The sequence below is a fragment of the Acinetobacter seifertii genome (genome assembly GCF_000368065.1).
Lineage (GTDB): Bacteria > Pseudomonadota > Gammaproteobacteria > Pseudomonadales > Moraxellaceae > Acinetobacter > Acinetobacter seifertii.
This window is the reverse complement of sequence record NZ_KB851205.1, coordinates 1-115,343: the sequence shown is the minus strand read 5'-3', so window position 1 is coordinate 115,343 and position 115,343 is coordinate 1. Positions and strand designations below refer to the sequence as shown.

Sequence of the window (115,343 nt, the reverse complement as noted above, 5' to 3'; positions counted from 1 at the left end):
AAAGCGCGTGTAGAGCCAGAAGGCGAAGTGATGCGTATGTGGGAAGCGATTGAAACCTACATGAACCGTAAGCAACCGTTAATCATTATCGCGGGTGCTGACTACGGTCAGGGTTCAAGCCGTGACTGGGCTGCAAAAGGTGTACGCCTTGCTGGTGTTGAAGCGATTGTGGCAGAAGGTTTTGAGCGTATTCACCGTACTAACTTGGTGGGCATGGGCGTGTTACCACTTGAGTTTAAACCTGGCGTAAACCGCAAGACTTTAAAACTAGATGGTACAGAGCTTTACAGCGTGATTGGTAATATTGCGCCGCGTTCGACTTTAACTTTAGTGATTGAACGTGCCACAGCAGATGGTAAAGAAGAGATTCTTGAAGTACCTGTGACTTGCCGTTTAGATACAGAAGAAGAAGTGTCTGTATATGAAGCGGGCGGTGTATTACAGCGTTTTGCGCAAGACTTTTTAGAAGGCCAAGTGGCTTAGCCATTAAAATAACTAAATAAGCCCCATAATAGTGGGGCTTATTTGTTGAAAAAATAAAATTAATATAATATAAATCAAACTTATATTTAGTACTTAATAATTAAGATGAATGAGATTAATAAATTAAAAGGATTAGGTGGTTGGTTAACTTTAGTTGGGATAGCCTTAATTATTTCTCCTATTAGGCTGATTGTAACTGGTTACCAGAATTACTATCCTGTGTTTTCAGAAGGGGTGTTTAATTTATTAACTTCAGTTGACTCTCCATACTATCATCCACTTTGGAAATATTATCTTTTTTGGGAAATAGCAGTTAATATATTTTTAGTCTTAATTTCCTTTATTTTGCTATACTTATTCTTTAGAAAACATTCTATTTTTCCAAAATTATTTATATCATTTTGCGTTCTAATTATAATTCTTATTCTTGTGGATGCATCATTAATAAAATTAATATTACCTAATGAAGAAGTTTTTGATAACGATACTTCAAAGGAGCTTATGAGAAGTATCTTTTATGGAATGATTTGGATTCCATGGCAGAGTAAAACTTGAAGTGCGACATAAACCACCTAATTAATTTAAAGGGTTTATGGAGTATATAAAATTGTCATACCATCATCTTAACTTTGAAGATCGTACTGCATTAATGCTTGAGTCAAGAAAAGAAGGCTTTTCAGCCAGAAAATTTGCTGAACTTATTAAAAGACATCCTAGTACGATCTATCGTGAGCTTAAAAGAAATAGCATCAATGACGTTTATCAAGCTCAATATGCTTCTGATAACACTTTTGCTAGACGTAGACGTGGTCACAGAAAACTCAAAATCGATTCAATCCTCTGGAAATTTATTGTTGAAGCGATCCGTTGTTTATGGTCTCCTCAGCAAATAGCAAAGCGTTTAAAGACATTTCCTGATTTGGATCAAACAATGAATGTAAGCCATACAACGATTTATTCAACGATACGAGCATTACCCAAGGGTGAGTTGAAAAAAGACTTATTATCCTGTCTACGTCATGAAAATAAAAAGCGAAAAGCTAACGGTGAACCTAAAAAAGATTCTATATTACAGGATATTAAAACTATTCATGAGCGCCCAGCCGAAGTTCAAGAAAGAAAAATACCGGGTCATTGGGAAGCTGATTTAATTAAAGGTAAAGACAATAAAAGTTCGATAGCAACACTTATTGAACGAAATACACGGCTCTGTATCTTGGCAACATTACCTGATGCAAAGGCAGAATCAGTGCGCAAGGCTTTAACTGAAGCTCTGAAATATTTACCTGCAGAACTGCGTAAAACGTTGACCTATGACCGTGGACGTGAGATGTCAGAACATAAAATACTCGAAGAAGATTTAGGCATAGATGTATATTTCTGTGACCCACATTCACCCTGGCAAAAAGGCACATGCGAAAATATGAATGGTTTAATTAGGCAATATTTACCTAAAGGGATTGATTTAAATCAGGCAGATCAGCATTATTTAAATCAAGTTGCCATGTCACTGAATACTCGTCCTAGAAAGGCGTTAGATTGGCTTACACCATTAGAGAAATTTGCTCAGCTTGTTGATTATCATATGGCTTTTGAAACTGTCGCACCTCATGTTTGAATTCGCCCATATATGTTGTTTTCTAAAAGAGTAAAAGCAACTTTTGTAGAGAAATAAATATTTTTTAAACCCACTCTAATTGAAATAATTTTATATTTTAATTTGGTTTCAAAATCATAATTGTTTTAAATAAAAAAAAGCCCGACATCCTGTCGGGCTTTTTCGTATTTGGTTGCTAGATATGACTCCTGTCGTATCTCACGTCCTGATGCATGAACCTATTATTGTTGTTTTATGTTCCGGAACATCCTGTTCCTGTATGAGTTCATATTAGAAAAAAAGCAGGGTGTCGCCAATCCGCTAAATCCCTAAATCTGTGTAAGATAAATCGTACAAATAACATTTTTTGCATTTATGCCATCATCATCGGGTGAAATGGACAATTGACATTCACTCTAACTGGGTTATATTCCTGTTTAATATATATACGATTATAGGAATGTAATCATGGTAACAGCTGGCGAAAAACCCGGAACAGGCTTCTATTTCTGTGCTCAGTGCGGACATAGAGTGTTTTTAGAAATTAACACAGACCCTTTACCACCTTGCACGAAATGCTACTGCACGCAATTTAAACGTTAAGAATGAAATAATATTTGCGTTCGCATTTAACAAAAAGCCCTGTCACCCGATGGGGCTTTTTGTTAGTTTAAAAATAAGACTTATATAACAAGACCCGTGATGGGCATGAAAAGGAAACCATTATGGAAACAATATTGGGTTTATGTATTGGCGTGGGCCTGAGCGCTGCCTGCGGTTTTCGGGTGTTTGTGCCGCTACTGGTCATGAGCATTGCCACTATGATGGGATGGTTTGAGCCATCGAGAGGTTTTGAATGGTTAGCTCTGCCATCGGTGTGTTTAGCTTTGGGCGTGGCAACGGTGTGTGAAGTTGCGGCTTACTATATTCCGTGGGTCGATAATGCCTTAGACACAGTCGCAACCCCTGCGGCAATGATTGCGGGTACATTAGCGACAATGGCGGTTAGCAGCGGAGAAATGTCTCAGTTTGCCAGTTGGGCGGCAGCCATTATTGTGGGCGGTGGCACGGCTGGTGTGGTGCAAATGAGTACCGTTGCTGCACGTGGTGTTTCAACTGCAACCACAGGTGGCTTGGGTAATTTTGTTGTTGCGACAGGTGAGTGGATTGGAGCAATCTTACTTTCGGTATCAGCAATGTTAGTGCCTGCGCTTGTGGCAATAGTGGTGCTGATTGCGGTTATTTGGGTGGTGCGTTGGATTCGCCATAAAAAGCAAGAACAGGCGCATACCCCACTATAGGTAAGTGTAAATATCATTTTTAAATAAGCATAAAAAAAGCCCGACATCCTGTCGGGCTTTCTTGTATTTGGTGATTAGATATGACTCCTGTCGTATCTCACGCTCCTGGTGCTTGAACGTATTATTGTTGTTTTACGTTCCGGAACATCCTGTTCCTGTATGACTTCATATTAAGAAAAAACAGGGGTGTCGCCAATCCGCAAAATCCTTAAAAGTTTGTAGGATAAAACGTACAAGATTGCCTTTTAATTTATCATTATGTTCTCATAGCGTTGTTTTAAATCGAGATATATCCATGCTGAGTGGTTGTGAAAAATGTGATGAATGCGGAAGCCAGTATTTAAAAAGTAAATCTAGTATGACTTCGTTGTGTCCTGAATGCGCTTCTATAATTTATGGATATGCAAATTGTGAGCATGTTTTTAAAGAGGGGCGTTGTATACATTGTTACTGGGATGGCAGCACAACCACTTATATTGAAGACTTAAAGAAAAACTCATAAATATTCAGATATAAAAAAAGCCCAACATCCTGTTGGGCTTTTTCGTATTTGGGTACTAGATATGACTCCTGTCGTATCTCACGTCCTGATGCATGAACCTATTATTGTTGTTTTATGTTCCGGAACATCCTGTTCCTGTATGACTTCATATTAGGAAAAAAGAGGGGTGTCGCCAATCCGCAAAAACCTTAAAAGCTTGTAAGAGAAATCTTACATTGAAGAATGATTCAATCCGTTTAGTCCCTAAAACTTCTCAATATTCAGATATAAAAAAAGCCCAACATCCTGTTGGGCTTTTTCGTATTTGGGTACTAGATATGACTCCTGTCGTATCTCACGATCCTGATGCATGAACCTATTATTGTTGTTTTATGTTCCGGAACATCCTGTTCCTGTATGAGTTCATAATAGGAAAAAAGCAGGGCATCGCCAATCCGCAAAAACCCTAAAAGTTTGTAGGATAAAACGTACAAGCTACTATTCGTCTTGAGGTAAAGGCCAAAGAATATCTTTGTTTTGCTTGAATTTTTTGTACCAATATTGGCTTATCAGCGCTTTGTCATCTCTATCGAAATGATAAACGAATATATCTAAAGCTTCATTTAGGTCGAAGTCATAGCGAAACTTGGCAGTAGCTAAATGATCTTGTATTTCATATAACTGATTAAATATAGGCAAAGATTCTTCATAAGTTAATAATTGAATTTTTTGAAGAAGTTCTTTTATTTGAAGCTCATACGCATCTAAAACTCTTGCCAGATCACTCCTTACATCTATATAGGTGATAAGTCTTTGCTCAAATTCATCCCATGTGTAGTTCATTCTAATAAATGTTCAAAAGTTGAATGTAAGCACAGCATAACTTGATTGGTTATAAAGTTGATGTGATTTTTAAAAATGCTCGTTCGGCAAATCAAACAACTTAGGCCTCTGTACCACAACAGACTTTAATTTCTTGCGCTGATTTAAAGTAAAACACCATTGCGACACAGAGATAAAGAGCTAAGCCAACGCTTAGCCCAGACTACTTTTGTCACACCGCTGTATGGTGCTTAAAAAAAGTAGGGGCAAAGTCCTGTGGGAGAACAGGACTTTGCAAACTGACATGTTCTAGACCTTGCATCAGCTTGGGGGAGTAAACTTGCTCAAGTCGCTGGTAAATACAGTCACAGTTCGACTCGGTATGCCCACCTGACAGGCAAATTTTTTCAAACTCCTGTTGAGTCTTTGGGTCGTAAATCGAAACACCGTAGCTGCCTAGAATGAAACTTAAAGCCAAAAGCGGTTTATAAATTTTCATATTATTCTCATGATTATTTATGCGTATAACTAAAATAAAAATATAATGACTTTGAGATTTAAAATAATTTTTTAAATAATAATTAATCCTCCTAAAAGTACAGGAAAATAAAATAATTAAAATTTTAAAATAAAATTAGTTTATAAATTTAAAAAAATAAGGCGTAAAAAACCAAATTTTAAATCAATAAAATAGTTAAAAAACAGAGAAAACGAGATTAAAAATTGTCATGGTCAACTCCTTAAAATTATGGAGTTCTACCACCAAATCACCGCGAATTAATTAGGGTGGTAGAACGAAAGGGGGTTGACAGACTGGAGCTCATAGACCCAGCACGCACGGGGCGTCCCCCTCCCGTCCTACCGCAAAGAAAGGGGACGCAAGGGTCTAACGAATTATAGTAAAACTATAATCCGCTATGAGCTTACGGTCTGTCAAAACCGTCTGGCAATGTAGGCCAGTAACGAGATAATAATCGGTGATTTTAAATACGTCAATTTAATATTTAAAATATTTTTGATTTAATAATAAAACTAAATAGATTTTAAAATAAAAATATTATTATTAACTTTTTGTTTATATTCGATGAGAAAAAATAATAAATATAGAAATATTTTGCCAGTTCCAAAAAAGAACTTGATTGTTAAGATCTATTTTTGTCGTTTTTATAGAGATAAGAATGGAACGTGTTGTCATCACAGGTATGGGAATTAATTCTTGTATTGGAAATACATTAGAGACAGTAACCGAGTCCTTAAAAGCAGGCCGCTCAGGCATTCGCTATAACGATGTCTATGCAAAACTAAACTTTCGAAGTCATGTGAGCGCCACTGCCGAAATGAATTTTGAAAATATTGATCCAGAACTAAAAAAACATATGGGCGTTTGCGCGATGTATGCCTACAACTCGGCACTCGATGCGCTACAACATGCCGAGCTTAACGCAAGTGACATTGCCAACAACTCAAAATATGGCGTGATTGGGGGAACAGGCGGCACTTCAACAGCGTCTATCATCGACATGTTGCATACCCTAAAAGAAAAAGGTGCAAGCGAAGTATCGCCCGATTTAGCACCACGCTACCTCACCAGTACCATTAGCTCTAACCTGTCGCGTGCTTTCAACTTAAAAGGCGTATCTCAATCCGTTGCGAGTGCCTGCGCGACTTCAGCCGATGCAATCGGTTATGCGTATCACCTTATTGCCGCTGGTAAACAAGACCTTATGCTGGCGGGTGGCGGCGAAGAAGACCATTGGTCCCAAACAGCAATATTCGATGCGATGGGCGCATTATGTTCTAAATATAACGATGCACCAGAAACGGCTTCACGCCCATATTCAAAAGATAACGATGGCTTTGTGATTGCTGGTGGCGGTGGCATGGTGGTTTTGGAGTCTTTAAGCCATGCCCAAAAACGCGGAGCAAAAATTTTGGCAGAAGTGGTTGGCTATGCTGCCAATAGTGACGGTGTCGATATGGTGGCTCCAAGTGGTGAAGGTGCGACCCGTTGCATTAAGTTGGCACTCGCAGAAGCCAAGCAAAACGGCTCTGAAACGATTGACTATATCAATACGCATGGCACTTCAACGCCAGCAGGCGACATTCCCGAACTATTAGCCATAGAAAGAGCTTTTGGCAGTGAAAAAGTACCGCCACTGAGTTCGACCAAGTCGATGACTGGGCATAGTTTGGGGGCAGCAGGCGTACACGAAGCCATTTATTCTATTTTAATGCTGCAAAATAACTTTATTGCGCCGAGTATTAATATTACCGAACTGCGCGAAGAAGCTAAAAAGTTCGATATTGTTCAAACAAGCAGAGAAACCGAACTCAAAACAGTCATGAGTAATAGCTTTGGTTTTGGTGGGGTAAATACCTGTCTGGTTTTTAGAAAATGGGAAGGGTAATTTAAAACTCGAAATATATATGGGCTTTAGAAAAAATAAATTCAAATAGTTAAGAAAAGCGTAATGGATTACGCTTTTTCTCTCATCAGACATAGTTTAAGCAGCTTGAATGGCTTCACCACAAAGAGAAACAGTTTCTTGTTTATGCTGGTGTAAGTACCAGAACTGATCTGCAACTGTTTCTGGATGTACCGCGTAGGTTTTATCCTTCGCTTCAGGGGTTCCATCTACGAAACCGTTTACAATCACTTGGCTCACATAAACATTTGAGTCAGCAAGACTATGAGCAAGTAAGTTGGTGGCCTTGTATTGAGCGGCAGCGGTGGTTGCTAACGATGAGTACTCTTTGGCAACCAAGTCGATGCCTACTGCATCGAAAGCAAAAATTCCATTTGTTGATAAAATGCTACCGTGGTTCTTTTCTAAATCACGTAAGCAAGCTTGTACCGTCGCAATATAGCTCGAAACACGAATATGAAAACTTTTGGTAAGCTCTAGTGGAGGGGTTTTTAAGATATTGCCTTCAATATCATGGAAAGCATTCCAATGAATATTTTTAATCTCTCCTAATTGATCTTTAATACGTTGAATAAGGTTTGGTATATCTCCAAGAACCGCTAAATCACATGTAAAAGCGTAAGCTTCAATACCTTGTGTTTTAAGTTCTAAAATGGCTTTTTCGAGTTTTTCAGCATTACGCGCCACTAAACCGATTTTATAGCCTTCTTTACCAAACTTATGTGCCACGGCTTTGGAAATACCTGTTCCATAACCAAAAATTATAATATTGTTGTTCATTATAAAGTTCCAAAAAACCAATTATTTGGTTAGAAATAGTTTATAATATGTTTTTATAATGTATTCAAGCGAAAAAATTAAATCTAAAAATAATGCAGAAAGAACAAGACAGAAATATGAAAAACATTAATTAAGTCAGTTGGTTTTGAATAGTCTGGATGGGATACTTATTTAGAGAATAAGAGGATGAAAAATTTATCTTTTTTCATTATAGCTAAAAGTAAGGTTAAGAATATTGTGAGTGTAGGTGTTTGTAGATGAGGATTATTTTCTTATATGTTTTATTGGTTTTTCCTAGTCTTTCTTTTGCTAATACTGTGAATGAGTTTTTTTCAAAGTTTCAAGCAAGGAATAATTATTATATTTATAAAGATAAACCAGAGAAATGGATCTATGAGTGTGCTGTGCAGGCGAATTGGGAAAAAAATTCAACTAACATCAATTCTGTAAGTTTTGATCAAAAGAATCAGTCCATTAAATTCTCATTTGATACCCCTGATCAACCATTTTATAAAGTAACTAAGATTTTGAAAATTAAGCCTAATGAGTATGAGGTGTATTTCCAAGATAAGAATATGGGAAGTAATTTTAACTTTGAGGTTATTTTAAAAAATAATGGTATTTCAGAGTGGTTTTTTCATGCTCCTAATGAAGATACAGAAAACTTCATCGATAGAAGCTTTACCTTAGTGAGTTTCAACGAATCTCCAAAGTTTAATATAACGAATAAGTGTAAATAGCTGGAATGAAAAGTAGAGTTCTCTTGTGACCTAAACACAAGAGATTCTACATAGATAAATCATACTTTACTGGCGTTAGATTCTTTTTATAGTCTGGTGCCTAATTGCTCAAAACAGTTAATGCTTTGGTAAAATAAACCGAAAAATACAAATAAAGTGGAATTTAAATATAACTAATTATAGCTAAATGGGAATAATTTCTTTTAAATTTGTCTAATTGCGTAAAAATTCCCAAAAATATTAAAAATTAGCTTTTCTTAGAAAAACAATCCCGCAGGGTGCTGGCTAAACTATATCTCAAGGGTGTGATAGGGATCGAAAAGAGTAGCATGCACCAAAACGTATAACGTTAGTGTGTACTCACCCAAAAGGTCTCGATTCGGCTTAGGACGCTATAGATCAAAAGTTTATAGGCATAAGGTTCTAACTTACAAAGTTATAATTGTTGAAGTAAACCATAGATGTTTTCCCTTGACACCCTAAAAAATTCTCTATAATAAAAATGATACTTTACAAGAATATAATTTAATGAATAAGCCTTATCTTTCTGCTTTACCTAGCGACAGTCAAATCTCATCTCAATTGAACAATGCTTACTTCCACGACTCGTGGAGTATTGTGCTGGGTCAGCCCGACCTAAATGTATTTGGGCAGCTTATTAAGCTATTTCAACACACTCCAGCGTGGATAGAGTGGAGCATGAATATGCGTAATAAAATTACTTCAAAGATTGGGCTTAAAGACTTAGGAAGTTTTAAGCAAATAGATACGAATAAAAAAGAAAATGAGTATGTCGCAGGTGACCGAATTGGAATTTTCACCTTACGACAACGTACCGAAAATGAGTTGGTGATTGGAGACGATGACAAGCACTTAAATGTGACTTTATCTGTTTATAAGAATGAAAAGACTCAAGTACTGACCATAACCACAGTAGTACATATTAAAAATTGGCTTGGAAAACTCTACATGGTTCCTGTGATTCCTGCACATCGAAAAATAGTGCCAGCAACTTTACAAATATTGGGTTAAAGCATTCTTTTTATTTACGATGTTGTCACCTGAAATCACCTATATAATATCTCTATGATCATAATTGCGAGCTGTATAATATGGAGAATAAAAACCAGTGTCGCCAATGCGCCGTATGCGGAAAGAATTTCCCGTTAAAAGATCTGGTTTCGGGTGAAGTCATTCGGAATGTGATTAGTGAGGAAATTATTCAAGATCATCCGGATTGGTCTTTCTCAAGCTTTATTTGCCGTGCCGATTTGGCAGATTATCGAATTAAATACGTTCAATCACTATTACGCTCCGAAAAGGGCGAGTTAACTAATTTAGAAAACGAAGTGATTGGCAGCATGCAACGCCATGAGCTGATTAGCCGAGATACCGAATCTGACTTTGATCAAAAATGGACGTTTGGGGAAAAATTAGCAGATAAGATCGCGACATTTGGTGGTAGTTGGGCTTTCCTGATTTGCTTTGCCATCTTTTTAATAGGCTGGATTATTCTAAATACGGTCGTGATGGTGGTACGTCCTGTCGACCCTTATCCATTTATTTTGCTTAATCTGGTTTTGTCATGCTTAGCGGCAATTCAGGCGCCTATTATTATGATGAGTCAAAACCGTCAAGAAGCCAAAGATCGTTTGCGCTCTCAACACGACTATCAAATTAATTTAAAAGCCGAGCTTGAGATTCGCCATTTGCATGAAAAAATGGACCATCTTTTATCGCATCAGTGGGAAAGGCTTGCGCATATTCAAGAAATTCAGCTCGATCTTTTAGCTGAAATGAATAAAAAGCGATAAAGATTTTTCGAGTTTCACGTGGAACATGATGAGAGTTTATAGATTGTTTTGCGGTCGGTCTGAAATTTCTTTATGATTTGCCGCCATGCTCCATTGCTGTTTCTACGACCATGCCTTTGAACGACAACTTTGTTTACGCTCCACCACAAGATCCGCTTTCAATTTTATTTGAAGATGACGATTTGATTGTGGTTGATAAACCTGCGGGATTGTTGTCTGTGATGGGTCGCTTACCTGAGCATCATGACAGTGCTTATTTAAGGGTGCTAGAAAAGTTCCCTTTAGCTAAAGTGACGCATCGTTTAGATATGGCGACGTCGGGCCTACTTATGTTTGCCAAGCACCGTGATGCAGAAGTCGCGGTAAGTAAAATGTTTCAGGCCAGAACAGTCAAAAAACATTATATTGCGTTGGTGCAAGGCCAAGTCACAGAAGAGGGCAGTGTTGAAGTTCCGCTCATTACTGACTGGGAAAATCGCCCAAGACAAATTGTACATTTTGAACTAGGCAAACATGCTAAAACCTTGTTTCAGCCTCTCACCTATGATGAAAAAACAGATCAAACGCGAGTGTTACTTGAACCAGTCACAGGGCGTTCACATCAGCTGCGTGTGCACATGATGCACATTGGACACCCGATTATGGGTGACAAGTTGTATCACCCTGAACCAAAACGTTTTCATTTAAACCGTATGGCTTTACATGCTGCCTATCTGGCTTTTCAGCATCCATTCAAAGGCACGGATGTGGTCATTCAATCCCAAGTGCCTTTTTAAAATTTACATACAATTAAAAATTCAATTTGATGCAATTGGGAACGGAATATATACCCAAACTGCAATAAAAGTCGGGTATTCTAAGTCCGAATAATATTAATACTGCGACAACAACAAGGATCACTTTATGACTCGTGACTACGAACAATTTCCAGATGACGATAACGGCAATGTACTTTGGCAAATGGCTGAAGATGGGGATGATTTAACCGAGCTGCATGAAATTGAATTTTCTATTGCATTTCAAGATCAAAAAAATGCAGAGCAATGTGCACTCTATTTACTTTACCAAGAACAAAAAGTTTCACTTTTCCAAGATGACTCTGTTGAACCAAACGAGTGGGTGATTACCATCTTCGTGAACATGGAACCTGAGTATTCAGACATTGTTGACTTAGAGCAATGGTTTGCCAGCATCGCTGAAAAATTTCAGGGCGAATATGACGGATGGGGCTGTATGGCCTATGTCTTTGAGGAAGAAAGTGAAGAAGACGACCTCTTACAATAAGGTCTAAAAAGAGTAGGAGATACTCATGAACTTATCTCAAAAACAAATTGCGGTACGGTTTTTAGAACTTGCCGCAGCAGGCGAAGTTGATGAAGCCTACAGCAATTACACTGCGCCTAACTTCAAGCATCACAACCCTTATTATGCGGGTGATGCAACTTCGTTGAAGGAAGGAATGCGTGAAAGCGCGGCTGAAAATCCCAATAAAGTCTTTGATGTCCAACATGTCATTGAAGATGGGACTTTGGTTGCCGTACATTCGAAACTTGAAATGCAAATGAATGACAAACCTACCATTGTGGCTGTGGTTCATATTTGCCGTTTTGAAAATGGAAAAATTGCTGAGCTTTGGGATATCGGGCAAGTACAGCCTGAACCGCTTGTGAATGAAAATGGCATGTTCTAATAAAAAAGCCCGAAATAATTCGGGCTTTTTTATTTTATAGATGAATTAAAACTTCCACTGTGCCGAAATTGAAGCATTTAGTGGCTCACCCGGTTGAATCCATAAATCGCTGTAGCTTGAAACATAGTAAGTTTTATCAAACAGATTGTTTACGTTCAGCTGATAACGTAAGCGGTCCGATGGGGCATAGTAAGCATTTAAGTTCACGAGGGTATAGCTTGGTAAATTAAAGCCATTATCAAGGTTATGTCCGCTACGTTCGCCCACATAAGTAAGATTGGCACCTACACCTGCTTTTGTTGAGCCTTCTTGTAGAAACTCATAATTGGTACTTACAGCACCTTGGTGTTTTGGCACATTGCTTAGACGGGCACCTTTTGGCAAGTCTTGGTCTTTTTCAATTTGAGCATCGGTATAACTATAGTTGGCATTGACGAACCAGCGGTCAGTGATTTGGCTATTTAAATCAAACTCAATTCCTTTACTGCTCACTTCGCCTGCTGCGGTTTGAAAGTTACTGTCGATCGGGTCGGTTGTCAGTACATTTCGTTTTTTCATTTTAAACAAAGCGAGACTCAGCACACTTTGGTCATTCAATTTATATTTGGTGCCGACCTCATAGCTTTCGCCTTTTTCAGGGGCAAAAGTCTGACCATTTCGGTTCATACCACTATTCATGGCAAATGAGCGGCCATAGTTTGTATAAAACGCCCATTGCTCAGAGGCTTTAAAATTTACTCCGAAACGCGGACTATTTTGGTGAAGTGTCTGATTGCTTTCAGTCTGCGTCAGATGATTTTTAAAGTCTTGCTCGACCTGATCAAAACGATTGCCGAGTAGCACGCTCCATTGGTCATTAAAAAAGATCTGGTCTTGAATGTTGAGTGCAAAGTAACGCTGCTGTTCTTTGGTGTTAGTAAACGGAGCTAAGTTCGGTAAATATTTGCCATATTCGGGTTGGTAAATATCAATTGTGTTTGGCATGCCAGTACTGTGATTACGACGAAGCTGGTTTTGTTTATAGTCGAGTTGACCAAGCTCGGTTGAAAGCAAAATTTCATGGCGCGCCCACGACGTATCAACCTTGCCAAGTAACTCTGTCTGAGCCAGAACATCTTGACTTGTATAATCACGATAGCGACGTTGACGCTCTAAAGTACGGCCATCGGCTTGCATACGACGAGGTTCGGTTGCAAAGCCGACCATTTTGGCATCTTTATAGCTGACTGCACTATTTAGCTTCCAGTCAGGGTTAAATTCGTGACTCAGACGTAATTGGTAAAAGTAATCTTTTATTTTCAAATCGCCGTCGTCAGTTTCACCTGTAAAGGTTTTCGGGTCCATCACAAACTGGTGATTGACGGTGCTGACACCACGGTCAAAGGTTCCTTTATGCTCTGTAAATTCACTGTCAAAGTCGAGTTGTGTTTGGTCTGAAATTTTCCATGTGAGCTGTGGTGAAAAGAACCAACGTTCACTACTGACATGATCACGGAAGCTTTGGTTATCTTCGTGAGCCACTGCTATACGATAGGCTATTTCATCGTTAATAGGCGCCGTGTGTTCCAGACTAATACGATATTGTTCTTGGGTATTGGCACGTAGGTTAACTTCGCTTTCCCACTGTGGTTTTTTACTGTTGAGATTAAGCAAACCTCCTGTTTCGCCGCGACCATATAGCGCAGCCATTGGGCCTTTTAAAAACTCTAAAGATTCAATATTTACGACATCTTTTGGCGCACTAATCCCTCGGTTGACACTCAAACCGTTACGGATCATAGAAGCACCTAAATTGGGATCGGTACTAAAACCACGGAAAGAGTAGTTATCCCAAAAGCCGCCACCAAAACTGTTTTGATGAAAAACCCCACTCACCAAGCTTAATGCGTCATCAATCCGTTGAACGTCTTGTTGTTCCATCATTTGTTTTGAAACATAAGCACGGTTAAAAGGTACATCTAAAACATCGTGAGTAAATTTAGTCGCCGAGCTATTTTGACTCACACCTTCTTGGGTACTTTCAGCCTGCACGCGTATGGTCTCAAGTACTGTTGAGGTTTCGTCTCCCCAAGAGAATGTTGATATAAAAGATAACCCTAACGAAGACAACAATCCTAATTTGTGTTGCATAAATAATCAGCCATGAAAGACAAAAGAACTATAATGTAATAGTATAACGTTACATTATTTTGTTTATTACCGCTATGCCTATAGAAAAAAATATTGAACGTTTACAGTCGATTGATGCATTGCGTGGTTTGGTGATCATCATTATGTTGCTCGACCATGTAAGAGAAACTTTCTATTTACATAAACAAGTTACCGATCCAATGGACGTAACAGTAACAGAACCAGCATTATTTGGCAGTCGATTATTGGCACATATTTGTGCTCCGGTTTTTGTACTTTTAACGGGTATCTCTGCATTTTTATTTCAGTCCAAAAAACAGGACTTACAACAAACGCGTGCCTTTTTATTAAAACGCGGCTTATTTTTAATTGTGTTAGAGCTTACCCTTGTGAATTTTGCATGGACAGCGACTTTTCCACCTGAAGTCATTTACTTACAGGTGATTTGGGCGATCGGTATTAGTATGGTGGTGCTGGCTTGCTGTGTAAGTTTGCCTTTGCCAGTTCTTGCTGGTGTAGCGTTAGTCATTATTTTTGGGCACAACTTATTAGATTCTGTGCACTTCTCACAAGGCATACTACAGAATATATGGTTCGTTTTACATGAACGTGGCTGGCTTGAGTTTGCGGGTATTAAGCTTCGTACAAGTTACCCTGTTTTACCTTGGATAGGGGTAATTTTATTAGGCTACGTTTTAGGCCAGTTCTTTATTTCAAAATATACAGCAAAGCAAAGAGGCCGTGCTTTACTTAGCCTTGGTTTAGCAAGTATTGGGCTATTTGTTTTATTGCGTTTTATCAACGTCTATGGTGACCAAGCGTGGCAGCATTTTGAGTCATTACAACTGACGTTAATGAGCTTTTTTAATCTCACCAAATATCCACCGTCTTTGTTATTTATTTTGCTAAATGTTGGGATCGGTTTGATTGTGCTCGTTGCTTTTGAACGTATGCAGCAATACTCATTTTTGAAACCCTTGGTCGTGTTTGGCTCGGTGCCAATGTTCTTTTATTTACTGCATTTATATGTGCTGAAACTGATGTATGTATTTGCACTCAGTATATGGGGAGCTAACTATGGAAGTTATTTATCGGTCAACCATGTGTGGATGCTATGGTTCATTACAATTGCGCTGTCTTTTGCACTCTATCCAGCGGTTAAGTGGTTCTCGAAGTTCAAGCACCAAAACAAGCATATTTCGATTTTAAAATATTTCTAATTTTCAAACGTGAGTAAAGCGAGTTTAGAGAGAACTCGCTTTACTTACTCACATCTAGATATAAAGTTTCTTTGACTTCTTCCATGACTACATAACTATGTGACGATGCCGATGCGGGAAGTTTCTTTAATAGATCTCCCAATAAGCGGCGGTATGCGCTCATTTCTTTTAAGCGCGCTTTTACAAGGTAGTCAAACTCACCTGAAATGAGGTGACATTCGAGTACTTCAGGGATCTCAACTAAGTCTCTGGCAACCTGATCAAATACATCGCCTGATTTGGCAGATAACTTAATTTCTAAAAAAACGAGCAGATTACGATCCACATAGGCGGGGTTTAGACGGGCGTAATAACCCATGATAATGCCATCGCGTTCGAGACGCTTTACACGCTCTGAACAGGGGGTGGTAGAGAGGTTAACTCTCGATGCCAATTCACTAATCGCAATTCGTCCTTCACGCTGCAAAATGTCCAGAATCATGCGATCTATACGATCTAGGGGGCGCATAGATATTTCCTCTTTTTTTAAAATTCTCGTGAGAAAAACATAAATTTACCTAGATTATAGCCTGAAAAACAGTGAAATAAACTATTGAAGCAGAAATATACTAGTTAAATAAACTGGTGTGCGTGAGGGAATGGAAATGCGCGTAATTGTATTAGGTAGCGGCGTTATCGGAGTGGCAAATGCCTATTATCTAGCTCAACAAGGAGCTGAGGTCACTGTTCTTGACCGCCAGTCAGGTCCTGCTGAAGAAACAAGTTTTGGTAATGCAGGTCAAATTTCGCCTGGGTATTCGACTCCTTGGGCAGCACCAGGAATTCCTTTTAAAGCTGTGAAATGGATGTTCCAACACCATGCACCGCTTGCCATTAATTTAGATGGCAGCATGTGGCAGTTACAGTGGATGGCGCAAATGCTAAAAAACTGTAATCCACAAAGCTATGCTGTAAACAAAGAACGCATGATGCGCGTGGCTGAATACAGCCGTGACTGCTTACGTGAACTTAGAAAAGATACGGGCATTAACTACGAAAACCGTGCAAAAGGCACGTTGCAGTTATTCCGTAAAGAAGCACAAATGGAAGCGGTTCAACGCGACATTAGCGTGCTACAAGAGTGCGGCGTAAGCTACGAATTATTAAATGGCAACGAACTTGGTCGTGTAGAACCAGCGTTGGCAAATGCGCAAGATAAACTCGTTGGTGGTTTACATCTACCAAATGACGAAACAGGCGACTGTTATTTATTTACCAATGCTTTGGCTCAAATTGCTAAAGAGTTAGGTGTTAACTTCCAGTTCAACCAAAACGTAGAAAAATTGATTGTTGAAGGCGATGAAATTAAGGGCGTTCAGGTCAATGGTAAGGTCTTAACCGCAGATCGTTATGTTCTAGCGTTTGGTAGCTATTCACGTGATTTCTTGAAACCACTTGATCTACAGTTACCTGTATATCCTGTCAAAGGTTATTCGTTGACGATTCCAATTGTTGACCCTGCTTTTGCTCCGCAATCTACAGTGCTTGATGAAACCTACAAAATTGCGATTACTCGTTTTGACCAACGTATTCGCGTAGGTGGAATGGCAGAGCTAAGCGGTTTCAATTTAGGTCTTAACGAAGACCGCCGTGCAACCTTGCAAATGGTGACTCAGGACTTGTTCCCGGGCGGTGATATGGCACAGGCATCTTTCTGGACTGGTCTACGTCCGATGACACCAGACAGTACTCCAATTATTGGTGCGACTCGCTTTAAAAATCTGTTCTTGAATACAGGTCACGGTACTTTAGGCTGGACCATGGCGTGTGGTTCAGGAAAATTAATCAGTGACATCGTATTGAATCATAAGACTGAAATCAGTACCGATGGCCTTTCAATTCAGCGTTATTCACACGCACATGCTGCATAACGGACGTTAGGAAATTAATCATGCCTCGTCCTATTACCGCAGTCATCCACCGTCAAGCCTTACAAAATAACTTGGCGGTGGTACGCAAGGCTATGCCAAACAGTAAGGTCTTTGCCGTTGTAAAAGCCAATGCTTATGGACACGGCATTGAACGTGTTTATGAAGCATTTAAAGCCGCAGATGGCTTTGCCTTACTTGATCTTGATGAAGCAAAACGAATTCGTGCTCTAGGTTGGACAGGTCCAATTTTATTGCTCGAAGGGATTTTTTCTCCTCAAGATTTATTTGATTGTGTGCACTATCAACTCAGTTTCACCATTCATAGTGAAGCCCAAATCGAGTGGGTAGAAAAGCATCCTTATCCAGCTCAGTTTGATGTTTGCCTAAAAATGAACAGTGGTATGAACCGTCTTGGTTTTAAACCACAACACTATGTTCAGGCTTGGGAGCGTCTAAATAACTTGGCAAATGTGTCCAAGATTACGCACATGATGCATTTTTCAGATGCAGATGGCGATCGTTTCGGCCAGCAGGGTATTGATTATCAAATCACTGCATTTGAAGAAATTGTAAAAGATTTACCGGGTGAAAGGTCGGTAAGTAATAGTGCGGCAATTTTGCGCTATCAAGATCAGCTCAAATCAGATTATGCCCGTAGCGGCATCATGCTCTATGGCAGCTCACCAGATTACCCGACCCATAGTATTGCGGATTGGGGCTTACAACCCACTATGAGCTTACGCACTGAAATTATTTCCGTTCAGCATTTAGAACCGAATGAAAGCGTCGGTTATGGCTCAAACTTTGTGGCAGAGCAACCCATGACGATTGGGATTGTCGCTTGCGGCTATGCCGATGGTTATCAGCGTATTTCACCAACAGGTACTCCGGTTTTAGTGGACTCTGTCCTTACTCGTACAATTGGCCGCGTCAGCATGGACATGTTGGCAGTCGATTTAACAGGCATTGAAAGTGCCAAAGTCGGCAGTGAAGTCGTGCTTTGGGGCCAATCAAGTACAGGCGTTGTTTTACCTATTGATGATGTTGCAGTTTCATCCGGTACGGTGGGTTATGAACTGATGTGTGCTGTCACCGCCCGTGTTCAATTTATTAATCAGGTATAAGGAAATCCGAATGTCTAATTCAGATATACAAAAGATTAACACTAACGAAGTCATGAGTGCCGTGACTGTTTTTAATAAAGTGGTTTATTTGTCAGGTCAGGTACCTAAAAATACCGAGCAAGACGTGGCAGGCCAAACTCGTGAAATTCTTGCAACGATTGATGAACTTTTGGCATTAGCCAATACCGACAAATCTCGCTTGCTCTCTGCACAGCTCTATTTGAAAAATCTTTCTGACTTTTCAACCGTAAATGCAATTTGGGTTGACTGGTTAAAAGGGTGTGTTGCTCCATCGCGTGCCACAATTCAGGCCGATTTGGTCAACCCAAATTGGCTCATTGAAATTGCCGTGACGGCAGCACAAAAGTAATTCGTTTTTACTCCAAAAATGATGATGTATCTAACAGAAGGAAGATAGATACGGTTTATCCAGTCATTTTTTGGTGAACAGATTCAGTGACCTATGGCATACGGTTCAATTTTCGCCATAGGTTGCTGATCTTAACAAAGGAATTCAAAAAGGAATTTTAATATGACAACGGCTCGTCATTCAGATGCAGAAAATTCTCCTGATCATCTGCAACGAAAACTGTCTAACCGTCATTTACAACTGATTGCTATTGGCGGTGCAATTGGAACCGGCCTATTTATGGGCTCGGGTAAAACAATCTCCCTCGCAGGTCCTTCAATCCTTTTGATCTATATGATTATTGGAGGCATGTTCTTTTTCTTAATGCGTGCAATGGGTGAGTTACTCCTTGCAAATCTGCATTACAAATCTTTTGTTGATATGGCTCATGACCTGATTGGTCCTTGGGCGGGTTACTATTTGGGTTGGACTTATTGGTTGGGCTGGGTGCTGGTCGGTATTGCGGATCTTTCAGCAGTCATTAACTATTTGAGCTTCTGGTTGCCCGATGGAGCAAGCTTCTCTCCAACACAACAAGCCATGATTAGTGCAGGCTGCGTATTGTTTGTCATGGGACTTAACCTCCTAACAGTACGCCTATTTGGTGAAATTGAATTCTGGTTTGCGCTCATTAAGATTCTGGCAATTATTGGCCTGATTGGAGTGGGCGGCTACATGATTTTCAGTCATTTCCAAGCTCCGCAAGGTGCTGTTGCAAGCATTAGTAATGTCTGGTCACATGGCGGTTTATTCCCGAAAGGTACAGAAGGCTTCTTGGCAGGATTCCAGATTGCTGTATTTGCTTTTGTCGGGGTGGAACTGGTAGGTACAACGGCTGCTGAAACGAAGGATCCACAGAAGAATTTACCGAAAGCAATTAATGCGATTCCGGTACGTATTATTTTGTTCTATGTGTTGGCACTATTTATTGTGATGTCAGTAACACCTTGGGATCACATTCGTGCAGATAAAAGCCCGTTTGTTGAGTTATTCTTAAATGCGGGTATTCCTGTTTCAGCGATCATCATGAACTTGGTGGTACTGTCTTCAGTGATGTCTTCAATGAACAGCGGTGTGTTTTCAACCAGTCGTATGCTTTTTGGTCTATCAAAAGACGGTCAGGCACCGGGTGCATTTGGGCGTTTATCAAAACGTGCTGTACCTTCAAATGGTTTAATCTTCTCATGTATTTTCATTATGGGTGGAGCAGTACTTCAGTACTTTGTTCCAAACACGATGGAAGCATTTACTTTAGCAAGTTCACTGTGTGTGATTCTATTCATTAGTGTCTGGAGTCTCATTATGGTGTGCTATTTACGCTATCGTAAATTACGTCCTGAATTACATGAAAAATCGACTTTCAAAATGCCGGGTGGCGTTTGGATGAGTTATGTGGTTTTGGCATTCATGCTTTTTACTTTGGTTATCTTGGCGCTAGAGCCAGATACTTTAAAAGCTTTGTATGTCAGCCCAGTATGGCTAGTCATTTTAGGTGTGACCTATCATATGTTGTACAAACCACGTATGAAAAAGCTAGGACGTGAACTCGTTAACGATCATTAAGTTTTATTAAAAAGCCAATCAATCATGATTGGCTTTTTTTATTTTCATCAGTTTTTTTATCGGAATAATGTTGTTTATTTTTGAATCAATAGCACAGTTTAGAGGGGGGTAGAAAAGCGACATCTTGTATTACCGCATGCTAAACTCCGGCTAATCTGGAGAATCCAGATATGTTAATTAAAATTGCCGTGAAGGCAGTACATAAATAATGTGACTTAAAAAAACAGGACAAACGATTTATCAATTAAGGAAAAAATATACTTGAACATCTTGTCCTGAGGTATAGACTCAGCAACCCACGATATACGGTTCGTTTTTCTCCCTATAGGTTGCTGATTTTAAGTTAAGCAAAATATAAAAAGGACTTCTAATATGACAATGGTTCATCATCCCGATGAGGCAAGCTCCCCTGATCATTTACAACGGAAATTAAATAATCGCCACTTACAAATGATTGCAATTGGCGGTGCAATTGGAACCGGCCTATTCATGGGCTCGGGCAAAACCATCTCCCTCGCAGGTCCTTCAATCCTCGTTATCTACATGATAATTGGTGGCATGTTCTTTTTTCTGATGCGTGCATTGGGTGAACTACTGCTTGCCAATTTACATTACAAATCATTTGTCGATATGGCATATGATTTGATTGGACCATGGGCTGGCTATTATATAGGCTGGACTTATTGGTTAGGCTGGGTACTGGTCGGTATTGCTGACTTGTCTGCGGTCATTAACTATTTAAGTTTCTGGCTGCCTGAAGGCGCCAGTTTCTCACCCATGCAACAAGCCATGATTAGTACAGGCTGTGTACTATTCATTTTAGGGCTTAACCTTCTTACGGTGAAGTTGTTTGGTGAAGTTGAATTTTGGTTCGCACTCATTAAGATTTTGGCCATTATTGGCCTGATTGGAGTCGGTGGCTACATGCTCCTTACTCATTTTCAAGCTCCGCATGGTGAGGTTGTGAGTGTAAGTAATGTGTGGTCGCATGGCGGCATATTTCCAAAAGGCGTAAGCGGATTTTTGGCAGGTTTCCAGATCGCCGTATTTGCCTTTATTGGTGTTGAGCTGATTGGTACAACAGCTGCTGAAACCAAAGATCCAGAGAAAAATCTACCGAAGGCAATTAACGCGATTCCTGTACGTATTATTCTATTCTATGTGTTGGCACTCTTTGTGGTGATGTCAGTAACACCTTGGGATCACATTCGTGCAGATAAAAGCCCATTTGTTGAGTTGTTCTTAAATGCGGGTATTCCTGTTTCAGCCATCATCATGAACTTGGTCGTACTGTCTTCAGTGATGTCTTCAATGAACAGCGGTGTGTTTTCAACCAGTCGTATGCTGTTCGGTTTATCGAAAGATGGTCAGGCGCCAAGTGCATTGGGACGTTTATCAAAACGTGCCGTACCTTCAAATGGTTTAATCTTCTCATGTATTTTCATTATGGGTGGGGCAGTGCTTCAGTACTTTGTTCCAAACACGATGGAAGCATTTACTTTGGCAAGTTCACTCTGTGTGATTCTCTTTATTAGTGTATGGCTTCTGATCATGGCATGCTATTTACGTTATCGTAAGTTGAGTCCTGAGCTTCACGCAGCATCAACCTTTAAAATGCCGGGTGGGGTGTTGATGGCGTATGTTGTCATTGCATTCTTCTTGTTTACTTTAGTGATTTTGGCACTAGAGCCAGATACATTAAAAGCACTCTACGTTAGCCCAGTATGGTTGGTGGTTTTGGGTATTACCTATTATGCATTCTATAAACCGCGTATGAAAAAACTAGGCCGAGAAGTTTTTTAATTATCCTTTCTCGATTTACCAAAAAAGCCAATCATGATTGATTGGCTTTTTTATTGAGATGTCTAATCAACCAGTAAGTGTTGATATTTATCGGCTTGTTTACGCAAATAATCCCAAACTAACTTAATGCGTGGTTCATGTTGTAAATCAACAAAAGTCAGCATCCAGAAGGTATGAGTAAAGCGAACTTGCTGCTCTAAAACGACGTCTAGTTCTGGTTTATCATCTGCTAAAAACTTGGGCAAAATCGCAAGTCCTGCGCCTGCACTCACTGCAATTTGCTGGGCCAAAATACTGCTGCTACGAAAGTTAGCATTCAGCTTCAAAGGTAACCGTTCTAAACAGTACAGCTCAGGACTATATACCAGATCATCAATATAATTTACAAAGCGATGCTGAGTTAAATCTTCTAAACCGCGAATCGGTGGGTTTTGCGCTAGATAGTTTTGGCTGCCATAAATTTTTAAACAGTAGTCTGATAAGCGGGTAATGATATAAGGGCCCGAGGTTGGGCGCTCAATCGACACGACAATGTCTGCCTCACGGTGGGAGAGTTTAATCATTTTTGGCACTGGAATCAGATCGATGGTCAGCAGTGGGTATTGAATAGAGAACTCAGCCAGTAAACGTGCTAAAAATGCAGTTCCAAAACCTTCAGGTGTGCCAATTCGCACACGACCTTGCAATGGTTGATGTGGTTTTTCAATTTGTAAGAATGCTTGTTCCATTTGCTCAACTCGAGGAACAAGTGCCATGCCTTCGAGTGTCAGCTCATAGCCTGTTGCTTCACGTTTAAACAACGTTGTACCCAAAGCAAGCTCTAGAGCCTGAATTCGTCTAGCCACTGTACTATGCTCGACACCAATAATACGTGCAGCATTGGTTAAGGTTTTAGTGCGAGCTAAAACCAGAAAAAACTGTAGATGATCCCAATCCACTTTCATTTTTGTTATTGTCCCTGTGCATATTTGCACAACAATCGTGCATGAATTTGCGTTGGTGGTCAAAGCTTTCTTTGTTAGTCTCAAATGAAACCTGAATAAAGAAAATACATAGATCAGTATTTTCTAATAACTGAACACAATAAAAATATGGCCTACGGAGAGGTTATGAACACAATCCAAAAAATCGAATTGGAAACCGCTAAGTTACTCATTAACGGACAGTTTATCGAATCTAAAACACAGGAATGGCAAGATATTATTAACCCCGCCACTCAGGAAGTGATTGGTCGCGTACCATTTGCAACGGTTCAAGAAGTTGACGCTGCTATTCAAGCTGCACAAGATGCTTTTGCTTCTTGGCGTCAAACTCCAATTCAGGCACGTATGCGTATCATGCTTAAGCTGCAAGACTTAATCCGTGCCAACATGAAGGAAATTGCACAAGTACTAACGGCGGAACAAGGCAAAACCTTGGCAGATGCTGAAGGCGATATTCAACGTGGTCTAGAAGTAGTGGAACATGCGTGTTCGGTCGGCACTTTGCAAATGGGTGAATATGTCGAAGGCGTAGCGCGTGGTGTAGATACGTATACCTTGCAACAACCTTTGGGTGTCTGTGCTGGTATTACGCCATTTAATTTCCCTGCCATGATTCCACTTTGGATGTTCCCAATGGCAATTGTGTGCGGTAATACCTTCGTTTTAAAACCATCAGAACAAGACCCGTTATCGACCATGATGTTGGTCGAGCTTGCGATTCAAGCAGGTATTCCAGCAGGTGTCTTAAACGTTGTGCATGGCGGCAAAGAAGTGGTTGACCGTTTGTGTACCCATAAAGACATTAAAGCGATTTCATTTGTGGGTTCAACTGCGGTTGGCACACATGTTTATAACCTTGCAGGGCAACATGGCAAACGCGTGCAATCAATGATGGGTGCAAAAAACCATGTGGTTGTGATGCCAGATGCCAATAAAGAACAAACGCTAAATGCCTTAGTCGGTGCAGCGTTTGGTGCTGCTGGGCAACGCTGTATGGCATTGTCTGTTGCAGTCATGGTTGGCGACAGCAAACAATGGATTCAAGAGCTAGTCGAAAAGGCGAAAACCTTAAAAGTAAACGCAGGCCATGAGCCAAATACTGACATTGGCCCAGTCATTTCAAAACGTGCTAAAGCGCGAGTCTTGGACTTAATTAATAGCGGTGTTGAGCAAGGTGCCGAACTTCTGCTTGATGGTCGCAATGTGCAAGTGCAAGGCTATGAATCGGGCAACTTTGTAGGGGCGACGATTTTTAGTGGCGTAAATACCGACATGCGTATTTATAAAGAAGAAATCTTTGGCCCGGTACTTTCGATTATTTGTGTAGATACACTTGATGAAGCGATTGCTCTTATCAATGCCAACCCATTTGGAAACGGTGTAGGTCTATTTACCCAAAGTGGTGCCATTGCACGTACTTTCCAAAACTTAATTGATATTGGTCAAGTCGGTATCAATATTCCAATTCCTGTACCTGTGCCGTTCTTTAGTTTTACAGGGTCAAGAGGCTCAAAACTGGGTGATTTGGGACCATACGGCAAACAGGCTGTCCAGTTCTATACCCAGACCAAAACCATTACTAGCCGTTGGTTTGAAGATAGCCATGAAGTTGGCGGTGTAAACACAACCATTAGTTTACGTTAAGGGGATCACGGATGAATATCGCCTTTATCGGTCTAGGAAATATGGGCGGCAAAATGGCCCATAACCTACTTAAAGCCGGAATCAAAGTTTATGGTTATGACCTCAGTGAAGTTGCTATTCAGCACTTCGCCGAGGCAGGTGGCATAGTCTGCGACAGCCCACAGGCAGCAGCAAAACAAGCTGATGTGGTCATTACCATGTTGCCTGCAGCAAAGCATGTTAAAGACGTTTACTTGGGTGAAAATGGTGTTTTGGAGGTGCTAAAAGCAGGTAGCTTATGCATTGATAGCAGTACCATTGACCCACAAACCATCAAAGATATTTCGGCTGTTGCGCATAGCAAAAATATTAAAATCTGTGATGCACCAGTCTCTGGTGGAACCATTGGTGCTCAAGCGGGAACTTTAACCTTTATGGTGGGTGCCGATGATCAAACCTTTAACGACGTAAAACCTGTGCTCAGCCACATGGGCAAAAATATTGTTCATTGTGGTGATGTCGGTGCAGGCCAAATTGCCAAAATCTGCAACAACCTGATTTTAGGTATTTCAATGGCCGCAGTGGCCGAAGGTATGGCGCTTGGTGTGAAACTCGGCATCGACCCACAAGCATTGGCAGGTGTCATTAACACTTCAAGTGGCCGTTGCTGGAGTTCGGATGTATGTAACCCATGGCCGCATATTAATGAAAATGCGCCAGCATCTCGAGGTTATCAAGATGGTTTTGCCACTCAGTTGATGCTAAAAGATTTAGGACTCGCTGTAGAGGCCGCGGGCCAAGTCAAACAGCCAGTGGTATTAGGTGGTATGGTGCAACAGCTCTATCAGCAAATGTGTATGCGTGGTAATGCCAATCTCGATTTTTCGAGCATTATCCAGCAATACCTGCCACAAGAGGCATAACGGTAAAGCCAAAGGATGGCTTTAAACCAATAAATCAAACCCTGTCGTGAATAACAAAAAATCCGGACTGAGGGAAAAGATATGATGGATTATCAAAATGCTGCACAGGCTTTCGATTTGGAAAGTACTGCAAAACAGATGTTGTCAGGTTCACTCGATGCACTGAACGCTTGTTATGAGTGCTGTGATCGACATGCAGATGGCGACAAAATCGCGCTGTACTGGCAAGGAAAAGACGGACGAAAAGAGCAATATACCTTCCGTGAGCTAAAAGAATGGTCGAGTCAGTTTGCTAACTTTTTAAAAGCACAAGGTGTGAAAACGGGTGACCGTATTTCAGGTCTATTACCAAGAACACCTGAACTGATTGTGACTATTTTGGCAGCTTGGCGAATTGGTGCAGTCTATCAACCGTTATTTACTGCATTTGGCCCAAAAGCGATTGAGCACCGTATTCAGCTTGCACAAAGTAAGCTAGTGGTGACCGATATGGGTAACCGTAGCAAGCTTGATGAAATTGAAAATTGCCCTGCAATTGTGACGGTGGCCGACGCACAAGGTACTCCGCTTAAAGCAGGTGATTTTAATTTCTGGAATGAAGTGAAGCAGCAATCCGATCAATGTGATCTGGTGATGCGTAGCATCCAAGATCCTTTCTTGCTCATGTTTACTTCAGGCACTACAGGGCCTGCAAAACCATTGGAAGTGCCTTTAAAAGCACTGATTGCCTTTGGGCGATATATGCAAGATGCCATTGGTTTAACAGAAGAAGACTCGTTTTGGAATATTGCCGATCCGGGTTGGGCGTATGGTTTGTACTATGCGATTACTGGGCCGTTATTCTTGGGCTATGCTACTTTGTTCTATGAAGGTGGGTTCAGCACAGATAGCCTATGCCAAATTGTGAAAGATTATAAAGTTAACAACTTGGCAGGTGCACCTACGGCTTACCGTATGATGATGGCAGCAGATCCAGCGCAAATGGCGCCGTTAAAAGGCCAGTTCCGTGTGGTGAGCAGTGCAGGTGAGCCGCTGAATCCTGAAGTCATTCGCTGGTTTAAACAAGTGCTTGATGCTCCGATTTATGACCACTATGGGCAAACTGAAGTCGGCATGGTGGTGTGTAATCATCATGGTTTAAAACATGAAATTCATGCTGGTTCAGCAGGTTTCCCAAGTCCGGGCTACCGCGTTGCGATTGTCAATGAACAAGGTGAAGAACTTCCCCCAGACACACCAGGAATTTTAGCGGTCGATATTAGCCAGTCTCCAATGATGTGGTTTGGTGGCTATAAAGAAAGCCGTAAATCGCCATTTGTTGGTCATTACTACTTAACGGGCGATACGGCCGAGTTACATGCTGATGGCAGCATGAGCTTTGTAGGTCGTAGTGATGATGTAATCACCACATCGGGTTATCGGATTGGACCATTCGATGTAGAAAGTGCTCTGCTTGAACATGATGCTGTCATTGAGGCGGCAGTGATTGGTGTACCTGATCCAGACCGTACCGAAGTGGTTAAGGCATTCGTGATTTTATCCGCGACTACTCAACCATCAGAAACACTTGCTGAAGAACTCAGTCAATTTGTTAAAAGACGACTTTCTGCTCATGCTTACCCACGTTTAGTTGAATTTGTGAGTGAATTACCTAAAACTCCAAGTGGCAAAATTCAGCGCTTTTTATTGCGTAATCAAGAAATTGCTAAACAACAAGCTAAAGCAGGGTAAAGGAAATAATAATGCAATTTACCGAAGAACAATTACTTATCCGTGACATGGCGAAAAGTTTCGCCCAAGAACAAATTAAGCCTCATGCCAGCGATTGGGATCGAGACGGAACTTTCCCAAAAGAGACTCTGGCTCAAATGGGGCAACTCGGTTTTATGGGTATGCTTGTTTCAGAGCAATGGGGCGGTTCAGACACGGGTAACTTAGCCTATGTACTGGCACTCGAAGAAGTTGCGGCGGCAGATGGTGCAACCTCGACCATCATGAGCGTACATAACTCGGTTGGTTGTGTGCCTATTTTAAAGTTTGGTACCGACGAGCAAAAAGAACGCTTTTTAAAACCTCTGGCACAAGGTGAAATGATCGGTGCTTTTGCCCTAACTGAGCCGCATACAGGATCGGATGCGGGAGCCATTAAAACCCGAGCTGTCAAAGATGGCGATGATTACATCTTAAATGGTGCCAAGCAGTTTATTACCTCGGGTAATAATGCCGGTGTCATTATTGTGTTTGCAGTGACTGATCCGAGCGCGGGTAAAAAGGGCATTAGTGCATTTTTAGTCCCACGTGAAACGCCGGGTTATGAAGTAATTCGTGTAGAAGAAAAGCTCGGTCTGCATGCATCAGATACCTGTCAGATTGCCCTGACAGATGTGCGCATCCATAAAAGCCTTATGCTGGGTAAAGAAGGTGAGGGCTTGAAAATCGCTCTTGCCAATTTAGAAGGTGGACGTATTGGTATTGCTGCACAAGCAGTCGGTTTAGCACGTGCGGCGCTCGAAGAGGCGACTCGTTATGCCAAAGAGCGTATTACTTTTGGAAAACCAATTTTTGAGCATCAAACCATCGCATTTCGCCTTGCCAGCATGGCAACTGAAATTGAAGCAGCGAGACAACTGGTTCACTACGCTGCGCGTTTAAAAGAAGCAGGTCAACCGTGTCTCAACGAAGCTTCAATGGCTAAGTTATTTGCTTCAGAAATGACTGAGCGTGTGTGCTCGAGCGCACTACAAGTGTTTGGTGGCTATGGTTACCTCAGAGATTTCCCTATTGAACGTATTTATCGTGATGCGCGTATTTGTCAAATTTACGAAGGCACAAGTGATATCCAACGTTTAGTGATTGCACGTAGTCTATAAAATCAGAACAAGGAATAAATAATGCAGTGGCAAAGTATTTTATTAGAAAAGCGTAATGGGGTTGGACTGATTACATTAAATCGCCCTCAAGCGCTCAATGCTTTAAACAGTGAATTAATTAGTGAAATTAATCAGGCATTAGATCAGCTCGAAAAAGACCGTGAAATTGGTTGCATCGTATTGGCAGGTTCTGAAAAAGCTTTTGCCGCAGGTGCAGACATTAAAGAAATGGCTGATTTAGCATTTCCAGATATTTATTTTGATGACTTTTTCCATCTTGCAGACCGTATTGCACAGCGCCGTAAACCTCTAATTGCAGCAGTCAGCGGCTATGCGTTAGGTGGTGGCTGTGAACTGGCGCTCATGTGTGACTTTATTTATTGTGCTGACAATGCCAAGTTTGGCTTACCTGAAGTCACCTTAGGTGTAATTCCGGGTATTGGTGGTACACAACGCTTAACTCATGCTATTGGTAAAGCCAAAGCAATGGAAATGTGTTTTACCGCTCGTCAAATGGGTGCTGTAGAAGCAGAGCAAAGTGGTTTAGTCGCACGTGTGTTTAGCAAAGAAGAATTACTTGAACAAACCTTGCAAGCAGCTGAAAAAATTGCGGCACGATCTTTAACTGCAAATATCATGCTCAAAGAAACCATTAACCGAGCTTTTGAAGTAAACCTTACTGAAGGCTTGCGTTTTGAAAGACGTATGTTCCATTCAATATTTGCAACATTTGACCAAAAAGAAGGAATGCAGGCGTTCGTTGAAAAACGAAAACCAAATTTTAAAAATCAGTAAGAGATCAATAAAATGAATACAGAAAATCACTTAATGATTGAGCAACAAGGTAAGTTGGGCATTATTACTTTAGACCGTGTGACTCATCTTAATGCATTGTCGCTAGACATGATTAAAAGTATTGGTGCCCAATTGGAACTGTGGCGAAATGATGCTGCTGTTCAGGCAGTATTAATTAAGTCAAATAGCCCAAAAGCCTTTTGTGCAGGTGGCGATATTCGCTATCTCTACGACAGTTATAAAAATGGCACGGCTGATTACAAAGGCTACTTTAGTGCCGAATATAAAATGCTAGATATACTGCGTGAATATGCAAAGCCAGTCATTGTTGTACTTGATGGCTATGTATTAGGTGGCGGTTTTGGCTTGGCTCAAGCTTGTCACATTGTTGTGAGCAGTGAAAAGTCCAGATTTGCTATGCCTGAAACAGCGATTGGCTTTTTCCCAGACGTTGGCGCAACGCATTTCCTGTCTCGCCTTGATGATATTGGCGTTTATATGGCAATTACGGGCGAGCAGATCAGCAGTAGCGATGCGCTTTATCTCGATTTAATTGACTACCATGTGCCAAGCGAGCAGTTACAAGCTTTACAAGATGCTCTTGTTGAGGCACCAAGTTTAAGTAAAGAGGGAATTGAACGCATCATTACCCGATTTATTACTTGCCCTGCCGAAAGTGAACTCAAACAATTGGCTGAAGGTATTCGTAAACACTTCGGATATCAGCATTTAGATGAAATTGAGCAAAGTCTTGAAAATGAACAAGATGAAAGCTTAAAGACTTGGGCAAGCAAGATGCTCAATATTTTGCAGCAGCGTTCATTTATTGCCAAACAAACTAGCCTGAAACTTCAACATTTAGGTCGTGGGCTTTCGCTACAGCAGTGTATGCAGCTTGAGCGCGATTTACAGGACATTTGGTTTGAGCATGGTGACTTTATTGAAGGTGTCCGTGCTCTCATTGTCGATAAAGACAAACAACCACAGTGGCAAGAACGCAATTCGAAATTTGAGCCAATTTTAGAAAAATTGAGCTAAGCCTTATTACGCAACTCTAAAAAGCTTAAGGAGATAAAGCGAGACCTGAAAATGCTTATGGTCAGGGCTGGTCATAAGCATAAAAAAGATAAAACAAGAAAATCTAAAAAGGATATTACGATGCAATCAATACATGGAAACGGTTCAAATACTAAAAAGTCGTCACATCGATTAGCAGGCATCTCTAGCATGGTCGGCACCACCATTGAGTGGTATGACTTTTTTATCTATGGTGCGGCGGCAGCGCTGATTTTTAACAAGCTATTTTTTCCTAACTTAGACCCACTTACAGGTGTACTTGCGGCATTCGCTACCTATGCGGTTGGTTTTATTGGCCGTCCACTTGGTGGTTTAGTCTTTGGTCATTTTGGTGACAAGATTGGCCGTAAATCGATGTTGCTTTTGACTCTGATGCTCATGGGAATTCCAACGGTACTCATTGGCCTCTTACCAACTTACGAATCAATTGGTTATTGGGCTGCAATTTGTTTGGTTGTCTTACGATTCATTCAAGGGATGGCAATGGGCGGTGAATGGGGCGGTGCTGTGCTCATGGCCGTTGAACATGCTCCCGAAGGTGGTAAGGGCTTTTGGGGAAGTTTACCTCAAGCCAGTACAGGTGGCGGTTTAATGCTAGCCTCAATCGCGTTGGGTCTGGTGTCGTTATTACCTGAACAAGCACTGTTTAGCTGGGGGTGGCGTTTACCGTTTCTTGCCAGCATTATTTTACTGGCAGTAGGTTGGTACATTCGAGTGAAAGTGCCTGAGTCACCAGATTTTGAAAAAGTAAAACAGCAGTCCGAAGAAGTCAAAGTTCCTGCTTTAAAAGTTTTTAAAAACCATCCAAAGCAACTCATCACTATTATTTTAGCGCGTGCTGCCGAGAACGCATGGTTTTATATTGCTTCAACCTTTACATTGGCTTATACCACTGCGCAACTTGGCATCGCACGCCAAGACATTTTGTTTGCTACCATTTGCGGTGCAATAGTCATTCTATTTATGACGCCGTTGTGTGGACATTTGTCTGATAAGGTTGGCCAACGCAATATGTTTATGTTTGGTTTATGCATACTGGCGCTTTACAGCTATCCATTTTTTACCATGCTCAACACCAAAGATCCGGTATTAGTCTGGACAGCCATTGTTTTAGCAATTGGAGTTGTATTCCCAATTATGTATGCGCCGCAAGCTCAGCTTTTTGCACGTCAATTTCCAGCAGAAATTCGTTATAGCGGAATTTCAATTTCGGTACAGTTGGCTGGGGTGCTTGGTGGTGGTTTAGCGCCGTTAATTGCGACCAAACTTTTAAGTATCGGGCAGGGTAATCCGTATTTAATTATGATTTATATTGGATCTATGGCTATCGTTGCGATTATATCGACTTCATTTATGCCACGTGATTGGCAGACTAAAACTGATGAGGCTTACCATAAAAAATCAGAATTAAGTTTGAAAAACAAAATTACTGAGCAGTCTTAATATTAAGTTTGAGTCTTTCAAATTTCAAAAGCCCTAATCTTTTGACTAGGGCTTTTGAAATTTGGCGAGTGAAACGAGATTGTCGCTTAAGACCTTCATCTTTGAAATGTCGCCAATATTCTTATTCTTAGACTTTGATTTAACCAATTACACTTCAATCAAGCATGCAAACATAGCATATCCATCAATCGTCATTGGTGGGCCTGCACGATGGGCACGAAACCCAGCAGCACGTAGTAACCGCTCTACCCCAAGAGGTGAGGTGGTAATAAGTTGTTTGGCACCTTGTTCTCTTGCAAAGTTAATTGCTTCTTGCAGAATGGCAATCGAAACAGGTGATGATACTGCTTGAGTCGCTGTGGTAGGTGGATTCGAGAAATCTACGGCAGAAAACCTTGAGAGTTCCCAAATTTCTGGTGAGCAGGGAATAGGCATTCCATTCATTAATTGAGGAAATATTTCACCCAGTAAATACGGTTGAGTTGTAGGTAGTAATCTGGCACAACCAATAATATTGGACTCTCTGTCTTGAGCGACGACGTAAGCTGTATCGACTTTATCAAATTGATCTAATTCTTCATTATGTGGACAGTTTAACTCCCATCCCAAATGTTCAACAAACACCTTGTAGCGGTAACTTTTAAATTTGGTATATAAGCCTTCTGAAAAATTGTTTTGAAATCCAGCAATAATATTCATTACAAGTGCTTCCACTTATTTTTGATGTGACTTTACTGAACAGCTAAGAAGGCGGTAACTGTAAAAATTTACAGGTTGCTAGGAGAAATTAGGGCTCAATTTAGACTTTGTTAATCTTGTATTGATTTGGGCATAAATGAACTGTTCCCAGAACAGGCTGTCGATTTTCTTCTCGATTAATGATCCAGTCACATCAAATCCAATATCTGTACCAGATACATCAACGATCATGATATTGCTTCTCGGCAGGCCAATTCGTTTTAAGCTAGCGGACCCATTTTGCTCAATGAATACCCAGTCCCATCCAGTACTTAAAGCAGGGGTCTTTAGTGTTGCCCATTCAGTAAAACCGTAATAGAAAATTTGTGAATCTTCGATTTGTATTGATTCAACAATGGATAAGATGTGTCGGAGAGGGTGGTTCATAAGCTGGTTTTCATTCATCCGAATAAAACCATCTGCTGAGATTGGAAAGTGAGTGGGTATGCTGACCATGCTACCTGTTTAAGTAACCTAAAATGGAATTCTACTGATAAATAACATAAATTATTGCCAATGAAATACTGTCATATTTAACAGGTTAAAGATAATTCCATGGCCTATATCGTTAAGCTGACCTTATTAGAGGGGTGCTTGGATATTAAGATTTACTTATATGAGAATAGAGTAACTTTAGTTCTTTAGTCGAAAATAACTTGTTGAAATTTACGAAATCATACGACCGATGATGAACTTTATATGGATTATCTATTCTCATTATTGAAAGGATAATCATAAGCAATACAGATTATGGTGTAATTATTTGATTTTTTAAATTATTGTAGATGCTTTTAGTTTCTATATATAATAAATGGTAAAATTTCATAATTTTAGGTGTTGTTAGAATTTATTATTAAATTAAATTAATAAAAATATCTCATTGATAATAAGTAGTGGAGTCTTAGTGTTTATTTAAAAATAATTATTTTTTGGAATAAAATGCATCCTATAAAAAAAATTTTTCAAGCATAATCTGCACCTGAAATATAACAACCTTAAAAGCTTTTAGAAATTTAGTTTATCTGAAGAATTTGCACCCATTTAGGCTTAAAAGTGTTGTTAATTGAATGATGAATTCAAAATCTGCAATTGAGAAATCAATAAAAGAGGAATAGGTGTTCAAAATATTTTAGTACCTAAAAATCTTTTAGATTCTCGCAGCGCTTTATTGGAATAAGGGTAAAAGATAAGGCCTATACTTCAATTTGATTGCTTGGATTCATAAGATGAAACTGAACAAAAAATGATTTTTGGCCGGAGTCTAATGAGAGCAAATGGAAAGTTGGCAAGAGGATTTATTATCAGCATTTTTGATCGTGCAAGATGAATACCAGTTATTTGAAGTCGTCAAATCGACAGCATCAAAGCTTGGATTTGATTATTGTGCTTATGGTATGCAGTCACCATTATCTATTGCTGAACCAAAAACAATTATGCTGAATAATTATCCTCAAGCATGGCAGCAACGCTATGTAGAACAGCAGTATGTTAAGGTCGACCCAACTGTTCAGCACTGTATGGTTTCACTGAAACCTCTTGTCTGGTCAAGTCAATACACTCATACACAAGCAGAGAAAGACTTCTGGGAGGAAGCGCGTTCTTATGGTTTAAATGTCGGTTGGGCACAGTCAAGTCGTGATTTCATTGGGACACGTGGAATGCTAACTTTGGCAAGATCCAGCGACCAATTATCTGAAAAAGAACAAAAAGCACAATATACAAATATGTATTGGCTAACTCAAACTGTGCATTCCAGCATTGCTAAAATTGTAAATGATGTTGAGTTCTCTCAGTTTAATCTATATTTAACGAACCGAGAAAAAGAGGTACTACGTTGGACGGCTGAGGGTAAAACGTCAGCTGAGATTGCACAGATTCTTGGAGTAAGTGAAAGAACCATAAATTTCCATCTGAGTAATTCAATGCAAAAACTAAATGTGAATAATAAAATTTCAGCAGCAATTCGTGCTGTAATGTTAGGACTATTGTAAAACTAAGTTTATAATAAAAATAATATTAAATTTAAATGGTTGTGATGTGTATTTTAAATTAAATTTAAAAAATTATTTATTTTAATAAAGATAAATAATTTAATTATTTTTTTAAATTTAATTTTTGTTTGAAATATAATAATTGTCAAAATTAAAATGTTCTTTTTAATATATTTAATTCTAATTTCACTTTTATTTTTTATGGTCAGAAAGTAAGGTAAATTTCACAACCTATGTATATATTTGGTTTTAAGTATTTAATCATAGCTTAAGCATAATTAAATTAAGGTTTTTATTGGAAATAAAAGTTGTGGAGTTAAATATAATTTTTAGTTAGATTACATGTAACCAGTAAAATCATAAATTTTATCTAAAATAAAAACCTAAAGTTAAGAAAAAATGAAAATTCGAACTCAGTATGCTTTGTGGTTTAGATAAACTTAATAATATTAGCTTAACATTTCCTAAATCGAGGCTATTAGGGTAGCTTTTTAAGTTTAATTAATTACAAGAATTTGTAATCTTTAACTGAATAAAAATGATTATAAAAGATAACTAAGCTCTTAATTTTAAATAAAAGTTGCCTAACCTGTTAACACTTACAGGTGTAATAAAAAACACCCGCACATAAAATATAATGTGAATTTATATTTTAAACAAAAAGTATATTCATTTTTATTAAAACCCCCAGCTAGAAGTTGAATTTCTGAAACAACAGGTTTCTTTGAAGGGTTAATTATAATTAATCGGAGTAAGTTATGGCTGTAATGTGTACGGATAATATCATTGCAACTTTGGAATCCCACGCAAAATTAAATGGAGCTAAGACAGCTTTCGAGTATTTGGGGCGCCAATCGGGTGGTATTCAAGCCTTGACGTATGCAGATCTGAACGAGCGAGTTCAATATCAAGCTCAGATATTACTAAGCCTTGTAAATAGTGGCGATCGTGCAGTATTGCTATTTGAACCTGGTCTAGACTTTATCGTTTCGTTCTTTGCTTGTCTAAAAGCTAAAATCATCGCAGTACCAGTCAGCTTACCGTTTAATCGTAATGGTTTTTCTAATATTTTGAATATTATGAATGACTGTGAGCCAAAGATAGTACTCACAACAAAAAAGATTCTTGAGCTATCAGGTCTGATCACATTAAAGGCTCAAAATGAAAGCTTAATATTACATGCCGTTGATGCCCAATTGCAGCGTGATGTAGTGGAAAAAGATTTTCCGCTTATTGATGAAGATGATGTTTGTTTCCTTCAGTACACTTCAGGATCAACAGGTTGGCCTAAAGGGGTGATCGTTACCCATAAAAATATTATGGCAAATGAGGTCATGATTGCCGAAGCCTTTTGTACGCAGCCAGATGATATTGGCCTGACATGGTTGCCTGTTTATCACGACATGGGATTAATTGGCTCAGTTTTACAGACCGTTTATGTGGGACTGACTTGTTATGTTATGTCGCCGCTGGACTTCATTCGAAAACCGCTGAAATGGCTACAATTCATTAGTGAAAAAGGCGTCACAATCAGTGGTGGGCCAAACTTTGCTTATGAGTTGTGCTTGCATCGTATCTCTGATGAGGACGCTGCAGCGCTTGATCTGAGTCGCGTTCGTGTAATGTTTAATGGTGCTGAGCCAATCAAAGCTCACGTTATGCAGCGCTTCATGGAGAAGTTTAATACTCAGTCGAAATTGAAGCTGGATACTTTCTTGCCATGTTATGGCTTGGCAGAAGTCACGCTTTTAGTCAGTGGTGTAACTGGCCCTCTGAATGCCATTTCGCTTGATCGTGACAAATTAAATGCCCACTTGGTAGAAATCAGTCAAGACCAGAATGCTGTACAAGTGGTGAGCTGTGGCAAGATCTCTGCACACATCGATTGCCGTATCGTCAATCCACATACTCATCAAGAAGTAGCTGCTCATGAAGTCGGTGAAATCTGGTTGGCAGGTGAGAGTGTCACAGCGGGTTACTGGCAGAAGCCAGAGGTCAATCAGGAAACTTTTGCCGCGACTATTGTCGATGACTCGGGTCAGCCTAGCCAATTGCATTACTTAAGAACGGGGGATATGGGCTTTGTCAAAGATGGAGACCTATATGTGACTGGTCGCCTTAAGGATGTGATTATCATCCGTGGCAAGAACTATTATCCACAAGATATCGAGTGCTCTGTTGAAATGGCGCATCCTGCTGTTCGTAAAGGCTGTGTTGCAGCAGTGAATGTTGCTGATTCTGACGGTGTTACGGTTGTACTTGAAATCAAGAAGAAGTCACTAGACAAGACTCTCAATTTTGAAGCCATTAGAACTCAGGTCAAAGAACAAGTGACAGCTGAGATTGGCTTGCCTGTAGAAGGTGTCTTTTTACTACATCAAGGCCGAATAAATAAGACCACGAGCGGCAAAATTAGAAGAAGAAAAATTAAAGAGCAGATCGAACGCGGTCAATTGGTCTGTTTAACCCATCCAAACCGTAGAACGGTGATTGCTCGAAACTATGTCAAGAACGGTTTAGAAGTCATCCGTGATCGTGAGCAGCGGGGGCAGCTGATTCGTTATAGCTCCAATCTACTCAACTCAATGATCAAGGAACGTGAAGTGCGCAAGCTGATTTTTAATCGTCTGAAAAGTGCTTTGTTTTAAACCCTTACCCTTTAATCATTTGAGTGAAAATTCATGTCACTTACGTCCAATTTGCGGCAGTTTCAATCTGCTGCTCGTCTGGAGCAAATTTTAGGCTCCGTACATGATACTAACAACGACTTTTCTTGGTCTGCTGCCATCGAACGTGATGAGAAAGAACAGTACCCTCAGCGTGCTGTTGATTTTCTGAATGCGGTAGGTATGAACCGTTTCTATGTACCTTCAGAACTTGGAGGTCGTATGGAAATTGGTGAAGAATTGCTATATCTACATCGCGTGCTGGCACGACGTGATCTAACTATCAACTCGACCTATAGCACGAATGCTTGGTCTGTGATTGTCTGGATCGGCGGTAATGCGAATCAATGCCAAAACATCGCTAGTCGAATTTTGAGTGGTGCTGCTCCAGCGCTGGCTTATAGCGAGAAAGCCCATGGCGCCGACCTGCTATCGAGTGAAGTGACAGCGCAATCTACCGAGAGTAAATATGTTTTAAATGGCGAAAAATGGTCAATTAACCGTGCCACTTTAGGAGACTCTTTAAGTCTGATCGCTAAAACATCAGACGATCGTGGACCACGTAGCCTAAGCGCATTCTGGCTCGATAAGCGTCATATGGCCTCAAAAGGAACATATAGCCTGAACCGACTACCAACAGTGGGTATGCGTGGTCTAGATATCAGCGGTATTGGTTTTAACAACGCTGAAATTCACAAAGATGCCCTGATCGGTGAAGAAGGCCAAGGCCTAGAGCTTGGGCTTAAGACGCTACAGGTAACACGTGCATATTGCAGTAGCTTCTCTCTAGGTGCCGGCGATACGATGCTACGCATTGCGACCGAGTTTGCTATTGAACGCGAGTTATATAACAAAAAAGTAATCAGTATTCCGCTGGTACGTGAACAGTTAGCGACAGCCTATGCCTACCTTTTAGCGGCTGAGGTGTTATCGCTTGTTGGTGCGCGTGGTTTGCACGTATGTATCAATCAGTTCAGTACATGGTCACCAATCGTGAAAGTACTAGTACCTGAGTATGTAGAATCGCTTGCCAAGATCACTTCTTCAGTGCTTGGGTCACGCTTTTTCTTAAGAAATGCGTATGCGGATGGAATGTATCAGAAAGCATTCAGAGACCATCTGATTGTTAGTGTGTTTGACGGTAGTAGCACCGTTTGCCTAGACAGTCTGAGTTTTCAGCTCAAATCTGCCAATAAAGGTCGTAGCAAAAAAGCCGACCATCTCAATCAATCAGAAGCTAAAGCACGTTATCGCCAGTTATATGACTTGCAGGTAGAGACAGGCGCTATTGATTTCCGCGAGCTTGAGATTTTCAACCGAGATGGTGATTTGGTGATGGAATCACTCGAAACAATCATCGAAATGCTCAACGATGCCGATGTCACAGCAGGATTGTCTGCTGAGACACTTACTACGCTACGTGAACAAGCAGGCCAACTTCTGGTTGAACAACGTTCTTTGGATCAAAAAATTCAGGATTACTTCTCAAATTCTGAGCAGAGCAAAGAGTTTGAAACGTTGCGCTTTAGTCTTGCTCGTAGCTACGCCGAGTTATTTGCTCGTATTGCTGTGTTGGGTTTCTGGGTCTTTAACCGTAAGGCTCTAAGACCAGCTTTGCAGGACGGAGCATGGTTGATCATTTTCTTAAATGCCGCTGAAGGACAGACAGCTCCTCCTATGACGTCATTACGTGAAAGTACATTGGCAGATTTGCTAGACCGAATTTCAACTAACCATATGTTATCCGTCATCGATTTTGCACTGGCACCACGTGATGCCAAACCGGTTAAAGAGGAGATTACCCCATGAATAAAGATAAAGCTTACTGGAGCGCAATTATTCGTACGCTAGTAGCCAAAGAAATGCGCGTAGAGCCTGAGACGATTGATCCAGATCAAAAATTTACCAGTTATGGTCTTGATTCGATCGTTGCTTTGTCTGTATCTGGGGATTTAGAAGATCTGACAAAACTGGAGCTTGAGCCGACCCTCTTATGGGATTACCCAACAATCAATGCGTTGGCCGAATATCTTGTTTCTGAGTTGCAACAGGGAGTTGCTTCATGAACAACCTTGCACGACTAGAACCGGAAGTTCTGTCGCGTCATGCGATTTCTGCGGAACAGCTTGGTATTTGGTACATCCAGCGTCTTGAGCCAACTTGCAGTGCCTACAATATGGTGGTGGCCTTTGATGTGAAGGTCAATCAACCATTAGGCAACAAGCCGATGGAGATTCTGGAAGCGGTAATGCATGATTATCCGCTGTTGCGTGTCAGCATGCCTGCCAATGATCAGGGGATTGAGCAACTCATCTGGGATCGCGTCTATCCGAATATCATCTTTTCTGATGCTCGTCATATTGAAGCTTCTGATTTGACGCAATTGGTTGAGCAAGACACCAAGCAGCCATTTGACCTGACTCAGCCACCATTGTGGCGTGTTCATTGTTATGAGCGTGGACAAAATCACTATGTGATTGCCGTTGTGATTCATCATGCGCTCATGGATTTTTGGTCAATTGGTCTGTTGCTACGAGACGTCAGCAAACGTTTTGGACTTGTTGCAGAGTCGGATACAGTGAACGGAAATGAGTTTGCACAGTATGCCGATAAGCAGCAGAGCAGCGTAATCGATGAGGCTGATGAAAGTTTAATTTTCTGGAAAAATGCACTGAAACATGCACCACATGTGCATAGCATTCCGCTTGATTACCCTCGCCCAGCTGTACAGCAGCATAAGGGAAGCTCACTGGCTTTCCGTGTACCTGAGTCAGTGTCATCTGGTCTTGTCAACTTGGCGAAAAATTATGAGATCACATTGTTCGGACTTGTGCTATCGGGGTTCTATATCCTGCTGCACAAACTATCTAATGAAAATAATCTAGTTATTGCCACACCTGTAGCTGGTCGACTTGAACGCTCTTTGCGTAATGCATTGGGGCAGTTCGTCAACACAATAGCTATCCAGATGGACATCGATGCTGATTTAACTTTACGTCAATTTACCCAGCAAGTTCAGGAACAATTAAGACAGAGCCTTAAGCATCAAAAAGTTGCTTTTTCTAGAGTAGTTGAGGCTGTTTCACCAAAGCGTGATGGCAGTATTAACCCATTGGCTCAGGTAGGAATGTTCTGGGAACGTCTAGGGGGAATGGATGAGTTTAAAGAACTACTTCTGCCAATCCAGACCCCAGCTACTCTAGCTGGTCAAGATTTAACTTTAGGAAGTTTTCCAGTTCGTCAGCAAGAAGGTCAGTTGGATATTACGCTAGAAATGGGCGGTGAATATCAGGGTGAACTTGTTGGTGTACTGAAATACAACTCTGAGTTGTTTTCTGCGCAGTCTGCTGAGAATATGGTGCAACTGCTGCAAGCTGTACTATCTGAGATGGTGGCTCATCCAGAAAGTAAGATCGTTGAGTTAAATATCGCACCTGATTATAAAGATGGCATTCAGTTCGAGGCCCTCCGTGGAAAGGCGACTGATTATGCTCAGCATGATCTATTCGCAATGATTTTAAAGCAGATCGATGATCGTGGTGATCATCATGCTTTGACCTCGAACGATCATGCGGTTAGCTACCGTGAGTTAGGTCAACATATTGCTGGTATTGCTGAATATTTGCGTGAACACGGCATTACACGTGGCGATCGTGTAGGTCTCATGTTAGACCGCACAGCGTTACTGCCAGCAGCAATCCTTGGGATCTGGGCGGCAGGGGCAGCTTATGTGCCACTGGATCCTAACTTCCCAACTGAACGTCTACAAAACATCATTGAAGATGCCGAACCTAAAGTCATCTTGACTCAAACCGAGTTAATGGATGCTCTTAACAGTTCTGTACCTCGCTTAGATATCAATCAAGCTGGTGTTGTGGCACTTGAGAAAGTGCGCGAGACGCTTGCCTTTGGTGATGTCGCTTATGTGATGTACACATCAGGCTCGACAGGTAAGCCTAAAGGTGTTCGTATTGGGCATCCTTCAATTATCAATTTCTTGCTATCTATGAATGATAGATTGCAAGTGACTGCTGACACTCAGTTGTTAGCAATCACCACGTATGCATTTGATATTTCAATTCTTGAATTACTCATTCCGCTTATGTACGGCGGTGTGGTGCATGTATGCCCACGTGAAGTATCACAAGATGGTAATCAACTCGTAGACTATCTAAATGCTAAGTCTATCAATGTTTTGCAGGCTACACCGGCTTCTTGGAAAATGCTCTTAGATAGCGAGTGGAGCGGCAATGCAGGGTTGACTGCACTCTGTGGAGGCGAAGCGCTAGATATTATTCTTGCAGAAAAACTGCTGGATAAAGTCGGCTGTCTCTGGAATGTGTATGGACCGACTGAAACTACAGTGTGGTCTAGTGCAGCTCGTATCACCGATGCAAAGTATATTGATTTAGGTGAACCACTGGCGAATACCCAGCTTTATGTACTTGATGAGCAGCAGCGTTTAGTTCCGCCAGGCGTTATGGGTGAGCTTTGGATTGGTGGTGATGGTCTGGCAGTTGATTACTGGCATCGACCTGAACTCACAGATGCACAATTTAGAACATTACCATCTCTACCAAATGCTGGTCGACTCTACCGAACAGGGGATAAAGTCTGCCTGCGTACAGATGGACGTTTGACTCATCACGGACGTCTAGATTTCCAAGTCAAAATCCGTGGATTCCGTATTGAACTAGGTGAAATCGAGAATGTTCTCAAACAGATCGACGGTATCACAGATGCGGTAGTGCTGGTTAAGACCACAGCTGACAGCGACCAGAAACTGGTGGCGTATGTAACTGGACAAGAGCTTGATATTTCTGGTTTAAAAAAGACCCTGCAAATCCATCTTCCAGCTTATATGGTGCCAAGTGCGTTTATCCGATTGGATGAATTTCCAATGACGGCCAACAATAAGTTGGATCGTAAGGCATTTCCTGAGCCGATCTTTGAGCAGAGCAATGATTATGTTGCACCGCGTGATCCGATCGAAATCGAATTGTGTACTACCTTTGAACAGATCTTGTCGGTCAAGCGAGTGGGTATACACGATGATTTCTTTGAATTAGGTGGGCATTCTTTATTAGCTGTGAAGCTTGTCAACCATCTCAAAAAGGCTTTCGGTACCGAACTGTCAGTTGCTTTGTTGGCACAATATTCCACTGTGGCGAGTCTGAGTGAGATCATTCGCGAAAATAAAGAAATTAAGCCATCTATCGTAATTGAACTACGCCGTGGAACCTATGAACAACCGCTGTGGCTGTTCCATCCAATTGGTGGCAGTACCTTCTGTTATATGGAGCTTTCGCGTCACCTCAATCCGAACCGTACCTTACGTGCTATTCAGTCTCCTGGACTGATTGAAGCCGATGCTGCGGAAGTGGCGATTGAAGAAATGGCGACGCTCTATATTGCTGAAATGCAAAAGATGCAGCCTCAAGGCCCTTATTTCCTCGGTGGCTGGTGTTTCGGTGGTGCAATTGCATATGAGATCAGTCGTCAGTTGCGTCAAATGGGCCAACAGGTCACAGGTATTGTCATGATCGATACTCGTGCTCCAATTCCAGAAAATGTGCCTGAAGATGCCGACGATGCCATGCTTTTGTCTTGGTTCGCCCGTGATTTAGCTGCACCTTATGGCAAAAAGTTAACGATCCCAGCGCAATACTTGCGTGAATTGAGTCCAGATCAAATGTTTGATCATGTACTTAAAGAAGCTAAGGCCATCAATGTTCTACCGTTAGATGCTGATCCATCAGATTTCCGACTTTACTTTGATACCTATTTGGCGAATGGCATCGCACTCCAGACCTATTTCCCAGATCCTGAAGATTTTCCAATTCTATTGGTCAAGGCCAAAGATGAGCAGGAAGACTTCGGAGAAAGTCTAGGTTGGGATCAACTGGTCAAAGAAACATTTACACAAGTGGATTTGCCTGGTGACCATTCATCAATTATGTACGCTGAGAATGTCGTGGCTGTGGCCCAGACCATTGATCAGATGTATCCAATTCCTGCATAAGAAATACAAGAAGGTAGAACCACTATGGTGACCATAGAACATGCTTTCCTCATACCGGCCGAGATTGACAAGGTTTTTAACTACCTTGCAAACCCGGCCAATGATGCAGGTTGGCAATTGTCATGTAAGCATTCTGAACTGCTAGACAGTACTCCGCGTGTGGGCAGTAAGTACGAGATTGGTTTTAGCTTTATTGGTCGTGAAATGTCCTTTAAAGGTGAAATTACACATCTAGTACCGAATGAATTGTATGCGTTTAAAGTAGTGGAAGGACCCTTTCACTACACAGGTACTTACCGTTTCAAACCACATCCGGAAGGTACGTGGATTGAATGGGTGTTTGAGGCAGAGCCGGGTAGCTTTTTTGGTGTATTGCCGCCAGCGCTGCTAAAAAAGATGGTACTCGCTCAGTTCAAGAAAGATGTCGATAATCTTCAAGCATTGGCTCAAAAGGGTGAAGCCTATGAGTCGGTTGGCAATGAAAATAAACCAACTATCGAGACCAGTAAACCACCTCGTAAGACTCAACAAATGATGGAGAAATACGCACGTTGGATTCTTAGCCATCGTCGTATTGAGTTGACTGTGGTGATGCTCTTAACACTTGCTCTAGCGTATCTGGCATCTGGTGTAAAAATTATTATTGACCCAGATGCACTTGCGCCTAAAGGGCATCCGTACATCACCTCGACCAAGCTGATTGAAAAGAAATTCGGCTCCAAATATATGGTCGTGATCGGTATTACTCCAAAGCAGGGTGATATTTATCAGCCGCAAGTGTTGGAGAAAGTCAAACGCATTACCGAAGAAGTAGATAATGCACCTGGTGTAGTTCGCTCAACTATGATGAGTCTGGCTGCACGTCAGGCAAAAGGTATCGAGGCGAATGCAGAAGGGTTCGATGCCAAGAAACTATTGCCGAGTAGTTCAGTGACTCAGGAGGATATCGATCACCTGAAAAAACTACTGGCACTGAATCCAACCTATATGAATTCAGTGGTATCGAAAGATCAAAGAACTGCTGCGATTTTGCTTGAGCTTGAGGAAAGTCCAGAGGGCTTCCAAAAGATGATGGGCCCAATCAACAAAATCGTAGAGAGTGAACAATCTAAAGATATGACCATCAGTGTCGGTGGTAATCCTGTGTATCTGGATAAAGCTGAAGATTACTCTAAACGTATCAACATCTTGTTCCCGATTGCCGTATTAGTGATTGGTTTATTGCACTTTGAAGCATTCCGCAGCAAGCAAGGTTTGATTCTGCCACTCGTTACAGCTTTGTTGGCTGTGGCATGGGGTATGGGCATGATGGGCTTGTTCAAACAGCCAATGGATATCTTTAACTCGCCTACGCCGATTCTGATTTTAGCTATTGCGGCAGGGCACGCCGTGCAGTTGCTCAAGCGCTACTATGAAGATTTTGATCGCCTGATTGCTCAAGGGATGGAACCTAAAGCTGCCAATAGCGAAGCTGTAGTGCAGTCTTTGGTTCGTGTGGGTCCAGTTATGGTATTGGCTGGTGGTATTGCAGCGGCTGGTTTCTTCTCATTGTTGACTTTCAATATTCCCACTATTCGTTCATTCGGTATTTTTACAGGAATCGGGATCATCAGTACGCTGGTGATTGAGATGACTTTTATTCCGGCACTTCGCTCAATGTTGCCACCGCCTTCGGTTGTGAAGGTCAAACGCAAAGGCTTGCCAATCTGGGATTGGATTCCAAACCGTATTGGTGATGTCATTTTGTCGGTTCGTCCACGAATGATGTTAATGACTGCGATTGCGGCAATGGGCGTCTTTCTTGCTATTGGCACGAGCCGTATTGTGGTAGACAACGATAGCCGTAATTTCTTCGCTCGCGACTTACCAATGCAGCAAGACGACAGATTCTTGAATCAGTCTCTAGGTGGTACAAACAGCCTTTACATTATGGTTGATACGAAGGTTCGTGATGGTATTGAAAATCCTGAAATTCTAAAAGCGATTGATAATACAGAAAAGTTCGCAAACTCAATTCCAGAGGTCGGTAAAACCATCTCTATCGTGGACTATATCAAACGAATGAATCAGGCAATGAATGCTGATCAGCCACAAGCATTTCAGGTTCCTGCAACCAAAGATGTCGTTGCTCAGTATCTGCTGTTGTATTCAATGTCTGGTGAGCCGACTGATTTTGATTCATACATTGATACCACTCAGCGTTATGCCAAAATCACTGTTCTTCTGAAAACAGGCAGTAATCATCGTATTAAAGAAATCCTTGAGTCGCTAAAAACCTATATGGCGGGTCAATTGGGTGATAAAGCAGTCGTGAGTTTCGGTGGTGATGTGACACAAACCATTGCTTTAACTGAAACGATGGTTCACGGCAAGCTTATGAACATTTTACAAATTTCATTTGCCGTATTCTTTATTTCAGCATTGGTTTTCCGTTCGATTTCAGCGGGACTGATTGTTCTAACACCACTTCTATTCTCAATTCTTGCCATCTTTGGCGTGATGGGATGGCTCGACATTCCGCTCAATATTCCAAACTCACTCATCTCGGCCATGGCTGTAGGCATTGGTGCGGATTATGCCATTTACTTCCTCTACCGCTTGCGTGAAATCTTGCGCGAAGAAGGCGGCGATATCAAAGACGCTATTCGTAAAACTTTAAGTACTGCTGGTAAGGCCTCTCTTTTTGTCGCGACTGCGGTTGCCGGTGGGTATGGCGTATTGTCCTTATCACAAGGCTTCCACGTCCATCAATGGCTCGCAATGTTTATTGTGATTGCGATGCTGTTCAGTGTATTTGCAACCTTAATTATGGTACCTACAATGATTCTGATGTTGAAACCTCGTTTTATCTTTTCTTCAAATAAGAAGAGCATTCCTGTTGCACAAACAGTTGTGACAAGCCTTTTGTTGGGTACAGCACTCAATTTTTCATTACCTAAAACATCTCATGCAGATGAAGTTCAAGACATTGTTAATCGTAGTGATGATGCCTCTAAGTTCTTGTCTTCAACCGCTAGCGCCAAATTTATTTTGACCTCTAAAAATGGCGAGCAACGTGTACGTTTAACTAAAAATATGACTAAGCTTGCTGGAAATACTCAGAACAACATGCGTTTGACTGAGTTCATCTCGCCAGCAGATGTCCAAGGAACCACGACGCTGTTAATTGAAAATGCAAAAGGCAGCGATAGCATGTTTGTCTATTTGCCTGCATTGAAAAAAGTACGCCGTCTTGCATCAGCGAATAAAGGTGATGCTTTTATTGGTACGGACTTTAGTTATGGTGATGTGCTTGGCTATAAGCTCAGTGACTGGAAGTACACGAAACTGGCAGATGGCAAATTTAATGGTAAAGATTGCTACATGATTGAAGCAACGCCAATTAACAATACTGTGAAGAGTGACTTTGGTTATAGCAAACGTCGTATGTGCATACTCAAAGATAACTTTGTTACAGCAACCATCGACATTTGGGATACTGCAGGTAAGCCTTTAAAACACATTGAATTCACCGATATCCGTCCTTACGGCAAAGTGAAACCAAGATGGCAAGCTATGAAATCTATGGCGAAAAATCTGCAAACTCAACATATGACGCAAGTGATCGTCAATGATTTTGTGGCAGAAAAAACTTTATCCGATAAGCTTTTCTCACCGCAGAGCCTTGAAAAATGACGCAAGGTGCCTATTGGGTGTTTGCATGCTGCAGTAGCTTTATGCTACTGCAGCATGCTTATGCAGATGACAGTGAAATTAGTTTTGTTAGCCAGAACTCAGCCAGACTCGATGTATGGTCATCAGATCGTGATTTAAGTTCATTAAAAAACATTGGACAGGCAAGTTTCTGGTCCAATGGTACGCTCAAGTTTAACCCTGCATTTAAGCTGCATTACGACATAGTGATTGCGGACGAAACCGACCATACTGTGAACCCAGATCAGGTGAGTAAGGTAAATCGTAACTTACGTGAGTTGTACGCCTATTATAACTGGGATCAGACCGTTTATGTTGATGTTGGTCGTCAGATTGTGATTTGGGGAAGGGCTGATGGGATTAACCCAACGGATAATCTCTCACCTCGTGACTATACGCGGTTAGTGCCAGATGAGACAGATCAACGTCTTGGAAATGATGCACTCAAATTGACATATATTCCTGAATCTGGAACTAATAAATGGACCGCATTGTGGTATCCGCGTAGTCGTTCAGATGTGATTCCATTGCGTCAGATTGCTGGTATCCAATATGAAATAGATAAGAAGAGCCGCCCTGCGTTTGCAGTACGCTGGGATTATTCTGTAGATGGTCTAGATGTAGGGGCATCGTATTTTTCAGGTTTGGATCACATGCCCGATCTTTCAGTTCTTTCAGCATCTCCAACAGGGGAAGCAACATTGCAGCTGAAAAATAATCCTATGTCTGTCTATGGAGTAGATTTCAGTTATAACCATAACGATATTGTGTGGCGCGGTGAAGCTGCTTATACAAAGACTGACTCGGATGGCAGTGAAGATCTTACACACAAAAAAAATAATTTAACTGTGGTCGTGGGGCCAGAATTATCATTAAAAAATTCCACGCTGAGTTTAATGGGCGTGTACAAACATACTGAGGACTTTAGATCTGCCGATAGCCTAACAAATCCATCATTGAGTGCAGTTTACCGTTATCAGCAAACCATCAGTGACCAGTATCAACAGAATCAGTATGGGGCTATGCTGCGTTATGCACTTAACCTAATGAATGACAACCTAAAGCTAGAGTTTACAGGGTTTTATTTTGCACCAGAGCCTAATGAGTTATTGAGAGTGCGTATTAACTACAACCTCAATGATCACTGGCAGTTGAATGCAGGTGGAGATCGCTTCTGGGGCAAAAATGATACGGTGTTAGGACAATTTAGAGATAACAGTCTGGTCTATGCCCAGATCCGATATAACTTTTAAGATAATTCGCTCCAAAACAATGCTGGATTGCCCAGCCCTAATAAGGTGACTTATGGATAATTTAAATAACGCAAAAAAAGATAATTTTTCACGGAAGACCATATTAGTAACAGGTGCAGCAGGTTTTATTGGCAGCAGACTGGTCGTTGATCTTTTGCGTGAGGGTCATCAGGTCATTGCTGCACTACGTAATGCTGCAACTAAGAAAGATAAGCTGCTAGGTTTTATTGCAACAGAAGGGCTTGCTGATCCATCTATTTCATTTGTTGAATATGATTTGAGCCGTGATTTTAAGCTGGATTCTCTGCTAGCGGATGCTCAGGCAAAGATCCATGTAATTTATCATCTTGCAGCGTCATTTAATTGGGGTATTAGCAAAGCTGAAGCTGAGCGTACAAATGTTAAGTCAGGACTCGCCTTGATTGAATGGGCCGCAACATTGAAGCAGCTTGAGCGATTTATCTGGATTGGTGGATATCGTGTGGCTGCTCCGCCGCAAGAGTCGGCTGATGAGTTGTATTGCAAACATGGTGGCTATGAAGCTTCAAAAATTTTGGGTTATCAAGCTTTCATTGAGGCTTGTAAGCGTTTAAATGTGCCATGGACTGCAATAAATCCAGCCACAGTCATTGATGGTTTTTATAATTATGGTGATATGCAATATATTGGTATTGCTGACATGATTGATAAGCTCTATCAGGGACGTCTGCTGGCACTGCCTGGTGGCCGTGACACATTCTTGCCACTATGCAATATGCAGTATATTGTGAGCTTTTTGATTCGAACGATGTCTTATCCTGAGACGATTGCTCAGGAGTATATGCTGCTTGATCCTAAGACACCGAAATTTCATCGCCTAGTTCACCTCGCTGCCGAGCATTTAGGGGTTAGCTCACCACATTTACAGCTACCTAAAGGTCTATTAGAAAAACTACCTGAAGTATTACTTGACGGTTCTAAAGAACAACTCTCTTTCATTTCTACTGAGCACTATCATGTTGATGGGGCAGAGGCGATGGCAGCGAAGATGGGCATCGCGGACTTGATTAATATCACTCCTTATTTTTCTCGTTGGATTGATCGTCTGGTGCTTACACGCTTTGGTCGTATGCAAGTTTCAATACCTAATTCTTTTAGTTATCAAAACCGATATTGGACAGAAATTTATATTAAACAGTCAGTTGGTTCGGAAAAATCTTCTGCATTATTTTTACACGGCATTCCATTTGATAGTGCATGTTGGTCTCCAATTATCAATAAAATTACATATGATCAGGTTGCTATGATGGACTTACCTGGACTTGGGCGTTCGGGTAGTTATGAGGTGATTGAAGATAACAATCATCAGTTTATCGATACTGCTGCAAAGCTTTTAGCGCCAAATAGTGTTGTGGTTGCCCACTCGTTAGGATGTCTCTTTGCATTGAATCTTGCAAAGAAATACCCAGATAAAGTTGCACGTCTTATTCTCATATCGCCTTATTTTGTTCAGGCACAGGCTGCTAAAATGTTTCAGATACAAGCTATATCTAATCTGATTTTCCGTTTTGTGCCGAAAGATGTGATTGCTAAAGACTTACATCCAGAGGGGCAAAAAAATCCATCTGTTGGTTATGCGATGGATTCATTACGCCGGGTGTCGGTAGCCAAGCATATTAGTGAGTATATGCACCGTATTAGTTTGCCTCAGCAGCGAGCATCTCAAACAGCTTTGTTAAACGAGCTTAGCTCTAAAGTTGAAATCATTTTTGGAGAGAAGGACCCACTTGTTACTACAATCAGTCCTAATATTCCTGTACATATGATTGCTGGTGCAGGTCATAATCCGCATGTGACCCATGTAGAAGCAGTTTATGATTATCTCACGCCAGTTCTAACTAAATATATCAGCACTACAGCACAGCTTAGTGATGTCTAATATAGCCCAAGTAAAAGTTTTTGTTTGCCCAGTTTCACGGGTACCACAAGATCATGTGATATTGAGTCATTATCTCAGCTTTCTCAACGCAGCAGAAAAGTTGAGATATGATCAATATCTTCCTCAAGCAGCACGTCTTTTCTTGATCTCTCGTGTCTTAACGAAGTCTGTTTTAGCAGATAAGCTGGGTATTTCACCCCATCAAGTCAATATTCAATTACAACCGAACGGCAAACCTTTTGTACAAGGCGGTAAGACTATTTATTTTAATCTTAGTCACTCAGGAGACGTTATTGTTCTTGCTGTGACTGAAGAAGGAGAAATAGGCGTCGATGTTGAACGAGTGAATCGAGAGTTCGAATGGAGGCGTGTCGACAGTGTGTTAGCGCTGAGTGAAATAGACTGGATTCAGGAAAATGAAAGTACTGATCCATTCAGTGTATATCAGCGGTTTTTTCAAATATGGACCTTAAAAGAATCCTATATTAAATGTACTGGTCATGGAATGAGCAGCCATTTAAAGAAGCTTAATTTCCATGTCTTTTCTGAACATATACAGTTTTTTGATGCAACTCATTATGCTCAAAACACAGAACAATATCATTTTCAAAGCTATATCTATGATTGCAATTTTATCTTTTCCATATGTTTACAGCAGAGCCACAATATAGAACGCTTTAATATGGAATGTTTCCAATTACTGCCGTGTATATCTATGCATCCAATGAAGCCGACACCTTGCGAATATACCTAAATTAAATGAAGAACTGCAATTTAAAAAAGTGAATCTGGTAGAAGGTAGAAAATCTTTCGTTGGAATTGAATTGAGTTCTTCTTAGTAAGTTATGCTGTGAATCGATTGAGTACAAAAATAAGAATCGATAAAAAGAAAAAAGCCCCAGTCTTTCGACTAGGGCCTTTTAAATTTGGAGCGGGAAACGAGACTCGAACTCGCGACCCCAACCTTGGCAAGGTTATGCTCTACCAACTGAGCTATTCCCGCATATATGAGCAGTTTTTACTAAAACTTTCTCAAAAAAAACCAATTTGGAGCGGGAAACGAGACTCGAACTCGCGACCCCAACCTTGGCAAGGTTATGCTCTACCAACTGAGCTATTCCCGCGTGCCGCTTATAATACATTAAGCAAAACAAGGGTCAACAACTTTATGCAAATAATTATGCTGATTGCATAAAATAAAAACAGAAATGAGCATTTAGAGCTATTTTTATTGATAAGTTGCCGAATAAATAGACATTTTGTTCGAAGTCAAAGCATACAAGAGCAACTTTTGTTTGTGTGTAGACAGGGTATACTAGGTTTAAATATATGAATGATCGTAAAAGGAAAAGCTATGAACCTTGAACAACAGTTGATTGAACGGTTACAAACCCTTGCACCTAGCCATTTGGAGGTTATTAACGAGTCTGCTGGCCACGGTGGTTATTTCCCAGGTAAAGAATCACATTTTAAAGTGATTGTGGTAAGTGAAGAGTTTAACGGCTTGCGTTTGGTTCAACGTCATCAAAAAGTGTATGCGTTGGCTTCTGATTTAATGAATCCAGGTCAAATCCATGCTTTAGCAATTCATGCTTATTTGCCAAGTGAGTGGCAAGGTCAAGCGCCAGCGAGCCCAGAATGTGCACATGCACCTAAAAGCTAAGGGTTAACTTTCATGGATGCACATTTAATCACTAAGATTATTCATATGACTGCGGTGGCTGGCGCACTTATGGTGTTTGTTTTACGCGCTTCTACACTATTTATTGGTGTTCAGGGGCAACAACCTAACCCAGCAGGGCGTAAAGCATTAGTTGCTTTGCAGCATTTATCCTTTACTGTGGTTTTTATTACAGGTGCAATTTTACTGGTGATGAAGAACTTTCAGGTTCAGCCATGGTTTTACGCGAAAATTATCTTATTTTTAGTGCTGTTATCATCACTAATGAAGGCTTTTAAAAAGGATGACACTATTTTATTGGCACAGCGCCGTGCAGGTTTAGCTATTAGTGCAGTCGCATTTATTGCCATTATTATTTTGGTCATTGTGAAACCAGTTTTTGCTTAATTGTTCTACATTCTTTGCCTTTTTGCTTAAGCTCTAGGTTAAACTGCATACAATAAAAAATATGCAGAGGGAAACATGTTAACTCGTGTGGTATTTAACCAAAAAGTTTTCGGGCATGGATCTTTTTATGAATAATTGTGTCAATCTCTTCTTTTAGTTCATTCGAATTGATATTTGATAGTGTATTGAAAAAGCATAGATAATTATCTATGCTTTTATCTAATGAATTAATTTTTGTATTTTACAAAAGCTAATACAGCTCAGAGGGATCTAGTGATTTGATCCCTGAAAACTATCATAAGAATTGGCATAGCGTTTAGGTTGTATATTAAGTTTCAAATCTTTATTTAAATTATTTTGTTGCCTATAATTCATTTGATTTCTTCATTTTCACATCTAAAATTTAAGACTGATATAATTCAGCAACTTTTAAATTTTCTGCTTCAGTCTTATGAAACTCATTGATAATATTAACAACATATTAGGTTCAGATATTGGAGAAAATCTCAGTAGTAGGTCTAAATTAAAAATTGCTGCTTCCTACTTCTCAATTTATGCTTACGCTGCTTTAAAAAAAGAAGTAGAGAAGATTCAAGAGCTGCAATTTGTTTTTACATCCCCAACCTTTGTCGCTGATAACGTCACAGATAAGTTTAAAAAGGAAAAACGTGAGTTTGTTATTCCTAAACAAGATCGTGAAAGTAGCCTATATGGGACAGAATTCGAAATTCACTTAAAAAATCAGTTATCACAAAAGGCAATTGCTAAAGAATGTGCAGATTGGATACGACGAAAAGCAACATTTAAGTCGAATAACAGCAATGCACCGATGCAGGAATTTATCAGCATCCAAAAACCTGAGCATTCCTTAACCTATATGCCTATTCAAGGGTTTACCCCGATGGGACTCGGTTTTGAAAAAGGCAATGCGATTTCCAATATGGTGAACTGCTTTGATGAGCAGCCGATGGTACAAACCTATATTCAGCTATTCAATCAAATTTGGAATGACCCCTCAAAAGTTGAAGATGTCACCAGTGAAATTATTCGACATATTGAGTCTGTCTATCAGGAAAATCCACCTGAACGCATTTATTTCTTAATGCTTTACAACATCTTCAAAGACTTCTTGGAAGATATTAATGCAGATGTCATGCCAAATGATCTGACAGGTTATCAGGATACCTTGGTATGGAATAAGTTATTCAATTTCCAAAAAGATGCAGCAGTAGGCATCATCAATAAACTTGAAACCTATAATGGCTGTATCTTGGCGGATAGTGTTGGTTTGGGTAAGACATTTACTGCCTTGGCCGTAATCAAATACTACGAATTGCGCAACAAAAGTGTTCTAGTTTTATGCCCTAAGAAATTGGGAGCGAACTGGACAAATTATAATGCGAATCTAGTCACTAACATCTTTGCTAAAGATCGATTTAGTTACGATGTGCTGTATCACACCGACCTCTCTCGTAAAGGTGGTGAAACACTAGGTATAGATTTAGCGAAAATCAATTGGGGTAACTATGACTTAGTGGTGATTGATGAGTCGCATAATTTTCGTAACCGTGGCACGTTTAAGGATCGGGAAACGCGTTATGATCGTTTAATGAATCAAGTGATTCGTCAGGGCGTGAAAACCAAAGTACTAATGTTGTCTGCTACGCCAGTAAACAATCACTTTACTGATCTTAAGAATCAGCTTGCCCTTGCCTATGAAGGCAATGCAGCTCTATTGGAAGATAAGCTCGATATTGAACGTGATATCGAAACAATATTCCGTAGAGCACAGGCTAGCTTTAATGCTTGGGCAAAACTAGATCCTGCGCAACGGACAACTCAAGCTATTCTTAACCTCTTAGATTTCGATTTCTTTAAGCTTTTGGATAGCGTGACAATTGCTCGTTCAAGAAAGCACATTCAAACATACTATGACACCAAAGATATTGGACAGTTCCCTCAACGACTGAAGCCGATTTCATTCCGTTGCGCGTTATCGACTGATCAGGATAGTGTTTCTCTAAATCAAATTTATGCAGATCTGTCTTTAATCAAGATGTCAGTCTATGCACCAGTCAGTTATATCTTTCCAAGTGCTTTAAGAAAATATGAAGAAATTTTTGATACTCGTGTAGAAGGTAAAGGTAAATTAAGACAGGTAGACCGTGAAAAAAGTTTACAGGCTTTAATGACGGTTAACCTGCTGAAACGCTTAGAAAGTTCTGTCCATGCATTTAGGCTGACACTGAACGTTTTAAAGAAAAATATTGAAAATGTACTTGCTAAAATTGCGGACTTTGAAGCTCGTCAGGCAGATGATGAAGTCAGTATTTCACCCGACTTTGGCTATGATGAGGATGAGAATGGTGAGTTACTCAATACAGAAGATCTTATTGGGAATAAGCTAAAAATCCATTTGGCTGATATGGATCTGTTGAGCTGGAAAACGGATCTAGATGGTGATTACCACATCATTCTCGGTTTAATGCGAATGATTCAGCCAATTAACGCTGAAAAGGATGCAAAACTACAGCACCTTAAAGCGCATGTTGTTGAGAAGATTCAGAATCCAATTAATGCCAATAACTGTAAAGTTATCATTTTTACTGCCTTTGCGGATACAGCAAATTATATATATGAGCATGTTGCTCATATTTTACTAGAAACCTACGGTCTGCACAGTGCCAAAGTGATCGGCAGTGATAATACTTCAACGATCAAGACCAGAGTGGGAAGTCGTCAAAGTTATGATATGCAAGGCTTGCTCACTCTATTCTCTCCACAATCAAAGCAAAAAGCAGACATATTTCCTGAAGAGCCCAGAGAAATTGATGTCCTGATTGCTACGGACTGTATTTCTGAAGGACAAAACTTACAAGACTGCGATTATCTGATTAATTTTGATATTCATTGGAATCCTGTACGTATCATTCAACGTTTTGGGCGTGTGGATCGTATTGGCTCATCAAACAGCTTTATTCAGCTCGTTAACTACTGGCCTGACATTAGTCTGGATGAGTATATTAACTTACGAGAAAGAGTCGAGAATCGCATGGTGATTGTTGATATGACCAGTACGGGAGATGATAACGTCCTCAGTGCCCAAGCTAATGATATTGCTTATCGTCGTGAACAATTACAAAAGCTACAAACTGAAGTACTAGACTTGGAAGATGCAAATACAGGAGTTTCGATTACTGATTTAGGTCTGAATGATTTCCGTATGGATTTGCTTGGCTATTTGGAAGAACATCCTGAATTGGAGCGATTACCGAATGGACTGCATACCGTTGTCCCTGCACAACCAGAACTCGGTTTAAATGCAGGAGTAATTTTCACTCTAAGAGCACGACATCCTGAATCGCCTAACAGCCAAAGTAACCGCTTATATCCATATTACTTAGTTTATATCAATCAAAGTGGTGAAGTCATTTATGACTATACCAAAGCCAAATACTTATTGGATCTAGCGCGTAAAGCATGTCGCGAAAAGGATCACCCAATTCCTGAAGCGTATGAAAAGTTTAATAAGAAAACTAATGATGGGCAAGATATGAGCCAGTATTCAGAATTGTTGGATATTGTGATTCATACAATTCAGGATGTAAAAGCTGAGAAGGATATAGATAGCCTTTTTTCAGGCTTGAGCACTTCTGCGTTAGTGGATATCGTTTCTGGATTAAACGACTTTGAACTGATTAGCTTTATTGTAATTGAAGAGTGTTAAGCATGAAGTTATATCAGTTTCCCCAGCAAGCTAAAGTTAATCAGTTAATTCCTAAAAATAAGTTCTATGAGCAAGGTCAAGCCAACACCAAAATTGAACAGCTATTTGTAGATCAAGTAGAAAATATACGGTGGGCTTATAAACTGGCTTCATCTACAATTCACCTCCAAGATCAGGAAGATTTGAAGGAAATTCAAATCTTCCGAGTGAAAAGTCGGGTTGAAGATTTAGATGTGTCAATTCTATCTTTTATTGATAAGCTCATTCTCACTCCAATCATTTTTGAAGTTGTTTATCAAAATAAAGTGAAAGTTGTTGCAAGCTATAAGCGTTTAAGTCAAGCAGACAAAACGAAAGCTGTGATAGGGAAATATTATGCTTCTGAGTGGTTGGAAGATCATAAGCGTGTTGAATTGCCCCTCTACTTAAAATTGGCTGATCTATATGAGCATTTCATTGCTCAAATCTTGCCGATCGCATCAAGTAAAGATTTGGAAAATGATGATGAATCAGTTTCTATTGAACTTCAATTGCAAAAAGTTCAACAACTTGAAAGTTTGCAAAAGCAGCTTGATAAGTTGAAATCCAAGTTGAGAAATGAAAGGCAATTTAATCGTAGAGTTGAGTTGAATAAACAATTGCGAGATTTGCAATTACAAATAAATCGTATTCATTAATGGTTGACATGAAATGATAAATTCCATTATTCAGCAGTTAGAACAATTAATGGCAGGAGATTTTGCCCTTCTACGAGAAAGCGTAGATATTGAGTGCAAATTAGCCATTGGTCACGATGGAAAAGGTGGTTTACCTAAAAGCCTTTGGGAAACATACAGTGCTTTTGCAAATACGGATGGTGGCATTATTATTTTAGGTGCCAAAGAATTAAAAAATGGCACATTTGAAGCACGTGGGATAGAAAATCTTGTTCAGATCAAGGCAGATTTATTTAATACACTTAATAACTCTGCAAAAGTTAATAGAAATTTGTTAACTGATCAGTTTGTACGTGAATGGCAAGTTGATGGCAAAAGTTTGTTAGTGATTGCTGTGCCTAGAGCATCACGAAAGCAGCAGCCGATTTATTTAAATAATAATCCACTCAATAACACTTATGTTCGTCAGAATGAAGGTGACTATAAACTTGATGATGAACATGTCAAACGCATGTTGGCTGAACAAGCATATGATGGTCGAGATGATGAGATTCTTGTAAGTTTTGGGTTGGAGGATCTAGCGATAGAGTCCTTAAGATCTTATCGACAACGTTATAGCAATTTAAATCCTAATGCTGAGTTAAATGACTTGGCTGATATCGAGTTTTTACGTCGTATTGGGGCTTATGGCATTAACCGTGAAACAGGGGGACGTGGTCTAACCAAAGCGGGATTATTGATGTTTGGAATGCAGCATACAATAGCTGAAGTTTTCCCAAATTACATGGTGGACTATCAAGAACGACCTCATGCGCAAACAGAAGCGCGTTGGGTTGATCGAGTTGTGCCTGACGGTTCTTGGAGCGGGAACTTATACGACTTTTACCGTAAGGTTTATAATAAACTCATACAAGATTTAAAAATTCCGTTCGAGCTTAAAGATGGAGTACGTCAAGAAGACACACCAGTTCATATTGCATTACGTGAAGCTTTGGTGAATTGTATTGTACATGCGGATTATACAGATCGAGCTTCGGTCCTTATTGTAAAACGTCCCGATATGTTTGGTTTCCGAAATCCTGGGCTGATGCGGATTCCACTAGAGCATGCACTAAAAGGTAGTGAATCTGACTGTCGTAATCGCAAGCTACATCAAATATTTAGACTTATTAATGTGGGCGAGCAAGCAGGTTCAGGAATTCCAAAAATTCTATCTGGGTGGCATTCTCAGCATTGGATTCCACCTTATTTACATGAGAAGCGACAACCTAATAATCAAACCCTTCTCGAAATGACCATGGTCGATTTATTTCCATCTGACACCATGCAGCAATTGACGCAACAATTTGGCTCAAGTTTTACTGAACTTACGCAAAATGAGCGTGCTGCCCTTGCCATCGCCAAACTTGAAGGCACTGTAACACATGCACGGTTACAAACTGTTGTGACAGGACATTCAGTTGATATCACTCGTGATTTGCAACATCTTGTCAAATTGGGCTTTCTAAATACGAGTGGTGGTCGTGGTTCTGTATATACCTTGGCTGGGGTAGATATTGTTCAGCCAGATGATATTTTTAATGAACCAAATAAAGGAATAAGTGATTCTAGCTCAGGTTCTAACGAAGCGAGCTTAGGTTCTAACGAAGCGAGCTTAGGTCTTAAAGAGTCGAGCTCTATACCTAATGGATCATATAGAGATGGGATGGGGCGCTTGTGTAGCGATCGTTTGGACTTTCCAATTATTGATAATTTGATGGAATTATCTGAGGATTTTAGGGAAAGTCTTTATGTATTGGCGAATGAAGCGAGAATAAAGCAGCGTCTTTCTTTAGAGGTCATGCAACACATTATTTTGCGACTTTGTAGTGAGCATTTTTTTACTATTTCCGCTTTAGGTGAATTGCTGAATCGTAAGGCTGACCCATTAAGAAAGCGTTATCTATCCCCAATGGTAAAAGCCAACCAGCTTTGTCTTGCATTTCCAACGACACCGACGCATGAAAAGCAAGCATACCGTACCAATACCGAATTAAATCATTCAGAAAATTAAGAGTTATCTATGTCAGACCAGTTAAAAATGCATTCACCAAACCTTGTTGATGCGAATATTGAAAAAATCGCAGTGTTGTTTCCAAACTGTGTGACGGAAGCACAAGATGAAAATGGCGAGCTAAAAAAAGCTATTGATTTTGATTTGCTTAAACAAGAGCTATCTCAAGTGATTGTTGAGGGTGAGCAAGAACGATATCGACTAGATTGGGTCGGGAAAAAAGAGTCTATTTTGACTGCGAACGCACCAATTGCTAAGACTTTGCGCCCATGTCGTGAAGAAAGTGTAAATTTCGATACTACTGAAAACTTGTTTATTGAGGGTGATAACTTAGAAGCTTTAAAGCTTCTGCAAGAGAATTATTTAGGTAAGGTCAAAATGATTTACATTGACCCACCCTACAACACGGGTAATGATTTTATTTATGAAGATGACTTTGCAGAAAGTACAGATGAGTTTTTTGAGCGTTCTAACCAAGTGGACGAAGATGGAAATAAATTAGTAGCTTGGAAAGAAAGTGAAGGTAGATTCCATTCAGCTTGGTTAAGTATGATTTATAGCCGTTTAAGATTAGCAAGAAATCTTTTAAAAGAAGATGGCATTATCTTTATTAGTATTGATGATAATGAATCTCAAAATTTAAGAAAAATTTGTGATGAAGTTTTTTCGGAAAATAATTTTGTAGCTGATATATGTGTTGTAAATAATTTAAAAGGTAGAAATGATAAAAAGTATATAGCTCGAGCAAATGAACGACTATTTATTTATGTTAAAAGTCAGGAATTCAATGAGTATGGCTTGGACTTGCCAGAGAATGTTTTAAAAGAATATTCGGAGAAGGATGCTAGCTTTGGACCCTATAGATTACTTGAATTACGTAAAAGAGGTGGAGCTGATACGCGTAAAGAGCGTCCAAATATGTTTTATCCATTTTATTTGAATAATTTAGATGGCACTGTTACTTTGCAACCTACTGCTGTTAATACTATTGAGGTACTTCCTTATAAATCTAACGGAGAAGAAGGACGTTGGCGTTGGGCTAAAGATACAGCTCAAAAGAATATTAAATTTTTGGTCGGTAAGTCTGTAAGAAATTCAGAAAAATATAATATTTATGAAAAAGATTGTTTATATGAAGATGGTGTTATTAGACGTTTAAAGCCTAAATCTGTGATGTTTGGGGCGGATTATTCTACTGATTCTGCTACTAAATTGTATCGAGCTTTGATGGGTAAAATTGATTTTAATAACCCAAAACCTGTTCCATTTTTAGAGGATTTAATTACTTATAGTACTTCACCTAAAGAAAATGCAATCATTTTAGATTTTTTTGCAGGCTCAGGAAGTACAGGGCATGCTGTCTATAATTGTAACGAAAAAGATTTAGGTAATAGAAAGTTTATTTTAGTCCAAATTCCTGAAGAGATAGATGAAAAAACAGAAGCATTTAAACAAAATTATAGATTCATCTCTGAAATCACAAAACTAAGACTAAAGAAATCTGGAGAATTAGCTAATGAAAAACTTGATAGTGGTTTTAGAGTTTTAAAAATAGACTCAACCAATATGAAAGATGTGTACTACACACCTGATGCTTATACACAAGCGGATATTTTAGATTTAGCAGATCACATTAAAGAAGACCGTACTTCTGAAGATTTATTGTTCCAAGTCATGCTTGATTGGGGTTTAGAACTTTCATTACCAATAGAGCGTAAAATCATTCAAGGCAAAGAAGTCTTCTATGTCGCAGGTAATAGCCTCGTGGCATGTTTTGACGAAATTAACTTTGCCATGGTGGACGAAATTGCACAAGCCAAGCCACTACGTGTGGTATCGGCAGAGCGTGCAATTCAACTCGACCACGACAAAACCAATATCAAAGAACGCTTTAAGCAGTTATCGCCTGAAACTGAAGTTAAGTTTATTTAAGAGGATTGCATACATGAAAATCCATTTTAAAACACTTGATTATCAGAAAGATGCTGTAAAGGCGGTGGTTGATTGCTTTGTCGGGCAACCCAAATTGGAAGGTCATCGTTATATGATCGACCAAGGTGCAGTCAAATCTAAAAAACCAACAGCACAAGCCGATATGCTTGAAGAAACATTAGACTTACATCGTGCTAAGTCTAAAAAAGTGGTGGCTGATGTTGGTTTTGAAAATGCTAAAATTTTTAACTTAGATGCAGTGCTTAAAAATATTCAAAATGTACAAATGACGAATATTTTAGAACCATCGCCAAATTTAGTAACTGATGATAGTAAAGGTAAAAACCTCACTAGCAGCCCACTGAATTTAAACATTGAGATGGAAACAGGTACAGGTAAAACCTATTGCTATATCCGTACCATGTTTGAACTCAATGCAAAATATGGTTGGTCAAAGTTTATTATAGTTGTACCGAGTGTCGCGATTCGTGAAGGTGTCCATAAAAGCCTAGAGATGATGGCGGATCACTTTCAGGAACAATACGGTAAAAAAGCACGTTTCTTTATTTATGACTCAAAAGCCTTACATCATTTAGAAAGCTTTAGCTCAAATGCAGGCATTAATGTCATGGTCATTAACGTGCAAGCGTTTAATGCCACAGGTAAAGATAACCGACGTATTTATGATGAACTCGATGAGTTTCAATCCCGTCGACCAATTGATGTGATTAGCCGTAACCGTCCAATCTTAATTATGGACGAACCGCAAAAGATGGGTGCAGAAAAGACTTTACAGTCTTTGGCAAACTTCAACCCACTGTTTATCTTACGTTACTCTGCTACGCATAAACGGGACTACAACCTAGTTTATCGTTTAGATGCTTTAGATGCCTATAATCAAAAATTAGTCAAGAAAATTACGGTCAAAGGCATCGAAGTCCAAGGTTTATCAGGCACACATGGTTACTTGTATTTGCAAGATATTCTGGTTTCAAAGTCTGCACCAGTTGCGCGGTTAGAGTTAGAAATACAAACCAAAACAGGCTTTAAACGCGAAGTAAGAAAGCTATCTAAAGGCGATGATTTATTTGTTATTTCTCACCAAGCTGAACAATACAATGATCGCTATGTGATTGCAGATATTGATGCTCGTGACAATAGTGTGACTTTTGTCAATGGAATCAAAATCCAAGTAGGCGAAGCCGTTGGACATGTTGATGAAAAAGTCATGCGAACGATTCAAATCCGTGAAACGATTCGTGCACACATTCAAAAAGAACGTCAGCTTTATGGTCAAGGCATTAAAGTCTTAAGTCTTTTCTTTATCGATGAAGTAGCAAAATACCGTCAGTATGATGACGATAATAATCCTGTTGATGGTGAATACACTCAAATCTTTAAAGAGCAGTACCAATATGTTTTAAATGAAGTTTTAGATCTCAATTTAGAAAATGATCCATATCAAGACTATCTAAAGTCGATTGACGTAGACAAAACCCATAATGGTTATTTCTCAATTGATAAAAAGTCAAAAAAACTAACTGACCCAGCATTAAAGAAAGTCAAAGATGAAGAATCGGGAGTGTCTGTTCAGCAAGCTGATGATATAGATGCCTATGATCTGATTTTAAAAGATAAAGAACGCTTACTTTCTTTTGAAGAGCCAACACGCTTTATTTTCTCACATTCAGCGTTGAGAGAAGGTTGGGATAATCCAAACGTATTTGTAATTTGTACACTGAAGCATTCAGACAATACGATTTCTCGTCGTCAAGAAGTAGGGCGTGGTCTACGTTTGGCAGTGAATAAAAATGGCGAACGAATGGATGCTAACTATTTTGGTGCAATTGGTGAAGTTCATCGCTTAAATAATCTGACTGTGGTGACCAATGAAAGTTACAAAGATTTTGTTGCGAATTTACAGACAGAGATTGTGAAAACACTTGCTAGTCGCCCTACCCAAGCAACGCCTGAATACTTTGAAAATAAAGTACTCACTTTGCCAGATGGTTCAAAACTTGAAATCTCCAAAGTCATGGCAAAACAGATCCATAAGTATCTGACACGAAATGACTATATTGATGATAATGATCATATTGCACCAAAGTATCATCAAGATAAAGCCAAAGGTGAACTTGTTGCACTTCCTGAAGAGTTACAACCTTATACAGCTCAAATCACAAAGTTAATTGATAGTATTTTTGATCCTAAAGCGACGGATGGTATGACTGAAGATGCGAATAAGCATTTGACGAACCACATCAACTCAAAAAACCTTGAGCGTAAAGAATTTCAGGATTTATGGAAGAAAATTAATCGTAAAGCGATTTATCAAATTCAGATTGACTCTAACAAGCTGATTACTGACAGTATTAGTTGTGTTGAGCGTACAGCAAAAGAGCGTAACAACAAGTTTGTAGAAACATTGAGTTATAAACTTGCAGAATCATCAATGAAAGACGAGGTGAGTTTTGACGAATTGAAGTCAAAAGATGCCTTTGGAAAAATGACTTCTAAAACTGAAAATAGAACTTTATCGATTCATTCGCAGGTGCAATATGATTTAGTAGGGAATATTGCAGAGGATACAAACTTAACGCGTAAAACAGTTGCTCAAATTCTTAAAGGGATTAATGCCTCTGTGTTTACTCAATTTAAATTAAATCCTGAAGCATTTATTCGTGAGCTGAGTAGAATTATTAACGAACAACAAGCTTCGATGGTGATACAGGGTCTAAAATATAATCCTCTGAAAGAGGGTTATCCTGAAAATGATATTTTCGTAAGTAATGAAAATATTCCATTAAGGTCATTTAAAGCAGATCGTCATATTTGGGACTATGTGGTAACTGATTCTGATAATGAACGCAAGTTTGTAGAAGAATTGGATGGAGCCGATGAGGTGATTGTTTACGCTAAATTGCCAGATCGTTTCCAGATCCCGACACCGTTTGGTAACTATAACCCTGACTGGGCAATTGCTTTTGACAAAGATAAGGTTCGTCAAGTTTATTTCGTTGCAGAAACCAAAGGTTCGATGGATGAAGCTGATTTACGTGATAAAGAAAAGCGTAAAATTGAGAGTGCTAAGAAATTCTTTAGTACGTTAAACGAAGAAAACCATCTGTTAGGTGATGCGGTTAAATATGCAGTAGTTGATAGCTTCAGTAGCTTAATGAATTTAGTGAAATAAATAGGTAAGGCCTGAAATAAAAATTTCAGGTCTTTCCTTCGGAATTGAAGCCACTAGAGGAACGATAAAATTGAGCTCAAACCTGATCTGACAGTTACCCATTTTTCATTCTATTCTTGATGCAGCATTGTTAACATCATTTTTAAATGCTTCAATAAGCTCAATAAAGTCACTTGTTGCTTCGTTAATATTAATTAACTTTCCCTTAAGTTGGGTCGCCAAAATGTTAGCTCTAACCAAAATATCTTCAGTAGTATTAACTAATGATGCTTGATCATATGCTTTTTGATAACCGTTAATATCGGCAAATACTAGATCAATATATGCGTTTAATGAGTTAATGTGAGTGTGCCCTGTCCATTGCTGTAGTTCCAATTTAAACTTTTCGGTATGCAGCAGGTGTTTACGAAAATCATCTGTATTGTTGATATTGTTGTGCTGTAAAATGATTCTTTTTAAAGTGTTGGTTATAAATGCGTGGCGAAACAAATGAGGATGGAAGCTTTCTTTGATTTCACATGCTTCTTTCCATTCACTCATTCGTCTACGTGTTGATTCTGCTGATAAAGGCTCACCATTCTTTAGGTTTACAAAAAGGTAACCGTGATCGTTAGCAGTTCCAATAGTTCTCTTAATAATCTTACGTCTAATTTTCCGAATATATTGAGTAACAGTACTTAAAAATGCCTGTGGCACAGGAATAAAGCGTTCATGGTTGTTACGTTTTAATGTTGTGACTCTCAATAATGGTGCATCATCTTTCATTAGAGCATCATCAATATCTTTTACCATAGCCATATGGACTTCAGAGTTACGAGCTCCTGTAGTCTCTAAAAACGAATAAAGAGCGACATCGCGAATACGTTTTTCTCTATTAGGTTCTTGATTGATGTACTCCCAAACCTTCATTGCCGACTCTTCTGAAACAGGATGTCTACGTTTCAGAGGCGTGTCATTAGGAAAAGAACTGTGAGTTAGACTTTCGGTATCGAATAGTTTATTCCCCTCAATCTTTTGACTAGTCCTTTTAATTTTAATTCTAATCGTACTACTTTTATTTTGGCCGATAAAATTTTTTAATTGATAAAAATCTTGTACATATATTAGAAAATGGAGGCACTGAGTACCTATTTGTCGTACTTGTTTTCCAGTACGTTTTAGATTTCCCAAACTATTGCGTTTTGCTATTAAACTTTTAATAAAAAGAGAAAAATGAGAGTCTGTTAATTGAGTGAAGATTATATTGTTGTTATAGCAAAAGTTAATTAAATGAATGATTTGGTTTGCATATGTTCGTAATGTTCCACCACCAACACGTGTGGACTTACCCTCTTCTAACTTTGATAGTAAATAAAGGTTTGCTTCAAAACAGGGGATACCATTGCCATATGTTACATAGGGGATTGTTTGTGGCTTTGTTAAGTTGAGCTTTTTTTCAATGTTTGAATAGTGGCTCAAACCAATATAATCTTTGATTATTTCAACAGGCATCATTTACTCCCTAAGGTAAACGATAATTTGTGCTGTAATTTATTATTCAGATCTTGATAGAGGGCCTGACGCGCTTCATTTGTCATATTATTTGAGTTAGCCATTCTTGCTAGTTCCAAGGACATTTCACCAATGATAGTAGTTAAACTGATGATAGTGTGTTTGCTCTTATCTAGTTCTATTTCTGAATTTTTTAAGCGTTCTTTGAAGTATGCTTTAGTGTTGTGATTAGGATTTGAGTCTTTAATGATCTCTTTTTCAAGAGATGCCTTTGCATTTTGACGTAACTCATCTAGTTCAATGAACCCACGTGATAAACAGTATTCTGCCGCACTTTTCAGAGTGTTGAGAGTACAAGAAGTAATAGCATATTCTGTATTAGTAAATGCTGCCAACTTACGCTGATTGGATAACGCATTTTGGATTTCGGGTATGTTGTACTTTTCAGGTTGGTTTATGATGTTGATAAGAAGGCTCTTAGTGTTAGCTACTTTATCTTGGTTTTTTTGCAAAATTTTCATTAAGCTAGCTCCCTGACTTCTAAGATCATACGGTAATCTTGGATGGCTTTACCCTCACGTACAATTGTAAAAAACTCAGGTTCTAGCCGTATCACATCCTGATGTAATAATTGATAAATAGTATCTTCAATTGCACTAAGATCCTTATCACTAATATATGATGGTCTTGTTTCATAGTCTTCATCATTGATGTAATCATTGATTGCATCTGAAATCCGTTCTAATTCTATATTTGCTTGTTCAACGTCATAGTATTGGCTAATAGCTTTGCGTAGTGCATCAATTGTCTTAAGATGCCCATTGTGTACTTCATTTACTAAATGTGCTGCCTTAATACCATTTAATACAGCACCATTACAAGTTTCTGTAATGTAGTGATATAGATGTTCTGAAGAGCTATGACCAAGCATCCAACGAATCGCATCTAGACCATCATAACCATTACTCCAGAAAAACATCATTGCGAAAAATCTTCGCAATTGGTGATTTGAAAAATAAAGCTTTTTAGCTATGCCATTCTCATTAATAAAAGGTGTTTCAAAATAATCACAAATGTATGTATAAGGACTAACTGTTACCGAGGTGGGGAAATTTAATTTTTTTTCTGAGCTTCCTAATAAATTAAATAAAGATGGTAAGTTAATCCCAAGTTGTATAACTTTTTTGTTAAATGATTCAATTTTCCACATCAGCTTGGCTATAGAGAGGATCATTGGTCGGAGTGTAACTGCTTTAGTCTCATTATGACCGCTAACCCCTGTCTTCATTACCAAGCTCTTTACAGAGAAAAGAGTACTATAATCTGCATCTTCTGGATTTATATCTGGAATTAGATTTGAGTATGGTTTTAAATTATTAATTTCACTTATTCTTTTGGCAGAGAATATGGAAAATAAAAATTGCACACTTGATATTAATATGTTGTATCTATTTATTAATGTATTGCTATATAAAGAATTTTTTTTTCTATCAAAATTAGTGTTACGCAATAGGTAGCCACCACAAACTAATTTGTTTGGATATAATCGATTTATAAGGTCACTAAAGTTGCTGCGTTCATACTGGTTAAGGGAGATTTCTATAGTTTCTAAGTTTTTTTGAAATTCTAATACTTCAATTACAGACTCAAGAATTTCATCAATATTTTTAAATGAATATTCAAATGTATCACGCATTAAATTTAGTACGGGGACTACAGGTAGTGTCTTAAAGCGCCCACTTTCAGAGATATCAATCAATCTAGCAACTGTATTGAAATTTAATTTGCTAAAAATAGTATGATCTAAAGGAGTTTCTTCTAAATTGGCAGCAAAGGATAATTGTTTTAAAAGTTTTAATGCATCAGTTACTTTGTGTTTATGCACCTCGTCAAAATTTGCTGAATATGAAATTCTAGATGCACTTTGAGAGGGGGCATATAGTCCGTAATGGTCTTCTTTATTCCTGTAATCTTCATGTAGTATATTGTTAATAAAGCTATTCGACTGAATTTTTAATAGTATTTCACTTTTAAAAATAAATTTTTTTAATTCACTATAATTAAAACTGTGATCAGGGTTAATAAAATTATCTATAATAAAATTATTGGCTCTATTGTATTCATCTGTATTAAAGTTAAATACATTCAAAAGGCATTTTTTATTATTGGTAGTAGGGTATGTAGATGATGCTTGGATAATTTGATTGCGTGCCAAATCCTCAAATCGTAAGTATTTTAGAACTCCATATGCATCAACTGTTACTGTAGATATTAATACATCAATGAGGAAATCGGTACTTAAAAGCGAAAGGTGGAATTTACTTAAATTAATTGCAGAACCATTAATAATAATGCAATCAATCAGCTTCAGTATACCATATAATCTTTTTCGGATACTTAAAGATGAAAGGAGACCTCCACCATTAATACTTGGGTTATCAGTATTGGTTAGCCAAAGTTTAAAAGTATTTAAGAGTTTAATATGACATGGGTCGCTCAAATAAGTTCCATCATTTAATTTTATCTTATTCCATTTAAGAACTATTGAAGAGCTATTTTTAATGGTTTTACTTTTAGGAAATACGATTTTCCATTCATTATCTGCAAATTCACACTTCAACCAATTTGGTTTGTACTCAAGACTAATAAAAGACTGTGTATACAAGTTCGTCATATTAGCCATAGTTTGAATATCATTAACTGCAATCGCTTGTTTTAATATTTCTTTAATAGCCTCAGTTTGAAGGTCGGCGAAAGGATTTTCTGTGCTTGAGTAAATAAGTTTTAGGTTTTGATTTAATGCGTTACTCATGCAAAAATTCCTTGTCTTACTTTTTCAATATCAAGAGGTTGAGTTAATGCTTTGTTATAAAAATCTATGGTGGAGTCAACATTAACGATTCGTTTTGATTTATCTTTACATTCATACTGAGACAAAATGAATACTGCTGTCATGTACCAATACTTAACATTCTCAGGAACGGTTTCATTGTATTTTTCAACAATATTGCGTATAGCAATTAGCATTTGAAGAATAGAGGGACTAATCATGAAAACAAGAACATCTAATTTTTTCTTAATTTCATTTTCTTCTTCTTTCGTCTTGGTCTTTTCAATTTCCATCATGTGTGCGGGAAAGTTACGCATCTTGTGATTTTCAAGAAACTGCTCAAGATGTTTAATATCGAAATCAAATGCTTCATTAAGTAATTCAGAGTCTTTCATAGCTTCAAACATTAAAGAATTTTGAAAAATACGTACCCAACGATCATTAAAATAATTAAGCAATGCCTGAGGTAAATAAGCCTCTAGAACCTCGAGATTAACTTGCTTATGACCAAGTTTTTTACTTACTTCTTCAATTGAACGAGTATCAAGATAGGTGTGTATTCCTTTCTTTTTTCTAATATTTCTTAAACTGAAAACAGAAATTAAAGCATTGATTTCATCTGTATTTAGATATGCTTTCCCATTCTCATTAAAATGGATTTCTGAGCAAGCTCTTTTTAGATCCGAAAGTCCACAAGTTTCAACATTATTAAACATAGCTGTACTTAGTTTTGACACAATATTTATTTTATTAGTTGAGGCGTAGAGAGGTGCAAATCGCCAGTTATCATCTTTAATGGCTTTCAAACAATTTCGCTCAAAAGAGGTCATTTCAATCAACGTTGCAACTAGATAATTTGAACGCTCCGTTAAAACTATATCTTGTTGTGCTTGTGTAGCTCCTTTACGTTTTTTAAAGGATGAAATTATCCAGTGATTCCCCACTTGCTTATAACCTGTCAAATTTCCATGTTTATTATATAATTCCCATGCTTCAAACCAACTTGGTGTTATAGCAGGGTTTTCTAAAACAAGTAGAGTATATATAGCAAAAATAAAATTTTTATTTACCCGATATAGTTCGTTAAAGGCCTCTCTTTTTTTATTTATACCCAATATATAATCAGTAAATTTCCTTTTTTTTATGATATTACCGTCTATGTCAATTACTTGGTTGAAACATTGATCGATTCCATAGTGTTTTAGTGTTGCAAGAGTGTTGGCTGAATATCCTATTCCACATTTAACACCATCTTTTTCAGCCATGCGTAACCCCTGTGGTTGAGTTCTAACATTACCTATTTGAGATTCTACTTTTTTGTAGTTCAAAATATATGAGTCAACATAATTATCAAGAGCTTGCTTTATGTGACTGAATTCATTTTCTAATCGTATTTGTATTTTTGTGACTGCCTCTTCATCTTTTATATATAATGGAATGCCTCCATATAACTGCTCTTGTTCTTCCTTTGTGAATGAGCCGCCTGATGGAAGTGTCTTATTATCTTCTTTTGGTTTTTTAAATTTTGGAACAACAATTGGATATATTGGTTCTTCAAATAATCCTGTCTCTACAAAGCAACTCATATACTTTTCTACCATTCTCGACCAATCTTTAATAGCTGCGTGAGCTTGGCCGCCATTTGCTATTCGTCTAGCAAAAAAGCGATGATAAATGTTCAGCATGAAGTAATAGGAATTACCGTGATTTAGACTATATTTGAGCTCTTCAACATTGTCTGTAACCAGGGAAAATTCACTGAATAATGTAATAAGTAGTTCTAATGTAGAACGTAGGCTACTATCTATTTTTTTTATAGTGTAATTTTCTATAAAACTATGAACTTCTAAAGCGAATTCTTTGCCATAAGTATCATAAACTTTCTGTAGTTGATATCTTCTATTTACACCATCTTGAGATGTTACAAACCAGCCTTCGTAATAACGTTTTCTTTCCAAGTCTATCGGGTGTGATTGATAGGTATTAATGTGTAGATCAATTTTATTACTATCTAAGCTTAGCAGCTCCTTTGTATCTAATTTAATACCATTCTCGCTGACAAACTTCGCAATAGCATTTGCGTGCAGCCACACAATTTGATGTCGGCTATGTTGAGGGAGATTGGCAAATTCAGTATGTACAAACCCCGAAAAAAGTACTAATTGTTTGTAAGCTATTTCCTTGCTATTGAGTATATCCATACCTGTGTAGGGATGATTGCTGCCAATACCTGTTATATCAATAAAAGCTGCGTAAGTATTCATAGTTGGTGTTTGAGTCTGCGATATAGCAGGTAATAAACTATGTAGCTTAAGCATAAATCTATTATTAAGGATTGTACTTAGACGTGGATATCCTTTTAAGTATCTGCTGTCCAAAAGTAGTCCCCTCTATGGTTGGTTGACATGTGTCAATGATTTAATAGATACTATTAAATCATGAATGGCTTGTATATAGTGTTATTTGTGAATATTGACATTATTATTCAATGCACGAAAAAAAAAGGCGGTGTAGGGAAATCAAGTATTACTGTAAATTTGGCTGCGATTAGTGCCAAACATGGCTTTAGGACCTTGGTTATCGATCTGGATCCTCAAGCCAACTCTAGCCAATACCTTTTAGGCGAAGAAGCAACATACGCTGCTGATAAAGCCGTTTTAGAACCAAATATTGAAAACTTCTTTGAAGATGTGCTGGGAAACAATCAACAAAAAGGTCTAATTGGTAATGCATTAGGCTCAATTTTAAAAGCCCCTCGGAACAAAGACCTCGACAGTTTTGTGCACTCAACATCCTTTGATAAATTAGATGTACTTCCAGCAAGTCCTACGCTTGGTGCACTTGAGCATGCACTTGAAAGCAAGCATAAAATTTATAAATTGCGAGATTCTATTCAAAGCTTAATTGGGCGCTATGACCGTATTTATATCGATACACCTCCGGCTTTTAACTTTTTCACGTTGTCTGCCTTAATTGCAGCAGATAAAGTCCTGATTCCTTTCGATTGTGATGTCTTTTCAAAGCGTGCGTTACAAACATTGATTGAAAATGTTCTCGAAACGCAAGATGATCATAATGATCGCTTGGAAATTGAAGGAATTGTGGTGAACCAGTTCCAATCCCAAGCAAAATTACCTCGGGAAGTGGTCCAGCAGTTGAAAGATGAAGGGTTGCCTGTATTAAATAGCATGTTACCGCCTTCAATTTTAATGAAAGAATCGCATCAGAAAAATTTACCTTTGGCTCATTTGGCACCAGAACATAAATTGACTCAGGCTTATGAGACATTATTTGGTGAGATTGAGCCAAAACGATAAGAGAAAAATGATGAAAGGCTTATATATTGCGCCTTTGGTGGCAGCCACGTTATTTCTTGGCGCTTGTGCTACAACGGTAAAACCGACTTATGTGTCTCCGACACAGTATCAATCTTTGAGTTGCCAACAACTGCAAAGTGAATATAACCGTATTCAACAATATATCGACAATGGCGTACAAACTCCAAAAAGCACAGGTATGGGTGTTGGGCTTGGACTTGGTGGTGGCTGGGGACGAGGCGGTTGGGGATTCGGTCCATCCATCTCTGTTAATATGGGGCAATCTTCTTCAACCAAGAACACCGAACTTTCACGTGTTTTAGGCCAACAAGAAGCAATTGTTCAGGCAGCTCAGTTTAAAAATTGTCCAATAATTGTCCGTAAAAAGGCGAATTAATAGTCATCTTTGCATCACAATATGCTAATAGAAGCATATTGTGATGATTAAAGTTTAGCAAAATGTTTCATAATAAAATAAATATAAATCAACATCTTAGTTTAATATGGTTAAAATGATACTTGTATTTTTTCTCGTCAAGTTATGCTCTTAACTTGCTATATTTTGTCTATTTCGTTTAAGGTGGCCCCATCTTTACCAATGTGGAAACTTTATGATTGAAAGCTGGTTTTTTGTATTAGCAATGTTGGCTGTTTTGCTTATCCCTGGGCCGACAAACGCACTACTTGCAACCGCCGCTCACTCACAAGGTTTATCTAAAACATTCTGGCTTATTCCAATGCAATGGTTGGGTTATGCCTATGGGATTAGCTTTTGGGCTGTCTTTATTCATTTAGCAGCTCCAGTTTGGCCTGCGTTACTGCTCATTTTGCATATTACGAGCGTGTTATATGTGTTCTGGATGGCATTTCGTTTATGGAAAACTACGCATTTACAGCAGTTTAGTCAGAACCATCGTAATATTCGCCCACGTCAGTTATTCTTCTCTACTTTAAAAAATCCTAAGTCCTTACTGTTTGCAGCTGGTATTTTTCCTGCCGAAACATGGAATTCGCCTGAAAATTTTCTAATGGTCTTTGCGGCTTTTACATTGACGCTTATTCCTGCGGCGAGTTTCTGGATGGTTTTTGGACGAGCTTTATTGACAGGTTCAATGCAAAAAATAAAAGCCGATCATTTATATAAAGGATCGGCCATGTTACTCATTTTATGTATGCTTCCGGTGGTATTCCGTTTCTTCTAAATGAAGCTTTAAACGTTGGCTTTACGGTTTTTTAACTTCTCACGTATAAAGCCGATAATACCCGGTAGAACACTAATAATAATGATGCCGAAAATAAGGTGGGTAAAGTTATCTTTAACGATTGGCATATTTCCAAATAGATAACCTAAGGTTACAAAAGAAGCTACCCAGCATAATGCTCCAATTAAGTTATATGTCAGGAAAAACTTATAATTCATGCTACCAGCACCTGCCACAAAAGGAGCAAATGTGCGGGCAAATGGAATGAATCGAGCAAAAATAATCGTTTTACCACCATGGCGGGCAAAGAATTCTTGAGTTTTGGTTAAGTGCTGCTTATTAATGAATCTAGAGTTCATTTCAAACACACGTGGACCGATAAAACGTCCAATATGATAGTTGACTGTGTCACCTAGAACTGCAGCAATAAAGAGCAGAGTACCTAGCAACCATGGATCCATCTTACCTGTAGATGCCGCTAAAGCCCCTGCTGCAAATAATAAACTATCGCCCGGTAAGAACGGCATGACCACTAAACCGGTTTCGACAAAAATAATTAAAAATAATATGCCATAAATCCAGACTCCGTAATTTGTAATAAATTCGGCGAGATGCTGGTCAACGTGTAGAATAAAATCAAGAAGTTCCATGAGATAGCTGAGTGGTAAACCGTGCTCAAATCCTAGCAGTGAGACTATAGAAAGTCAGTATAGAACATCAAAAAGATACAAATTAATCATCCTATTTGTGCAACGATATATATGGATTTTGAGTATTTAATTATCAATGTCCCAAACCTAGAATGAGTTCATCAACAAATAAGCATTTAAATAAAGGTGGCTGTATGTTTAATCCAAATGTGGTGGTCAAAAATATCGTAACGCAAACAGGTGCGGATAGTTTTATTAGTCTGGTTGCTCGTGTACTTATTGCATATATCTTCCTTGTTGCTGGCTGGGGGAAAATCACCGGTTACGCAGCAACAGCAGGTTATATGGAAGCTATGGGGGTTCCTGGTGGAATTCTACCATTAGTCATCCTGGTTGAGTTTGGTGGTGGTTTAGCTTTGTTATTTGGTTTCCAAGCACGTTTTGCAGCTTTTGGTCTTGGAATCTTTAGTATTTTGACTGCGTTCTTGTTCCACCAAGGTGGGGCTGATGCAGCAGCGCAATATAATAATAGCATCCACTTTATGAAAAATTTTGCAATGGCAGGGGGATTATTCTTCCTAATGCTTCACGGTGCTGGACGTATTAGCCTAGACCATGCAATTGAAAAATAATATTCAAGACAAAATAAAAACCGGATGAGCAATTCATCCGGTTTTTTTATATTTAAAAATTAGAGCATGAACTGGATTTGTAATTCCCCAACTACAAAACCAAGTACGGCGCCTACTGCAATGAGTGCCCACTCATCTTCTTTGAACGCTGGACGCAACATCCCTTCAAATTCGGATGGTGTTAATTTTTGCATACGTTCAATTAAAGTACTGCGAATATTCATAGCATCTTCTGCATAAGACTCAACATATTTCATGGTCTCTGGCAGCTGTTGCATAATACGTTCTGCAACTTGTGTTTTCATATTCTGGTATTTTTCTCCACCAATTGCGTATACAACAAGTGGACGAATGACACCTGCCTGCATATCAATTTCCTGTTTAACATGGCGGTTCACCAAATCAATCACGCGTGCAGAGTGAGTGCCGGAAAATAGCTCTTCCATCATATGACGTGAAGTTAAAAGCTGTTTGGAAATCAAGGCTGCATAGTCAGCTGCTACTTCATTCTGACGTTTAATAAACAGACCTTGCCATGTATAGCCCAATATCTTTTTAGGATAGAGCGGTCTAAACATCATTTGTAGCGCAATCCAGTCACTGAAAAATCCTACAAATCCGCCAAACATCGGCAGCATCCAAGGATATTTACCTTGCGTGATAATCCAGCACAACATTTGGATTACACCAATACCAAAACCGAATACAAAGCCAACATTACTGAAAAATTTAAATTCTTGTTTGCCTACACGTTTAAAAATATTGTTGAGTAAACGCTTATCTTTAAGCAAATTACTAATCACCAAATGCTTAATATCAAAATATCGATTTACGTCACGTTGCACTTCACTCATGATGTGCTCGACAATTTCCGGTGCTTTTGATTGCACTCTGCGGATCAGTCTTTGACGGGCAAACTCAGGCATACCTTCCCATAAACCGGGTTGATACTCTTGCGCAACTTCACGCGTAATATCTTCTGCTGCTGCCATTAATGGTTTTTCAATTTCTTTGGCAATACGTTTTGGGTCAAGACGAGCAAAAATTTCTTCGGGCTTAATAAGCTTGGCTGTCATGAGTTCAACAGCAATGGTTGCCATTTTTTCAGCTTTACGAGGCACAATACCTTGCCAGCCAAAAAATGGTTTAATACCTTTAAATTCAAGTGGTGAGAACATCATTTGAATGGCAATCACTTTAGTGACATAGCCAATTAAACCACTCATGAAAGGAATAGAGACATACAACCAAAAATGTTGCTGGAAATCTGCAATCATAGTTTGAAGCATTGTTGTTCCTTAGATTTCTATTGATTTTGATATGGGGCAACAAGCCATAAAAAACGGATCACTGTTTAAGGGCAGACAAATATCGCTTAATGGTATTTACCTTTCCATGGTAATGCCTGTTTTATCGGGTCATCTTAACATCAAATTCATGAGGATGTTGCATAGAATGTGATGAATTTATCAATGTGTATGAAGATTTTAAGCGGCATGCAGTATATTGATAAATATCAATAAATTTATATTTATATCGATCAATCTAAATATCAAAATGATTATGATATGAAAAAAACAAGATATATGATGATTTGCGGTGCGCCGAAGCGTGAAAAATGTTAAAATGGCGCGCTTAATTCTTTTGCCATTTAGTGGTTTGTCATGACTACCAATACTCAAATTACTGAAGATCGTATCCTGATTCTGGATTTCGGCTCTCAATATAGTCAGCTCATTGCACGTCGTGTACGTGAAGCTGGTGTTTACTCTGAAATGTATGCCTTTGATATGTCTGAAGAAGACATTCGTGCTTTTAACCCAAACGGTATTATTTTGTCAGGTGGACCTGAGAGTGTGCATGAAGAGGGTAGCCCACGAGCACCACAGGTGGTGTTTGAATTAGGCGTTCCAGTATTGGGTATTTGCTATGGTTTACAAACCATGTCTGAACAGTTAGGCGGTAAAGTTGAGCCGGGTACTGTGCATGAGTTTGGTTATGCCGAAGTTGATATCGTTAAACGTGACCAACTTATTGGTAACTTACAAGACCGTGAAAACCAACTTCATGTTTGGATGAGCCACGGCGATAAAGTGAGCCAGATTCCAGAAGGTTTTACGATTACTGCAAGCACACCAAGCTGTCCAGTTGCTGCTGTAAGTGATGAAGCGCGTCGTTTCTATGGCGTGCAATTCCATCCAGAAGTAACGCACACGGCAAAAGGTGAAGAGTTACTTGCAAACTTCGTTCATAAAATTTGTGGATGTGGTGGCCTTTGGACACCTGAACACATTATCGATTTACGTGTAGAACAATTACGTCAGCAAATCGGCGATGAAAAAGTTCTTTTAGGTCTTTCTGGTGGTGTTGACTCATCTGTTGTTGCTGCGCTTTTACACAAAGCAATTGGCGACCAGTTAACATGTGTATTTGTTGATAATGGCTTACTTCGTTTAAACGAAGGTGATCAAGTGATGCAAATGTTTGCTGAAAACATGGGTATCCGTGTGATTCGTGCAGATGCTGAACAACGTTTCTTAACTGCATTGGCTGGTGAAGTTGATCCAGAGAAAAAGCGTAAGATCATTGGCCGTGAATTCATCGAAGTATTTGCTGAAGAAGCACGTAAACTTGATGGCGTGAAATTCTTGGCACAAGGCACGATTTACCCAGACGTAATCGAATCTGCTGCAAGCAAACAAGGTAAAGCACACGTTATTAAATCTCACCACAACGTGGGTGGTTTACCTGACGATTTAGAGTTTGAATTGGTTGAACCTTTACGTGACTTGTTTAAAGACGAAGTACGTAAGTTAGGTACTACACTTGGCTTGCCACACAGCATGATTTACCGTCATCCATTCCCGGGCCCTGGTTTAGGTGTTCGTATTTTGGGTGAAGTTAAAAAAGAATATGCAGATATTCTTCGTCTTGCTGATGACATCTTCATGCAAGAGCTTCGCGACAGCGGCTGGTACGACAAAACAGCTCAAGCATTTGCTGTGTTCCAGCCAGTTAAGTCAGTTGGTGTAGTAGGTGATGGCCGTCGTTATGCATGGGTAATTGCACTTCGTGCGGTTGAAACGGTTGACTTTATGACAGCTCGTTTTGCACATTTACCATACGAATTGGTTGATAAAATCTCAACGCGTATTATGAATGAAATTAAAGATGTATCACGTGTTGTATATGACGTGTCATCTAAACCACCAGCAACGATTGAGTGGGAATAAGCAAATGAAAAGGCAGGATTTAATCCTGCCTTTTTTATGTCTATTGATAAAAGCATTATTTATGTTTATCGATATACTGGTGATTAGTAATAAAAAAAATACTTTGATTTGAACCAAAACGTTCTACTGATTTCTCAAAAACCATTCCAACACGTTCTAGTAATTTGATTGATGCTTTGTTCTGTGTTTGAGTCTCAGCTATTACTTTCTTAAGATTTAACTCATTAAATGAATAATTTAAAACAAATTCAAGTGCTTGAGTTGCATATCCATATCCCATATATTCCGGCAGCAATTCATATGATACTTCGATATCTGAGCCGTCATGATGAGTATCCAGAGATATAATTCCTAGAAAATTATGATCAGTAGAAGATCGAATTGCCCAAATAGGTAATTTACTTGGAGTATTAATATCAGTATGTGCTCGCGTTTGAGCTAGAGATACTTCCAATGGTCCACCTAAATACTTTCTAGTCGTATCATTTGTATAAAGTCTAACTAAATTAGAGGCATCTGCTAATGTTAAATCGCTTAAATAACACAAGTGCATATTATTTATGATTAAAAAGAAAAATTAACATATTACATTTTATAAGAAATTCATCTGTTAGAACCCATTTAAAGTGTCTATATTCTCACCAATAAAAATGTCTAGTTTATGATGGCTTAAACATCATGGACTGGATATGAAATATAGATGCTGATCACTATGTCTGACAAAGAAATTCAACGTCTTGCTGTTCTGCAAGACGTTCGAGATCATCGTATTACACAAGTCCGTGCTGCTGAAATCCTTAATCTTTCAACCCGTCAAATTACCCGGTTATTACAGAAGCTCAATCAAGATGGTGTTTCAGGTATGGCGCATGCCAGTCGTGGTCAACCTGGCCATCGTCGCCATGATGATTTATTAAAATCAAAATGTCTTTCCATTATTTCTGAACATCTGCTGGGATTTGGACCTACCTTGGCCCATGAGAAGCTCAGCAGCATGTTTGACCTGAATATCCCGGTAGAAACGCTTCGGCGCTGGATGACTGCAAATGACCTCTGGATTCCACGATCCAAGCGCCTTAAACGTCCATATCAGCCACGTTATAACCGGGATTGCTTCGGTGAGCTAATCCAGATTGATGGCTCATATCATGACTGGTTCGAAGGACGCGCTGCTAAGTGCTGCTTGCTGGTTTATATCGATGATGCCACTGGAAAGCTGTTGCATCTGCGCTTCTGTGAGGCGGAAACGACCTTCGACTATATGCTTTCAACCCGAGCCTACATTGAACAATACGGTAAGCCTCTGGCCTTTTATAGCGATAAACATTCGGTCTTCCGAGTGAACCAGAAATCGAGCCAGGACAGCCAGATCACGCAATTTGGGCGGATTCTGAATGAGTTAAATATTGATATTATCTTCGCCAACTCACCCCAGGCCAAAGGCCGTGTGGAACGTGCCAATAGAACACTCCAGGATCGCCTGATCAAGGAAATGCGCCTAGAAGGTATCTGTTCAATTGCCGAGGCAAATGCCTGGCTGCCCTGCTTTATTGAGCATTTCAATCAGAAGTTTGCCAAGTGTGCGCGAAACTCAAAGAATTTACATCGGCCATTAACCGAATCTCATCTTGAACTGGATGATATTTTTACCTGGCAGGAACCGCGTAAGGTCACCAAGAATCTGACCCTGACCTATGACAAATGTATTTATCTGCTTGAACCGACAGAGCTGAATCATAAGCTTGTTGGGCAATATATTTCATTTCTGGAGTACCCAGATGGCACTGTGGCCCTCATGTACGAGGGACGAAAGCTCAACTACAGCATTTTCAATAAATTAGCTGGGCTACAGCAGAATGAGATCGTTGAGAATAAACGGTTAGGTACAGTTCTGGCACATATTCAGCAACAGCATGAAGAGTTGGAAAAACAGAATAAACGTTCCCGTCTCAAGAAAAGTATGCCGAGTCGTAAAGCTCAGAAAGCTGTTATTGAACAAAGAAAGTTAAATCCTGTGCTTGACTCTTGTGGTTAAAAACAGGACATTTTAAATGGTTTATCGCATAGACATTTTAATTGGTGAATAACATCATCCTAAATATTATTTTCTTTCGTCAGCTTAAACTTCTTCTCAGAAAACTAGCTAGTAAGATGCTTAAGCACTCTTTTTTTATTGCTTAACTTTTAAAGCTAAAAATTAATCTTGATAACTATCAATACAATAGATCGTATATTATTACTTATACTTGATAAAAGATATATTAAGATATATCTTAATATGCATAAATTAAACATATTAGAGAATCTTCAAAGATGAAACAACAATCAGAACATCATCATACTGAGCACAATGAACATCACCACGGCCATCACCGTTCGGGGCGTCGTGGAAGACTTTTTGAAGCTGGACGAATGAAACTTTTAGTCCTTCACCTTATTCAGCAAAGTCCTAAGCATGGTTATGAAATTATTAAAGAAATAAGTGATTTAGTCGGTGATGGCTATACGCCTAGTGCGGGAACAATCTATCCGACTTTGACCAGTCTTGAAGAAATGAATTTGATTAGTTTGCTAGATGTAGAGCGCAAGCAATATCAAATTACGGAGTTTGGGGAAGCTTATTTAGCTGAACAACAAGAAAAGTTAAGTGCACTGTTAGAAAAATTACGCTTAAGACGTGAAATTCACAGTAATGATCAATTAATTGAAATTCACCGCGCCATGGAAAATTTAAAAACAGCCTTACGTTTGAAATTGAATACAACTGATTTGCAGCAAGAGCAGATCTATCAAATTGCCGAAAAAATTGATCAGGCTGCGGTTGCAATCGGGCGCCTATAAGTTGAGATACAACATGTTAGAGCTACAGCAAAAAATCAAAGAAGCGGGCCTAAAAGTCACTCATCCAAGACTTACTGTTTTGTCTTTAATTCAACAGCAAGCAGAAGATCTAACGGTTAAACAGATTTATCAAAAACTATATACCCAAAAACAGAAGTTGAGTTTGGCAACAGTTTATCGGGTGGTCAGTGATTTGGTAGGAGCAGGCCTAATTTCAAATACTCAATTCCAACGAGGTGAAGCCAAATTTAACTTATCAGACTTAGCCAATAATCAACTGCTACAGATTCAATGTGCAGAACTCACAGAAGCCAAACAAGAACAATTTCTAGCGAGTTTGCAATCGGTATTTAATCAATTTCAAGTTGATTTGAAGCAGGTTGAAATTATCCAAAACCATTAATTTTTGATAGAGAATTTATATATGAAACAACATCAATATCACGTTACAGTACAACATTTAAAAGATGCCAAAGGCGAAGTTTCTACCTATACGGAAAGACTTGAGTTCTATACTGGTAATCATGACGATATTTTTGAGATTGTTGAAAAGCTAAAGAATGCAGAATTTTTCGATGATCAAACTACAAAATCTTTTGCTGTTGGTCTAAAGTTATTTAGTGAAGTCATGTTGGAAAATCGAGATCATGCATTGTTTCAAGAGTTCTTTCCGCAGTTCGGACAATTTATGAAAAATCTAAAACAGCTCGTTAAAACTCAGTCATCTTAAGCTGCTGAATGCAGCTTTATTTATTTTTATAACTAAAAAAGGATTGTCTCATTCATAACACCCTGTGTATTACTAAAAGACTATATTGAATAATGAGTGTATTGTTAAGATCAGTATAACAACTCATTGCAAAAGCATAGGTAAAAGAGAGTAATATCATGAGCAATAATAATGATTACGATATTTCTGATTCAAAAGATTGTGAGAAATTTGCCAATCAATTTATTCAGGAATTTCCAATTCGCTCTGCTGAAATTGGACAGGGGACAGTCATTAAGCGGGCTTTACCTAGCCGTCAAAAGCGAATGATTGGTGCGTGGTGTTTCCTAGACCATGCAGGCCCAGTAACTTTTCCAGCTGGTGATGGTCTAGATGTTGGTCCTCATCCTCACATTGGTTTGCAAACCTTCACGTGGATGATTGAAGGCACCATGATGCATACTGATAGTTTAGGTTCAAAGCAATTGATCCGTCCTAAACAAGTAAACCTGATGACAGCAGGTCATGGTATCTCTCATACAGAAGTTGCCCCTGATACAGAAACTCAAATGCATGCTGCCCAGCTTTGGATCGCATTGCCTGACCATAAGCGCAATATGGATCCTAAATTTGAACACTACCCAGAACTACCTGTTGTTGAAAAGGATGGTTTAGAGTTTACCGTCCTTGTGGGTGAATACTTGGCAACTACTTCCCCAGTTGCAGTGCATACGCCGTTAGTGGGTGTTGATTTAATTGCTACCGAAGATACTAAAACACGTATTCCACTAAATCCTGAGTTTGAATATGGTTTTATGGCATTAGATGGGGTTGCCCATGTGAATGGCCATGAACTCACTGCCGACAACATGGTTGTATTAGATACGGGTTTAAGTGAAATTGAAATTGAAGTAAAGAAAGGGAACCGTGTGCTGTTAGTAGGTGGTGAACCGTTTGAAACTCCAATTTTACTATGGTGGAACTTTGTTGCACGTACAATGGATGATTTAAAAGAAGCGCGGGAGCAGTGGATTAATCATGATGTGCGTTTTGGTGAAATTCCAGACTACGTGGGTGCGCGTTTAGAAGCGCCAGTTCTTCCAGATCAAATGAGAGCATCAAAATGACAGCAGTAATCGCAAGCAGTAAAGCAAAGCCTCTTGCTGAGCAGTGGAAGGGCGAAATCACCAGTGGTCGTCATCAATATTTTTGTGACGAACCAGAGAAGTTGGAAGGGCATGACCAAGGTCCAGCTCCTTATGATTTACTTACTGGAAGTCTGGCAGCTTGCACACTTATTACTTTAAGAATGTATGCAAAGCATAAAGATTATGACTTTGGTGAGTTCTCGGTTGAAATTGATTTTCATACCAATCGGGAGCATGAAGAACATATTGAACGTCGTATTGTTTTTAAAGAGTTACCAAGCGAAGAACTACAGCAAAAAATATTAACAGTGTGTAGTAAAACGCCTGTTACTAAAACTTTGTTACGTAGTTTAGACATTCATACTGTGCTTGTTACAGTGTAAAAATGCTATTTTGTTGAGGTGGATGATTTTATATCCATCCCACAAATGGAATAAAACAGCATGTTCACATGCTGTTTTTTATGTAAAAAAGAAAAATAAAAGTAGGCAATAGCATGATTAGTGTACACCACCTGGAATGTTCGCGATCGTTTCGGATTTTATGGGCTTTAGAAGAATTAGGCTTAGATTATGATATTCATTATTATCAACGTCTTCCCAACTATTCTGCGCCAGAAACACTGAAATGTATTCATCCTCTCGGCAAAGCCCCAATTTTGACAGACGATGAACAAGTCATTGCAGAGTCAGCGGTCATTTTGGAGTATTTACAGCAGCGTTACGATCAAAATCAGCAATTTAAACCTAAGCAATCTCAGGATTTACAGCAATATATTTACTGGATGCACTATGCTGAAGGTTCACTTATGCCTTTATTGGTCATGACTTTAGTCATGAATAGTGTAAACAAACACGTGCCATGGTTAATCCAACCTGTAGCAAAAAAAATCACAGAAGGGGTTAAAGCAAGTTTTGTTCGTCCACGTATGAAAGATCATATTAGTTTTTTAGAAAACTACTTATCTGAACATGAATATTTTGCAGGGAATTTTTCATTTGCTGATATTCAAATGAGCTTTCCACTAGAAGCTCTTCAGTCGCGTTTACAAGGTAAATATCCGCATATTCAAGCCTTTTTACATCGTATTCAGCAACGGCCAGCTTTTCAAAAGGCAAAACAAAAGAGTTTGGGTTCAAACGAAAGAAATTGTGCTGACATATAAAAGAAAAGGAACAAATATTTGTTCCTTTTTATCACTCTTGCTTTATTTGCGTTTAATTACGATAGAGTCAATACCACTATGTTGTAATGTTTGCTGGGCTGCAAGCGCAGCATCTTGAGTATCATATGGACCAGAAATAACTCGATACCAAGTCTTACCATTTTCAGAACTTTTGACTACATCGGCAGATAAGCCATTTAAAATAATTTCTGCACGACGAGCATCTGCTTGATCGGGATCTGTATAGCTACGGACTTGTAAAATGTAATTTGGTTGTTGAGGGGCAGCAGCTGTAGAGTCATCGCTATCAGTAGTAGCAACAGACTCAGATGCAGCAGGTTGTGCTGTACTAGGCGCCTCTACAATCATTGCTGTACCCTGATTTTTACTTTCAGGGATTGCTTGTTCCGGAATAGGGGTTACTTGTTGCTGAGGCAATAGATCATAAAAGCGATAGTCTTTATTGGTCTCTTCTTCTTTATAGTGATCAGACGTAATCTGATTTTTTGAAGAAACAGGTTGCCACGGTTTCCACAGCATGAGCATTACCGCAATGCATAAGACGACTAAAATAGCGACAAGTGTCCCTAGCCATTTAGGGATTAAAGGCTTTTTAGGCTTATTAGGTCTTTCAGATACACCGCGTTGCGTTTTGCCAAACACGTGGATTATTCCTCTGTCTTTTGATTGTTTTCTTTCGAGTTTACTTTAAAACATCGCTCTGTATAGCTTTATATCATCACAAAGCGATGTCTTTTACAGCATGGCTGGATATGTAGTTCTACCAAATATCCAGCATTTATTTACATGGCTTCAGGTGCAGAAACACCAAGTAATTCTAAGCCATTACGCAATACTTGTTGTACATTGATTGAAAGTAATAAGCGTGCTTGTGTAAGTTCAGCATCATCACTTAAAACTTTATGTTCATTGTACCAACCGTGGAATAGCGCAGCTAATTCCTTTAAGTAGTTACCTACTTGGTGTGGTTCATATGCATTAGCAGCACGTAATACAACGTCTGGATATGCAGCAAGTTTAGCAAGAATTTCAGTTTCTGCATCAAGTGATAAACGTGCAGCATGCGAACGAGCAGCATCCACTTCAAACTGTAAGCCAGTGCTTGCTGCTTTTTCTAACATACGGCAGATACGTGCATGAGCGTATTGAATATAATAAACCGCATTGTCTTTGCTTTGTGATACAGCAAGATCTAAGTCAAAGTCAATGTGTTGTTCGCTTTTACGCATTACATAGTAAAAACGAGCAGCATCGTTACCAACTTCTTTACGTAAGTCACGTAAAGTCACGAATTGACCTGAACGAGATGACATTTGAACCATCTCGCCACCGCGCCACAAACTTACGAACTGAACTAAAAGAACAGTCAATTTTTTCGAGTCATAACCCATCGCATCAATCGCAGCTTTTACGCGAGAGATATAGCCGTGGTGGTCAGAACCCCAAATATCAACAAGGTCCGTATAACCACGTTGTAATTTATTTAAGTGGTAAGCAATGTCAGAGGCAAAGTAAGTCGTTTGACCATTACGGCGCTTAACAACACGGTCTTTTTCATCGCCAAACTCAGTCGATTTAAACCAGATGTTGCCATCTTTTTCATACAAGAAACCACGTTGATCGAGTGTTTCGAGTGCTTCATCAATTTTTGCACTCAATGATGCTTCACTAAACCATTGATTGAAAGTTACGCCAAAGTCAGCAAGGTCATCTTTAATGTCATCTAAAATCGCATGAAGAGCTGCTTGATGGAAAACACGGTAGCCTTCACCTAATAATTGTTGTGAGTTGGCAATAAGACCATCAATGTGTTTTTCTTTGTCACCAGACAATACAACTTTATTGCCTTCGCTATCGAGTTCATCTGCATATTGCACGTCTTCTGGCACGTCTTTATAGACGTCTGCTACATCACGAACATATGCATTGTTATCTTTGTCGATAATGCTTTGAGCAATCTCTTTAACGTAGTCGCCTTGATAAGCATTTTTTGGAAATACAAGGTCTTGGCCCAATAATTCTAAATAACGTAAATAGGTAGAAGTCGCCAAAATATCCATTTGACGGCCAGCATCATTTACATAGTATTCGCGATCAACTTTAGCACCTGTTGCTTCAAGCAAGTTTGCAACAGTCATACCATAAGCAGCACCACGGCCATGCCCTACGTGTAGGCTAGATGTCGGGTTTGCAGAAACGAATTCAACTTGAATCTTTTTCGCTGCATTTGATTGGCTACGGCCAAAGATTTCTTTTTGAGCTTGAATTTGATCAAGAATCGCAAAACGCTGGTCTGCATTTAAGAAGAAATTGATAAAACCAGGACCTGCGATTTCAGCTTTACTGATATCTGCAACTTCTGGTAGAGCCGCAAGAATTTTTTCAGCTAAATCACGTGGTTTCATACCAGCAGCTTTAGAGCCGATCATGGCAATATTAGAAGCAAAGTCGCCATGGCTTCGGTCTTTGGTGCGCGTTAAATTGCTTGAATTATTCCAATCCGAAGGAAGCACGCCTTCTTGCTGAAGGGTTTGCACTGCATGGTCGAGAGCTGCTTGTATTGCCGTATTCATATCAATCGAAAATAGATGTCGCAGAAAAACGTCAAATATAGCAAATTTCCTATGAGTTGGGGGAGTGCATTTAACGCTTTCACTGAATTTCTTTCTTTTCGTTCCCTACAACTATTTTTTTTGTAAATATTGAAAAATAAGCCTAAGTAAATCATTAAAGCACGTAAATATAGGCTTTTTAGACAATATTTTCTAAATTATAAGCTAGTAAAACACTTGGTATTTTTTATAAAAATGTAATGGGCTGAAAAATTACAGGATTGTAAGCCAAGTATAGTGTTAATAAAGAATGATTTTAAAAAATTGTAAATCATAAGTAATTGATTTTTAATATTTATTTTATATCATGTATTTACTAAATAGTCTTTAATTTTAATATCACAGTTTAAAATACCTATTTCGTCTCAAATAGTCTTAAGCTTACGCATACAACGAGCTTTAGAGAGTGCTGAAACTGTACTTTTCGGAGTTCTAAGCTGGAAAATGAGATAGGCAATGATATCAGGACACCCAAGTAAACACCCACTTTATATCCCTTATGCAGGCTATACACTTTTAGAGTTACCCCTTTTAAATAAAGGATCTGCTTTCACTCAAGAAGAAAGAAGTAACTTTAACTTACACGGGTTACTTCCACATATTATTGAAACTATTGAAGAGCAAAGCCAACGCTCTTATCAGCAATATTGCGCTTTTAATGATGATATAAATAAGCACATCTATTTACGTAATATCCAAGATACCAACGAAACTCTTTTTTATCACTTAATCGAAAATCATCTTGAAGAGATGATGCCGATTATTTACACCCCAACTGTGGGTGAGGCGTGCCAACGTTTTTCTGATATCTATCGCCGTCATCGTGGTATTTTTATTTCATATCCAGATCGTGATGTGATTGATGATATTTTGCAAAACGTTAATAAAAACAATGTTAAAGTCATCGTGATTACTGATGGTGAGCGTATCTTGGGTCTTGGTGACCAAGGTATTGGTGGTATGGGTATTCCAATTGGGAAACTCTCACTTTATACCGCATGTGGTGGTATTAGCCCTGCTTACACATTGCCAATCACAATTGATGTAGGGACGAATAACCCTCAATTATTAAATGACCCGATTTATATGGGATGGCGTCAACCACGTATTAGTGGTGACGAGTACTATGACTTTGTAGATATGGTGATTGAGGCCGTAAAACGTCGTTGGCCAAAAGCACTCATTCAATTTGAAGATTTCGCACAAAAAAATGCGATGCCATTATTAGAAAAATATCGCGATAAAATTTGTTGTTTTAACGATGATATTCAAGGAACAGCAGCGGTATCTGTCGGTAGTTTGATTGCTGCAAGCCGTGCAGCAGGTAAACAGTTAAAAGACCAAACAATTGCTTTCTTAGGTGCAGGTTCAGCTGGTTGTGGTATTGCAGAGCAAATCGTTGCACAAATGATTGCAGAAGGTTTAACCGATGCTGAAGCACGTGCTCGTGTTTACATGGTAGACCGTTTTGGTTTGATCACTGAAAATCAGCCAAACCTATTAGACTTCCAACGTAAATTAGCTCAGAAAGCTGAAGTAGTAGATCAATGGGGCAATATTGAAGAAGTGATTTCACTGCTTGATGTTGTCAAGAATGCCAAACCTACAGTGTTAATTGGTGTTTCTGGTCAACCGGGTCTATTTACCGAAGAAATTATTAAGACCCTGGCTGCCAATTGTGAGCGACCAATTGTCATGCCTTTATCTAACCCGACTTCGCGTGTAGAAGCTGTACCGGCTGATATTGTGGAATGGACTGAAGGTAAAGCATTAATTGCAACGGGTAGTCCGTTTGCACCTGTAAATCATCACGGCAAGCTTTACAATATTTCGCAGTGCAACAACTCATACATCTTCCCTGGTATTGGTTTAGGTGTAGTGGCATCAGGTGCTAAACGCGTTACAGAAAACATGCTTATGGCATCAAGTAGTGCTTTAGCAGACTGTTCACCGTTGCTGAAAGATCCACAAGCTGACTTATTGCCACCTTTAGGCGAAATTCAACAAGTCTCTAAAGTGATTGCATTTGAAGTGGCAAAAGCTGCAATGGCAGACGGTGTGGCTGTAACCATTAGCGATGATTTGCTTAAGCAAAAAATTGATCAGTCATTCTGGAAGCCAGAATACCGTAAATATAAGCGTATTCCTTTCTAAAATCTTGGACGTGTAAAAAAGGGAGTAAGATGCTCCCTTTTTTATTAACTTAATTTGGCTACAAAGGCTTTTAAATCTTCTAAAATAGATAATTTACCTTTTATAAAATATTACTAATCTAAAATGATAAGTTATTTGTAAGTTTTGCTTCAGTTAATATTAGATATACTTGCTAGGTAATGGCTTTAATTAAGATCAGTTTTAAATAACACATAATTATGAGTACTTTTTCATGAAAAATATTTATATTTTAATTTTTATAGGCGCTTTAATGGCTTGTAGCGATAAAAGTCCAGATAAAACTCAACATGATGCTAATCATAAGTCAGATGTGGTGCAGGTGGATAAAAATCAATCAGGCTCTGCTGTAAGTGAAAAGAAAGAGAGTGCGGAGAAGGGGCTTAAAACAGCTGATCAAGTGGGGGAAATCTCTTGTTCAAATCCAAATATTACGCAATGGTATGGTTTTAATGAGAGTGTTGCTGAGCCTAAATGTGAAGTCGTAAAGAACTTTCAACTGTCAGCTTATAAGTGTGATATCTCTAAAAACGCCTTTGGTGAAAATAAAGATGCCATTTTGCTAGAAAATCAAGATAAACGAATTTTTGTTTATTCAACTTCTAAAGACTGTAATGAAATGCTTGAAATAAGAAATGCGAATGGGCCTTAAGTTTATATTTAAGAGTAATTTTTATTAATTTATAAAAATAATATTTTTGTAAAATGTCAAAGTACTTATTCTTTGGTTTGAAATAAAAAAGTAGCTACCGTAATAGCTACTTTTAAAAAAATTAATCTTCTAAAACTTCTTCTAGTAACTCTTCACTTGGTGCAAAGTAATATGCGCCGTCTAGTGGCGTTACAAAATGCAAGAGGCGGTCATGAATACCATCGCCGCTTGTACCAAACATACGCTTTAACATAGCATCAATAATGTTCAGGTCTTTAGTGTAAGCAATGAAGAATAAGCCTTGATCACCTTTGCCATCGCCATAAGGTAAGCTATGGCGTAAAATTTCCATTTCTTCGCCTTCATCATCTTCAACGACAGTACGAGCAACGTGAGCATTGTCTGGCTTAACGTCATCATCTAATTCAATAGATTCAAGTTTGGTACGTCCCATGACATTTTCTTGCGCGTCGACTTTAAGTTTTTTCCATTTCTCCAAGTCATGTGCATAGCGCTGTGCAAATATGAAACTACCATCTGCAAATACTCCAGCACTTTCTGGAAGCAGAGCGGTTTCTACACGGTCATCTGGAAATTGAGGGTTTTCGGTGCCATCTATAAAGCCAGTAATATCGCGACCATCGAAATAACGGAAGCAAACACGTTCATCCAGAACTTCAACTTTATCTTTAATACCTTCAAAAAATGCTTGGCTTAATGCAAAACAAATATCTGAACGCATACTGGCGATGTGAATAAGCACATCAGCTGGTACGACAGGCATATTGAATGCACCATTTTCTGGTTCAAGTTGTTTAAAGCCAGCAGGAGATTGACTGTAAAGCTGTTTCCAGAGTTCTGGACCAAAAGCGACTGCTGTTTTGATTTGTGCGTCTGAATGCTGAGTAATGAGACGGTCACGTGTTTCGAATAAAGCTTCGAGTTGTTCTTTTAATTCAGCAATTGTTAGATCTTTTAAGCGAAGAACAATAAAACGGGCATGATCAGATGGTAATGGCAAAATGACAGATTGAGCAGTCATTGGAAGGTATCTCCTCAATTATAATTTAGTATGAGCTTCAATTATTGTGCCTGATGCGAAGAGCTGTTAGTAGTCTATTTATTGATTTTATTGTTTGAATTATCGCCGCGATAGTTTTATAAAACGGTATAATTCCACTTTTATTGTTTATTTCACTATGTCTTTGCAAATTTGGTTTGCTTATATGCTGGCCTGTTGGGTTATTAGTATTTCTCCTGGAGCGGGCGCGATTGCTTCTATGTCGAGTGGTCTAAACTATGGTTTTAGACATGGTTACTGGAATGCGATTGGTTTGCAAATTGCCTTGTTAATTCAAATCATGATTGTAGCGGCGGGCGTAGGCGTTTTATTCGCGACAACACCGTTGGCTTTTCAGATGGTTAAATGGTTTGGGGTTGCTTATTTATTGTATTTGGCCTATTTGCAGTGGACTGCACCTATAAAAGACATTGAAATTCAGCATGAAAAAAAGAATAAATCTATTTCAGCGCTGCTGTTGAATGGCTTTGTGGTCAATATCAGTAACCCAAAAGCGATTGTATTTTTATTGGCGGTTTTGCCTCAGTTCTTAGATTTAAGCAAACCTCAATGGATACAATATCTGATTATGGCAGCTACTATGATTACCATTGATTTAATTGTAATGGCTGGATATACAGGGCTGGCGTCAAAGGTTTTAAGATTACTTCGCTCACCTAAACAACAAAAATATTTAAATCGTGGTTTTGCTGTCATGTTTAGTTGCGCGGCGTTATTACTCAGTACAGTTCATCAAGCAGCCTGATTTAGGCCGCTTGAGTTTGGTTTTTGATTTTTTGAACCATGAAAATAAGAGCAAAACCCAAAGCCATACATAAAACAATACTGAGGCCAGTTGAGATATTTAGTGCTGCGCTTGACCATAGGCCGACACTGACACCAAGTTGAGCTAAAACAAAAGCCCAAACAACCATTTGCTTTGGTGAATGAGCGAGTAGTCGAGCGCTCAATGCTGGAATAACCAGTAAAGCACCCATTAAAAGTGAACCTACTGCTCGTAAAGCTAAAACTGTAAATAAGGCTAGCAGTAACATAAAAATGAGACGCTGCCATTTCGCATTTACCCCTTCACTAATCGCAATGTCTGGATCAATGGCAATTTGGATTTGAGATTGCCAAAAGCGATAAAGAATTGCCAGTGATACGGCAATAATTAATGTGAAAACAGGTAAATCGTGCCAGTCGATACTGAGTAAATCACCGAATAAATAACTTAAAAGCTCTGGTCTTAAACTTGGAACATGTTGAATAAATAGAAGACCACTACATAGTAATGTTGCGGAGCATAAAGCTAGTAGAGCATCGTTTGGCAAACGATTGTCATGCAGTGCCCATAAAATAGCGACTAATAAAATAGCCGTACCTGCCACGCCAAGCCACAAAGGAAGGCTTAAAGCACCGGCAATTGCTACCCCAAGTAAGGTTCCATGTGCCATGGTGTCTGCAAAAAAAGACATACGTCTCCATAACATGAGACAACCAAGTGGTGCAGTCAAAAAGACTAATAAGGTTCCCATAATCCATGCGGGCAACAATAATTGTAACCATTCCATCATGGCTTAAGCTTCCGGTTCTGGGTGAATGTGAGGTCTACTATTGTGAGGGCAGGGGTGTGCGGCATCACCATGCGCACAGTGGTCATGATGGTGTTGATAAAAAACTCGCTGGGTACCAAATATTGCCTGATACTCAGGATGCTGTTGAATATTTTCAGGTAAACCGCTGCAACATATATGTTTATTTAAACAAACAACTCTATGCGTCCCTTGCATAACCCACTGTAAATCGTGGGAAACAATTAAAATGGCACATCCATAACGCTCTGGCAGACTACGCACATACTCATAAAGCTCAGCTTCAGATTGAATATCTAGACCTTGCATCGGTTCATCAAGAACGAGAATGTCTGGCTTTCTAAGTAAAGCACGTGCGAGCAGTACACGTTGGCGCTCTCCACCAGAAAGCTGCTGTACTTTTGATTGTTGTAGCTTTGCAATGCCAGTGTCTTGAATAATTTCTTGGCGAAGGGCAGGGCTACATTTTTCAAGATCTAATAAATCTTGAACACGTAAAGGAAGACTATGAGAAGGGTTAAACTTTTGAGGGACATAAGCCATTTTTAGTTTTTTGTCGCTTATGACACGTCCGCTACTTGGTTTTAAAATTCCAAGTAGAACTTTAATTAAAGTCGATTTACCCGCACCATTTGGACCAATTAAGGTCACAATTTCATTTTGATGCAGATCAAAATCGACTTTTTTTAATATATCCCGATCATCACGATGAACAGAAACCTGTTCAAGTTGAATCAATACAGGATTTAGCGAGCTGTGCGGCACTGCTGGCATTTCCCCGAAATTTCAATAATGCTGTGTTGTGCTGTGAAATCATCTAAAGCTGCAAGTTGGTCGAGTTGTTGAGTCAGACCTTGTGAAGATGCTTCTTTAACAGTGTGACATTCGGTGCAAATTAAGAATGCAGCTTGATGTCCTTCACGTGGATGACAGCATGGAATATAAGCATTAATAGATGTTAAGCGATGAATTAGACCTTTTTCTAATAAGAAGTCCAAAGTTCTATAAACAGTAGGAGGGGCGGCAGGGCGATCTGTTTGACTTTTAATACGTGCCAATAAGTCGTACGCACCCATTGGACCTGAAGCATTTAAAATGAGTTCAAGGACTTCTTTACGTAAAGGCGTAAGACGCGCACCAACCGCAGAACATAAAGTTTCTGCTTCAGCTAAACGACTTGCGACATTATGGTGATCATGCACACCATGCAAAGAATCATGATGTTCATGCGTGCAAGAACTCATAGACATAACCTCAAATTTTTAATGGAATATTAGCATGAAGCGATGCTTCATTCGATTAATCTTAGGTATTTTTGTAACTTTGTTATATTATAACATGCTTCGAGCTATTACTAATTGATGGTCTGTCATGTTCCGCGTTTTTGTTTTCAGTATGTTCTCTCTAATGAGTACGCTAGGTTGGAGTCAGGGTTTGGTTGTCTCTACACACCCAATCTATTTGATTGCAAAAGAAATTACTAAAGGTGTTGAAGAGCCTCAGTTATTGCTGCAAGGGCAAAGTGGGCATGACGTACAACTCACCCCAGCGCATCGTAAAGCAATCAATGATGCTTCTTTGGTAATTTGGTTAGGAAAAGCTCATGAAGCTCCTCTCAACAAATTGCTGAGTAACAATAAGAAAGCAATTTCTTTATTAGACAGTGGTATTCTTACTGTTTTGCCACAGCGTAATACGCGTGGTGTTGCTTTACCAAATACTGTAGATACTCATGTCTGGTTAGAACCAAACAATGCAGTGCGGATTGGCTTTTTTATTGCGGCTTTGCGTTCGCAGCAGCATCCTGAAAGTAAAGCGAAATATTGGAATAATGCTAATGCATTTGCTCGGAATATGTTGCAGGCAGCTCAAGCTTACGATAGCTCAAGTAATGGTAAACCTTACTGGTCTTATCATGATGCTTATCAGTATTTGGAACGCTCGCTTAATTTAAAGTTTGCAGGTGCTTTAACGGATGACCCGCATGTTGCGCCTACAGCGGCTCAAATTAAGTATCTTAATGATAATCGACCAAAACCTCAGATGTGTTTACTTGCAGAAAGTTTCACAACAAAAGGTCAATATCAGAAACTGGGCAGTATTACCTTCCAACCCGTTGATGAAAGTATGAATAATGAGGACGATTTTGTAACAGCATGGAAGAAACTGGCTATAAAAACCGATAAATGCGTATTAAATACGCAAAAGTAAGATAAAAAGTAAACAAAGGCTGACTGTAGCGTCAGCACCACCTGTCACGAAAAACCCCGACTAAAGTCGGGAAAAGATTGCATGTTCAGGGGTGTAACTCTATAATGCCTGCGATTAAAAGCGATCATCAGCTAAACTTGTCAAGCATTTATGCTGTGAGTGGATAAATAATGAGCCAAACTAGTCGCTTGATTGACCGACGATTAGCAAAAGCTTTGGTCTTCTTACAAGCATGCATGATCCCTGTTTCCGCACTTGTGGCGTGGAGCATAAAAGACATGACAGCAGCATTAAGTGCGGCACTTGGTGCATTGGTCTGCTGGCTTGCTACCAGTTATTTTGCGTGGCAATCCTTCAGAACAGCAGGTGCGAGAGCATCAAAACAAGTGCTGTCTAACATGTATAGGGGCATGTTAGGCAAATTTGCAATCATGATCGTTGGATTTATTTTGATTTTGAGCAATGTTAAACCTTTATCACCGTTAGCATTGCTGTTTGGTTTTATCCTCGTTCAAATGATGTCGTGGGTTGCTCCTTTTTGGGTTTCACGTCTACAAAAACGAGTATAGAAACAAGAAGAATTGAAGATTTTTTGGAGGGTGGCGAGATATCGACAGTACGCCGATGTTCGTTTCCCTTCTTTTTAGTAATTGACATTGACCAGGTGTGATTTATGGCTGCTGAAGAACATGCCCTCACTTCGACAGAGTATATCAAGCATCACTTGACCAATATGACCTATGGCAAAATGCCAGATGGTACATGGAAATTGGCTGAGACTGCTGAAGAAGCTCATTCGATGGGGTTCACTGCAATTCACTTGGATTCAATGGGTTGGTCAATTGGCCTTGGTGTGATTTTCTGTTTGTTATTTTGGATGGTTGCGAAAACTGCGAAAGCTGGTGTTCCAACAAAATTCCAATCTGCAATTGAAATGATCATTGAGTTTGTTGACTCAAGTGTCCGTGATACTTTTCATGGCAAATCACGTTTAATCGCTCCGCTTGCACTCACTATTTTCGTGTGGATTTTCCTCATGAACTTAATGGACTTGATCCCAGTTGACTGGATTCCTCAAGTAGCTGCATTTATTGGTGCTAACGTATTTGGTATGAATCCTCACCACGTTTACTTCAAGATCGTTCCATCTACAGATCCGAACATTACCCTTGGTATGTCTTTATCTGTATTTGTACTTATCTTGTTCTACAGCATCCGCGAGAAGGGTGTTGGTGGTTTCGTAGGCGAGTTGGCACTTAACCCATTTAACCCAAGTAATCCAGTTGCAAAAGCGTTGCTTATTCCAGTGAACTTGATTTTGGAATTGGTAACATTCCTTGCTCGTCCTATTTCATTGGCTCTCCGACTGTTCGGTAACATGTATGCCGGTGAGTTAATCTTTATCCTGATTGCATTATTGCCGTTTTGGATTCAATGGGCGTTATCTGTGCCTTGGGCGATCTTCCACATTCTTGTAATCACGTTGCAGGCATTCATCTTTATGATGCTTACCATCGTTTACTTGAGCATGGCAAGCGAAAAACATTAATGGTATTGCCTAACTATCAAATGATGGTTGGGCTGAATTTTTTTAATTTAATTTGGTAATAACCTAACCTCTGAGGAATTTTTCATGGAACTCACTTTAGGTCTAGTTGCAATTGCATCTGCTATCTTGATCGCTTTCGGTGCTTTGGGTACTGCGATTGGTTTTGGTCTTTTGGGTGGTCGCTTTTTAGAAGCTGTAGCTCGTCAACCAGAATTAGCTCCACAACTTCAAACTCGTATGTTCTTAATCGCGGGTCTTCTTGATGCTGTGCCTATGATCGGTGTTGGTATTGGCTTGTTCTTCATCTTCGCTAATCCATTTGTAGGTTAATCAGCTTAATTCCTAAATCCACTATTTGAGGAATTGCAATGAATATCAACCTCACATTGATTGGTCAAGCGATTGCGTTTGCGTTTTTTGTCGCATTCTGCATGAAGTTTGTTTGGCCACCACTAATCAATGCGATTAGTGAGCGTCAGCGTAAAATCGCTGATGGCTTAAATGCAGCAGAAAAAGCGAAAGCTGACCTTGCCGATGCACAAGCGCAAGTGAAGCAAGAACTTGATGCAGCTAAAGCACAAGCGGCTCAATTGATCGAACAAGCGAACCGTCGTGCAGCGCAATTGATCGAAGAAGCTCGTACTCAAGCTGCGGCTGAAGGTGAGCGTATTCGTCAACAAGCTAAAGAAGTTGTTGATCAAGAGATCAATTCTGCTCGCGAAGAATTACGTCAACAAGTAGCTGCCTTGGCAGTAACTGGTGCAGAAAAGATCCTGAACCAACAAGTTGATGCAGAAGCTCATAACGCCATGCTGTCTCAGCTGGCTGCTAAACTTTAAGCGAGGCGAATTATGGCTGAACTCTTGACGTTGGCACGTCCGTATGCCAAAGCAGCATTTGCTTATGCTTCTGAGCAAGGTGCAACAGACAATTGGTCGAATGCGTTACAAGTGCTCAGTGCTGCGGTGCAAGACGAAGCATTTTCCGCTTATTTAAATCGCCCTGAACTTACTCCTGCGGAGCAAGTGAAGCTTTTTGCTAAAGTTTTAGGTGAAGATCAATCTCAAGCAGTGTCTAACTTTTTGACACTTCTTGCAGATAACGATCGATTAGTGTTGTTACCTGAAATTGCAGCAGAATATGAACAGCTTAAATCACAGAATAACAATACGGTTGATGTCGTGATTGAATCGGCGTTTCCGTTAACTTCTGTTCAGGAACAATTGCTTGCACACGCGTTAGAAAAACGCTTCAAGGCAGCAGTTAATGTTTCTGTAGAAGTTAATCCTGCTTTGATTGCAGGTGTGGTTATTCGTGCAGGCGATCAAGTGATAGATGATTCTGCGCTTAACAAGCTTGAAAAAATGCGTACTCGTCTTCTTGCATAATGCAAATGATGAAGACTGAACTAATAAAAGATTGAGGAATAGCGCAATGCAACAACTGAATCCATCCGAGATCAGTGCGCTCATTAAACAGCGTATCGGAGATCTGGACACCAGCGCGACCGCTAAAAACGAAGGTACCATTGTTATGGTATCCGACGGTATCGTGCGTATTCACGGTCTTGCTGATGCAATGTACGGTGAAATGATCGAATTCGACGGCGGCTTATTTGGTATGGCACTGAACCTAGAACAGGATTCAGTGGGTGCCGTTGTTTTAGGTAACTACCTAAGCCTTCAAGAAGGTCAAAAAGCTCGTTGTACAGGTCGTGTTTTAGAAGTTCCAGTTGGTCCTGAACTTCTTGGCCGTGTAGTAGATGCTTTGGGTAACCCAATTGATGGTAAAGGCCCAATTGATGCAAAATTAACTGATGCTGTTGAAAAAGTAGCACCAGGCGTAATTTGGCGTCAATCTGTAGACGAGCCTGTTCAAACTGGTTATAAATCAGTTGATACCATGATTCCTGTGGGTCGTGGTCAGCGTGAGTTGATTATTGGTGACCGTCAAACTGGTAAAACAGCAATGGCGATCGATGCGATCATCGCTCAGAAAAACTCTGGCATTAAATGTGTATACGTTGCGATTGGTCAAAAACAATCAACAATTGCAAACGTTGTACGTAAGCTAGAAGAAACTGGCGCTATGGCGTATACAACTGTTGTCGCTGCTGCGGCTGCTGATCCTGCTGCAATGCAGTATTTAGCTCCGTACTCTGGCTGTACAATGGGTGAATACTTCCGTGACCGCGGTGAAGACGCTCTTATCATTTATGATGATTTGTCTAAGCAAGCTGTTGCTTACCGTCAAATTTCATTGCTTTTACGTCGTCCACCAGGTCGTGAAGCGTATCCGGGTGACGTATTCTATCTTCACTCACGTCTTCTTGAACGTGCTTCACGTGTATCTGCTGACTACGTTGAGAAATTCACTAATGGCGCAGTAACTGGTCAAACTGGTTCTTTAACTGCATTGCCAATTATTGAAACTCAAGCGGGTGACGTATCTGCATTCGTACCAACGAACGTAATTTCGATTACTGACGGTCAGATCTTCTTAGAAACATCATTATTCAACGCAGGTATCCGTCCTGCTGTGAACGCGGGTATCTCTGTATCTCGTGTTGGTGGTTCTGCTCAAACTAAGATCATCAAAAAATTGTCTGGTGGTATCCGTACCGCTTTAGCACAATACCGTGAATTGGCTGCGTTTGCTCAGTTCGCTTCTGACCTTGATGAAGCAACTCGTAAGCAACTTGAACATGGTCAACGTGTAACTGAGTTAATGAAGCAAAAACAATATGCTCCTTACTCAATTGCTGACCAAGCTGTTTCTGTTTATGCATCTAACGAAGGCTATATGGCTGACGTAGAAGTTAAGAAAATCGTAGACTTTGATGCTGCGTTAATTGCTTACTTCCGTTCTGAATATGCTCCGTTGATGAAACAAATCGATGAAACTGGTGATTACAACAAAGACATCGAAGCAGCAATCAAAGCAGGTATTGAAAGCTTTAAAGCGACTCAAACTTACTAAGTTCAGTTTTAGTTAAGTTTGGTTCACGGATCAACCTTCGGAAGCTCGAAAGGGCTTTCGAATACTAGGTTAAGCGTATGGCAAATTTAAAAGAAATTCGCGCCAAAGTAGCTAGTATCAAGAGCACGCAAAAGATTACTCGCGCGATGCAAATGGTAGCTGCTTCTAAAATGCGTCGTGCGCAAGAGCGCATGGCTCAGGGCCGTCCGTATGCCGATAATATGCGCCGTGTAATTGCTCACTTGGTACAAGCAAACCCTGAATACAAACACCGTTATATGGTTGACCGCCCAGTTAAGCGTGTTGGCTATATCGTAGTGTCTTCAGATCGTGGTTTGGCAGGTGGCTTGAACATTAACTTGTTCAAGAAAGTTGTGCAGCATGTCAAAGCACAACAACAGCAGTCAATTGAAGTTGAATTTGCTTTAATTGGTCAAAAAGCGGTTTCGTTTTTTAAGAATTACGGCGGTAAAGTGCTTGGTGCAACTACCCAACTTGGCGATGCGCCGAGTTTGGAACAGTTAACTGGCTCAGTGCAGGTTATGCTTGATGCATTTGATAAAGGCGAATTAGATCGTATCTACCTCGTATCAAATGGCTTCGTTAATGCAATGACTCAGCAGCCTAAAGTAGAACAACTTGTTCCTTTAGCACCAGCAGAAGAAGGCGATGATCTCAACCGTACTTATGGTTGGGACTATATCTACGAACCAGAAGCAGAAGAATTGTTAAATGGTTTGTTGGTTCGCTATATCGAGTCTATGGTTTATCAAGGTGTGATTGAGAACGTTGCATGTGAGCAGTCAGCTCGTATGGTCGCGATGAAAGCAGCGACAGACAACGCAGGACAATTGATTAAAGACCTACAACTCATTTACAACAAGCTGCGTCAAGCCGCGATTACTCAGGAAATTTCCGAGATCGTTGGCGGTGCCGCTGCCGTTTAACATTATTAAGTTTGAATTGAGGAGACAGCAATGAGTAGCGGTCGTATCATTCAGATCATCGGCGCGGTTATCGACGTCGAGTTTGAGCGCACAAGCGTTCCTAAGATCTATGACGCTCTCCAAGTTGACGGTACTGAAACTACTTTAGAAGTTCAGCAACAACTTGGTGATGGTGTTGTTCGTACCATCGCAATGGGTTCTACAGAAGGTCTTAAACGTGGCCTTAATGTAACTAGCACAAACGCACCGATCTCTGTTCCAGTGGGTCCAGCTACGCTTGGCCGTATCATGGACGTTTTAGGTCGTCCTATCGATGAAGCAGGTCCTGTTGCGACTGAAGAACGTTTGCCGATTCACCGTCAAGCGCCTTCTTATGCTGAACAAGCAGCTTCTACTGACCTTTTAGAAACTGGTATTAAAGTAATTGACTTACTTTGCCCGTTTGCAAAAGGTGGTAAAGTTGGTTTATTCGGTGGTGCGGGTGTTGGTAAAACCGTTAACATGATGGAATTGATCAACAACATCGCAAAAGCACACTCAGGTTTATCTGTGTTTGCTGGTGTTGGTGAGCGTACTCGTGAAGGTAACGACTTCTATCACGAAATGAAAGATTCTAACGTTCTTGACAAAGTAGCAATGGTCTACGGTCAGATGAACGAGCCACCAGGTAACCGTTTACGCGTAGCGTTAACTGGTTTGACTATGGCTGAATACTTCCGTGATCAAAAAGACGAAAATGGTAAAGGTCGTGACGTATTATTATTCGTCGACAACATCTACCGTTATACACTTGCGGGTACTGAAGTATCAGCATTGTTAGGTCGTATGCCATCTGCGGTAGGTTACCAACCTACACTTGCAGAAGAAATGGGTGTTCTTCAAGAGCGTATTACATCTACTAAATCTGGTTCGATCACATCGATCCAAGCAGTATATGTACCTGCCGATGACTTAACAGACCCATCGCCTGCAACTACATTTGCTCACTTAGATGCAACAGTAGTATTGAGCCGTGACATCGCATCTTCTGGTATTTACCCAGCGATCGATCCACTTGACTCAACTTCACGTCAGTTAGACCCATTAGTTGTTGGTCAAGAGCACTATGAAATTGCGCGCGCAGTACAAAACGTATTGCAACGCTATAAAGAGCTTAAAGACATCATCGCAATCTTGGGTATGGATGAATTGGCAGAAGAAGATAAATTGGTTGTTTACCGTGCGCGTAAAATCCAACGTTTCTTCTCTCAACCATTCCACGTAGCTGAAGTATTTACTGGTGCTCCTGGTAAATTAGTACCACTTAAAGAAACGATTCGTGGCTTTAAAGGTCTATTAGCTGGTGAATACGATCACATCCCAGAACAAGCGTTCTATATGGTTGGTGGTATTGACGAAGTGATTGCTAAAGCTGAGAAACTCTAATTTAAGGAGATCATCTCATGGCGACTATGCAATGTGATATCGTAAGTGTTAAAGAGTCTATTTACTCTGGCGCAGTATCGATGTTAATCGCGAAAGGTGCAGGTGGTGAGCTTGGTATTTTGCCAGGACATGCTCCACTTGTTACTTTGCTTCAACCGGGCCCGATTCGTGTTCAGTTGGAAAATGGTACAGAAGAAATCGTCTATGTATCTGGCGGTGTTTTAGAAGTTCAACCTCATGTTGTAACGGTTCTTGCAGATACTGCTATCCGTGCTGACAATTTGGATGAAGCAGCAATTTTAGAAGCACGTAAAAATGCTGAACAATTGCTTGCAAACCAAAAGAGTGATTTGGACTCAGCTGCTGCTTTAGCATCTCTTTCAGAGATTGCAGGTCAGCTTGAAACAATCCGTAAAATCAAAAACCGCGCTCAATAAGACACGGTTTGAGATTGAAAAAGCCACCTTACGGTGGCTTTTTTTATTGCTAAAAAGAAAATTAAGAATCAGTTTTTGAATCTGACTTGTCATCTCCTGCCACAATTAGTGCAGCAAGTTTGACCATATCCATTTGGATTGTATTGAGCTGTTTCTCAATTTGGTCGAAATCGATTTGTTCTAATTTTCCATTTAATAAAGGCATGCTTAAAACTTGTTGATTTGCTTGTAATAAGTTTTGACGAATATTTTCAACTTCCTGACTTTTAATATCTAAACTAAGTAGTGCTTGATTTAAGCCTTTTAACTGCTGTTTTAGTGTCGTTACAGTTGTTTTTAGCTCTTGCTGATCTTTATCTTGAATGGCTTGCTCAACATCAAGTTGAGTGTCCTTAAGCTTTTCAATATAGTCACCGGCTTTGAGCTGTAAGTTCGCAGCATCTCGAACAATATAAAAAACATTCCCATTTTTTAATTCATTTTTATTATTTTTAGGCAGAGTTTCTTCTTGAGAATTATCAGTTTGATCTAGTGTTTGTTCAGTAGCTTGAGCAGAGTCTTGATCTTTTGCACGATCTTGTGCCTGATCACATCCAAGTAATAGCATACCTGAAGCAAAAATCACAAAAGGAAGAAATGCACCTTGTAAAACTTTTTTCATAACTACAAACAATACCAACTAAAGCAAGTGCGTACTATATGCATAAAATATGTAGAAATAAGGTATTGTTGCAAATGAACAACATTTTGACCAGACAATAAAAAAGAGTGCTGTAGCACTCTTTTTTATTAAAGCGCTATAAAAATTATTTAGCGAGTTCTGCTTCAACTGCTTTTACAATTTGTTCGTCGTCTGCTGTTAAGTTTGGTGCAAAACGAGCAACAACTTCACCATTTTTATTCACTAAGAATTTTTCAAAGTTCCATAAAACTTCTGGTGCTGGGTTAGTTGGAATACCTAGGCCTTCTAAACGCTCGCGGAAAGGACCTTCACCAACGCGTTCTGGTTGAGCTGTTGTGAGTGCTTGATAAAGCGGGTGTTTATCTTCACCTGCTACAGAAATTTTAGAGAAAAGTGGGAAATGAACATCGTAGTTTAATGAACAGAATTGTTGAATTTCTTCATCTGAACCAGGTTCTTGTTCTTTAAAGTTGTTTGCAGGAAAACCTAAGATTTCAAGACCTTGATCTTTCTTTGCTTGATAAAGCTTCTCTAAGCCTTCGTATTGTGGAGTTAAACCACATTTAGATGCTGTGTTTACGATTAATAAAACCTTACCTTTATATTGGTCAAGGTCAACCGCTTCGCCTGAAATGGCTTTTACTGGAATGTGATATACAGATTGAGTCATGAGTCTTTCCTAAAGATTGTAATTGATATCAAGTAACGCATTTGTTTTAACTGCTATTCTTGAGGAGTGCAATAATATTCGTGTTCAAAAAATAAAAAGAGAAGAAAAAGCAGACTGTGAGCTAATTGTTTCTGATTTGAACAGGTGTCTGGCCTGTATACCTTTTAAAAAATTCAATAAAACTAGAACTATGCTGATAACCTAAATCGTATGCTAAACGTTTAATCGACATGCCTTGTCGAATTTGATGAATGGCATAAACAATTTTGGCCCGATTACGCCATTCTGATAATGAAAGTTGTAACTCTTGTTGGCTTAGACGCAATAAATGACGATCACTGACTGAAAAATTCTGAAGTAACTGCTGTAAAGAGTGATTGAAAAATAATGGGTCTGAAAGCTTTTCCAAAATTGGTAGTAAAACTGGATGACGTGTTTGGGGTAAGTAATGAGAATATGCTGTGGCTTGTTGTAACTGATCAAATAGAACTTGCAAAAGATGTTCTAAATATTCAGGTTTTCCATTTTGTTTTTGCTGTTCCACAATTTGTAAAACGAGGATTCGAAAGAAAGGCTGAATACTAAAACATTTACAGACATCACCTAAAATAGAACAGAGGCTAGGGTGTAGTCGAATACAGATATAGTGAATTTCATGATCGATATGGGTAGATTGATGAACCGTTTGAGGGGGAATCCAAAGCCCATAGCTTGGAGGAGATAAGTAGATTTGTTCTTCTACCTGTATTTCCAAAATACCATTCAAACTGAAGTTGAAATCTCCCCAAAGTGAAGCATGAGGACGAACAATATCTTCTTTTTCATATAGAAACTCATGAACTTCTATATGGTTCAATAAGGAAAATTGTTGGCCCTCATTTTTCATCTATTTACTCTAAGTAATATTTAATTTTCACAAGTTACTTTAGGATTATTTAAACCTTTGGCAAAGGTAAATGTACTAATTAATGCTAAAGCAACGAAGCTTAATACACCATAAATTAAAGTATTTTCATTGAAATGATCAACTACATAACCACCTAATAATGAACCTGTAGCAATCATGACTTGGAACATGCCAACAAAAAGCGGCATACCTTTTTCTACGGCATGAGGTGCATGTACAAACATCCAAATATTGGCAGAGGTAGGGAAAGCACCAAATGCGAAGCCCCATAATGCAGTAAGGACGATGGCACCAAATTCATGAATAGCAAAGATAGGGAAGCCGAAAAACACGATTGCAAAACATGTTCCAACGAAGGCTAGAGTGTAACGGACATTTAAGTTACCGCTATATCCTGCAAATGCATTTCCAAAGATACCAGCAATTCCGTAAAGCAATAATAATGAACTAATGGTCGTGCCGTTAAATCCTGCAATATTCTTAAAAAAAGGAGCTAAATAACTGTAGGCACAGAAGTGAGCAAGACCAATTAATAAAACAATCAACATGCCACTACGTGCTTTAGGTGTGCGCAATAACGCAGGTAAATCACGAATATGAATTGCTGAGTCTGGTATAAGTTTAGGTAGGAAAATCAGTTGAAGTACGAGTACAACAAGACCGATCGCAGCAGTAATACCAAATGCACTACGCCAGCCATAAAACTCACTTAACCAAGTTCCAATTGGTACCCCTAATACAGTCGCAAAGGTTACACCAGCCATAACTACGGCAGTGGCTTTAGCAATAGGCAAATGTGCAGGTGCGAGCTTACCGCTTAATGCAATAGCTGTGGCCCAAAAGCCACCTATTGAGATACCTAAAATTAAGCGGCTCAGTAATAAAACATGGAAGTTTTCTGCAAAAGCAGTAATGGTATTGGCAATGACCATAATTGCAGTGAGTAAAATAAGCACATAACGACGGTCAAGTTGTTTGACTGAAACAGGTAATAGCGGAGCTGCAATCGCTGCCATAATGCCGGGCACAGTAATGATAAGACCAGCTGTACCTACAGAAATATGCAAATCAGCCGCAACGCTATTTAAAACACCGACTGGTAAAAATTCACTTGTTACTAATGCAAATGCTGCATTGGCAACGGCCAAAATGGCAAACCAGCTCCCTTGAGTGGAGGTCGTGGGTCGCGCTTTAGAAGTAGTAGATTGTTCCATAAGAAATCCTGACTTGGCTAAATTCAAAGTGAAGAAAGACAAATTTTTTAATTAACTAACGATCATTATGAAAATAAAATAGTTGATAAAAAATCGAACGTCAATTAATTTAATAACGATTGTTATAAAAATAGATGTGATCTTTATGACAAATAGGCATGAAACAGATCTTGTTGTTAATGAAGAAACGCTGAAAAAGAAGCGTGGACGCCCTAAATGCTTTGATGAGCAGCAAGTGTTAGAGAAGTCAATGTTACTTTTTTGGGAACATGGCTACGAAGCAACGTCGATTAGTGACTTAACGCAGGCTTTAGAAATTACAGCACCAAGCTTATACAGTACTTTTGGTGATAAGGCTGGCTTGTTTTATAAGAGTATTGATTACTACTTAGCTCATGAAGCATGTCCTATAGAAACAATTTTTTTAGAAGCAAAAACAGCAAAAATTGCTTTTGAATTATACCTTTATGACAATGTAAAAAGATTGGTTCAACCTAATAAGCCAGCAGGTTGTATGTTGGTGGTTGCAGCTATGAATTGCTCTGATGCAACGCAAGACGTACAGCAAAATTTATTAGATAAGCGTATAAAGACCAAAGAAAAGTTATTAAAACGTCTAGAACAGGGGGTAGAACAGGGTGACTTAGCTGCCGATGCACCTCTTCAAGAAATGACAGATTTCTATGCCACAGTTATTCAAGGGCTGACGATTCAAGCGAGAGATGGCGCAAGTACCGAGCAACTACACAAAGTGGTAGAGCATGCTATGAAAGCTTGGGCATTATTTTAAAAAAATTAGTAATGTCCTAAGTTCAATATCAATGTCGGAAATGCGATATTTCAATTTATTAAGACATTCTCCAAAATAAAATCTCTTTTGTAGAGGGTGTATTACTATGAGTCAGGTCATGAAATATCACAAATGGGCATTTATTTTCCCCATTTTGGCAGTATTGATTTGGTCTTTAAATATTGTAGTCACTCGATACGTCTCGGATTATATCTCTCCGGTGAGCATTAGTTTTTATCGATGGCTAATTGCTTTTATCATTTTGACTCCATTTATGATTGTGTCAGTTTGGAGACAGAGACAGTTAGTAAAACCATATTTGCCTAAGCTTGCTGTGCTAAGTGCATTTGGAATGGTGCTCTATCAAGGTCTTGCTTACACAGCAGCTCACTATACCACTGCAACTAATATGGGGATTGTGAACGCATTCATTCCGATCTTTACTATTTTTGTTTCTCTTGCGATTTTAAAAGATGTGCCTAATCGATTTGCAGTTTTTGGCAGTATTTTATCTTTCGCCGGTTTGCTATATGTCATGTCCCAAGGAGATATTCATAAGCTGTTAAGTGGTGGTGGACATCTTGGTGATGCATTAATGATTATTGCCGTGTTCTTCTACGCATTTTATGGGGTCTTCCTTAAAAAATGGCAACTGCCACTGCCAATCATGACAAGCTTATATGTGCAGATTGGGTTTTCTGTGATATTTCATTTGCCTTTAATTTTCTGGTTTGGTCTTGATGGCTTGAATGCGGCAAATGCGCCAAGTGCAATTTATGCTGGAGTATTTGCCTCTTTAATTGCGCCGTTAGTTTGGATGCTGGCCGTACAACAACTTGGCCCAAATAGAACCAGCATCTTCATGAACTTGGTTCCTGTCTTTACGGCAGTCATTGCAAGCGTTTGGTTATCTGAACAGTGGACCATTTACCATACCTTAGGTGGCATCGTGATCTTAATTGGTATCATTATGGCTCAAAAAAAGGTCAGTGTTAAAAAACCAGACTTAATCCAAGAGCAAAACTAAAGTCATTAAAAAAACTATGGCATATTTTAGAAAAAACTGATGAAAATATGCCATTTTTTCTTAGTTAAAGTTTTTCTATATGATTTATAAATAGATTATAAAAACAAGTTGAAATATAAATATTAAAAAAGACGAGTAAAAATATTAATATAATTTTAACTTATAAGCGAAAAAATCTAAATTCCCTACACTTTTCATGCTTTTTTTAGAGAAATTATATATTTCTCTACTATAGTCTCTTACCACATAATAGCGTCCACTACGAAAGACGCTATTTTAAGCAATTTTTCTTTCGTTCCAGAGATATCCAAACCCTCTGGATGCGGTATATACCCATCCTTTTTTATGCTCAGTTATCCCTATATAACTGAGCTTTTTTTTGTCTACAATTAAGGACGAATGACTTCACCAGTTAAGGCATTAATGATTCGGCTTGGTTGCTGACTTTGCCCTAAGTCACCATTAAGATAGTTTAATTGTGAACCAAAGTATTGGCAGGCATCTTGTAGTGAATGAGCAGGCTCTTGTCCACTAGGATTGGCACTCGTCGACACAATAAAACCATGAAAAGCATTGCACAATGCCACACATAAAGGATGTGTTGTTACTCGTACAGCAACAAGGGGATGTTCGCCTTTAATCCATGATGGAATATGCTGATCGGCTGGTAATAACCAAGTCGTGGCTCTTTCTGATGGTTGATGATTAGACCAGCAGTCAATGATCTCTTGTTGAGTCTTTTGCGGTAAAGAAGTCAGCAAATGCTCGACTTGACTAATGTGCCCAGCTAATAAAATGACGCCTTTTTCGATAGGACGTTGCTTCAATTCAAGAATTTTTTGAAAAGCTTGCTCATTAAACGGGTCACAGCCTAGTCCCCAGACTGCCTCAGTTGGATATGCCAAAACTTGACCTTGTTGTAAACATTCGGCTGCTTCGGTCACTGAGGTCGTAATCATGGTAATACTTTCCTTTCAATCAAACAGAGTCGTTATTGTGCGCTCTAATATTAAGAACGACAACGTAAATACAATCCTGATTGTTGCATACATAAACCGAGTAGTTCTAGTTCCATCAATGATGAGGTGAGTTCAGAAACAGGTTGTGAATGATGCAAAACAAGCTGGTCAATATTTTGGCCTACCCAGTCTAAAGACTGATAAATATTAATCAAATGCTCTGGAATTTCTGGGGTGCAAGAAACGATTGCCTCCTCTGTTGAGTTTTGTTGGCTCTGCCATTGGGTGGGTAGGGCGAGGTCTTCAATAATTTGTTCAGGGTGATCGACTAAAATTGCACCTTCACGAATAAGTTGATGGCAACCTTGATGAAATTCACTGTAAATATGACCGGGAATGGCAAATACGATTTTGCCTTGCTCAGCTGCTTTATTGGCAGTAATGAGGGAGCCACTTTTTAAAGTCGCTTCTACAACTAATACGCCTAAACTCAGACCGCTAACAATTCTGTTTCTACGTGGAAAATGCTGCTGTAGAGGTGGTGTTCCCGGTAAAAACTCACTAATGATGGCGCCGTTCTGAGCCAGAATATGTTCTGCCAATTTTTTATTTTGAGCTGGATAGGTACTGTCTAAACCTGTACCTATCACTGCTATCGTACGTTGATGAACAGATGCACCTTGATGAGCTGCTTCATCAATGCCGTATGCCAAGCCGCTACTTACATAAAAACCCTTTTCACTTAAATAATAGGCAAAATCATAAGCCACCTGACGACCATGTGGGCTAGGTTTTCGGCTACCGACAATCGCAATTTGCGGTTGTAATAATGCTTGTGCCTGACCTTTTCCAAAAATAACAGGTGGATGATCTGTATAAGGGAGTAATTGAGTTGGATAGCCAGCATCATCTGGTGTCAAAATAAAATCAGTATGCTGTTGAACTTGTTGTATAAGTCGTTCAAACTCGGTTTGACCTTGCGCCGTTTGAAACTCATTTAGACGCTTTAAGTGATTGGCATGTAAGCCAAGAGATTGCCACTTTGCTAAACCATCAGGTTGAGTGGCTTTTTCACAGTCTCCAAAATAATCAATAATTTTTTTAAAGCTAACTAACGAGTGTTGCACCAAATACCACACTTTAAGTGTGTGGTAATGGTGTGAAGAAAGTTGGGTAAGCATTGTAAATGGTACATCCAGCACTAATCAGTAAAACGAGGTGGCTGAATGCTTGAACCGACTTTAATTGGTAAGTTGCTTTCAAGAACATAAGCATAGCTCAGCTGATCAAAAGTTCTAAAGACCATTAAACTACCAATTTGTTGACCAGGGAGCTGAATTGGTTCTTTTGTTTTTGGATCGCGAATGGTCTCGCCTTGTTGATCAATATCAAAAACCTGACCTACCTGAACACCTTGTGCTGTACCGCGGTCTAAAGTCACGACACTATTTTTTGCAGCTCTACCAATTGATCCCATGACGCGAATAATTTTACCACCGTCAGTCACTTGTTTAGCATCTACGGGGTAAAATAATGTTGGTAAATTAGCTTGTTCTTCAGGCATAACACGATCGCCACGACGTACTTCACCATCATAGCTATCGGTAAGTTCTAATGTGGTAATGTCTTTTTCAGTAGACATCGCAACACCAGAAGCAACCTGTGACAGCTCTATGCCTAAACTATGCTTCTTACCTTTACTGTCTGTGAAATAGTAAGGTTCGCCTTCGCGATAAACAGCATAGCGCTGACCTTCAACTAGACCTTGTCCTCTTGCATAAATAGTTTGGCCTTTTCCTGCAAGTACACGTTGATCGGCTGTCCCAACAATGTAAGGTGTGTTGGCAATTGAATCGGCTGGTAAAATAGTACTGTGCTCTAACCACTGTTTAATATGTTCAAGTGGAATAACCGGTACACTGTTATTTAATGCTTCGACACGAACTTGTGGTTGCAAGTTTGTGGTTTGGCCTGTGTAACGACGAATAATACCTACACAGCCATCTCCTTCATCTTTACCTACCAATGGTCGTCCATCTAAGCTGCATAGTAGTAATCTGTCACCAGGATAGATCCAGTGTGGATTTTTAACATGTTGATTGCTTGCCCAGATTTCAGGCCAACGCCATGGTTTATTTAGAAAATGACCTGAAATATCCCATAAGGTATCTCCACGTTTTACAACATACACATTGGGTGCATTGCTTTTAAGAGAAGGTGGATTATGATTCGGACTGGCAGCATGAACCTCTGCTACCGTACCAAATGCAACTCCTGTACAGAGTGCTAAAGCAAGTAAATGCTTTTTTATCCCCAAAGCATGAAATTGAACCATGCCGTCAAAAACCTTTTTCATTATGATAATTCCTAAAAATTATGCGTGCAGATGCGTTATAATAGGCGGCTAACACACAATTTTTCGATGAAGTATTTCCTTCATTTGGTTTTTTAATCAATGGCATAAGTGAGGACGTCAGTATGGCCTTATTACCTATTTTAAGTTTTCCTGATCCCCGTCTTCGTACCATTGCTAAGCCTGTTGAAGAAGTTACTGATGAAATTCGTCAACTTGCAGCAGATATGCTTGAAACCATGTATGCGGCACCAGGTATTGGTTTAGCAGCTTCTCAGGTCGATCGTCATATTCAGCTTATCGTCATAGATTTGTCTGAATCTAAAGATGAACCTTTGGTTTTCATTAACCCCAAAATAACTCCACTGACTGAAGAGACGCAGCCGTACGAAGAAGGCTGTCTATCAGTGCCACAAATATACGACAAAGTTGATCGCCCGTCACGTGTGAAAATCGAGGCAATTAACCTTGAAGGTCAAGCATTTGAGATAGAAGCTGACGGACTTCTCGCTGTTTGTATCCAACATGAAATGGATCACTTAAAAGGCAAATTGTTTGTGGATTATTTGTCGCCACTTAAACGTCAGCGCGCACGTGAAAAAGTCGAAAAGATTGTTCGTCAACGCGAGCGTGAAAAAGTTGCGGTGAAACGTTAAAAGTTTTTTCAAACATTATAGTGTGGATGTGATTTTTGGTTTTTCGTAGTGGTCTGTTGCTCGCATGTGCAGCAGTGTTTTTACAGATTGCGGTATTTCTACAGCCGCTATTGCCGAAGCAATATCAAATTGCTCCGGTCTGTGAAACTATTACCCGCGCTTTGCTTAAACCCAAGGCACAGATGGAAACCATGTCACATACCATGCATATGCATCATGAGCGTCATATCGAGCAGGCACAATTACCTGAACATCATGACCACCATGATGCAAATCACCAATGCCAATATTGTACCGTCTACGCCAATCTGGTTTTACCTCCCGAATTTGGCGTAAAAGAGGTACTCGTTCGTATACAAGTTCGCTTAGTCGCCTATCAACAAGCATTTCGACATGTTTATTTTGCACTACAGCGACTCTTCTTACTCCCGCAAGGGCGTGCACCGCCTCTATTTGCATAAATAAAAGCAGTTTTTTGTTGGGGTCTTTATTGACTTCGATATCACTTTATTTATGTTTTAGAGCGTATAAAAAATGCCACATTCTAAATTCTTATTACAGCCTTTATGGGTTGCGATGCTTGCTGTCTCTCATTCCGGTTTCGCTTTTGCCGATTCAGAAAAAAATGATGCCGACTCAAAATCACTTCATTCATTGGCACCTATTGTTGTTACAGCACAACAAGGAAACGATGCAAATGGTCTGATTGTACATGCAGATCCGAAGCAACCAATTCAGCCAGTACCTGCCACAGATGGGGCAGACTATCTACAAAGTATTATGGGCTTCAATTCAATACAAAGTGGTGGAACAAATGGTGATGTGACATTCCGAGGCATGTTTGGTTCACGCATCAAAATTTTGACAGATGGAACGGAAAACCTAGGTGCATGTCCAAACCGTATGGATGCTCCAACTTCTTATATCTCTCCAGAAAGTTATGACCGTATTTCTGTCATTAAAGGTCCGCAAACTGTTCAATATGCCAATACAGGTTCAGCAGCTACTGTGCTTTTTGAACGTCAGCCTGAAAAGCTCACCTCTGAAAAACCTTATCGTGGACAAGCGAGTGTCCTGCTAGGTTCATATGGACGTATTGATCATAATGTTGAGGCGGCCGTTGGCGATGAGAAAAAATATATCCGTTTAAATGCCAACCGCTCAGAGTCCAATAGTTATCAAGATGGTGACGGCAATACCGTACCTTCAGCATGGAAGAAGTGGAATGCTGATGTAGCACTTGGCTTTACTCCAGATAAAAACACGTGGATCGAGCTCACGGGAGGGAAATCGGATGGTGAATCGCTTTATGCTGGACGTTCAATGGACGGATCTCAATTTGCTCGAGAAAGCTTAGGTCTGCGGTTCGAAAAGAAAAATATCACTGATGTCATTAAGAAAATTGAAGGGCAGGTGAACTACAGCTATAACGACCATATTATGGATAACTTTAGCTTACGTACTCCTCCATTAGTTGAAATGAACCATGGTGGTATGACCATGCTCATGCCAAACGCGATGGCAATGGAAGTGACACGCCGTACACTAAACTCGCGCTTAGCCATGACCTCTGAATGGAATAAGTGGAGCCTGATTACAGGTGTCGATTCTCAATTCAATAAACATGGCGGTAGCATGTCATCACCGAATATGCCTTCTATGAATATTCCATATCGTCAAGATATGCGTTTTCAATCATACGGTGCTTTTGGTGAACTTGGTTATCAATGGAACGATCTCAACAAACTGGTCACAGGTGTGCGTTTAGATCGAGTCATAGTTGAAGATGAGCGTGCCGACTCTAAAGCACAAGGCTTTAATACAAAGCTTGAAAAGACGTTACCGAGTGCTTTTGTACGTTGGGAAAATCAACATCCTGAGCATGACTTAAAAAGCTATATTGGTTTAGGTTATGTAGAGCGTATGCCTGATTATTGGGAGCTTTTCTCGCCTAAACACGGTAATGCTGGCTCAACCAATACCTTTAACGGTGTCAACCCTGAGAAAACATTGCAGTTGGATCTAGGCTTCCAGCAACAACATGGAGCTTTAAATACATGGGCTTCAGCTTATGCAGGTTTAGTAGATGACTACATCTTAATGAGTTACCACCATCACCCAAGTATGGGAATTGGTGGGCATGATATGAGCAATGATATTACTGCGGGTGCCAAAAATGTTGACGCGACTATTGCTGGTGCAGAGGCGGGTATTGGATACCAATTTACTGATCATATTCAAGCAGATTTGAGTGCGATGTATGCATGGGGTAAAAACACCACAGATGACAAGCCGTTACCTCAAATTTCACCTTTAGAAGGTCGATTAAATATTCGCTATGTAGCTGATAAGTATAATTTGGGTCTGTTGTGGCGAGCGGTTGCTGAGCAAAACCGTGTGAGTCTACATCAAGGTAATATCGTGGGATATGATCTAAAACCAAGTAAAGGTTTCTCAACACTTTCTTTAAACGGAAGTTATAACCTTCGTAAAGATATTGATGTCTCTGTCGGCATCGATAACGTATTAGATAAGACCTACACAGAACACTTAAATAAAGCGGGTAGTGCAGGCTTTGGATTTGCGAGCGAAGAGCAGTTCAATAATATCGGAAGAAATTATTGGGTTCGTATGAGCATGAAGTTTTAATCAGCTTAACCAATTAAATGAACTGAAAGAATTAATTTAAAGAGAGAAATGAAATGACAAATAAACTATCGCCGGAACACTCTTGGTGGGGATGGAAGTTACTTATTGTAGCCTCTATCTTAGCCTTACTATTTATGCTTATTTTCTACTGGGCAATTAACAATGAACCAGACTATATGCCAAGTCAAAAGAACAAGCAGATGATGGAGTCACATGAGCAAATGAATCACGCTGAAATGCACAGTTCATCAGCTCAATAGGCTCCTTAATATTTAAAATGGAAGTCTGGTTAACGGGCTTCCATTTTTTATTTTTAGGTTTTAAAAACTATTGATGCATACTCGCTAAGGTTTTTACCTTACCTTGATTTTCATAAAGACGTAGGCCAAGTTTCTGTAGATTACGACCTGATTGAGTTAAAAACCTTTCAACTTTTGGTGAAAATTTTGCGCCGTTATAAAGTACTGAATTACGTAAAATCAGATAATAAGCAAACCATGGAGCAGACTGTTGAGGCAATCCAAGTAATTTCATCCGTTTCTTACCAATAAAAAATTGGGTAAGTTCTAAATGTTGTCGATAAGCAAGCTTCTGCTGCAAAGAGCGCAGATGCAGATATTTTCTTTCAAAAGGTTCTTTAGATAAGCTTGATCCTAACTCAACACTGCTGTGATCGGAGTGAGGATGAGCAAACTGCATCCAATAAAGTAATCGCCAGCCTTCAGTTTCAGATTGAATAAGCCATTTTTCATCAATACCCATTAACCATCCGACATAACGCCAAAAATGTAAAAAACTCTTGGCTTCTTGTTGGGTTGGCCAGATACCTAAAGCTCTCATAGCAAGTAAAACTACACTGCTAAAAGCCAAATTAGTCATTGCTAAATCAAACTGATTAAGAGGAATTCCCCAAACGTCACTATTCCAACGATCAGACTTCTTTAATTGTCGGCGAACAAGAGCATGAATAAAACGAACATAAATCGTTGAAGTAAAACCTGAGCTTAAACGATCAAGTCCTTGAGGTTCAGTAATATCAACCCACCATTTTGTAGTTTCTGCTAAACGAGTACCTGCCTGTTTCTTTAGTGCGCCTGTTAAAATTAATGGTTGATTAAATCCAGGATATAAATATCCCGCCATTAAAGATAAATCTCTAAGAATAAAACCATTATTTATTCCTAAACGATGAGTAAATTTAACAGCCGCATCAATTTGGCGCTGATCTAACCATTCAGGCTTTTGTTCAATGTAATTAAAGAAATTTTCTAACTCAGTAGGTATAGGCTCGAATAGGTCATTACGGCCTTGAAATAATATCTTTTCAAAAATCATGCGATGATCTTTGGGATTTTGCATAACCCAATCAATCACCTTATCCATTTCAACGTCCCCTTCACAAAGAGCACGTTGTAAAGATACATATTCTGTATAGTTCGGTTGTACAGGTTTTTCACAACAGATATTTAAAAACTGAGTAAAGAAATTACTATCTTGCATATCATTAAAAGAAGCAAGTCGAGTCGGGCTAATCATTTGCATATCGTTACTTACTTATCGATCTGAATGATAAATAGGCTAATATGAATAATTATTCGCATTCAATTCGCATTTAACGAATAAAAAAACGATGAGAAAAGTCCCACAGCAACAGCGTTCAAAAGTTATTGTTGACCATATCTTAGAGGCAACACAGCACTGTATTGCCCAATATGGATTGCTTCATACAACGACTCCTAAAATTGCAGAGAAATCTGGAGTGAGTGTAGGCTCGATTTACCAATACTTTGAGAATAAAGATCAAATCATAGAAGAACTATTGCGTCGTAAAAGCGAACTATTAGGACAACAACTCAAAGAATTAGTTATGCATCAAGGAAATATTCCTTTAGATCTGCTTATTCCCTTGGCGATAGAGCTAGGATTTAATGCATTAAAAGCCGATCACGGATTTTTTATAGAAGTACTGAAACATTGTCATGACTATAGTCATTCGCAAGCTGCTCAGATTTTAGAGAAGCATTTTTTTGAAGTGGGACTATATACATTTAGTAGAAATCCTCATCAGTGGGACTTCGAACAAGTGAAACATAAATCCTTTGTAATTATTAATAGTACGCTTTTTACGATGATGCGTTACGTGAGTCAGAATAATTTTCTCATATCAGAACAACAACTTAAGCAAGAATTATCGATGATGATACTGGCTTATTTGGGTCAAAAATAAATATTTAAAATAATTATTAATATAAAACAATAACTTAATATGGCATTTGGTTTAAAAGTGAACGCTCAAGTCATAAATTTTTAATTTCCGCTTGCAAAGGGAATTTAATGGTCTATAATGCACATCCATCGGCGGTGATGCAGATAGAAACTTGTTGAAAAACAGTTACTTGTGATTAAGTTGGTTACTTTAAGTGATGAATTTGATGACAAGGTGGTTTAGAAAATAAGTTTTAAAAATATCGAAATTACCTGTTGACTTTTAAGAGATTAAGAGTAATATAGCCGACCTAGCTTGCTGGTGACGAACCAGGAAGAAGATCATTAAGAGAATTGAAGAACAACTTGTGTGGATTTTTACTGATTGATTAATCGAAATAATTTTCATTGATTGATTGGTTTAAATTACTCGAAG

100 protein-coding genes, 2 tRNA genes and 2 pseudogenes (1 of these 104 running past the window's edge) are annotated in these 115,343 nt (G+C 39.3%); 73 read left to right on the top strand and 31 right to left on the bottom strand.

Annotated elements, in window-relative coordinates; translation table 11 throughout:
• The 5 genes from acnD to F985_RS24390 all read left to right on the top strand — a co-directional run.
• A protein-coding gene (gene acnD / locus F985_RS24405) for a Fe/S-dependent 2-methylisocitrate dehydratase AcnD (RefSeq protein WP_004706032.1) crosses the window boundary here: on the top strand, positions 1–483 show its 3' portion. Its footprint begins 2,124 nt before the window's first position; only the last 483 of its 2,607 coding nucleotides appear in the window; its start codon lies beyond the left edge, outside the window; the stop codon is at positions 481–483.
• 105 nt (positions 484–588) lie between these two features.
• Positions 589–1,038 carry a DUF2569 domain-containing protein gene (locus tag F985_RS24400; RefSeq protein WP_004706030.1) on the top strand — a complete coding sequence of 150 codons (450 nt, stop codon included), beginning with the start codon at positions 589–591 and terminating at the stop codon, positions 1,036–1,038.
• Between the two features lie 37 nt (positions 1,039–1,075).
• Positions 1,076–2,101, top strand: coding sequence for an IS30-like element ISAba125 family transposase (locus F985_RS24395; RefSeq protein WP_001988464.1), 1,026 nt, complete (start codon positions 1,076–1,078; stop codon positions 2,099–2,101).
• A gap of 447 nt (positions 2,102–2,548) precedes the next feature.
• On the top strand, positions 2,549–2,683 hold the full coding sequence (locus tag F985_RS26035; protein ID WP_001983336.1) for a zinc ribbon-containing protein: 135 nt from the start codon (positions 2,549–2,551) through the stop codon (positions 2,681–2,683).
• 122 nt (positions 2,684–2,805) lie between these two features.
• On the top strand, positions 2,806–3,381 hold the full coding sequence (locus tag F985_RS24390; RefSeq protein WP_004706028.1) for a DUF4126 domain-containing protein: 576 nt from the start codon (positions 2,806–2,808) through the stop codon (positions 3,379–3,381).
• Between the two features lie 979 nt (positions 3,382–4,360).
• Here F985_RS24390 and F985_RS24385 read toward each other — a convergent pair.
• Positions 4,361–4,705 carry a hypothetical protein gene (locus tag F985_RS24385; protein WP_004706023.1) on the bottom strand — a complete coding sequence of 115 codons (345 nt, stop codon included), beginning with the start codon at positions 4,703–4,705 and terminating at the stop codon, positions 4,361–4,363.
• Positions 4,706–4,897: 192 nt separating this feature from the next.
• A pseudogene (locus F985_RS25960) lies at positions 4,898–5,183 on the bottom strand (hypothetical protein).
• Positions 5,184–5,862: 679 nt separating this feature from the next.
• Between F985_RS25960 and F985_RS24375 the strand changes: the two are divergent.
• Positions 5,863–7,092 (top strand): beta-ketoacyl synthase N-terminal-like domain-containing protein, encoded by a 1,230-nt coding sequence (locus F985_RS24375; protein ID WP_004706019.1) that lies wholly within the window; start codon positions 5,863–5,865, stop codon positions 7,090–7,092.
• Positions 7,093–7,188: 96 nt separating this feature from the next.
• Here F985_RS24375 and F985_RS24370 read toward each other — a convergent pair whose 3' ends face one another.
• On the bottom strand, positions 7,189–7,890 hold the full coding sequence (locus F985_RS24370) for an SDR family NAD(P)-dependent oxidoreductase (RefSeq protein ID WP_004706017.1): 702 nt from the start codon (positions 7,888–7,890) through the stop codon (positions 7,189–7,191).
• Positions 7,891–8,147: 257 nt separating this feature from the next.
• Here F985_RS24370 and F985_RS24365 point away from each other — a divergent pair, with 257 nt between their 5' ends.
• The 6 genes from F985_RS24365 (at position 8,148) to F985_RS24340 (ending at position 12,134) form a co-directional block, all read left to right on the top strand.
• The gene (locus tag F985_RS24365; RefSeq protein WP_004706016.1) at positions 8,148–8,630 is read left to right on the top strand and encodes a hypothetical protein; all 483 of its coding nucleotides are present in this window, start codon (positions 8,148–8,150) and stop codon (positions 8,628–8,630) included.
• 528 nt (positions 8,631–9,158) lie between these two features.
• Complete coding sequence (locus tag F985_RS24360) at positions 9,159–9,662, top strand: DUF2867 domain-containing protein (protein ID WP_004706014.1); 504 nt, start codon at positions 9,159–9,161, stop codon at positions 9,660–9,662.
• A gap of 80 nt (positions 9,663–9,742) precedes the next feature.
• Positions 9,743–10,444: a DUF1003 domain-containing protein gene (locus tag F985_RS24355; protein ID WP_004706012.1), complete on the top strand. Its 702-nt coding sequence runs from the start codon at positions 9,743–9,745 to the stop codon at positions 10,442–10,444.
• Between the two features lie 110 nt (positions 10,445–10,554).
• The gene (locus F985_RS24350) at positions 10,555–11,220 is read left to right on the top strand and encodes an RluA family pseudouridine synthase (RefSeq protein WP_004706010.1); all 666 of its coding nucleotides are present in this window, start codon (positions 10,555–10,557) and stop codon (positions 11,218–11,220) included.
• Positions 11,221–11,347: 127 nt separating this feature from the next.
• Positions 11,348–11,728 (top strand): ribonuclease E inhibitor RraB, encoded by a 381-nt coding sequence (locus tag F985_RS24345; protein WP_004706008.1) that lies wholly within the window; start codon positions 11,348–11,350, stop codon positions 11,726–11,728.
• A gap of 25 nt (positions 11,729–11,753) precedes the next feature.
• A complete protein-coding gene (locus F985_RS24340; protein ID WP_004706007.1) occupies positions 11,754–12,134 on the top strand; it encodes a nuclear transport factor 2 family protein in 381 nt (126 codons plus the stop codon).
• Between the two features lie 45 nt (positions 12,135–12,179).
• Here the strand turns inward: F985_RS24340 and F985_RS24335 are convergent, their stop codons facing one another.
• Positions 12,180–14,264 (bottom strand): TonB-dependent receptor, encoded by a 2,085-nt coding sequence (locus F985_RS24335; protein ID WP_004706005.1) that lies wholly within the window; start codon positions 14,262–14,264, stop codon positions 12,180–12,182.
• A gap of 74 nt (positions 14,265–14,338) precedes the next feature.
• Between F985_RS24335 and F985_RS24330 the strand changes: the two genes are divergently transcribed.
• Positions 14,339–15,484 carry an acetyltransferase domain-containing protein gene (locus F985_RS24330; RefSeq protein WP_004706002.1) on the top strand — a complete coding sequence of 382 codons (1,146 nt, stop codon included), beginning with the start codon at positions 14,339–14,341 and terminating at the stop codon, positions 15,482–15,484.
• A 40-nt stretch (positions 15,485–15,524) separates the two neighbouring features.
• Here the strand turns inward: F985_RS24330 and F985_RS24325 are convergent, their stop codons facing one another.
• Positions 15,525–15,992 carry an Lrp/AsnC ligand binding domain-containing protein gene (locus F985_RS24325; RefSeq protein ID WP_001247568.1) on the bottom strand — a complete coding sequence of 156 codons (468 nt, stop codon included), beginning with the start codon at positions 15,990–15,992 and terminating at the stop codon, positions 15,525–15,527.
• 136 nt (positions 15,993–16,128) lie between these two features.
• Between F985_RS24325 and F985_RS24320 the strand changes: the two genes are divergently transcribed.
• The 5 genes from F985_RS24320 (at position 16,129) to F985_RS24300 (ending at position 22,293) form a co-directional block, all read left to right on the top strand.
• Positions 16,129–17,394: a D-amino acid dehydrogenase gene (locus tag F985_RS24320; RefSeq protein WP_004705999.1), complete on the top strand. Its 1,266-nt coding sequence runs from the start codon at positions 16,129–16,131 to the stop codon at positions 17,392–17,394.
• A 20-nt stretch (positions 17,395–17,414) separates the two neighbouring features.
• On the top strand, positions 17,415–18,518 hold the full coding sequence (gene alr, locus F985_RS24315) for an alanine racemase (RefSeq protein WP_004705998.1): 1,104 nt from the start codon (positions 17,415–17,417) through the stop codon (positions 18,516–18,518).
• A gap of 10 nt (positions 18,519–18,528) precedes the next feature.
• Positions 18,529–18,888, top strand: coding sequence for a RidA family protein (locus F985_RS24310; protein WP_000071348.1), 360 nt, complete (start codon positions 18,529–18,531; stop codon positions 18,886–18,888).
• A gap of 162 nt (positions 18,889–19,050) precedes the next feature.
• Positions 19,051–20,490 (top strand): amino acid permease, encoded by a 1,440-nt coding sequence (locus tag F985_RS24305; protein WP_004705996.1) that lies wholly within the window; start codon positions 19,051–19,053, stop codon positions 20,488–20,490.
• Positions 20,491–20,868: 378 nt separating this feature from the next.
• Complete coding sequence (locus F985_RS24300) at positions 20,869–22,293, top strand: amino acid permease (RefSeq protein WP_081400358.1); 1,425 nt, start codon at positions 20,869–20,871, stop codon at positions 22,291–22,293.
• 62 nt (positions 22,294–22,355) lie between these two features.
• Here the strand turns inward: F985_RS24300 and F985_RS24295 are convergent, their stop codons facing one another.
• On the bottom strand, positions 22,356–23,237 hold the full coding sequence (locus tag F985_RS24295; protein ID WP_004705992.1) for a LysR family transcriptional regulator: 882 nt from the start codon (positions 23,235–23,237) through the stop codon (positions 22,356–22,358).
• Between the two features lie 165 nt (positions 23,238–23,402).
• Between F985_RS24295 and F985_RS24290 the strand changes: the two genes are divergently transcribed.
• The 7 genes from F985_RS24290 to F985_RS24260 all read left to right on the top strand — a co-directional run bounded on the left by F985_RS24290 (position 23,403) and on the right by F985_RS24260 (position 32,007).
• On the top strand, positions 23,403–24,920 hold the full coding sequence (locus F985_RS24290) for a CoA-acylating methylmalonate-semialdehyde dehydrogenase (RefSeq protein WP_004705991.1): 1,518 nt from the start codon (positions 23,403–23,405) through the stop codon (positions 24,918–24,920).
• Between the two features lie 11 nt (positions 24,921–24,931).
• Positions 24,932–25,822 carry a 3-hydroxyisobutyrate dehydrogenase gene (gene mmsB, locus F985_RS24285; protein WP_004705990.1) on the top strand — a complete coding sequence of 297 codons (891 nt, stop codon included), beginning with the start codon at positions 24,932–24,934 and terminating at the stop codon, positions 25,820–25,822.
• 81 nt (positions 25,823–25,903) lie between these two features.
• Positions 25,904–27,553 (top strand): AMP-binding protein, encoded by a 1,650-nt coding sequence (locus tag F985_RS24280; protein WP_004705989.1) that lies wholly within the window; start codon positions 25,904–25,906, stop codon positions 27,551–27,553.
• A gap of 11 nt (positions 27,554–27,564) precedes the next feature.
• Positions 27,565–28,692, top strand: a complete 1,128-nt coding sequence (locus tag F985_RS24275) for an acyl-CoA dehydrogenase family protein (RefSeq protein WP_004705988.1) — start codon at positions 27,565–27,567, stop codon at positions 28,690–28,692.
• 21 nt (positions 28,693–28,713) lie between these two features.
• Complete coding sequence (locus tag F985_RS24270) at positions 28,714–29,487, top strand: enoyl-CoA hydratase (RefSeq protein ID WP_004705987.1); 774 nt, start codon at positions 28,714–28,716, stop codon at positions 29,485–29,487.
• 12 nt (positions 29,488–29,499) lie between these two features.
• Positions 29,500–30,525, top strand: a complete 1,026-nt coding sequence (locus F985_RS24265) for an enoyl-CoA hydratase/isomerase family protein (protein WP_004705986.1) — start codon at positions 29,500–29,502, stop codon at positions 30,523–30,525.
• Positions 30,526–30,645: 120 nt separating this feature from the next.
• On the top strand, positions 30,646–32,007 hold the full coding sequence (locus F985_RS24260; protein ID WP_004705985.1) for an MFS transporter: 1,362 nt from the start codon (positions 30,646–30,648) through the stop codon (positions 32,005–32,007).
• 147 nt (positions 32,008–32,154) lie between these two features.
• On the opposite strand, the gene abaI is transcribed toward F985_RS24260, so the two are convergent.
• Positions 32,155–32,721 (bottom strand): acyl-homoserine-lactone synthase AbaI, encoded by a 567-nt coding sequence (gene abaI / locus F985_RS24255; protein WP_081401429.1) that lies wholly within the window; start codon positions 32,719–32,721, stop codon positions 32,155–32,157.
• A gap of 63 nt (positions 32,722–32,784) precedes the next feature.
• Positions 32,785–33,201: a DUF4902 domain-containing protein gene (locus F985_RS24250; RefSeq protein ID WP_004705983.1), complete on the bottom strand. Its 417-nt coding sequence runs from the start codon at positions 33,199–33,201 to the stop codon at positions 32,785–32,787.
• 818 nt (positions 33,202–34,019) lie between these two features.
• Between F985_RS24250 and abaR the strand changes: the two genes are divergently transcribed.
• The 9 genes from abaR (at position 34,020) to F985_RS24205 (ending at position 51,042) form a co-directional block, all read left to right on the top strand.
• The gene (gene abaR / locus F985_RS24245) at positions 34,020–34,736 is read left to right on the top strand and encodes a LuxR family transcriptional regulator AbaR (protein WP_004705982.1); all 717 of its coding nucleotides are present in this window, start codon (positions 34,020–34,022) and stop codon (positions 34,734–34,736) included.
• Positions 34,737–35,494: 758 nt separating this feature from the next.
• Positions 35,495–37,384 carry a fatty acyl-AMP ligase gene (locus F985_RS24240; protein ID WP_004705981.1) on the top strand — a complete coding sequence of 630 codons (1,890 nt, stop codon included), beginning with the start codon at positions 35,495–35,497 and terminating at the stop codon, positions 37,382–37,384.
• A 51-nt stretch (positions 37,385–37,435) separates the two neighbouring features.
• Positions 37,436–39,211 (top strand): acyl-CoA dehydrogenase family protein, encoded by a 1,776-nt coding sequence (locus tag F985_RS24235; RefSeq protein WP_081401434.1) that lies wholly within the window; start codon positions 37,436–37,438, stop codon positions 39,209–39,211.
• The gene (locus F985_RS24230; protein ID WP_001030690.1) at positions 39,208–39,468 is read left to right on the top strand and encodes an acyl carrier protein; all 261 of its coding nucleotides are present in this window, start codon (positions 39,208–39,210) and stop codon (positions 39,466–39,468) included. The genes F985_RS24235 and F985_RS24230 overlap by 4 nt, the downstream gene beginning before the upstream one ends.
• Positions 39,465–43,424, top strand: a complete 3,960-nt coding sequence (locus tag F985_RS24225; RefSeq protein WP_004705979.1) for a non-ribosomal peptide synthetase — start codon at positions 39,465–39,467, stop codon at positions 43,422–43,424. Before F985_RS24230 ends, F985_RS24225 begins: the two co-directional genes overlap by 4 nt.
• 24 nt (positions 43,425–43,448) lie before the next feature.
• A complete protein-coding gene (locus F985_RS24220; protein WP_004705978.1) occupies positions 43,449–47,099 on the top strand; it encodes an outer membrane lipoprotein-sorting protein in 3,651 nt (1,216 codons plus the stop codon).
• Positions 47,096–48,370 (top strand): DUF1302 family protein, encoded by a 1,275-nt coding sequence (locus tag F985_RS24215; RefSeq protein WP_004705977.1) that lies wholly within the window; start codon positions 47,096–47,098, stop codon positions 48,368–48,370. The genes F985_RS24220 and F985_RS24215 overlap by 4 nt, the downstream gene beginning before the upstream one ends.
• A 52-nt stretch (positions 48,371–48,422) precedes the next feature.
• On the top strand, positions 48,423–50,288 hold the full coding sequence (locus F985_RS24210) for an alpha/beta fold hydrolase (protein ID WP_004705976.1): 1,866 nt from the start codon (positions 48,423–48,425) through the stop codon (positions 50,286–50,288).
• Complete coding sequence (locus tag F985_RS24205) at positions 50,281–51,042, top strand: 4'-phosphopantetheinyl transferase family protein (RefSeq protein WP_004705975.1); 762 nt, start codon at positions 50,281–50,283, stop codon at positions 51,040–51,042. The genes F985_RS24210 and F985_RS24205 overlap by 8 nt, the downstream gene beginning before the upstream one ends.
• Before the next feature lie 173 nt (positions 51,043–51,215).
• Here the strand turns inward: F985_RS24205 and F985_RS24200 are convergent.
• A tRNA-Gly gene (locus F985_RS24200) sits at positions 51,216–51,291 on the bottom strand.
• Positions 51,292–51,336: 45 nt separating this feature from the next.
• A tRNA-Gly gene (locus F985_RS24195) sits at positions 51,337–51,412 on the bottom strand.
• A gap of 230 nt (positions 51,413–51,642) precedes the next feature.
• Between F985_RS24195 and F985_RS24190 the strand changes: the two genes are divergently transcribed.
• The 7 genes from F985_RS24190 to F985_RS24160 all read left to right on the top strand — a co-directional run bounded on the left by F985_RS24190 (position 51,643) and on the right by F985_RS24160 (position 63,917).
• Positions 51,643–51,951 carry a BolA family protein gene (locus tag F985_RS24190; RefSeq protein ID WP_004705974.1) on the top strand — a complete coding sequence of 103 codons (309 nt, stop codon included), beginning with the start codon at positions 51,643–51,645 and terminating at the stop codon, positions 51,949–51,951.
• Positions 51,952–51,963: 12 nt separating this feature from the next.
• Positions 51,964–52,356 carry a SirB2 family protein gene (locus F985_RS24185; protein ID WP_004705973.1) on the top strand — a complete coding sequence of 131 codons (393 nt, stop codon included), beginning with the start codon at positions 51,964–51,966 and terminating at the stop codon, positions 52,354–52,356.
• Between the two features lie 451 nt (positions 52,357–52,807).
• Positions 52,808–56,083, top strand: coding sequence for a helicase-related protein (locus tag F985_RS24180; protein WP_004705972.1), 3,276 nt, complete (start codon positions 52,808–52,810; stop codon positions 56,081–56,083).
• A 2-nt stretch (positions 56,084–56,085) separates the two neighbouring features.
• A complete protein-coding gene (locus F985_RS24175) occupies positions 56,086–56,760 on the top strand; it encodes a DUF4391 domain-containing protein (RefSeq protein WP_004705971.1) in 675 nt (224 codons plus the stop codon).
• A 13-nt stretch (positions 56,761–56,773) separates the two neighbouring features.
• The gene (locus F985_RS24170) at positions 56,774–58,792 is read left to right on the top strand and encodes an RNA-binding domain-containing protein (RefSeq protein ID WP_004705970.1); all 2,019 of its coding nucleotides are present in this window, start codon (positions 56,774–56,776) and stop codon (positions 58,790–58,792) included.
• 9 nt (positions 58,793–58,801) lie between these two features.
• Positions 58,802–60,724: a site-specific DNA-methyltransferase gene (locus F985_RS24165; RefSeq protein ID WP_004705969.1), complete on the top strand. Its 1,923-nt coding sequence runs from the start codon at positions 58,802–58,804 to the stop codon at positions 60,722–60,724.
• Between the two features lie 13 nt (positions 60,725–60,737).
• On the top strand, positions 60,738–63,917 hold the full coding sequence (locus F985_RS24160; protein ID WP_004705968.1) for a type III restriction-modification system endonuclease: 3,180 nt from the start codon (positions 60,738–60,740) through the stop codon (positions 63,915–63,917).
• Between the two features lie 105 nt (positions 63,918–64,022).
• On the opposite strand, the gene F985_RS24155 is transcribed toward F985_RS24160, so the two are convergent.
• The 4 genes from F985_RS24155 to F985_RS24140 are packed head-to-tail and all read right to left on the bottom strand — an operon-like array spanning position 64,023 to position 70,616.
• Complete coding sequence (locus F985_RS24155; protein ID WP_157668068.1) at positions 64,023–65,411, bottom strand: tyrosine-type recombinase/integrase; 1,389 nt, start codon at positions 65,409–65,411, stop codon at positions 64,023–64,025.
• Positions 65,408–65,929: a hypothetical protein gene (locus tag F985_RS24150; RefSeq protein WP_004705966.1), complete on the bottom strand. Its 522-nt coding sequence runs from the start codon at positions 65,927–65,929 to the stop codon at positions 65,408–65,410. Before F985_RS24150 ends, F985_RS24155 begins: the two co-directional genes overlap by 4 nt.
• Positions 65,929–68,220: a site-specific integrase gene (locus F985_RS25955; protein ID WP_004705965.1), complete on the bottom strand. Its 2,292-nt coding sequence runs from the start codon at positions 68,218–68,220 to the stop codon at positions 65,929–65,931. Before F985_RS25955 ends, F985_RS24150 begins: the two co-directional genes overlap by 1 nt.
• A complete protein-coding gene (locus F985_RS24140; RefSeq protein ID WP_004705964.1) occupies positions 68,217–70,616 on the bottom strand; it encodes a hypothetical protein in 2,400 nt (799 codons plus the stop codon). Before F985_RS24140 ends, F985_RS25955 begins: the two co-directional genes overlap by 4 nt.
• Positions 70,617–70,715: 99 nt before the next feature.
• On the opposite strand from F985_RS24140, the gene F985_RS24135 reads away from it, so the two are divergent.
• The 3 genes from F985_RS24135 to F985_RS24125 all read left to right on the top strand — a co-directional run bounded on the left by F985_RS24135 (position 70,716) and on the right by F985_RS24125 (position 72,757).
• Positions 70,716–71,555 (top strand): ParA family protein, encoded by an 840-nt coding sequence (locus F985_RS24135; protein WP_031944594.1) that lies wholly within the window; start codon positions 70,716–70,718, stop codon positions 71,553–71,555.
• A 10-nt stretch (positions 71,556–71,565) separates the two neighbouring features.
• Positions 71,566–71,952 carry a hypothetical protein gene (locus tag F985_RS24130; RefSeq protein ID WP_004705962.1) on the top strand — a complete coding sequence of 129 codons (387 nt, stop codon included), beginning with the start codon at positions 71,566–71,568 and terminating at the stop codon, positions 71,950–71,952.
• A gap of 214 nt (positions 71,953–72,166) precedes the next feature.
• Positions 72,167–72,757, top strand: a complete 591-nt coding sequence (locus F985_RS24125) for a LysE family translocator (RefSeq protein ID WP_004705961.1) — start codon at positions 72,167–72,169, stop codon at positions 72,755–72,757.
• An 8-nt stretch (positions 72,758–72,765) separates the two neighbouring features.
• Here the strand turns inward: F985_RS24125 and F985_RS24120 are convergent, their stop codons facing one another.
• Positions 72,766–73,407, bottom strand: coding sequence for a DedA family protein (locus F985_RS24120; protein WP_004705960.1), 642 nt, complete (start codon positions 73,405–73,407; stop codon positions 72,766–72,768).
• A 194-nt stretch (positions 73,408–73,601) separates the two neighbouring features.
• Between F985_RS24120 and F985_RS24115 the strand changes: the two genes are divergently transcribed.
• The gene (locus F985_RS24115) at positions 73,602–74,039 is read left to right on the top strand and encodes a DoxX family protein (protein WP_004705959.1); all 438 of its coding nucleotides are present in this window, start codon (positions 73,602–73,604) and stop codon (positions 74,037–74,039) included.
• 59 nt (positions 74,040–74,098) lie between these two features.
• On the opposite strand, the gene F985_RS24110 is transcribed toward F985_RS24115, so the two are convergent.
• Positions 74,099–75,316 carry a DUF445 domain-containing protein gene (locus tag F985_RS24110; RefSeq protein WP_171057791.1) on the bottom strand — a complete coding sequence of 406 codons (1,218 nt, stop codon included), beginning with the start codon at positions 75,314–75,316 and terminating at the stop codon, positions 74,099–74,101.
• A gap of 387 nt (positions 75,317–75,703) precedes the next feature.
• On the opposite strand from F985_RS24110, the gene guaA reads away from it, so the two are divergent.
• On the top strand, positions 75,704–77,272 hold the full coding sequence (gene guaA / locus F985_RS24105; protein ID WP_004705956.1) for a glutamine-hydrolyzing GMP synthase: 1,569 nt from the start codon (positions 75,704–75,706) through the stop codon (positions 77,270–77,272).
• A 55-nt stretch (positions 77,273–77,327) separates the two neighbouring features.
• Here guaA and F985_RS24100 read toward each other — a convergent pair whose 3' ends face one another.
• Positions 77,328–77,825, bottom strand: coding sequence for a GNAT family N-acetyltransferase (locus F985_RS24100; RefSeq protein ID WP_000549856.1), 498 nt, complete (start codon positions 77,823–77,825; stop codon positions 77,328–77,330).
• A gap of 147 nt (positions 77,826–77,972) precedes the next feature.
• On the opposite strand from F985_RS24100, the gene F985_RS24095 reads away from it, so the two are divergent.
• The 7 genes from F985_RS24095 (at position 77,973) to F985_RS24065 (ending at position 83,135) form a co-directional block, all read left to right on the top strand.
• Positions 77,973–79,307, top strand: a complete 1,335-nt coding sequence (locus F985_RS24095) for an ISNCY family transposase (protein ID WP_004699130.1) — start codon at positions 77,973–77,975, stop codon at positions 79,305–79,307.
• Positions 79,308–79,585: 278 nt separating this feature from the next.
• On the top strand, positions 79,586–80,113 hold the full coding sequence (locus F985_RS24090; protein ID WP_004705955.1) for a PadR family transcriptional regulator: 528 nt from the start codon (positions 79,586–79,588) through the stop codon (positions 80,111–80,113).
• A gap of 13 nt (positions 80,114–80,126) precedes the next feature.
• Positions 80,127–80,516 carry a Fur family transcriptional regulator gene (locus F985_RS26030; protein ID WP_004705954.1) on the top strand — a complete coding sequence of 130 codons (390 nt, stop codon included), beginning with the start codon at positions 80,127–80,129 and terminating at the stop codon, positions 80,514–80,516.
• Positions 80,517–80,537: 21 nt separating this feature from the next.
• Positions 80,538–80,843 carry a DUF3861 domain-containing protein gene (locus tag F985_RS26025; RefSeq protein ID WP_004705953.1) on the top strand — a complete coding sequence of 102 codons (306 nt, stop codon included), beginning with the start codon at positions 80,538–80,540 and terminating at the stop codon, positions 80,841–80,843.
• A gap of 158 nt (positions 80,844–81,001) precedes the next feature.
• On the top strand, positions 81,002–81,949 hold the full coding sequence (locus F985_RS24075; protein ID WP_004705952.1) for a pirin family protein: 948 nt from the start codon (positions 81,002–81,004) through the stop codon (positions 81,947–81,949).
• Positions 81,946–82,353 (top strand): OsmC family protein, encoded by a 408-nt coding sequence (locus F985_RS24070; protein ID WP_004705951.1) that lies wholly within the window; start codon positions 81,946–81,948, stop codon positions 82,351–82,353. Before F985_RS24075 ends, F985_RS24070 begins: the two co-directional genes overlap by 4 nt.
• A gap of 113 nt (positions 82,354–82,466) precedes the next feature.
• A complete protein-coding gene (locus F985_RS24065) occupies positions 82,467–83,135 on the top strand; it encodes a glutathione S-transferase (RefSeq protein ID WP_004705950.1) in 669 nt (222 codons plus the stop codon).
• A 42-nt stretch (positions 83,136–83,177) separates the two neighbouring features.
• Here F985_RS24065 and F985_RS24060 read toward each other — a convergent pair whose 3' ends face one another.
• Together F985_RS24060 and argS are read right to left on the bottom strand one after the other, a co-directional pair.
• A complete protein-coding gene (locus tag F985_RS24060) occupies positions 83,178–83,798 on the bottom strand; it encodes an SPOR domain-containing protein (RefSeq protein ID WP_004705949.1) in 621 nt (206 codons plus the stop codon).
• A gap of 140 nt (positions 83,799–83,938) precedes the next feature.
• Positions 83,939–85,729: an arginine--tRNA ligase gene (gene argS, locus F985_RS24055; RefSeq protein ID WP_004705948.1), complete on the bottom strand. Its 1,791-nt coding sequence runs from the start codon at positions 85,727–85,729 to the stop codon at positions 83,939–83,941.
• Positions 85,730–86,224: 495 nt separating this feature from the next.
• On the opposite strand from argS, the gene F985_RS24050 reads away from it, so the two are divergent.
• Together F985_RS24050 and F985_RS24045 are read left to right on the top strand one after the other, a co-directional pair.
• Complete coding sequence (locus F985_RS24050) at positions 86,225–87,922, top strand: NAD-dependent malic enzyme (RefSeq protein ID WP_004705947.1); 1,698 nt, start codon at positions 86,225–86,227, stop codon at positions 87,920–87,922.
• A 232-nt stretch (positions 87,923–88,154) separates the two neighbouring features.
• Positions 88,155–88,592, top strand: coding sequence for a hypothetical protein (locus F985_RS24045; protein ID WP_004705946.1), 438 nt, complete (start codon positions 88,155–88,157; stop codon positions 88,590–88,592).
• Between the two features lie 121 nt (positions 88,593–88,713).
• On the opposite strand, the gene F985_RS24040 is transcribed toward F985_RS24045, so the two are convergent.
• On the bottom strand, positions 88,714–89,634 hold the full coding sequence (locus F985_RS24040; RefSeq protein WP_004705945.1) for a Dyp-type peroxidase: 921 nt from the start codon (positions 89,632–89,634) through the stop codon (positions 88,714–88,716).
• Positions 89,635–89,791: 157 nt separating this feature from the next.
• Between F985_RS24040 and F985_RS24035 the strand changes: the two genes are divergently transcribed.
• The gene (locus F985_RS24035) at positions 89,792–90,418 is read left to right on the top strand and encodes a LysE family transporter (RefSeq protein ID WP_004705944.1); all 627 of its coding nucleotides are present in this window, start codon (positions 89,792–89,794) and stop codon (positions 90,416–90,418) included.
• 1 nt (position 90,419) lies between these two features.
• On the opposite strand, the gene znuB is transcribed toward F985_RS24035, so the two are convergent.
• From znuB to F985_RS24020, 3 genes are read right to left on the bottom strand one after another with little or no spacing between them, the layout of a single operon-like run.
• A complete protein-coding gene (gene znuB, locus F985_RS24030) occupies positions 90,420–91,229 on the bottom strand; it encodes a zinc ABC transporter permease subunit ZnuB (RefSeq protein ID WP_004705943.1) in 810 nt (269 codons plus the stop codon).
• Between the two features lie 3 nt (positions 91,230–91,232).
• Complete coding sequence (gene znuC, locus F985_RS24025) at positions 91,233–92,021, bottom strand: zinc ABC transporter ATP-binding protein ZnuC (protein WP_004705942.1); 789 nt, start codon at positions 92,019–92,021, stop codon at positions 91,233–91,235.
• Positions 91,994–92,491: a transcriptional repressor gene (locus F985_RS24020; RefSeq protein WP_002054239.1), complete on the bottom strand. Its 498-nt coding sequence runs from the start codon at positions 92,489–92,491 to the stop codon at positions 91,994–91,996. The genes znuC and F985_RS24020 overlap by 28 nt, the downstream gene beginning before the upstream one ends.
• A gap of 127 nt (positions 92,492–92,618) precedes the next feature.
• On the opposite strand from F985_RS24020, the gene F985_RS24015 reads away from it, so the two are divergent.
• The 10 genes from F985_RS24015 (at position 92,619) to F985_RS23970 (ending at position 100,795) form a co-directional block, all read left to right on the top strand.
• The gene (locus F985_RS24015) at positions 92,619–93,458 is read left to right on the top strand and encodes a metal ABC transporter solute-binding protein, Zn/Mn family (RefSeq protein ID WP_004705941.1); all 840 of its coding nucleotides are present in this window, start codon (positions 92,619–92,621) and stop codon (positions 93,456–93,458) included.
• 170 nt (positions 93,459–93,628) lie between these two features.
• Entirely contained in the window at positions 93,629–94,027 is a 399-nt protein-coding gene (locus tag F985_RS24010) for an ATP synthase subunit I (protein ID WP_004705940.1), read from the top strand.
• Between the two features lie 104 nt (positions 94,028–94,131).
• Positions 94,132–95,007, top strand: coding sequence for a F0F1 ATP synthase subunit A (atpB, locus tag F985_RS24005; protein ID WP_004705939.1), 876 nt, complete (start codon positions 94,132–94,134; stop codon positions 95,005–95,007).
• An 84-nt stretch (positions 95,008–95,091) separates the two neighbouring features.
• Positions 95,092–95,337 carry a F0F1 ATP synthase subunit C gene (gene atpE, locus F985_RS24000; RefSeq protein WP_000424060.1) on the top strand — a complete coding sequence of 82 codons (246 nt, stop codon included), beginning with the start codon at positions 95,092–95,094 and terminating at the stop codon, positions 95,335–95,337.
• Positions 95,338–95,375: 38 nt separating this feature from the next.
• Positions 95,376–95,846, top strand: a complete 471-nt coding sequence (locus F985_RS23995; protein ID WP_002054137.1) for a F0F1 ATP synthase subunit B — start codon at positions 95,376–95,378, stop codon at positions 95,844–95,846.
• A 12-nt stretch (positions 95,847–95,858) separates the two neighbouring features.
• The gene (locus F985_RS23990; protein WP_004705938.1) at positions 95,859–96,395 is read left to right on the top strand and encodes a F0F1 ATP synthase subunit delta; all 537 of its coding nucleotides are present in this window, start codon (positions 95,859–95,861) and stop codon (positions 96,393–96,395) included.
• 46 nt (positions 96,396–96,441) lie between these two features.
• Positions 96,442–97,986: a F0F1 ATP synthase subunit alpha gene (atpA, locus tag F985_RS23985; protein ID WP_004705937.1), complete on the top strand. Its 1,545-nt coding sequence runs from the start codon at positions 96,442–96,444 to the stop codon at positions 97,984–97,986.
• Between the two features lie 77 nt (positions 97,987–98,063).
• Positions 98,064–98,933, top strand: coding sequence for a F0F1 ATP synthase subunit gamma (gene atpG, locus F985_RS23980; RefSeq protein ID WP_002114131.1), 870 nt, complete (start codon positions 98,064–98,066; stop codon positions 98,931–98,933).
• Positions 98,934–98,963: 30 nt separating this feature from the next.
• A complete protein-coding gene (atpD, locus tag F985_RS23975; RefSeq protein WP_004705936.1) occupies positions 98,964–100,358 on the top strand; it encodes a F0F1 ATP synthase subunit beta in 1,395 nt (464 codons plus the stop codon).
• A gap of 17 nt (positions 100,359–100,375) precedes the next feature.
• Complete coding sequence (locus F985_RS23970) at positions 100,376–100,795, top strand: F0F1 ATP synthase subunit epsilon (RefSeq protein WP_004705935.1); 420 nt, start codon at positions 100,376–100,378, stop codon at positions 100,793–100,795.
• Positions 100,796–100,856: 61 nt separating this feature from the next.
• On the opposite strand, the gene F985_RS23965 is transcribed toward F985_RS23970, so the two are convergent.
• The 4 genes from F985_RS23965 to F985_RS23950 all read right to left on the bottom strand — a co-directional run bounded on the left by F985_RS23965 (position 100,857) and on the right by F985_RS23950 (position 104,268).
• Complete coding sequence (locus F985_RS23965; protein WP_004705934.1) at positions 100,857–101,456, bottom strand: hypothetical protein; 600 nt, start codon at positions 101,454–101,456, stop codon at positions 100,857–100,859.
• Positions 101,457–101,601: 145 nt separating this feature from the next.
• A complete protein-coding gene (locus tag F985_RS23960; RefSeq protein ID WP_004705933.1) occupies positions 101,602–102,147 on the bottom strand; it encodes a glutathione peroxidase in 546 nt (181 codons plus the stop codon).
• Between the two features lie 121 nt (positions 102,148–102,268).
• A complete protein-coding gene (locus F985_RS23955; RefSeq protein WP_004705932.1) occupies positions 102,269–103,033 on the bottom strand; it encodes an AraC family transcriptional regulator in 765 nt (254 codons plus the stop codon).
• Positions 103,034–103,053: 20 nt separating this feature from the next.
• Complete coding sequence (locus F985_RS23950) at positions 103,054–104,268, bottom strand: MFS transporter (RefSeq protein ID WP_004705931.1); 1,215 nt, start codon at positions 104,266–104,268, stop codon at positions 103,054–103,056.
• Between the two features lie 136 nt (positions 104,269–104,404).
• On the opposite strand from F985_RS23950, the gene F985_RS23945 reads away from it, so the two are divergent.
• Positions 104,405–105,058, top strand: a complete 654-nt coding sequence (locus F985_RS23945; RefSeq protein WP_077164355.1) for a TetR/AcrR family transcriptional regulator — start codon at positions 104,405–104,407, stop codon at positions 105,056–105,058.
• A gap of 106 nt (positions 105,059–105,164) precedes the next feature.
• The gene (locus F985_RS23940; RefSeq protein WP_004705929.1) at positions 105,165–106,085 is read left to right on the top strand and encodes a DMT family transporter; all 921 of its coding nucleotides are present in this window, start codon (positions 105,165–105,167) and stop codon (positions 106,083–106,085) included.
• A 389-nt stretch (positions 106,086–106,474) separates the two neighbouring features.
• On the opposite strand, the gene F985_RS23935 is transcribed toward F985_RS23940, so the two are convergent.
• Genes F985_RS23935 through F985_RS23925 form a run of 3 tightly spaced genes read right to left on the bottom strand, consistent with a single transcriptional unit; the run spans position 106,475 to position 109,400 of the window.
• Positions 106,475–107,044, bottom strand: a complete 570-nt coding sequence (locus F985_RS23935) for an L-threonylcarbamoyladenylate synthase type 1 TsaC (RefSeq protein ID WP_004705928.1) — start codon at positions 107,042–107,044, stop codon at positions 106,475–106,477.
• Positions 107,045–107,094: 50 nt separating this feature from the next.
• Positions 107,095–108,225: a DNA-processing protein DprA gene (gene dprA, locus F985_RS23930; protein ID WP_004705926.1), complete on the bottom strand. Its 1,131-nt coding sequence runs from the start codon at positions 108,223–108,225 to the stop codon at positions 107,095–107,097.
• Positions 108,226–108,245: 20 nt separating this feature from the next.
• On the bottom strand, positions 108,246–109,400 hold the full coding sequence (locus F985_RS23925) for a LysM peptidoglycan-binding domain-containing protein (protein ID WP_004705925.1): 1,155 nt from the start codon (positions 109,398–109,400) through the stop codon (positions 108,246–108,248).
• A 122-nt stretch (positions 109,401–109,522) separates the two neighbouring features.
• Between F985_RS23925 and def the strand changes: the two genes are divergently transcribed.
• The 4 genes from def to F985_RS23905 all read left to right on the top strand — a co-directional run bounded on the left by def (position 109,523) and on the right by F985_RS23905 (position 112,962).
• Positions 109,523–110,053, top strand: coding sequence for a peptide deformylase (def, locus tag F985_RS23920; RefSeq protein ID WP_004705924.1), 531 nt, complete (start codon positions 109,523–109,525; stop codon positions 110,051–110,053).
• 35 nt (positions 110,054–110,088) lie between these two features.
• Positions 110,089–110,514, top strand: coding sequence for a DUF2946 family protein (locus F985_RS23915; protein WP_004705923.1), 426 nt, complete (start codon positions 110,089–110,091; stop codon positions 110,512–110,514).
• A gap of 73 nt (positions 110,515–110,587) precedes the next feature.
• Positions 110,588–112,702 carry a TonB-dependent copper receptor gene (locus F985_RS23910; protein ID WP_004705922.1) on the top strand — a complete coding sequence of 705 codons (2,115 nt, stop codon included), beginning with the start codon at positions 110,588–110,590 and terminating at the stop codon, positions 112,700–112,702.
• Positions 112,703–112,755: 53 nt separating this feature from the next.
• Entirely contained in the window at positions 112,756–112,962 is a 207-nt protein-coding gene (locus F985_RS23905) for a hypothetical protein (protein WP_004705921.1), read from the top strand.
• 67 nt (positions 112,963–113,029) lie between these two features.
• On the opposite strand, the gene F985_RS23900 is transcribed toward F985_RS23905, so the two are convergent.
• Positions 113,030–114,244: an oxygenase MpaB family protein gene (locus F985_RS23900; protein WP_004705920.1), complete on the bottom strand. Its 1,215-nt coding sequence runs from the start codon at positions 114,242–114,244 to the stop codon at positions 113,030–113,032.
• Between the two features lie 88 nt (positions 114,245–114,332).
• Here F985_RS23900 and F985_RS23895 point away from each other — a divergent pair.
• Positions 114,333–114,900: pseudogene (locus tag F985_RS23895) on the top strand (TetR/AcrR family transcriptional regulator).
• The last annotated feature ends 443 nt before the right edge of the window (positions 114,901–115,343 follow it).

Excerpts from the sequence above, each read along its gene's own strand:
- F985_RS24240 (WP_004705981.1), top strand. The coding sequence starts at position 35,495 with ATGGCTGTAATGTGTACGGATAATATCATTGCAACTTTGGAATCCCAC.
- F985_RS24155 (WP_157668068.1), bottom strand. The coding sequence starts at position 65,411 with ATGATGCCTGTTGAAATAATCAAAGATTATATTGGTTTGAGCCACTAT.
- guaA (WP_004705956.1), top strand. The coding sequence starts at position 75,704 with ATGACTACCAATACTCAAATTACTGAAGATCGTATCCTGATTCTGGAT.
- F985_RS24280 (WP_004705989.1), top strand. The coding sequence starts at position 25,904 with ATGATGGATTATCAAAATGCTGCACAGGCTTTCGATTTGGAAAGTACT.
- F985_RS24075 (WP_004705952.1), top strand. The coding sequence starts at position 81,002 with ATGAGCAATAATAATGATTACGATATTTCTGATTCAAAAGATTGTGAG.
- F985_RS24270 (WP_004705987.1), top strand. The coding sequence starts at position 28,714 with ATGCAGTGGCAAAGTATTTTATTAGAAAAGCGTAATGGGGTTGGACTG.
- F985_RS23935 (WP_004705928.1), bottom strand. The coding sequence starts at position 107,044 with ATGATTACGACCTCAGTGACCGAAGCAGCCGAATGTTTACAACAAGGT.
- alr (WP_004705998.1), top strand. The coding sequence starts at position 17,415 with ATGCCTCGTCCTATTACCGCAGTCATCCACCGTCAAGCCTTACAAAAT.
- F985_RS24305 (WP_004705996.1), top strand. The coding sequence starts at position 19,051 with ATGACAACGGCTCGTCATTCAGATGCAGAAAATTCTCCTGATCATCTG.
- mmsB (WP_004705990.1), top strand. The coding sequence starts at position 24,932 with ATGAATATCGCCTTTATCGGTCTAGGAAATATGGGCGGCAAAATGGCC.
- F985_RS23950 (WP_004705931.1), bottom strand. The coding sequence starts at position 104,268 with ATGGAACAATCTACTACTTCTAAAGCGCGACCCACGACCTCCACTCAA.
- F985_RS23965 (WP_004705934.1), bottom strand. The coding sequence starts at position 101,456 with ATGAAAAAAGTTTTACAAGGTGCATTTCTTCCTTTTGTGATTTTTGCT.
- F985_RS24010 (WP_004705940.1), top strand. The coding sequence starts at position 93,629 with ATGAGCCAAACTAGTCGCTTGATTGACCGACGATTAGCAAAAGCTTTG.
- F985_RS24065 (WP_004705950.1), top strand. The coding sequence starts at position 82,467 with ATGATTAGTGTACACCACCTGGAATGTTCGCGATCGTTTCGGATTTTA.
- F985_RS24180 (WP_004705972.1), top strand. The coding sequence starts at position 52,808 with ATGAAACTCATTGATAATATTAACAACATATTAGGTTCAGATATTGGA.
- def (WP_004705924.1), top strand. The coding sequence starts at position 109,523 with ATGGCCTTATTACCTATTTTAAGTTTTCCTGATCCCCGTCTTCGTACC.
- F985_RS24330 (WP_004706002.1), top strand. The coding sequence starts at position 14,339 with ATGCCTATAGAAAAAAATATTGAACGTTTACAGTCGATTGATGCATTG.
- F985_RS24400 (WP_004706030.1), top strand. The coding sequence starts at position 589 with ATGAATGAGATTAATAAATTAAAAGGATTAGGTGGTTGGTTAACTTTA.
- F985_RS24225 (WP_004705979.1), top strand. The coding sequence starts at position 39,465 with ATGAACAACCTTGCACGACTAGAACCGGAAGTTCTGTCGCGTCATGCG.
- F985_RS24170 (WP_004705970.1), top strand. The coding sequence starts at position 56,774 with ATGATAAATTCCATTATTCAGCAGTTAGAACAATTAATGGCAGGAGAT.
- F985_RS24260 (WP_004705985.1), top strand. The coding sequence starts at position 30,646 with ATGCAATCAATACATGGAAACGGTTCAAATACTAAAAAGTCGTCACAT.
- F985_RS24360 (WP_004706014.1), top strand. The coding sequence starts at position 9,159 with ATGAATAAGCCTTATCTTTCTGCTTTACCTAGCGACAGTCAAATCTCA.
- F985_RS24385 (WP_004706023.1), bottom strand. The coding sequence starts at position 4,705 with ATGAACTACACATGGGATGAATTTGAGCAAAGACTTATCACCTATATA.
- F985_RS26030 (WP_004705954.1), top strand. The coding sequence starts at position 80,127 with ATGTTAGAGCTACAGCAAAAAATCAAAGAAGCGGGCCTAAAAGTCACT.
- F985_RS24295 (WP_004705992.1), bottom strand. The coding sequence starts at position 23,237 with ATGAAAGTGGATTGGGATCATCTACAGTTTTTTCTGGTTTTAGCTCGC.
- F985_RS24035 (WP_004705944.1), top strand. The coding sequence starts at position 89,792 with ATGTCTTTGCAAATTTGGTTTGCTTATATGCTGGCCTGTTGGGTTATT.
- F985_RS24130 (WP_004705962.1), top strand. The coding sequence starts at position 71,566 with ATGAAAGGCTTATATATTGCGCCTTTGGTGGCAGCCACGTTATTTCTT.
- F985_RS24230 (WP_001030690.1), top strand. The coding sequence starts at position 39,208 with ATGAATAAAGATAAAGCTTACTGGAGCGCAATTATTCGTACGCTAGTA.
- F985_RS24345 (WP_004706008.1), top strand. The coding sequence starts at position 11,348 with ATGACTCGTGACTACGAACAATTTCCAGATGACGATAACGGCAATGTA.
- F985_RS24095 (WP_004699130.1), top strand. The coding sequence starts at position 77,973 with ATGCTGATCACTATGTCTGACAAAGAAATTCAACGTCTTGCTGTTCTG.
- F985_RS24165 (WP_004705969.1), top strand. The coding sequence starts at position 58,802 with ATGTCAGACCAGTTAAAAATGCATTCACCAAACCTTGTTGATGCGAAT.
- atpA (WP_004705937.1), top strand. The coding sequence starts at position 96,442 with ATGCAACAACTGAATCCATCCGAGATCAGTGCGCTCATTAAACAGCGT.
- F985_RS24150 (WP_004705966.1), bottom strand. The coding sequence starts at position 65,929 with ATGAAAATTTTGCAAAAAAACCAAGATAAAGTAGCTAACACTAAGAGC.
- F985_RS24090 (WP_004705955.1), top strand. The coding sequence starts at position 79,586 with ATGAAACAACAATCAGAACATCATCATACTGAGCACAATGAACATCAC.
- F985_RS24320 (WP_004705999.1), top strand. The coding sequence starts at position 16,129 with ATGCGCGTAATTGTATTAGGTAGCGGCGTTATCGGAGTGGCAAATGCC.
- F985_RS24185 (WP_004705973.1), top strand. The coding sequence starts at position 51,964 with ATGGATGCACATTTAATCACTAAGATTATTCATATGACTGCGGTGGCT.
- abaR (WP_004705982.1), top strand. The coding sequence starts at position 34,020 with ATGGAAAGTTGGCAAGAGGATTTATTATCAGCATTTTTGATCGTGCAA.
- F985_RS24310 (WP_000071348.1), top strand. The coding sequence starts at position 18,529 with ATGTCTAATTCAGATATACAAAAGATTAACACTAACGAAGTCATGAGT.
- dprA (WP_004705926.1), bottom strand. The coding sequence starts at position 108,225 with ATGCTTACCCAACTTTCTTCACACCATTACCACACACTTAAAGTGTGG.
- F985_RS24160 (WP_004705968.1), top strand. The coding sequence starts at position 60,738 with ATGAAAATCCATTTTAAAACACTTGATTATCAGAAAGATGCTGTAAAG.
- F985_RS24015 (WP_004705941.1), top strand. The coding sequence starts at position 92,619 with ATGTTCCGCGTTTTTGTTTTCAGTATGTTCTCTCTAATGAGTACGCTA.
- F985_RS23955 (WP_004705932.1), bottom strand. The coding sequence starts at position 103,033 with ATGAAAAATGAGGGCCAACAATTTTCCTTATTGAACCATATAGAAGTT.
- F985_RS23940 (WP_004705929.1), top strand. The coding sequence starts at position 105,165 with ATGAGTCAGGTCATGAAATATCACAAATGGGCATTTATTTTCCCCATT.
- F985_RS24375 (WP_004706019.1), top strand. The coding sequence starts at position 5,863 with ATGGAACGTGTTGTCATCACAGGTATGGGAATTAATTCTTGTATTGGA.
- atpB (WP_004705939.1), top strand. The coding sequence starts at position 94,132 with ATGGCTGCTGAAGAACATGCCCTCACTTCGACAGAGTATATCAAGCAT.
- F985_RS23960 (WP_004705933.1), bottom strand. The coding sequence starts at position 102,147 with ATGACTCAATCTGTATATCACATTCCAGTAAAAGCCATTTCAGGCGAA.
- F985_RS26025 (WP_004705953.1), top strand. The coding sequence starts at position 80,538 with ATGAAACAACATCAATATCACGTTACAGTACAACATTTAAAAGATGCC.
- F985_RS24070 (WP_004705951.1), top strand. The coding sequence starts at position 81,946 with ATGACAGCAGTAATCGCAAGCAGTAAAGCAAAGCCTCTTGCTGAGCAG.
- F985_RS24110 (WP_171057791.1), bottom strand. The coding sequence starts at position 75,316 with ATGATTGCAGATTTCCAGCAACATTTTTGGTTGTATGTCTCTATTCCT.
- F985_RS23905 (WP_004705921.1), top strand. The coding sequence starts at position 112,756 with ATGACAAATAAACTATCGCCGGAACACTCTTGGTGGGGATGGAAGTTA.
- F985_RS24215 (WP_004705977.1), top strand. The coding sequence starts at position 47,096 with ATGACGCAAGGTGCCTATTGGGTGTTTGCATGCTGCAGTAGCTTTATG.
- F985_RS24355 (WP_004706012.1), top strand. The coding sequence starts at position 9,743 with ATGGAGAATAAAAACCAGTGTCGCCAATGCGCCGTATGCGGAAAGAAT.
- F985_RS23925 (WP_004705925.1), bottom strand. The coding sequence starts at position 109,400 with ATGAAAAAGGTTTTTGACGGCATGGTTCAATTTCATGCTTTGGGGATA.
- F985_RS24290 (WP_004705991.1), top strand. The coding sequence starts at position 23,403 with ATGAACACAATCCAAAAAATCGAATTGGAAACCGCTAAGTTACTCATT.
- atpD (WP_004705936.1), top strand. The coding sequence starts at position 98,964 with ATGAGTAGCGGTCGTATCATTCAGATCATCGGCGCGGTTATCGACGTC.
- F985_RS24390 (WP_004706028.1), top strand. The coding sequence starts at position 2,806 with ATGGAAACAATATTGGGTTTATGTATTGGCGTGGGCCTGAGCGCTGCC.
- atpE (WP_000424060.1), top strand. The coding sequence starts at position 95,092 with ATGGAACTCACTTTAGGTCTAGTTGCAATTGCATCTGCTATCTTGATC.
- F985_RS24050 (WP_004705947.1), top strand. The coding sequence starts at position 86,225 with ATGATATCAGGACACCCAAGTAAACACCCACTTTATATCCCTTATGCA.
- F985_RS24370 (WP_004706017.1), bottom strand. The coding sequence starts at position 7,890 with ATGAACAACAATATTATAATTTTTGGTTATGGAACAGGTATTTCCAAA.
- argS (WP_004705948.1), bottom strand. The coding sequence starts at position 85,729 with ATGAATACGGCAATACAAGCAGCTCTCGACCATGCAGTGCAAACCCTT.
- F985_RS24220 (WP_004705978.1), top strand. The coding sequence starts at position 43,449 with ATGGTGACCATAGAACATGCTTTCCTCATACCGGCCGAGATTGACAAG.
- F985_RS24210 (WP_004705976.1), top strand. The coding sequence starts at position 48,423 with ATGGATAATTTAAATAACGCAAAAAAAGATAATTTTTCACGGAAGACC.
- F985_RS24045 (WP_004705946.1), top strand. The coding sequence starts at position 88,155 with ATGAAAAATATTTATATTTTAATTTTTATAGGCGCTTTAATGGCTTGT.
- F985_RS24365 (WP_004706016.1), top strand. The coding sequence starts at position 8,148 with ATGAGGATTATTTTCTTATATGTTTTATTGGTTTTTCCTAGTCTTTCT.
- F985_RS24275 (WP_004705988.1), top strand. The coding sequence starts at position 27,565 with ATGCAATTTACCGAAGAACAATTACTTATCCGTGACATGGCGAAAAGT.
- znuC (WP_004705942.1), bottom strand. The coding sequence starts at position 92,021 with ATGCCAGCAGTGCCGCACAGCTCGCTAAATCCTGTATTGATTCAACTT.
- F985_RS24340 (WP_004706007.1), top strand. The coding sequence starts at position 11,754 with ATGAACTTATCTCAAAAACAAATTGCGGTACGGTTTTTAGAACTTGCC.
- F985_RS24335 (WP_004706005.1), bottom strand. The coding sequence starts at position 14,264 with ATGCAACACAAATTAGGATTGTTGTCTTCGTTAGGGTTATCTTTTATA.
- F985_RS24190 (WP_004705974.1), top strand. The coding sequence starts at position 51,643 with ATGAACCTTGAACAACAGTTGATTGAACGGTTACAAACCCTTGCACCT.
- F985_RS24265 (WP_004705986.1), top strand. The coding sequence starts at position 29,500 with ATGAATACAGAAAATCACTTAATGATTGAGCAACAAGGTAAGTTGGGC.
- F985_RS24300 (WP_081400358.1), top strand. The coding sequence starts at position 20,869 with ATGGTTCATCATCCCGATGAGGCAAGCTCCCCTGATCATTTACAACGG.
- F985_RS23990 (WP_004705938.1), top strand. The coding sequence starts at position 95,859 with ATGGCTGAACTCTTGACGTTGGCACGTCCGTATGCCAAAGCAGCATTT.
- F985_RS24125 (WP_004705961.1), top strand. The coding sequence starts at position 72,167 with ATGATTGAAAGCTGGTTTTTTGTATTAGCAATGTTGGCTGTTTTGCTT.
- F985_RS23995 (WP_002054137.1), top strand. The coding sequence starts at position 95,376 with ATGAATATCAACCTCACATTGATTGGTCAAGCGATTGCGTTTGCGTTT.
- F985_RS23910 (WP_004705922.1), top strand. The coding sequence starts at position 110,588 with ATGCCACATTCTAAATTCTTATTACAGCCTTTATGGGTTGCGATGCTT.
- F985_RS23970 (WP_004705935.1), top strand. The coding sequence starts at position 100,376 with ATGGCGACTATGCAATGTGATATCGTAAGTGTTAAAGAGTCTATTTAC.
- F985_RS24175 (WP_004705971.1), top strand. The coding sequence starts at position 56,086 with ATGAAGTTATATCAGTTTCCCCAGCAAGCTAAAGTTAATCAGTTAATT.
- F985_RS24250 (WP_004705983.1), bottom strand. The coding sequence starts at position 33,201 with ATGGTCAGCATACCCACTCACTTTCCAATCTCAGCAGATGGTTTTATT.
- znuB (WP_004705943.1), bottom strand. The coding sequence starts at position 91,229 with ATGATGGAATGGTTACAATTATTGTTGCCCGCATGGATTATGGGAACC.
- F985_RS24100 (WP_000549856.1), bottom strand. The coding sequence starts at position 77,825 with ATGCACTTGTGTTATTTAAGCGATTTAACATTAGCAGATGCCTCTAAT.
- F985_RS24120 (WP_004705960.1), bottom strand. The coding sequence starts at position 73,407 with ATGGAACTTCTTGATTTTATTCTACACGTTGACCAGCATCTCGCCGAA.
- F985_RS24325 (WP_001247568.1), bottom strand. The coding sequence starts at position 15,992 with ATGCGCCCCCTAGATCGTATAGATCGCATGATTCTGGACATTTTGCAG.
- F985_RS24350 (WP_004706010.1), top strand. The coding sequence starts at position 10,555 with ATGCCTTTGAACGACAACTTTGTTTACGCTCCACCACAAGATCCGCTT.
- F985_RS24020 (WP_002054239.1), bottom strand. The coding sequence starts at position 92,491 with ATGAGTTCTTGCACGCATGAACATCATGATTCTTTGCATGGTGTGCAT.
- F985_RS24115 (WP_004705959.1), top strand. The coding sequence starts at position 73,602 with ATGTTTAATCCAAATGTGGTGGTCAAAAATATCGTAACGCAAACAGGT.
- F985_RS25955 (WP_004705965.1), bottom strand. The coding sequence starts at position 68,220 with ATGAGTAACGCATTAAATCAAAACCTAAAACTTATTTACTCAAGCACA.
- F985_RS23900 (WP_004705920.1), bottom strand. The coding sequence starts at position 114,244 with ATGCAAATGATTAGCCCGACTCGACTTGCTTCTTTTAATGATATGCAA.
- F985_RS24040 (WP_004705945.1), bottom strand. The coding sequence starts at position 89,634 with ATGACTGCTCAATCTGTCATTTTGCCATTACCATCTGATCATGCCCGT.
- F985_RS24205 (WP_004705975.1), top strand. The coding sequence starts at position 50,281 with ATGTCTAATATAGCCCAAGTAAAAGTTTTTGTTTGCCCAGTTTCACGG.
- F985_RS24395 (WP_001988464.1), top strand. The coding sequence starts at position 1,076 with ATGGAGTATATAAAATTGTCATACCATCATCTTAACTTTGAAGATCGT.
- F985_RS26035 (WP_001983336.1), top strand. The coding sequence starts at position 2,549 with ATGGTAACAGCTGGCGAAAAACCCGGAACAGGCTTCTATTTCTGTGCT.
- atpG (WP_002114131.1), top strand. The coding sequence starts at position 98,064 with ATGGCAAATTTAAAAGAAATTCGCGCCAAAGTAGCTAGTATCAAGAGC.